The organism is Mariprofundus ferrooxydans PV-1 (assembly GCF_000153765.1).
In the GTDB taxonomy this organism is placed as follows: domain Bacteria; phylum Pseudomonadota; class Zetaproteobacteria; order Mariprofundales; family Mariprofundaceae; genus Mariprofundus; species Mariprofundus ferrooxydans.
In genome coordinates this window covers 150,808-266,150 of record NZ_DS022295.1, presented here as the reverse complement: position 1 = coordinate 266,150, position 115,343 = coordinate 150,808, and the positions used below count along the sequence as shown (strand labels likewise).

Here is a 115,343-nt window from a genome sequence, read left to right as displayed (position 1 = left end):
CATAACCCGGATGCCGCACAAACCGGTACGGGCCACTGTCACACACCACATGCCCCCGCTCCGTCTGAATGCGTACCACGCTGGAGAAAAAGCGGTTCTCCGCCAGTGCCCAAGCAGCGAAAGCGTATCCGAGCGCAATCAACATGAAACCCATCACGATGAGCCATAACGGAAATTCGGGGGACCAATGATAGCGGTGGTCCAGACCTGCCACGATGACCATAGGAAACCCGATACTCACCGCCATCAATGGCGCAAGCACTTTATCCCAGGCTTTTGCGTTTTGGATACTTTGAGTGTTTTGTCTTTCGGCCGTCAATCCGGGGTGTCGCTTCTCCGCCCACATACGCCCGCCAATAGCTGCTATCAGGAACAGCAGGGAATAAATCCACCCCTGCCACCAGCCGAGGTCCCCACTGCATACAAATAAAATCAGCGGAATCAGGAGGTACACCACAACCAGCCTGATCCACTGGCGAGTGGATGTTGTTTGAACTGCCTCTTCACTCACCGCCTTCACTGACATGTCACCCCCAACTTAACGGATTTGAGTGTAATATAACTACCTTACAATTGAGCCTTGGGAGGGGCAATGATTCAATATTCAGGACATGACTCCAGATACACATCCTGCTCAAATCGCCTGCAAAAAAATCGTTGCCGGCATAGCGCCTGGCCCCCCCCCCTTCTTTTGATTCTTCGCGTATTTGCGAAAAGTAAACCCTACTGGCCCCACTGATAAGCGGGCCGGAGTCTGCAGTAAGTAATAGCACGATACGTCTGAAGGGCGACTTTCGGCCATAATCAGACATTCGGAATTAAGCATTATGTCTCCGGAATTACTCTTTAGCTCACTAAATATGACCTTTGTGAAAGCTAAAGAATGTATCTGTTCTTTTGTCGAATAGCCCCAAATCGAGGCCAGAAAAACGCCATTCAAAACTGTACTTGATCGGAACCGTTAAGCCTCCTTCCTCGTACAAGCTATTTACAAACATACGATCATCTAATTTTTGATCAATTTCAGTAATGATCCGTGCATAATGAGAACACATTTCTACTACGTACAATGGATGCCCAGACATCATTATTGGATTGCTAATATAGACTGTGCCTGGCGCCATTCCATGGGTGGTGTGTTTTTCATGGAGCTCCCACATCCTCTCGCGCTCGGCGGTCATGCTTTTGTCGTGGGCAGTATGCTCAAAAACACTGTGATCAAAGATCCCTATTGCATGGAATGTTTCACGCGACACAAAGGCAAAGAGAACATCATCAGTTCTTTCTGATAATCCACTGCTAAGAACATTCATATCCAAATGGAAGTGATAGAACCCCATCGTGTTCAATAATTGGTCTTTGTCTTCCCACGAATCTACCCCGTCATTTTGCGTTCCTTGGATCGGCGTATAACCCTTCCTATGCGCTCTTTTTGAGTGATAAGGGTATATGTCTTCTCCGTTACGAACTTTTTCTAGCAAGCGATTAATGTCTGCCTTCAGACTCGTCCACCGCCTATCTGAAGTTACTTCAGGGGCAATTTCCACCCTTCGCCGACGAGGGGGAACTATTCTAGTCTTCCAATGTAGGTAATGAAGCAACACGCCTTGCAGTCCCTGATTTTTCAGGTCGGCAAGTGTGGTCTTATCATTGGGAAAAAAAGGGAGCTCCTTAATAAGGTCTGCCTTCAGCTTTCTCAGTCGTTTTGATTCAGTCAAGAGCCAGCCCCGTCTTCTGGCAACTGGGGTCAGGTCTTGAATATTGAATCATCATAGCCCTCCCCTCTTTGGTAAGGTTAAATGTAAACCTTCCAATAGGTGAATGTCTATGTTTGGCCGTTTTACGTCAGTCACCAACGGCGAGATTCAGCCAGAAGCTGTAAGGAGAACTTCTGGCCGAAGTCGGGACAGCCGCTCGGTCAACCAATCCTGTACGAACATGTGACGGTGCCATTTGATATTACTCTGGTGACACATCACCGCATTCAAATCCCGGTAAACGTAAAATCCAATGCAGCAATAACCTCATCCCGATAACGTTGCACATTGCCTACCGGCTCAGCCAATATCCCTGCTGAAACAGCCGCTAACTCTGCTGTAGAAAGTACAAGCCTTTCACCATTAATCTCCAGAACCGGGTTTAGATACCGTAACGGTTTCGAGATAGATTCCAGCGTATAAAGCGGGGCTACAACCCGCGTGGCCAGCACATCAAGAAGATCAGCCTGAACATCGAGCAGATATGGGATATAAGTGTTCGTTTCAGGATTCGGGTTTCGATAGAGATCAAACTGCGCCATCAGAACTGACGCAGCCCGTCACTGAACAGCCCCTGTTTTTCAATACGCTGGTTATAGGCATTCACAGCCTCGCTGTTCTCCGCCAACCATACGGCCTTCTGCTTTTCGCGCAGAACTGCTACCAGAGAGGTTTCCAGTGTTTGAGAAAGATTAATATTCATTGCTTTAGCCTGATCAATCAGGCTTTCATCGATACGAAGGTTTACTGCCCGTTTCACCGGTTTACTCATCGTGAGCCCCCATCATTTCCATGCGCATAAACCATACGCACATTACATGAGCCCATCATGAATCGTCAATCAAAACAACTAGCGGGCTGAAGCTGGCGGGTTTAAATGTCGGGCTGGATGTCCGGAGAGCTCCTGGCCCTAGGCGGACACCCCACCCATGGAGCGTCATACTTCCTGAATTTGATATTAGCTGATCAATGTGCCGGAACTGCCTGCCACTCCTTGTAGAGACGCCGCTTCAGTTTGCTGCAGTCACTATAGGATTTGATTGAGTCACAAGTCCTGGGAAGCATGCTAGTAAAAAGCCTGTCGGCCTCATCCATCATCTCTTCGTCAGAGGGTACAGACAGCTGTCCACCAAAAACTATGTCATCGGCCAATTGTTTACCGAACGGATCATTCGGATCATTTTCATAGCTGCTCGTGCGATAAAGGCTGAAGCGACTGGTTGCCGTCCAGGCAACCTTCTTGCGTTGCAGGTCATAAATAATCCCTTCGACCCGCATACCCCGATTCACACGCTGGGTTCGGGAATAATCTATCTCCCCGCCATCGGTATAGTCGGGAGTAGCGGTCGTTCGATCATCTCTATCATTGCTATCGAATATTATGCGTTTGAAGAACACATAACGAATACCGGACAACTGTTTGGAAAGCTGCTCCAGCTCATTACTGTCCAGGGCTCCGTCTTTCACAATCGAATCACCATAGCGCATGAAATTCTCTTCTCCCACGCTCTGCATATAACGCTCAAAGGGAAGTAGACGAATCAGATGCAACTTGCTGCTCAGCTCGCGTGTGGCACGCGTTGCCAGTGCAATCCGTACCTCCTTGCTCCAGGCATTGGCGTATGAACCAACACCACCCACAATCATCTGCCCCTGCCACAGGTTTTCATGGTTAAAATCCGGTGACACCTGTTTGATAACAGCACCATTCGACATCTCTCTGGAAGGTGGTAACAAATTCTCCATCGCACAACCCTCGACCAGAAGCATTAACAGCACATAACCAGTAAACAACCGAATTTTGGACATAATCTCCCTCTCCCTCTTTAACAAGAACTTGTCCATATACCTGCCCGAAGAGCACTCGCAATCATTCTACCTAAATGGGATGTGCAAGCTTATCACCCTGAGTGCTGTACATCCGGAGTTTGGTATCTGCTGATCAGCGGGCTGAAGCGGTCAACCAGTCCTGTACGAATGCCACCTGATCCGTATCCAGCGTACCAACGGCTGCATATAACTGCAGCACGGACAAACCGTGGGTTGCGATGCTGTCGGCCAGACCTGCACGGGCACTGGCCAGCCGGTCCTCGGCATCAAGCACCTCGGTCATCGTGCGCAATCCTGCATCAAAGCCGGCATGCGCTGCCTCACGTTCGCTGCGGGCACTGGTTAGCGCCGCTTTCATAGCCGTCAGCTCGGAGCCTGTAGCCTGCCACTGCAACCATGCCTGACGCGTAGCCAGCTTTGCCTGACGCTGCGCTTCATCCAGATCGGCCTCGGCCCGAATCTTTTCCTTTTCGCTCTTGCGCTGCTGCGCCCATGTAGAGCCGCCCGCATATAGCGGCATACTGATTTCTACCCCGATAGAGGTGGATTCCGTACGTGAGCCGGTACCGAACATACCCGAACTGCTGCGCTGTTTATCCCAGCCGGCAACCAGTTGCAACTTCGGCAACGCACCACCGAGCGCCTTGAGTTCACCTGCATCAGCCAGCGAGATCGAATTTTCAGCCATCTGCACGCGATCGGCGTGGTCTGCCTGCTCCAGCCATGATTGCTCAGAGCTCTTCGCCAATGCCAGTGGCTGCGGCGATGGATTCATGCTCGCGGTAACATCCGCCTCATGCCCCAGCAGTGAGGAGAGCACGGCTCTGGCCTGATTGACCGCCTGCTCAGCCCTGATTCTATTTGCGCGTGCCAGATCGCGGCGGCTGGTTGCCGCCAGAGAGGTATTAACCGGCTCCAGTCCCACCTTGAACGAGGCTTCCGCCTGTTCCGCCAGCCGCTGCATTGCCTCTTCGTCGGCTTTTGCCGCCTTCAACCGCTGTATCGTACGCATCACATCCAGCCAGGCTGAAGCAACAGCCAGTATGGTTTGCCTGCGCACCAACTGCAGCGATGTCTCTCCCATGGCTGCCGATGCCAGCCCCTGCTTGTAAAGCGACCACTTCTCCAGATCAAACAGCGGCTGATAGGCTTTGACGCCATAATCGGTCTCAACCATGTTCAACTCATTGGCCAGCGGAAATGCAATCGGTCTGTCGTAAACAATATCGCGACGCACCTTCTGCCACGAGCCACTGGCCGCAACATAGGGCAGCAACCAGGCTCGTCCGAGTTTTGCATCTTCGCTGGCGCTGTCACGCGCAGCCTCTGCCGATTGCAATGCCGGCGCATGGCCCAGTGCATCGGTCACCGCCTGACTCAGTGATACGGGTTGCGCATGGAGTGTCGGTATCCACAGCATCAGCGCAGGTAGCGCCAGAGATAGTCGTTTCATACATTCATCTCCTTATCCGATTCTGATCGACGCCCGTGCAGGCGTGCAGAGAGCCTCATTAATCCGTTCTCCAGCAACGAGTAGGCTGCCGGAACCACCACCAGCGTCAGCAGCGTGGATGAGATCATACCGCCGATCACAGCTACCGACATCGGGATAGTCATCTCACTGCCCTTGCCCAGCCCCAGAGCCGTCGGCAGCAGTGCAAAGATAATCGTCATCGATGTCATCAGCACCGGTCGCATACGGATCGGACAAGCTTCCCGCAGCGCATCATCAATACCCATCCCCTGCTGCCGATACTGGTTGGTCAGATCCACCAGCAGAATCGAGTTTTTTGCCACCAGCCCCACCAGCAGTACCAGCCCGATCATCGAGAAGATATTCAGCGTGTTGCCGGTCATCCACAAGGCTGCCACGCCGCCGATAATGGCCATCGGCTGGGCCAGCATCAGCACCCACGGTTGCGCCAGCGAATTAAACTGACTGGCCAGCACCATAAACACCAGCAGCATGGCAATACCGAAAGCAAACATCATATTCTTGCCTGTTTTGCGGAACTCGGCCGCCTGACCGGTATATATGATGCCGTAACCGGGCGGTAGCAACTCTGCTCCCACCGCATTGATTTTATCCACCGCAGCACCCAGCGGCATGGTTGGCGCAGAGTAAAACAACCCGGCATAACGCAGATCCATTTTTTGGATGACCGCCGGGCCCAGTTTCTCCTGCCAGCTGACCAGCGAATCCAGTCTCACCTGTGAACCATCTGCGGCACGCAGGTAAATGCGGCTCAGATCCGATGGATGCATCAACTCACCCTGCTCCGCTTTCAGCCGTATATCATAACGATTACCGTCTCCCGGCTGATCGTTATAGCGGGCAATATCCATGCCGCCTGCCAATACACCGATCGTCTGCGCCACATCCACCGCGGCAATACCGAGATCACGTGCCCGCTCCCGATCCACATGGATATCCAGCTGCGGCAAATCCAGCTGCAGATCCAGATCCATATGCCCCATGCCGTCAATCTTGTTCAGCCGCGCCAGCATCTGCTTCGATACATCGGCCACCACATCCAGGTTCGGTCCGTTCACGGCAAACTGCAATGGCTCACCACGCTGACCGCCGCCGACAATCGGCACTTTCACGGCAAATGCATGCAGGCCCGGTATCTGATCCAGCTTTTCCTGAACCATCGGCAACACATCCCATTGACGATGTTCCCTCTCGGATTTGGGCGTCAGCCGCACATATACAATACCCTGATTCACCTGCCCGAGCTGACCGGAGCCGATCAGGCTGAAATAGCTGCTGATATCCGGGTTGGCGGCCAACACCTGCTCTACTGCCTTAAGCCTGCCATCGGTATCCGCAATCGAGGCGCCGAGCGGCGCCTTGAAGATGATCATAAAGCGCCCCTCATCCTCCTTGGGCACAAACCCCTTGCCGATCATGCCGAATAACGAGGTGCTGGCAATAAAGCCGACCAGCGCCAGCAACAACACCGTACCACGGTGGCGCAGGCACCAACCCAGCAAACGCGTATAAAAGCGATCCAGCCACAACAGGGCGCGATTAAACAAACCGTACAACCGGCCATGCTCTGTCTGTACCTTCAGATAGCGCGAGGCCAGCATCGGCACCAGCGTCAGCGATACAAACAGTGATGCGAGCACACCGAAGGTGACAATTACGGCAAAGGCATTAAAGAAACGGCCGATCATTCCGTCCATAAAGATCACCGGTGCGAAAATAGCGACCAGCGTAAGACTGGCAGCAATTACGGCAAAGGTTACCTGCCGGGAACCGGCGATCGCGGCAGTTCGGGCATCCGGCTCCAGCCCCTTCTCCCGGTGCCGATAGATATTTTCCAGCACCACAATGGCATCATCCACCACCACGCCGATCAACAGCAGCAGCGCCAGCAGCGTCATCAGATTAAGGGTAAAACCGAGCAGATAGGCCGTGGCAATCGCCGCCAGCATCGATACCGGAATCGCCGTAGCCACGATCAGAGTAGAGCGCAGGCTTTTCAGAAATACCAGCACCACAATTGCTGCCAGCAATACCGATTCAAAAATATGCTCGATCAGGCCGTCAACGATACCGCGTACGATATCCGCATCATTGGTGGCAATGCCGATCTTCATGCCGACCGGCAAGGCCGGTAAAATCTCGTTGTTCAGCCGCTGTTTCACCTCATCGACAATAGCGACCACATTGGCACCGGTCACCTTGACCACACCGATACCCACCGTCGGCTTGCCGTTGTAGCGGGCCAGTTGCCGATCATCGGCCAGGCCGTCCTCGACACGGCCGATATCACTCAACCGGATCAGGTTACCGTCCCTCGCACGCACAACCAATTTGCCAATGGCATCAAGCGAATGAAACTCCATATCCAGTTTGATCATATATTCGCGTTTGCCGCCGGTCAGGAACCCGCCGGGAAACTGTATATGCTCGCGTCTGAATGCACTGAGCACATCGGCAATGGTAATACCCATGCCCTGCATACGCGGCAGATCCAGCCAGATACGGACAGTACGCTTGCGCTCACCGCCAATCTGCACTTCGCCGACACCGTTGATATTCTCCAGCCGCTTTTTGATAATATTACGGGCATATTGATTAAGCTGTTGCAACGTACGATCACCGGTCAGTGAGAGCCACAGAATGGGCGAAGCACCAATCTCCACCTTGGCCACAACCGGCGGGTCGGTACCATCCGGTAACTGGCGCAGTATCTGATTGACCTTGGCCTGCACTTCATTAAACGCGACATCAATATTCTTGCTCAGCTTAAACTGCACCGTCACAATCGATACGCCGGGTGTGGAATAGGAGATTACATGATCAATACCCGGCACACTGTTGAGTTTTTCTTCGATTATTGAGGTGATTGATGCATCAATCACATCCGGATCCAGGCCGGTCTGCACGGTGGTTACCGATACCATCGGGAAATCCACCGTCGGGAAACGATCCACACCGATACGCTGGTAGCTGATCAAACCGAACAACACCAGCAGTGCCGACATCATCCATGCCAGCACATGTCGATCGATCGAAATCGATGACAGATTCACGGCTTCACTCCATCCGTGTTATGCACTTCAACCTGTGCTCCGTCGCTCAGATAAGCAGCGCCTTCGGCGGCTATCACTTCACCTGCAGCAAGTCCGGAGATCAGTTCGATGCGACCATCTGAATGTACGCCGGTCGTCACCGGCACGGCATGCGCAATATTGCCTGTGATGCGATAGATCACCGAACCGGCAGGCCTGAGTACCACACACTCTTCCGGCACCATCACCGCCCCGTTATGGTGATCGGTAATAATTTCAGCAGTCACCGAGGCACCCGGTCGCCAGTGACCCGGATTATCTATCTCCACCCGCGCCTCAAATGCATTGCTGCGACCTACCATCGGCGTCAGATCAGTAATCGGTGCAGTGATCGGTTTCGTCGCACCGGCCAGATGCAGGCGCACCATCTGCCCCTTCTCAATGTGGGCAGCCCGTGTTTCCGGCAGCGGAATCGATACAATCAGGCGTTTGCCTGCGGCAATACTGAACATCGGCTTGCCAAGGCCGATATAATCACCCGCTGCAATCAACCGCTGCTCAACACGTCCGGCAACCGGCGAGATGATACGCGTACGCTGCAGGTTATTGCGCGCCTGATTCAGGCCTGCTTCAGCCGCCTGCTCGCCCTGCTGTAATACATCCAGCTGCGCCTGCGCCTGTTCCAGCACCGTCTTTGAGATAAAGTTTTTTTCAATCATATCCTGATAACGATTGACCAGACTGCGCTGGGCCTGCTGCTGAGCCTGCAGCCGCTTTAATTCCGCTTCCGCTTTTGCCACAGCCGATTTCGCATCTGCATCATCCAGCACGGCCAGCAACTGCCCTTTTGAAACAGCAACACCCGCATCCACGAGCACGCTTTCAACACGCCCCGGCACCTCCGCACCAATGGTTGCGGCAACCGGATCAATGATCCGGCCCAATGCCGTTTCACTCACCTCGATATCCTGCGCAACACTCACGGCTGTGGTGATTTTCACTGACCGCACCTGTACTTCGGCTGCTTCGTCTTTCTGATCTTTACCGCAGCCGGACAACAGCCATGCAGCAATGAATAGTAACATAAATGATTTCATGCCTGACTCCCGGACACCGAGCCGGATCGGGCCATACCATCCAGCAGCAGCGTGAACATCGATTCGGCGGCATCCTCTATGCGAACAAACGGTGTGTCCGGCAGGTGTTTGAGTACCGGCCAGACAAGAAACAGAAACAGATTGATGCTGACAACGGATACCGCCGCCAGACCGGCATCCACATCTGTTTTCAGCTCACCGGCATGCTGTGCTTTTTCTATCAACCGGCGCAGCCGGACAAAATGCTCACCAAACACCTCTTCGCTCAGTTGGCGGGCCTGATCATCACGGCCCAGTGTCAGCTCCCGCAAAACCAGACGCACGACATCCGCATGCGCAAGCGTCTCCTGCAGATCATGACGACGGTAATCGGCCAGCGATGCCAACGGATTGCCATCTTCACGCGCCGCCATTTGCGCCACAAGTGCAACGATACCTTTACACGAGCGCCTGACCACGGCCTGATACAATGCTTCCTTGCTGTCAAAATGGTGGAACACCGTTGCTTTGGATATACCCGCTGCTTCGGCAATTTCTCGAATGGATACACCATCAACACCATGGCTGGCAAACAGCGATTCCGCAGCATCCAGAATTTTCACACATCCGGGCATCAATCACACCTCCATAAATATCCGCCAACCATACCGACCGATCGGTCAGCTGGCAATTTGCAGAAATCTCAGCCGCACAACAGATCGGCCATGGCAACGATCAGCACAAACAAATACGGCCGGTTACTAATGTAACCGGCCGTATGACAAACATTCAGATCAATGAATCAGTGTACGTACTACTTTTTCGCCTTTTTCAGTTTCTCGACAGCTTCGGCTTTCCGCCCTGCAGAGTACACAGGTCGATCGGTCACCGCAGGCAAAGCGATCACCTTCTCCAGGTATGGAATCGCCTTCTTGTATTTTTTATGCTCCATCCAGTAGTCGCCCATAAAATAATTGGCATCCATGTCATTCGGCGCCATGGCGATCGCCTTGTTCAGATACTCCATCGCCTTGTCATCATCACCAAAGCCGATAAAGCCGCCCGGCACCATATAATAGAAGCTGCCCAGCGTGGTGTAGACCGATCCGTGCAGCGCGTGCGGATCGATTTTTTCCGCCGCCAGTAACAGATCACGCCCCTGCTTCATCTGAGGCATGGCATTGAACATCGACGACACACCGCCCATGGCCCCGGCATAGCCGGCCCGAATGATCGCTTCCCATATCTTCGGCTCGGCCCGGTCGGGATACTTTGCATCCAGCGCCGCCGCCTTATCCACCAACGCCTTGAATACCGCTTCCTTCTTATCGTCAGCCGTCTTGTAATTGGCCTGAGCCCATTCGTGCTGCAACACCAGCACAGCATTATCTACTTCATCTGCACAGGCTGTACTTGCCAGCATTCCGGTTGCCACAAAGGCAGCCGCCATCCATTTCATCATCGTTCTGTCTCCTTATCCAAAATGTTGATCAGTAACACAAATTCATTTTCACCACAGTTTGACTACTGCTTCTTTGCGAACGTGCGTGCGATGCGATTCTGCGCAGCCAGCGCCCTGTCAACAAGGCGCGGAAAGAGCACATTGATGCGCACAAACAGAGACTCCGGGAAGCCGAAGTAGATGTCCTTGTGATCATTATTGATTGCCGCAACAATCTTTTTAACCACATCTTCGGGGGCGTCCATATTCGTCTTGGTCGCTTCATTCATCTTCATCACAGCATCGGAATTAATCGGTGTTTTCACTGCCCTCGGAGCAATATAGGTCACCTTGACCGCGCTATCGGCCAGTTCGCGCCGCAGCGCCTCGGAAAAACCGCGCAGACCAAACTTGCTGGCTGAATAGACACTGAAATAGGCAAAACCGATCGAACCGAAGATGGAACCGACATTGACGATGCGTCCCGAGTTCTGCTCCAACATCGCTGGCAGAAATGCACGCGTCAACCACATCGGAGCCAACAGATTGACCCGCATAATCAACTCGATTTTGCCCGGGTCTTCATCCTCATAGGCTGCAAAGCTGTTAATGCCGGCCAGATTGATCAGCAGATCAACGCCACCAAGCAGCTGCAGACACTCTTCCGCGGCAACCTTGCACCCTTCTGCCGATGAGAGATCACCGGCAACCGTATGCGAACCTTTCAGCCCTGCCGCAACCTTGTGCAGCGCATCGGCGTTGGCATCCACCATAGCCAGTGTCGCACCGCCGGCAACCAGTTCAGCGGCCAGCAGGCTTCCCATACCGCCGGCGGCACCGGTCAGAACAATACGTTTTCCCTTGATCTCCATTTACTGCTCCAATCGGACAACCGGCAGGCTGCGGAAAATATCACCGTAAAGGCGGTACATCATCTTCGCGCAGTGCACGACGGCCTGCTGATCCTCTTCCCTGTCCAGACGATTCATCAGCTTCTCGTAAAAGTCGACATGGCCCACATCGAGAGAGCCGTGCGAACTCAGATAGGAAAATGCCGACTTGGGCAGATTCAGCGCCTGCTGGATATTCTCGGCTGCGTGAGTTGCCAGTGAAACACTGGTTCCCTCCAGCACCAGCACCATGCCGAAAAAACCGACCGGATTATTGCGATATACCGTGTCATAGGCATAGGCCACCATCAGCTCGGTTGCAGGCAACGGCATAGCGTGACGTACGGCTTCTTTATCAGCACCGCATGCCGCAATATCGTTGAGAATCCACTCCTGATGCCCCATCTCCTCTTCGATATACTCACCGATCGCCTCGCGCAACCACTCCAGCCGTTCGGGCAGACGACCGCCGGTCGCCATCAGCAGTGGTATTGTATGCTTCACATGGTGATAAGCCTGGCCGAGAAAGGCCAGATAGCTCTCCAGTGACAGCTGACCGGCAGCTCCCGACTGGATAAATGGAATGGACAATAATGTATTGCGTTCGACCTCGGTCGCCTCAATCAAATCATCGTAAAACGCCATTTATGACTCCTCATATATAGTATCTAACTGTTGCCGATAATGTGTCTCTATATGCTGCCGCCGCGGCCTGCCGGTGCCGGTCCACAGACCGTTAGCCACACTAAATGGCTCCCCGGCCTCAACCCAGCGCGAAATTCTGGCATAATCGGGCAGGCGTGCGTTGGCCGATGCTACAGCGGCATCTACCGCAGCCATGTCGAAATTCTGTCTCGGTACAATGACTGCAACATTAAACGGACGCGCCTCACCGAAAATACAGCTCTGGCCGATCGCCGGCTCTATCGACAACTCGCGCTCCACCCATTCCGGTGACACATTGCGGCCAAATGCGGTAATAAATATATGTTTTTTGCGACCGGAAAGATGCAGGAATCCATCATCGTCCAGATAACCGATATCACCGGTCGGCCATGCTGCTCCGCTTGCCATCTGACTCTCGCCCAGATAGCCGGAAAACAGGCTGCCACGCACCAGAATTTCACCGTCATCGGCAAAGCTCAGCGTTACATGCGGCAAGGGTTTGCCGACGCTGCCCGGCCGGTTAACGCCCGGCGCATTAACCGCTACCACACTGGCTGCCTCGGAAAGGCCATAACCTTCATACACCGGCAGCTCCAGATGGGCGGCCGTTTCCAGCAGCTTCAGCGATACCGGTGCACCGCCCACCGCGATATAACGCAGGCTTTCCGGCTTCGCCATTCCGCCGCCAACAGCCGCAACAAGTGCATGCAGCATCTGCGGAATCATAATACAGGTTGTCGCCCGGGCGGCGTGCAGCGCGCTGACAAACTGCTTCACATCCAGGCCACTGGCCCCGCTCATGCCGATGGCAGCCATACCCGGAGCATGGATCGTCGCACCGGCCAGCAGCGGTGCGTACACACCACCAATATTTTCCAGCAGCGTGGCATACGGCAGCAGTGCCAGATGACGATCCTCTGCGCCTGCCCCGGTTGCGGCTGCAAGTGAGGCTGCAACCGTCTCCATCGCATCAAGGCTCAGACAGACGCCCTTGGGTTCGCCGGTTGAGCCGGAGGTATAGGTGATTTTGGCGCAGTCAGCAGGTAGCCGCACATCCGCAGTAGAAATCCGGATCAGGCTTAATCCGGCAATGGTTGTGACGGTTGCCTCAGACGGAATACCCAGTTGTGCAAGCAGCGCCGAAAACTGATCCGCCCTGTCTGTCAGGATGCCATCGACACCGGCATGATGCAGCAGATGGCCGATCTGGGTCGGTGCAAAGAAATGCGGCACGGGTATCAGTGGAATCGCTGCCTGCATACACGCCAGGTCCGCACACAACCATGCAGGCGAATTATCCGCAGCCAGTGCCAGCGTATGCATGTCTGTATCACGCAGCAGGGAAGCTGCAGAGTCTACAACATCGCGCAGTTCACTGTAGCTGTAGGAGATGGAAGCAGATGTGAGCGCAACATGTTCGGGTCGATCATTAGCCTGGGTATGGAGTGCTGCCAGTACGCGACTCAAATGCCGCTCCCTTCCATACCACCCTGTTCTGTTGCCTCGTCTTCAGCCGCAGCGAATGCAGGCACTCCGTTATCGCCTGCCGCACGTATACCGGCCTCTTCCGCGGCCGCCCAGGTATCGCGCAGGCTGGCCCACAGATCCTGCAGGTTATCATGTCCGTGTTTGATGTCGGCAAAGCAGACCACAGGATTCCCCTGATAGTATGCCCCCCATTTGGCGACCTCTTCAGGCGGCAGCCGGGTTTCATCGGCAACCATCAGCTCACGCGTATCCAGCCCCAGTTTGCGGAACACGTTGCGCATGCGGGTAACACCGGTAAAGGCAACCCAGCGATAACCGCGAGCCCACATATAGGCGGTTGCTGCGATAATCGCCAGACGCGCATCGCCCGCCTTTGCTTCAGCCAGATTACCTACTTCAACGATGCTTGAGCGCTCGATTGTTCTACCCAGATAGCGGGAGATCGAGGCCTCTATCGGCTCATCCAGATAGTTTTCCAGAAACAGCCTTTCCTGACCGGCAGCGCGATAACCCATAACCGCCCGGTATTCACCTGCAGCATTGGTCACCCGCATAATCTGCGGCATAAAGGTGTCGACCTCGGCCCCGTAAGCCCGCTGGTATGTATCGTGAATAAAGCGAGTCACCCTGCTCCATTCGGGGTCGTTCTTGCGAATCACATCAAACACTGGCTATTTCCCCTTATACAGCGGTGGATGAACATGAGCCTATGATAGCTACACAAACTGTTAACGAGAAGTGACAGCGTTCACAATTAACCAATCAATATTCGCGCAGCATTTGCTCGACTTCGGAGAGTGCCCGCTCAAAAGCAGGCCTTTCAAACAGACGATCCATATAGCCTTCCAGATGCGGCCATGCAGCCGTATCGATATCCAGAGACTCCAGACGCCACAGGATGGGAGCCAGTGTAATATCAGCCAGCGTATACTGCTCACCGATAAAATATTCCTGACGAGCCAGATAGCCGTTCAGTGATTCGAGATAGGCTGAAATCTTTTTGACCGCATCTTTTTTCTTGCGTGGATTACTGGTCTCTTCGTAGAGCGGGTACAACTCACGCTCCAGCTGCAGCACAGCCAGACGCATCTGCGCCCGCTCGGCCGGTGAGCCGGGCTTCAGCGGCGGATGCGGATAACGCTCATCCAGATATTCATTGACCACGGAGGATTCGAAAAAAACGATGTCGCGGTCAATCACTGTCGGCAGTTTCCCATAAGGGTTAAGCTTGAGAAAATCGGCAGGGAGGTTATCTGTTTCCACCTCTTGTGTTGTCACCGGCAACTCTTTTTCCGCCAGTACAATACGGGTGCGATGCGAGTTCGGGCAATGGGCATCGGAATACAGTTTAATCATCTAAAAGCCTCCAAAAGAGAGGCAGACTGACGAAGCAGCCTGCCTGAACGGTGGGGCAGTATAGCTGCGGCAGCGAAAAAATAAAGCTTTTTCATATTTGTTTCGAATAATCAAGTAGTTACAAGGCATCTTCGGCGCATACCCTGTTGATTCAGGCAGTGCACTCCTGCAGGAAGGCAATCGCTGCTTCCACAGCCGGAACCAGCGGCATCTGATTCGCCAGTCCGGCGGCCACAGCCGAAGCCAGCCGGCAGCCTGTTCCATGCCCTTCTCCTGCACTCCAGCACTGACGGATATGGGTAAACCGATGAATCCCCTCCTCCTCATCACAGAGCAGGTCCAGCAACATATCCCCGTCGGCATGCCCCCCCTTGAGCAACACGGGACAACCGAGTGCTTCGCGCAACGCCTTGACCGCCTCAACCGGAGAGTCAGCGGCATAGCCACTGGGTTGACCCAGCAAGGCATCGGCCTCATCCAGATTCGGTGTAATCAGAGCAGCCTGCGGCAACAACGCTCCGCGCAAAGCAGCCACGCCGCCCTGATCAAGCAGCACACTACCACTGCTCGAAATCATGACCGGGTCCACAACAAGCGATCCGTGATGCAGCTCTGCCAAAAGCCCTGACACCACCGCCACATGCTCGGCATCGAGCAGCATGCCCGTCTTCACCACCGCCACATCATAATAATCAAACAGCGCGTGCAGCTCGGCATCGAGCTGTGCCAGCGATACAGGCTCAATACGCGCAATATGAAGCGGGTTCTGTGCCGTCAGAGCCGTGATAGCCGAACAACCGTATACACCAAGCCTGTCAAACACGCGCAGATCAGCCTGAATGCCTGCTCCGCCACATGAGTCGGAGCCGCCAATGGTCAGGCAAACAGGCCGCGCCATCATCACATCACTCATGCCGCGTCCCAGAGCGCAACCAGTCTGGCAGCGGTCAACTCAATATCATCGGCCGCAAACAGGCCTGAAATCACCGCAGCACAATCCGCTCCGGCCGCCTTGATCTGTACAATATTACTCAGATTAATGCCGCCAATGGCACAAATATCGGCATCGGGAAATAGTTCCCGTGCCTTGATCAGGCGGGGCAGTCCGATGGCCGGCACCTCGGGCTTTGACTGCGTCGCCCACACCGCGCCAATCGAAATATAATCCGCACCCTCTCTCAACACATGTCTGGCAAGCCCGGCATCACCACGACAGGTCACGCCAACAATCAGATCGTGACCCGCATCGACACGCAGCTGCGTGAGATTCGGCATATCATCACGCCCCAGATGTACGCCATCAGCGCGGGCATCCAGTGCCATCTGAACCGAATCATTGACAATAAAACAGGCATCATAATCAGCCGTCAGTGCGCGCAAGGCCTTCGCCCGTTTCAGAGCCCGGTTATACCCCTGCTTCTTGTCGCGGAATTGCAGGATACGCAGGCCGCCCTTCAGTGCCGCCTCTGCCCTGCCCATCAGGTCATCCGTATCCAGATCAGCCGGCAAAATACCGTAGATGCCGGAGACCCGCCTGTCAGTCATCGAGCAGCTTCAGCAGGTCGGTAAATGCATGCAGCGACACCACGCGTCCGACAAATTCTTCCGGCAGTTCCTGGTAACCATGTTCGGCAAAGCCGACGCTATGGCAGCCTGCATTGAACCCGGCCTCTACATCAAAACGGGTATCCCCCACCATTACCGTCTCGGACGGCTCTACGCCCATCGCCCGGCAGCATTCAAACAGCATGTCCGGCGCAGGCTTCTTGGCAAAGCCGTCTTCCGGCGACAATGCCAGCGTCAGATAAGGGGTAAGCCCCAGCGCATCGAGCACCTTCACACGCGCCTTGGCCGGCTTCGCCGTCACCACACAGCATGGGATTCCGCGTGCTTTCAGTGCATCAAGCGTCTCTATCACACCGGGAAATGGCTTGCCAAAATCGGCCGGGTGCTGCTCATAGATGTCGGCGAAGGCGTGATACAGAGCCATCGTCTCGGCATGCTCCATCGGCAGCCCCAGCACATTGGAGGCAAGCTTGTGCGCTCCGCCGCCGACATGCGGTTGTGTCTCTTCAAGAGTCAGGCGAAAATCATAGCCAAGTGACTCCAGCGCACGATTGGCATTGGCCTGAATATCCGGCAGCGCATCCACCAGTGTACCGTCGAGATCAAATATAAAAGCTTTTGGTTTACTCATCGTTCATCCTTATATGCCGCATAGTTAGTGATATCTCTTCACGTACAGCATCATCTTTTTCAGCCACATTCATCTGCACAAGTACAGCCAGAATATCAGCCCTGTTTTCCTGTCCGACCAACTGCCCGAGCGCCCAGACAGCATGGCCACGAATCAATGGCTCGACATCATCGAGCACCGCAATCAGATCCGGCATAAACCCGGCATGACCGGAATTTCCCATGGCAATGCAGACATTACGTAACAGGCCGCGCCGCTTTGTTCTCCGGATGGGGGATTTCATAAAGCGATGACGAAAAGCATCCTCATCCAGCTGCAGAATACTAACAAGGTCGGGCAAATGATTCTCCCCCCTTGGTGTAAGGAGATCATCCCCCAGCGTCGTCCCCTTACCTGCATGCTCATTCCACGGGCAGATCATCTGACAATCGTCGCATCCGTAGATCCGGTTACCCATCAACGGACGCAACGGGTGCGGTATAAAGCCGTCAAATTCAATCGTCAGATAGGAGATACAGAGACGCGCATCCACTACATATGGCGCCACTATGGCTCCGGTCGGACAGATATCGATACAGGCCGTGCAACTGCCACAGTGATTTGCCGCCTGCGCATCCGGCACGATTTCAGCTGTGGTAAAAATCTCACCAAGCAAAAACCACGAGCCTACTCCTCTGTGAATGGTCAGCGTATGTTTCCCCTGCCAGCCCAGCCCCGCACGCTCCGCCAGTGCATGCTCAAGTACCGGTGCTGTATCGACAAACACCCGCTGATCGTGTCTGCCCAGCAGAGTGTCCAGATCACGCGCCAGTGCCTTCAGGCGCTTTTTCATCACCTCATGGTAATCATCGCCATGCGCATAGGCGGTAATCACGCCCCGCCTTGTTCCGGAGCATGCTTCATTCAGCCCGTACTCCGGCGGCGTATAACGCATCGCCACTGTAACCACCGAGCGTACTCCGGCCAGCATCGATGTCGGGTCGCTACGCCGTTGCAGGCGCACCTCTTCCGCCATCCAGTCCATCTCGCCCTGCATGCCCGCATCGACCCAGCGATGCAGTGCCTCGGCATGCTCACGCGCCACCACCGGCTGCGTGACCCGGCACAGGTCAAACCCATGTTCCAGTGCCTTCGCTTGCACCGTCGATTTGACGCAATCAGAGTTCATCGCTGAATCCTGACACATCAGGCAAGCGCTGACACCGCCACGCCGTCACCCCGTCGCCTCAAACATCAGAAACAGAGCACTGCATTGAACATTGATCGCCGCAGAAAACAGCCCCTACCTCCCGCCGATCAGCAGCGCTCTTGCACAAAGAGGCATATACCGATGACCCGGGTCAGGTGCCCAAATCAGCTGGAAAACTGCCAGTGCAGAGCGAGAGAGAAGGTGAAATCCTGAGTCGTAAGCTGGGTCAGGCCGTTCTCGGTAAAAGCCAGTGTCCAGCCTGTGCCGGAGTCGGTTTCACCCTGAAGGCCGAATGAATAGATAAGCGGAAGCTTATCCAGCTGCCGTATGCCGCTTGAATAGGGCGATGTCCCACCCTGCCCCTGCACAATCAACGCAAGCTGATCGCTGTACTTCCAGCCCAGGGTCGCCGAACCGCGCACATAGGGATGATATTTCACTGCCGGGAAAGCGCCTGCGGCGACATCTTTGGTAAAGGTGTGAATCCCCCACGCCTCCACATGCATGAACCAGTGATCACTGGCTGCACTAACCACCGCGCCCAAACCGACATCAGGCCTGCCATTACCCAGACCGCGAGCGCTTGAGGCTGTCGACAGCTTGATCGAAGTCAGTCCGGCAATAGCCCAGCCATCACCAGCTATCACCTGTTTACGTAACGAGATCGTGGTATTACCCACCTCCCACCGGTTCTTTCCCTGCCAGCCACCGGGGCTACCGGGCCTGAAATAGTAACCGAACGAATTATTGGGCCTGAACTGACGACCTGAACCGGGAACACCCAATATCTTATGTACATCCTTCACCAGCTGATCCATCACCCCATTGAACGGTCGCAGCAGTGAGAGTTGCACAGACAGGTCCATATCCTGCGTGATCGCTTTGCGCACGGTCAGATCCGTCACAGAAAGCTCCATATCAGCGAGCAACTGATTCGCCGGCCACTGATCGCCCTGATAAATACTGGAGAGGTGCTGATGCAGTCCGATATCCCAGTTACTGTAATCACGCAGGGCTGAATCGGGAACAGGATCAAGAAAACGCATCATCGGCGGATACATGTTGCGCAGAGGCAGCGGTGATGTGATAAAGCTTTCTCCAGCCGAAGCCGGGTGGATATTTCCCGGCAACAAGAATCCGACCAGCCCCGCTGCCAGTATGCACTTGCCCTTCATTCCCATCACACATGCCTCCAATGCAACAGGAGGTGTAGCACCTCCCCTCCCTCACGATGGACGTTACATTACGGCAGTACCAAACACCACTATCTGCTGACAGCCTCAGGCAAAAACTCGCGCACCGAATAGCGGTCGCGGGGTGGAATATCGCGCCTGACAAACACTGCAGGCTTTCCATCGTAAACAGTTGCCTGCAGCCACTGCTCTTCCGCCGAAATATCTGCTCCGGCAACGACAGTGCTCCAGACACCTTTTTTTGATTTACCGAACCGATCAGCCACAGAGACATCCGCCAGCCAGCGATAGCCGCGCGCTTTCAAATCATCTTTTTTCTCGAACGGCGCGCCGACCGCAAACAGGCGACAGCGTTGTTCACGGGCATTTTCCAGCAGCAGTGCCATCGCGGCCCTGCCTGATATCGGCATAGCCCGGGTAAGCAGGTGTAATGTAGCCTGCGCATCCACCACGGCCCTGTGCCCGTCAAAGAAGTATCCCAGCCGACAGGCGATATAATCCAGCTTGCGGCTGGCGATGCCTTCCGCATCCCAGTTGATATCACAAAAGGTACATGCCCAGTTTTTTTCTGCCGCCAGCGGCAGGCGCCGCTCCAGCATCGGCCGGTCAAAAGCGGCATTATGGGCGATCAACAGATCTGCTTTTTTGAGCCATGTTTCTATTTCCGCATCATCCAGACGTTGACCTGCAACCATCGCATCGCTAATGCCGGTCAACTGTTTTACCACATCACTCAGCGGCGCACCCGGATCTTCAAAGCCGTCATAGTTATGCAGCACTTCATAGATCCGGCCAGAACCGGCATCATAGCTAAAGGCAACAAAACCCAGTTCGATGATGGTATCGGCAGTCGTATCAAGACCCGTTGTTTCGGTATCAATCACCAGGCCGATGCGCGCGGTGGCCGGCTCTCCATTGAGATAACGCGCCGGCGGATTCAGTCGCTCGAGCACACGGTAGTTGTCGGATTGCTGTAAATGCCGAACGGCATCCTCATCTTTCATACTCCCCCCGTGTTAAAAACATGATGACCTGTTTGTTTACTGCAGAGGACGCAAAGGAAACACAGGTAGATGCGCAGTGCACTCAGTCATCAATGATGGTGCCACGCGCGCTGATTCAGCACCTTTTATAATGAGTGGTTTCCCTCTGCGTTCTCTGCGGTGAACACCTTTATTTTTTGTCTTTCATCTCGGCAGGACGCAGTTGTTTGGCCAGATTGTCCAGCACACCGTTAATAAAACCACGCGGCGGTTCACCTGCATAATCCCGGGTCAGCTCCAGCGCCTCATTGATGATCACGCGGTAAGGAATCTCCAGACGGTTCTGCATCTCCCATACAGCCAGACGAATCACATTGATTTCAATCTGGGCGACCGAACGCAGACTGCGACCGCGCACCGCCGTTTTAATCAGTTCATCCAGAGCATCAGTGTGATCAGTAATACCATATACGGCTTCGCGCAGGTAACTCTCATCCTGATCTGCACGCTCTTCATGCTGCAACCGGGAAGCCAGCAATTCAGGAATCATACCTGAATCCTGCTGAGCTGAACTCCATGCGTACAATGTTTCCAGCACGGATTCCCGCGCCTGATGACGATTCGCCACTATTCCTCCAGTTCCCGATCGATAAACTTCAACTGACAGGCTACTTCAACAGCCGTTAATGCCGCCTCTTCACCCTTATGACCATGTGAGCCGCCAATGCGCTCAATCGCCTGCTCGACGCTGTCCAGCGTCAGCACACCGTTACCCACACCGATATCTCCGCGCCGGGCAATATAACCTATCGCGTCCATCGCGCCCTGACATACATAATCAAAGTGGGCCGTATCGCCACGAATCACGCAGCCCAGGCATACAATCGCATCAAAACGGCCGGAGTTGGCCATTTTGGCGGCAATGGTACCGATTTCAAAAGCACCCGGCACATGAATCACCATCAGGTCCTCATCACGACTGCCATGTTCTTTCAGAGCCGAAACAGCGCCGGTAAGCAGTGCATCGGTGATATCGGCATTGAAACGACTGACAACGATACCGACCTTCAGGCCGCTGGCGTCGACGTTACCCATCAAGTGGGGAGCATCCAGACTCAAGATTGATCTCCTCTGTTCAAATCCAACATATGACCCATTTTTTCACGCTTGGCGGTCAGATAAGCGATATTATCCTCATGCGGTTCGCTCTGCAGCTGTACCCGCTCACAGACCTCCAGCCCGTAGCCGTCGAGTGCAACAATCTTCTTGGGATTATTGGTCAACAGGTTCAGTCGCCGCAATCCCAGGTCACGCAGAATCTGCGCACCGATGCCATAATCGCGCAGATCCGGCTTGAATCCGAGCGCCGTGTTGGCCTCAACCGTGTCATGGCCGGCGTCCTGCAGATTATAGGCCTTCAGCTTGTTGAGCAGGCCGATACCGCGACCTTCCTGACGCAGATAGAGAACCACGCCCTCGCCCGCTTCACTAACCTGGCGCATGGCGGCATGTAACTGGGAACCGCAATCGCAGCGGCGGGAAGCAAACACATCACCGGTCAGACACTCGGAATGCACACGCACCAGACACGGGCGTTCGGCCGATGGCTCACCCATCACCAGTGCCACATGCTCGGCCTGATCCACGGCATTGGTATAGCCGATCAGCCTGAATTCACCAAATTCGGTCGGCATGCGCACTTCCACCTCACGTTTAACCAGTGAATCGTGCTGCAGACGATGACGAATCACATCGGCAATCGTACCTACCTTCAGATTGTGTTTACGCGCGAAGACCTTCAGCTCGGGCATACGCGCCATCGAGCCGTCTTCATTCATGATTTCACAGATCACACCGGATGGCTTCAACCCTGCCATGCGCGCCAGATCGATACTGGCTTCGGTATGGCCTGCACGCACAAGCAGTCCACCTTCGCGTCCCACCAGCGGAAACACATGGCCGGGCGTATGGATGTCGGACGGCAGTACACCATCCCTGATCGCCGTGCGTATGGTATGCGCCCGATCGAAAGCCGAAATACCGGTCGTCACCCCTTCAGCCGCCTCGATCGAGATGGTGAAATTGGTTTTAAACTTGGAATTGGTATTGGCCACCATTAGCGGCAGCTGCAGTTGATCCGTCTGCTCCTGTGTCATGGCCAGACAGATCAGTCCGCGTCCGTGCGTCGCCATAAAATTTACGGCTTCCGGCGTGACCCATTCGGCGGCCATAATCAGGTCGCCTTCATTCTCGCGATCCTCATCATCCGCCAGGATAATCATGCGCCCCGCACGCAGCTCCTCAATCAGCTCTTCACTTGTAGCCAGACTCATTCATGCTCCTGTTGTGCAAACTGTGTCAGACGCTCCACATAGCGGCCGTACATATCTGTTTCGATGTTTACCCGGCCCCCGCTCTTCAGTGTGCCGAGACAGGTATGAGTCAGCGTATGCGGAATCAGATTCACGCTGAAACGGCATCCGTCGACACTGTTCACGGTCAGACTGACGCCGTGCACTGCCACAGAGCCCTTGACCACCACATAACGGGCCAGCGCAACAGGCAGTTCAAATTCGAACACCCGGTGCTCGCCTACCGGCGTAATGGAACAAAGCGTACCGACACCGTCGACATGACCGCTGACCATATGCCCGCCGAGAGCATCGCCCATCCTCAGCGCCGGCTCCAGATTCACCGCATCGCCGACTGCAGCACGCGCGAAACAAGTCAGATCCAGCGTCTCCTGCGATAGTGTGGCCGCAAAATGATGAGCGGAGGGAAACGCCGTAATCGTCAGGCAACAGCCGTTGACCGCCACCGAGTCACCCAAAGCCCAACCCTGCATATCCAGGGTCGATTCGACTTGTATATGCATTTGCTGCGGCTCGGACGCTATCGCTGTGATGCGCCCCACATCCTGTATAATACCTGTAAACATCCGCGCACCCTAGCTTGATCTATCTGCGAAGCCATCCGTTTTATGGTGAAGCGGAAATCCGGTTACGGCTCCGCCTGCCATAACCATTCACCCGTCACGGTGCACCCCAGCGCATCGGGCAACGTGTTGAGCCAGTCGAGCGCCTCCTGCCGCTGATCCGGCGTGGTCCAGAATTGCTGGCGGCCGGATGCATGATCAAAACTGCGTATAACCCCCAGCCCGTCCTCTCCCTGCAGGATCGATTGCACCAGCAACTGATGAGCGGCGGGAATATCCAGCTCGATGATCAGCACCTGATCCGGCCCGATATTCACAGCAGATCTATTTTTCATGACTGCGCTTCTCTTCGAGTTTCACCCACTTGCGCACATTGCGCTCATGCTCAGCCAGCGTGGCGGCAAAGGCGTGACCGCCACTGCCATCAGCCACAAAGTAGAGGTAGTCCACCGCTGCAGGCGCAGCTGCCGCCAGCAACGATGCTTTGCCCGGATTACAGATAGGCGTTGGCGGCAAGCCCTTGCGTGTATAGGTATTCCACGGCGTATCCGTAGTCAGATCTGTCCGGTGGATATTACCGGAAAATGCACCCTTCGTCCGGTATATACCGTATATCACCGTCGGGTCCATCTGCAATGGCATACCTTTTTTCAACCGGTTATGAATCGCCGCCGATACCAGCGGACGCTCCCGATCCAGCGCCGTCTCTTTTTCTATCACCGAGGCAATAATGCGCAGACGCTGCTGCTCAGCAGCATCCGTTGCCAATGTAGCCAGTAATTTCTGTTGAGCCTGCATCATCGTGCGCAAAAAGCGGACCGGGTCGAGCGGCTTGGTGTACTCCCACGTCTCCGGCAGCAAGCGCCCTTCCGCCTCCCCCGGTAGCAGCGATACCAGCGCATTGTGCCACTGCTGCAACGGCACATCGGTTTCGGCAGCGAGCAACTGCAGCACCTCATCGTTACGCAGCCCTTCCGGCACGGTAAGCTCAAAATGCATCACATCGCCCCGTTGCAGACGTTGCATGATACCGTTAATCGAATCCGCCTTGTCAAAACGATATAACCCGCTTTTCAGATTGTGATCGGCTCCCTGCAGACGAAACCACAAGCGCATCGCGAGCGATGAGGTGATCACCCCCTGCTGCTCCAGCTGGCGGGCGATGCGGGCGGAAGCGGCACCGGGAGGTATCATCATCTCCACTGCTGCCAATGGTGCATGCAGACTGGTCACCCGACTATAGAGCCAGCCGGCTGCCGCAAGCGCTGCTATCAGGCACGTCATCATCAAAAACATCCATGTTCTACGCATCAAGCAAATCCTTCGGCACGCCCGGCATGCCGTATAAACTCTGTTTCAGGCCCGCACTTAGGTCAACCAGATCACAACTACGCTGCTCGCGTCTGATCCCGGCTACCGGCCGGACAAAGAAGCTGCTGGCTGTCAATGCCAGTGCATCGCAATCATCCAGCCACCTGGCCGGGCATACCCCCTCCCGCACGACACCCGATGTTATCAGGTGCTGACGGATCACACCGGGCAGCACGCCGGCAGTCAGTGCCGGCGTCCACCACTGGCCGTGGCGAAAAATCATTACATTGGCGGTTGCGGCAGAGACAAGCTGTTGCTGATGCACAAACAAGGCATGCCGCTCACCGCGCAGCACCCGCAATGTGGATGCATAATCAGCGGTAAATTTGGCCATGCGATGAATCGGAGGCGATGACCACTCCATCACCTTCAATACAGGTAAAACGGCATCAGCATGATACGGCATCACCTGAATTCGGGCAGAAATCGCATCTGCAGGCGTAAACAGACCCCACGACGCGTCGCCACCGGAAACGGTCAGACGCACCAGAGCATCCGTCCCTGCAGCCGCCTGCAAACAGGCCGCATGCATCCGCTCTGTTTGCGCATCGCTCACCGTCAGGCCGAATGCATCCAACCCCCGTCTGAGTCTTGCGGCATGGGCAGGCCAGTTAAATATCTCGCCATTGATAACCCGGAAAGTCTCGAAGCAGGCCTCGGCATAAGCCAGACCACGATCCATTTCTGTGATTGTTTCTATCTTCAAACTCGAATCCGCCCTGTTTTCATGGTAGAAGCTGCCCCATGTCCGATTTATACCTTGAAGCCATTGAACAGGCACGCGTCTATGACGTTGCCATTGAAACACCTCTGGAGCTCGCTCCAAAGCTCTCCACACGATTGAACAATGAAGTACTGTTCAAACGCGAGGATATGCAGCAGGTATTCTCCTTCAAATTACGTGGTGCTTACAACAAAATCGCCCACTTGAGTGATAAGGAGCGGGCCTGCGGCGTGGTCTGCGCCTCCGCCGGCAATCATGCCCAGGGCGTGGCACTCGCCAGTCACAAGCTGGGCATTGCCGCAACCATTGTCATGCCCTCCACCACGCCGGAGATCAAAGTCGGTGCGGTGCGGCGCATGGGTGCCAATGTAGTATTGTTCGGCGACAGCTATTCCGATGCCAGTGAAGAAGCCGCCCGCCTTTGCCGAACCGAGGGGCTGACATTCGTTCACCCCTACGACGACCCGCTGGTTATTGCCGGTCAGGGTACGATCGCCGAAGAGATGATGCGTCAGAATCCCGGCGATCTGGATGCGGTATTCGTACCGATCGGCGGTGGCGGCCTGATTGCCGGTATCGCTGTATATTTAAAGAAGCACTCGCCGCGCACGCGTATTATCGGTGTAGAGCCGGTCGATTCTGCGGCCATGCATGATTCGGTTCGGGCCGGACACCGTGTCACGCTGGATCAGGTCGGTATTTTTGCCGATGGCGTCGCCGTTAAAAAAGTCGGCGAGTACACCTTTGATCTGGTACAACGCTATGTGGATGAGATTCTGCTGGTCGATACCGATGAGATCTGCGCTGCGATCAAGGATATCTACGAGGATAACCGCACGATTGTCGAGCCGGCCGGAGCACTGGCTGTCGCCGGATTGAAGAAATATGTGCGCCAGACCGGAGCCCGTGGCCAGATACTGGCAGCCATCAACAGTGGCGCCAATATGAACTTTGATCGCTTGCGTCATGTTGCGGAGCGCACGGAGATGGGCGAAGGACGGGAGGCATTGTTTGCCGTAACCATTCCCGAGAGGCCCGGCTCATTTCTCGATTTCTGCCGCATCATCGGAAATCGCAATATCACCGAATTCAATTATCGGATGTCCAGCCGCTCCGAAGCACATGTATTTGCCGGCATCAGCATCTCCGACAGCGATGAGATCGCGCAACTGCAGCAGTCCATGCTGGATGCCGGGCTGCCGACGCTGAACCTGCATGATAATGAACTGGGCAAACTGCATATTCGCCATATGGTCGGCGGCCACTGCCCGCTGGTGAAAGATGAAATTCTGTATCGTTTCGAGTTTCCCGAGCGCCCGGGTGCACTGCTGGAATTTTTGAGCCGTGCCGGCGGACGCTGGAATATCTCGCTATTTCATTACCGCAATCATGCCGCCGCCTACGGGCGTGTACTGGCCGGTGTTGAGGTACCACCGCACGATCGCGAAGCTTTCGAGCAATACCTTAGTGGACTTGGCTATCCCTTTGTAAATGAAAGTGAAAATGAGGCCTATGGATTGTTTCTAAAATAGAGGCGAAAACTACTCTTCTGCTTTGGCGGAGTCGGTCTCTTCATCAGAACTCACAGCATCGGCGATGGCACCGCCAATCTGGAATGGCGCCTTGACCACTGCCGTAGTGACGTCGACCGCCGCGCCCACGACGGTGCTGATACAGCCACCGAGCATCAGCATCATCAACAATCCCGGCAACAGCAATATGCGCATCATACCCACCTCATAAACCGGCATCCTGACATCGCACCGGAACATGTCCAAGCAGATATGGATGGCTGCTTCCACTCAACAGCAAGGATGCTTAGGCTCGCCCCATGCCCGTTGTATTCAGATGGATCTTTTCCGGCTGCCTGAGCCGCTCACTGGTGACTATGTCAGCGTTGCTGGCTATCTTTGTCATTATCGAGTCGTTTGATAAGGCCCGCTATCTCGGCCACGGGCTCGATGGCCGCCTGATGGTCGAATACATGCTGTTGAAAATCCCGTTTATGCTATCGGAATTCATGCCTGTTATTATGCTGATTGGCGCCAGCCTTTATCTGATCGAGCTCTCACGCAATCAGGAAGTGGTTGCGTTGCGGGCTGCAGGGCTTGGCATCAACAAGGTATTGCTGCCGTTATCATCCGTAGCACTGCTGGCCGCGCTGGCAAGCTTCATCATCGGTGAATGGGTTACCCCCGTCACCAACACGCGTCTTGATCAGATTGAACAGGTTCATATCCAGCACAAGAAGAGCTCGCAGCCGGGTGTGCAGTGGCTTAAGGATGGGCATCGCTTTTTTCGCCTGACGCCGCTGACCAATCATCAGTTCGCCCTGCTGATGTTGAAAACCGCCCCGGACGGGGCATGGCTGCAACGCATCGACAGCCCCCGCGCCCATTACAGCCAGGGCGTCTGGAGCCTGAGCGATGCAAGAGTAAGCACACCATCGAGCGATCAGGTCATGCATGTGGAAAAGCTGAAAAACATGGAGGTCAAATCAGCCATCGGCCCTGAAACGGCCGACCTGCCCAAACCCGGTCATATGGACTTTTCCGAACTCTACCACTACATCAACAACCTGAAACACGCAGGGCTCGGTGCCGGCACCTATGTCTATGCCCTGCACCGGAAATTTTCCGCACCACTGGCCTGCCTGTTAATGGTCATTATGGCTGCCGCCCTCTGCCTGCATACAGGCAACCGTAACAGCCGCGCATCGTGGGGGCTGATGCTCTCCATATCGCTGGGTCTGGTGTTTTATGTTATTGGTAATGCCGGCTACCTGCTGGCAGCGAGCAACCGCATTCCGCCCGCATTCGCTGCCTGGCTACCCAGCCTGGTGTTCGGTGGTACGGCGGTATTCCTGCTACTCAAACGCGAAGGGCACTAGAGCCCGGGGTATATTTACCACACAGGAAGCAGAGAAAGCTCAGGAAGCCATGAGCAAACAACTCCCGAATAAACCGCTACCCTGCCTACTATGAGTGAAACTGTTTTTAAACCTTGAGCAGCGCGGCAACCTTCGGGTGCAGATCAGGGTTAGCGGCAAGAATATCACCCTTATTCAGGTCAATCGTGCCTCCATCAAGTCCTGTAGCCATACCGCCGGCTTCCTGCACCAGCAAATAACCAGCCGCAATATCCCACGATTTCAGGCCAGCTTCCCAGTATGCATCCAGGCGACCAGCAGCCACATAGGCCAGATCGAGCGCAGCAGACCCGCCCCGGCGATAACCATCCATAGAGCGCATACACAGATCCATTCGCTGTTGAAACAGATCCATTGATTCTCGTTGATAGGAGGGCAGTCCGGAAGCAAACAGGGCATGGTCGAGCCGCTTTTCACCACTCACACGCAAACGCCTGCGATTGAGAAAGGCACCACCACCATTGCGGGCCTCAAATGTTTCATCCCTGATCGGGTCATGAATCACCGCCAGCATGGGCTTGCCATGCTTCCAGGCCGCGATGGAAACAGCAAAGTGCGGGTAGCCATGGATAAAATTGGTCGTGCCATCCAGCGGATCAATATACCACTGAATCGTCGCATCCGGATTAACCGGCTTATCCATCTCTTCAGCGATGATGCCGTGATCCGGATAATGTTTGCTGATCTCACGTACGATCAGCGCTTCAGCGCTCTGATCCACATCCGTCACATAATCACGGTCAGACTTCTGTCTTACTTTCAGATCAGCCCGTTCATCATAGGCACGGGCTATCAAATCACCCGCCTTTCTGGCAGCCCTAACGGCAACGTACAACATGGAAACTCCTGAACCGGCTAAAGATAAATACGGCAATCAACGTCACGAACATTATCACATGATGCACGAAAAGGCAGTGTTCGATAGCATCAGAGCATCGGTACTTTCGCATGATGCGTCCTGACGACAATATCAGGTGGCAAGGGAGGTGATAGTGAAACAGCATAGCATCCATGCCTGGCTGCTCAAACACACCAGACTTACAGACAAGTCACTGACCGATATCCAGCTGGGACAGGCGCGGCTCAGACTGGGTTTGGCCCCTGCCGGGCTCTATTATATATGGCTGCATGACAGCAATTTCTCTCAGTACGGTAATGTTTTCCTGGCCGTTTTAGCGGCCTATTTCATCTATACCTGCATCACACTGTACACCATACGTCAGCAGCCGTTATCGGCATTTCGCTCCATAACATCTCCCCTGCTCGATATTGTTATCGTCAGCTTCGGCATGCTGGTGGACGGGGGTCAGGGCAGCGGCATCTATTTTCTTTACCTGATCATTATTTTCGGCCATGGATTCCGTTTCGGCAGTTCCATGATGCTTTATACCCAGTCACTGTCACTGGCCGGCCTGCTTGCCATGACGAGTTTTCTCTGGCTCCAGTCGCCGACCACCATCGATCTGTCTTTGCTATTCTGGCAGTTAACTACGCTGGTGGTATTGCCCGCCTATGTTTACCTGATCGTGCAATCGGCAGAACAAGCCATCAAGGCCAGAACTGAAGCTGAAAATTCATCTTTCAACCTGCTCGACAAAGGGCCAACGCCCGTATTCACTTTTGCACCGGATCTCTCCGGTCGCCCCAGCATTCTGTATACCAACAGAGCCACGGACAATCTGTTCGGCCATGCCCGCACCATGCTGGTCGGAGAGGAGGTCGACAAACTGATACTGCCGGAAGACCGACGTGAAATGAGCCGCTTTTGTCTGGACACCCTGGCCATGGAAACGTCACCGGAGCAACCTGCAACCAATCAAATCTATATCAGAGGTACAGACTCGGGGGGCAATATACTCAAGCTGACCTGCACAGCCATCCGTATGCACTGGCAAAATCGCTGGATCGGTGTCTGTTTTATGCTGGATATTACCCAGCGAGAAACCCTGCATGAACAGCTGGAGTCCATCTCCAAAAAGGCCTACATGTCCACCATGGTAGCCGGCATCGTGCATGATTTCCGCAACGTGTTGAATAATATAATCGGCTATGCCGAACTACTGCATATGAACGCCAGCGATAATGAAAGCCGACAGCAACTTGCTGAGATTATTGCCGCAGGTGATCGCGGCTCAGATCTGATTACGCACCTGCTGAAATTGAGCAACAAACAGCATACGGCAGCAGCGCAGGTCGGAAAAACAGAAGGCTCCATGCTTGCCCAACCGCTGGAAAATATAGTCGGCCTCTCCCGGCTACAGATGCCGCAGCACATCCAGCTGGTTTGCGATATTGAAAAATCGCTGCCTGATGTGGCCATCAGCATCATCGAAATTGAGCAGGTATTGCTGAACCTGATCAATAATGCCATGCAGGCCATAAGATCAGACGGACAGATCAGCATCTGCGTCAGCAGCGATCATCAGCACCGGCTTGCCACTGCAGAACACCCTGCCTTATGCATCCGCGTCAGCGATAACGGCCCCGGCATAGCCGACGAAGACCTGGATCATGTCTTCAAACCATTCTGGACCAGCCGAGGCGACAAGGGCGGATCGGGACTGGGACTGGCCATGGTGCAGCGCATCGTTAAACGCCACCATGGCAGTATCAACATCGACTCGGTTGCCAACCAGCAGACTACGTTCACTGTACATATCCCGCCCTTTTCCGGGCAAGAGATACCGACCAGGGGTACGGAGGAATCACCCGCTCCCTCCTCCACATCACTGCCCGCAACTGCTCCCTGTCATATCCTGCTGGTAGATGATGCACCCGATATACGCAGGGTTCACAAGAGCATGTTATCCCGTCTGGGGCACACTGCCGACACAGCTGAAAACGGCTTGCAGGCTCTGGCACTGTTTAAGAAGCACACTGACAGATATGACCTTGTTATCACTGATTACCGGATGCCCGTGATGGATGGACTGGAGCTGACTGAACAAATTCGCCGGCTTGATGCCGATGTGCCGATTCTGATGATTACCGCTTATGGAGAAGACCGTAGCCTTCAACAGGTCGATCAGTACAATGCAATACTGGTGAGCAAACCGGTGATGCTGGAGAAGCTGTCACAAGGCATTGCCGATGCCATGCGCCCCGGCAGCTAAAATAGTCTTAGCCACTGCTCCCCTGATCATCCGGCAGATCCCCACCGGATACTCTGCTCACCTGCTCCGACTCCGGGGACTCTTCTCTTCCGGACTCTGCCGACACTTCAGCAGCATGCCTTCGTGTTTCCGGCGCACTGCCGTGAGTTTCGTCAATCATCATCGCAAAGGTCGCAGCATCATTTAATTCACCCGCTACCACTGTCGGCTGGCTGTGTGCATCTTTTGCCTGAACTGCACATACCTGTTCGGATTCAATTTGCTTGCAACCACCTTTTTCCAGTCTGGCAAGCGTAAGCGATCCCCCCCACACACAGCCGGTATCAAGCCCCAGCACATGCGGCTGTCCTGCAACCAGGCCATTCGCCGCCCAGTGGCCGTAAACCACATTGCAGTCATCCACCCAGGCCAGACGATTATGTTTGAACCACGCTTTCTCCTTTTTATTACTGCTGCTACCCGTACGTACATTCCAGTTAAAAAAACCATCCTGTGTACAGTAACGTGTACGAGTAAACACCGCTGTGCTGAACAGTGCGCGGGCCGGATCATCCTTGGCCGGTTCGGAAACCGGAAATTTCATATGGTGCAGTTGCTGACAAAATGTTTTCCACTCATCCCCCCGCAGATTCGCTTCAACCGCATGGGCTCTTCTGATCGCTTTGTTCAACGACCAGCGCGGATGCAGACCTGCATGCACCATGCACCAGCCGAGCCCGGCATCATGATGCAGCAGCGGACGAGAACGCAGCCATTCAATCAGCTCATGGCAATCCGGCGCCTCAATCACATCACTCAATGTATCCCGGCGATAGGGCTGACCGCCGGCAACCAGTTCCAGCAGATGCAGGTCATGGTTACCAAGCACGCAGATACATGCATCACCGAGACTCTTCAGATAGCGCAGCGTCTTGAGCGAGTCCGGACCACGGTTGACCAAATCGCCGGTACACCACAAAGTATCCTTGGCCGGGTCAAATGCGATGTTGTCGAGCAGCTGTCTCAGCGGTTCATAACAGCCCTGAATATCTCCAACAACATAAACCGCCATCCACTTACGCTCCGTCCACAGCAGTCAGCAACTGCGGAATGAATTCACTGAACTCAGCCGCCATCATAGCAAAATCTGCATCAAAACGCGCCACTTCATCATCTCCACCCTGATCGCCTGCCTCATCCACGATAGCAGTATCAAATTTCATCCGTTTGACTGATAAATCTTCAGACAACACAAAGGAGATCCGCTCTCTCCAGTTCAGCGCCAGCTTTGTTGCGGTCAGCCCTTCGGTCACGTGCGCCCGCACCTCATCCGACATCACATCAACATTGCGGCAGCGCACCACGGCACTGCTGGCAGCATCGTGCAGCTCACACTCTTCACCGAAAGTAAAATCCTCCGGCAGTGAACCGGCGCGCATCAACCAGCCGGTCATTGCTGCCTCCGGCGACTGCTCGGTCGACGGCATCACCACCGGCAGTGTGGTCAGTGTTTTATTCAATGCTTCAATGACCTCATCGGCCTTGCGGGCGCTGGATGCATTAATAACCAGCCAGCCGGAGGCAGGCAGGATGCAGGCAAAGGTATGGCTGGCGCGGACAAAGGCTCGCGGCAGCAGCTCGGCAAGCACCTGGTCGCGAATCTCACCCTTTTCCTTGCGCCCCGGCGTACGACCGGCCTGTTCAATTTCAAATATTTGAGCATCCACCAGCTCTCGCACCAGTGAGGCCGGCAACACCTTGTCCTCACGGCGCAAACAGAACATCAGATTGCCCGCCGTTTCATGCACAAGCATCGTCCCGTTTTTTCCGAGCGGCGCAGACCAGCCGTTGGAGGCCATTTCCATTTGTCCGCAGGGACGTGACTGACGCTTTGACAGCTGCTCGTGCAACTGCTCACCAGTGAGCTTGAACGGTTCCTCAAAACGGTAAAACTGAATATTCCTAAACCACATGCAGGCATCCTTTGTATTAACATTCAAATCATTAGCCGACCGTGTCGGCAGGGCGCAATGTAGCAAGACCCGAACGCATCACAATGACTTCCATCACAGCATCAGCCATCACAGGGAATCCTGTTCAGTTTCAATTCAGTTTCCGCTGCCATGGTCGGCATCCATCAGCAAATCAAAGGAGTTATCATATATGACTAAAACGTTCAAAATAGCAGCCGCCACATCCCTGCTGCTCGCATGCGCCTGTACCGCACAGGCATCAGAGCCATATGTAGGCCTGGGTGTTGGCGCGTTCAACCTTGGCAGCGGTGTCACCAAAAAAGCTGTAGCCGGTGGTTATCTGCAATTGGGCGATGACTTTTCGGAATATCTGGGTGGTGAGGTGCGTATCGGCACAACAGGCAAAAGCGGCGAGGAGCTGACCCTGCAGCCACGCATGAAGATCGAATATTTCGGTGCGGCATATCTGAAACCGAAATATCAGTTCAATGACCAGTGGATGGGTTACGCGCTACTCGGCATTGCCACTCTGCGCTCGAGCTACAGTGAAACAGGACTGGCCGTACAGAAAAAGACCCGCACCGGTTATGCCTATGGTCTGGGCGTACAGTACCGGCTGGCCGATGAATACAGCATAGGCCTTGAATATTCTCACATGTTGAGCAAGCCAAAAACAAATGCCACAGCCATTAAAACAAACTTCCAGGGGCTGGAAGCAAGCTCACTCTCCCTTAGCGCCAAGTATCATTTCTGATACTCGCAGCATTCAGGAGCGACCTTCTCCAACTCTCCCTCCCCTCTCTGATGGAGAAGGCGCCCTGATCAATGGCGGAAGCTCACGCTTCCGCCATTTTTTATGGATGCGGCAATATAATTTGAACCATCAGGCCACCCAGCTCTGCAGACCGGCCTAATGTGATCTCGCCATCATATGCAGCCACTATTTCATTGACGATCGCCAGGCCCAGCCCGTGACCCGGCCTGGATTCATCCAGCCTTGCTCCGCGCACCAGAAGCGACTTGTATTCACTTTCTGCAATGCCCGGACCATCATCATCCACCTGAATAACATAGTGCTCCTGCTCAGCCCGCACCCGGCAACGAATCTCGCCACTGGCCCATTTACAGCTGTTTTCCAGCAGGTTGCCGAACACTTCGAGCATATCCTCGCGGTCTGCTGCAATTTTCAACTCTGCAGGAATATCCAGACCAATACGGGTATCAGGAAACACCTGCTTTAACATCCGGGTTAAATCTCCGAGGTCCAGAGAGGGATCACTCCAGCTGCCTCCGGGCGCGTGACCGGCCGTCCGGGCGCGCGCCAGCTCACGGTCAATCCGCTGCTCAATACCATGCAGCTGCTCTTTCAGCTGGGCCATATCAGCGCTCTCGGGTTGACGCTGGATAATCTGGCCGACAACAGAAAGAGGCGTTTTCAGCGCATGAGCCAGATCACCGAGTGCGTGACGCGAGCGATCAAGCCGCAAACGGATCAGATCCACCAGTCGGTTGATCTCCTCGACCAGCGGCATGATTTCACTCGCCGTGGCGATACTGACGCGGTCTATCTCGCCCTTCTCCAGTTGACTGAGCTGCTTGCGAATACGCAGTAGCGGCTTTAATCCGCTTTGCACCAGCCAGCCCTGCAACACCAGCAGAGCCAGTACGGCCGCCGCAGCAAAGAGCAACAGATGTCGTTGAAAAGCCGATGTCGTCCGCTCAACATGAGAAACATCTTCGGCAATACGTATCTCTACCGCCTGATCATGCAGTGATACTGTCTGCGCCAGCATCAGCAGGCGCTGACCGACCGGTCCCGGGATATCCCGGGCCACAGGGGTCGATTGCGCGGGCAGCTTCTCATCCCATAGCGAACGCGAATAGACCGTAACACCGGCTATCGTGATCTGATAGTAATGACCTGAAAACGGGCGCTCATAGATTTCAGGGATACGCAGCGGATCAATCTTTATCTGGGCCGGCGGCTGCCAGCTCAACGCCGCCAGCAGTGCTTCCTGATCATGCTTCATACGCGAGATCAGGTTATGTTCACTCAAGACCTCCACTTCCCGGCCGATCATCAATGTCTGGGCCAGAAAGAAGAGCGCCAGACTGGCCGCCAGACTCAGCGTCAGCCGTTTGTTCAGTGAATACATCAGGGTCTCGCTTGCAGCGCATCCGGGTCGAGGTAATAGCCCTGCCCGCGACGGGTGCATATCACCTCTTTAGCCAGTTTCTTTCTTAAGCGACTGACATAGACCTCAATCACATTGCTCTCTTTTTCATCATTAAAATCATAGACATGTTCCACCAGATGCGTGGCTGAAAACACCCGCTTCGGATGCAGCATCATATAACGGAGCAGTCTGAATTCGATGCCGGTCAGTTCAATATGACGCAAGCCGGCCTGTGCATCGTCCCATATTGCCGACTGGCTCTCCTCATCCAGTTGCAGATTGCCAATCACGATATTCGCTCCGGCAACGCCTGAAGCACGGCGGATCAGGGCCTGCAAGCGCACCAGCAACTCTTCAAAATGAAAGGGCTTGGTCAGATAATCATCGGCACCGGCCCGAAACCCCTCCACCTTTTCGTGCCAGGCACCGCGCGCGGTCAGAATCAGCACAGGCGTGGCAATATTTTTTCTGCGCCACTGCGCCAGAATATCCAACCCCGGCACATCCGGCAGGCCGAGATCCAGAATGATAATATCGTGGGGCTCACTCTCCCCCATATAGGCGCCATCCACCCCGGTCTGCGCACTGTCAACTGCAAAGCCCTGCTGAGCCAGCTTGCTTGCCAACTCATGGCACAATTCCGGGTCATCCTCAATCAGCAACAAACGCATCAGTCATCCCCTTTCCTGATCATCTTTCCACTGCGCGCATCAATCTTCAGATGGTGAATTTTTTTATTGCGTCCCAGCAGTTCGATTTCGTAAATAATCTGACCGTGCTCTTCTTCCAGCTCAACATCCAGCACCGTACCCGGATATTTTTTCTCCACACTCGCGAGTATATCAGTGAGGGAGAGAATACTCTGCGTATCGCGCAGATGGCGTATCCGCGACATATCATCATCAGCAACGGCTGCCTCTGCGACAATACACATCACAGATGCAACCGCCGCCGCAAATAACAGTGAACTCTTCACACGCCCGAATATAGCACTATGAATTAATCTTCCCACTGCCTGAAACCGGGAATAGTGACGCTATGCTCATCAAATGATCCATTGTCCGCCCCGCTGTGGCAGGAGAGACAGTTGGAGAATGAGCCTACTTTCGGGTTACCCGTGACCATACGGGCTGGAATTTCCCTGTGTTTATGACGGAAATAAGAGGTTTCGCTGATGCGAAGCGGCGTCGCACCTGCATCGACAGAGCGCAGCATACTGCGACTGAAACGATTGGGTAAACGATCGGCGGCATGGGTGCGCAGATAGTCTGTTATCACCAGGCGTGTCTTATCATTCAGTTCGGCATTTTCACCAAAATGATCATCCAGATTATTCATGATCTTCACCCATGAACGCTCGGGCAGAAAACCGGCCGGATAGGCAAAGTGACAGGCGGAACACTCTGTTTTATAGGCCTTGTTGGTGATCGGCCCGATATCCGCCGCCTGATGCAGGAAGCCACGCTCATGTCGTTCATGTCCCTCACCCTCCCCGTCTTCAGTCCAGGCCAGTGTGGCCATGGAGAGCGTCAGACAGCCGGAAAGCAGTAATATACCCCAATATTTTTTTTGTTTCATCTGTTGTCTCCTTTATTTGGATTGAAGAAAGGTGAGAATATCGCCCTTTTCCTGCGCCGTGCATTCACGTCCCCAGGTCCATTTGCAATTACGGGTAAACCATTTCTCGATTTTTTCCGCATCATTCAAACGATCCGGATTGACACTTGGCGCCATCGGCTCAATACGCTTGCCGGTTCGCATATGCTTTCCTGCCTGCTGCAAATTTGCCGAATGGCAGGATGCACAATTCACCTGCTTACCCAGTTTCACCTGCATATGTTCCTGCTGCCACAGGGTCTGACCGCGAGCAGCATCAAAATCACCCGCGCCTTGCGTGCGATATTGGCCGAGTCGCTCCTGCACAACCGCCTCTGATGCCACAGCGGCAGAACTGATCAGCAGCAGTGTCAGTGCATAAATATATTTCATCGTTTGACCTCCTAGATCGTTTTTTTACCTGTAATCATGGCTGCTACCAGATTGCGCCGTTGCAGCAGGCTCTCTGCGGCCACACCGGCCAGGTGTATGCCAACAAGCATCAGTAACAGATTCAGACACCAGCGATGCAGATCCTGAATCAACAACTCGGTGGCAAAGTCGGCATTCAGAGCGGCAAACAGCCCTGTTCCCATCTGCAAACCCGACAGCGCCATACCGGTGAGGGCTACCAGCAGCAGGCAGCCCAACAGGGCAAAAATCATCAGACTGCCAACCGGGGTATGACCGACATGATCGCCCGGCTGCAACCGCAGCAGGCTGCGCAGGTGCCTCACGACGGATGCGCGTGAGGGCCGAAATACGGAAAAACGTGCGTAGCGATCTCCGCAAAAACCCCAGATAAAACGGTAGAGCAGCAGCCCGGCAATGATGCTTCCTGCAATCATATGCAGACGCAGATCGCGTCCTTCCGACCACCATGCAACAAAAAATGCTGACGCCAGTAGCCAGTGAAACAGCCGCAATGAGAGATCCCATACTTCCAGGGATCGATCACGCCTCTCATCGTTGCCGCCGGTTATCTGCATGGTCCGAACAGTGAATAAGCAAGCTGAAATAAGCCTGAAAGAAATAAGGGTTATAAAAACAGGAGCTGAACAACAGATACCGGCAAGCTATTTTATAGGTTCTATCATCTGTGCTGTGCAGCTATACTCTCACACATGTCCGAATCCATGCGCACCATTGCCTTTCAGGATTCCTCACCCGGCACACTGGGCGTGGAGATGGAGTGGATGACGGTCGATATCAATAGCGGTGAGCAGGTCCCGGCAGCCCCTGCTGTCTTTGCTGCTGTCGGTGAATCAGCTCGCATCAAACCGGAGTTGTTCACCTCCACCGTCGAGATCAATACCGACATCCACAGATCCACCTCCGCAGCAGTCGATGAGCTACAGGCACTCTACGATCAGGTCTCACAGATTCTGGGCGGCCAGCATGCCGCCCTGCTCTCTGCCGGCACGCATCCGACATCCCACTGGCGCGATCAACAGGTTACCGATGATCAGCGCTATGCCCGCCTGCTCGAGCGACTGCAGTGGATGGTGCGCCGATTTAATATCTTCGGCATCCATGTCCATATCGGCATGCCCGATGGCGATACCTGCATCCGCGCGATGAACCATCTACTGCCGATCATGCCGGTATTTCTCGCTATCTCGGCCAACTCCCCCTTCTGGCAGGGAGAGGATACGGGGCTCTCCGCCAGCCGCATCAAGGTATTCGAGGGATTGAGTCAGGGTGGCATGCCCTTCTATTTTGAAAATTGGCGGGATTTCGAACACTGTGCCGGCCGCCTGCAGGCCACAGACAGTATCGATTCGGTGCGCGATATCTGGTGGGAGATGCGCCCGCATCCGGATTTCGGCACGCTGGAAGTGCGTATCGGCGATATGCCCGGTTCACGTGCAGATACGCAAGCCTATATCGCCTATGTGCGCGCCGAAGCGATGGCGGCCATGCATACAGAGGCCGTGCCGCGCGTGCATCCGTCATTGATCCGTGAAAATCGCTGGCGCGCCTGCCGTTACGGCATGCACGGCACGATGATTGATCCGTTCACCGAAAGGCTGATGCCGGTACTCGACTGGCTGGAGATGCGCCTTGGTGCGCTTGCTGCCGGCGGCATTGAACAGAGTGAACTGGAGCTGGTAGCAGGCCGCATCGGGCACTGGCGCAAGCACGCGGGAGGTGCCGCAATGCAGCGGCAACTGCATGCGACACACGCTGCATTTCCTGCCATGATCGCTGCCATGAGAGAACAGGACGGATGGAGCTGATGAAGCAGGATATTGAAACAGCGATCGCGGATCGACTGAACCGGACAATTGATGCGCTGATGCCGGCAATCATCGATATCCGTCGACAACTGCACCGGCATCCCGAGTTATCCGGTCAGGAAAGAGAGACGGCCGCCATGGTTGCAACCCGCTGCCGTGATCTTGGCCTGGAAGTGCGCGAGAGGATCGGCGGCTACGGCGTGCTTGCCACACTTACAGTGGATGACACGTTGCCGTGGCTGGCGTTTCGTGCGGATATGGATGCGCTCCCCATTCATGAGAGTGGCCCTTCCAGCGACTACAGCTCGCAGGTTGACGGCATCTCTCATAGCTGCGGCCATGATGCACATACCGCTATCCTGCTCGGCAGCATACACGCTGTTACTCAGTTAAAGGATCAGCTCAGACATAATATCGCCTTCGTCTTTCAACCGGCCGAAGAGACCTGCGTGGGGGCTGCTGCCATGCTGGGAGAGAAGCTGTTCGGCGATATCAAACCGGAACAGATTTATGCCCTGCATGTCTACCCCTATCTGCCTGCCGGCTCCATCGGCATCAGGGAGGGTGCGATGTGCGCCGCTGCCGATATGTTCGATGTGGAGATCAAAGGGCGCGGCGGCCATGCAGCACGGCCTCATGAGTGTACCGATGTGGTGCTGATCGCCGCCCAGATCATTCAGGCTCTGCACCATATTGTTGGCCGCAAGGTCAACCCGCTGCACCCGGCCGTACTGACCATCGGTCAGATTCACGGCGGTCATGCCGGTAATGTTATTCCTGAATCAGTAAGCTTATCCGGCACCATCCGCAGCCTGCACCCGGAGGTGCATGAAGAGATTCGCACGCGCATGGATCATATCATCCGCCAGACGGCCGAAGCCTGGGGTGCTACCGCTACATTCACGCTGCGTCAGGCCACACCTGTGCTGATTAATGACTCGAATATATTGCACCATGCTACCGGTATATTTGAACAATTCATTCCGGATGTTAACATGATCGAGATTCAGGAGCCGTCGATGGGCGGCGAAGATTTCGCCGAATTCCTGCACGATATTCCCGGCTGCCTGTTTCGCCTAGGCACCGGCGGCGGCCCTGAAACCCGCTACCCGCTGCATCATCCCAACTTCGATATCGAGGAAAGCTCCATGAGGAGCGGCGTCGCCGCCTTCACTGCGCTGGCCTTGCAGTAACCCGCCGCCTGTAACGCTAAGCACGAAAACTTGGCAGCACCCACTCTTGAAAACGGCCAACTTCTGCCATTCGATGGCGTTATATATAACAAGGAATATCAATATACCGGATTATATCTAACGCTACCTAACCACGATATTTACGGGTAAAAGTATAACGCTTCCTTCAATTTGCTACTCGAAGTGCTCTAAGATATGCTCAAGCACAGTTAATCGGAGGGAGGGTATTATGGTCGCCATGCAAAAAGATACTTATACCTATTAATAAGTTATGCCAAACAAAAACAAAGAAACCAAAAGATGACAAGAAAGACAGATGACAAATAAAACTGATTTTGATGCCACAAATCACTTTGGCGATAAACATGCCAGTGTTTACGATGAGAAAATACGAAAGGTCATACGTGGCTACAGTGAAATGCATGATCTGACATACTATCTCCTCAAAGACAACTTAACTGAAAATGCTAAAATTCTTGTTGTCGGTATTGGCACAGGCCATGAAGCTGTAACATATGCTGAAAACCAAGAGGGGTGGCATATTATCGGTGTCGATCCAACACCAGAAATGGTAAAAAGCTCTACAAACAAAATTATCCAACTTGGGTTAGCTGATAAAATTGATGTAGTTGAGGGCAAAGTTGACAAATTAAAGGAAAACAATTTTGATGCCGCCACTTCAATTCTGGTAATGCAATTCCTGAAAGACAATGGAGATAAAGAAGCATACCTTCAGGATATTTCAGCAAAGCTAAAAAAAGGTGCCAAGTTTGTTCTCATTGACCTTGAAGGGGAAAAAGACTCAGAAAAATTCAACTTGTTACTGTCTGCATGGAAAAGCCACCAATACAACACAAGGGATGACAAAGAACAAATAGATAAGGATTTTGAGCATGTAGATGCCGATTTGCAATTTATACCAGGGGAAAGAATTGTTGACTTGTTGCAAATCACAGGTTTTACAAATGTTTGCAAATTTTACCAATCGTACTTGTTTGGCGGCTATATCGCAGAAAAGGCATAACAAAATCATGCACCGGATTGCTATTCCGCTGCCGCTCCATAGCAACCCGTGATGATTGGCGTTAGCCTAAAAAAGGATGTCATGAAGAAATTAACATCAATCTTAATTGCAGCCGTGCTCATGTTGATTGCTGGCTGCTCGTATCAGGATATGGCGGACAATCTGATTCCAAAACAAGAATCAGCGTTTGCGAAAGATTATCTACATCGGCTGCAAACGAGGGATTTCGAATCCATCAAGAAATACATTGATCCGAGTATCGAGGCGCAAGTTACTGATAATAAGCTTTTAGAGGCGGCGAAGTATTTTCCAAGCGGAAATTTACTAAGCACCGAGTTAATCGGATCTCAGGTCAATGTAGTCAACGGAAACTGGCAAGGCAATTTCTCGTTCGAGTACCACTTTTCAGACGGCTGGGCATTGGCAAATGTTGTTCTGAAAAAGTCAGATGACAATCTATCGGTTATTGGATTCAACGTTTATCGTACAAAAGCTTCTCAAAAAGAATTGAACAAATTTACTCTTGGTGGCAAGTCCGCTCTGCACTACTTTGTCCTGGCTTTAGCAGTACTTGCGCCTTTGTTTATTCTGGTTACCACTTATTTTTGCATTCGCACTCCGATTCCGAAAAGAAAATGGCTTTGGGTTGTCTTTGTGCTTGTGGGTATAGGCTCAATAAGTATTAATTGGTCAACTGGCCAATTTGGCATCCAGCCATTAAGCATCAAGTTGTTTTCTGCGTCAGCGTTTGAGGCTGGCCCATTCGCGCCGTGGATAATTTCGGCATCTATTCCCTTGGGTGCAATCATTTTTTGGTTCAAACGAAAGAGGTTTATAGCGACAAACAGGGCTAACATTCAGGTCAACGAGGACGCTTCGCGCTAACGCGCTCGCGCCTGTTACCTGTAGCGTTATATATCAAAGAAAGCATGGTCATAGAAGTAATACTCCTTTGCATTGTCATATTTTCACTAGCTATAGGTCTAATTTCTGTAGCGAGAAAAAACGAACCTATTCCTTCCAAAAAAGAAACATGGAAATGTTTTTTCATTGGGTTGGTTTCAGCAGCGGTGATAACACCGGCATTTTATAACCTGATCATTGTTCCTGCTGCATTATGGCTTCTACTATTTGCTGGTGGTGTTATTCCTTGGTGGTCTAGGTACAAAAAAGCATTTGCCTACCAATGGGGGATTTTCTTTGGGATTACTGTTGGTCTGGCTATCATTTTCAGCGTGGTTAACAATGACATATAACAATCGGCTCAAATGGGACGCTTCGCGCTATCGCGCGAGCGCCCCTTAAGCCCATAGACAGTGAGGTCATTCGGCTCGACACCCTGCCCCACATCACAGCTCATTTCAGCACTTCTATCGCTACAGGCCGGCGCACGGCTGATTGCCGATCCACGGCAAAGAAACAGATCAGGTTCATCAGCGTGCCAACCACCAGGCCATCAATCCCGAACGGAGAAGCGAGCAGATACTTCCATGCCAACACGCCGATCACGCCGCCAGCAGCGCCGGCCAGAAATCGCCGCCGACTTACGCCGAGCCCCAATAGTGCCGCCGCCAACGGAACCAGTACTGTCGGCGCCCAGAAATTGTAGGAGTAGATGAGGATGTCGAGCACGCTGTTGATGGAGAGCGCAAATATCACTGCCAGCACGCCGACAACCAGCGTCGTCCATCGGGCCAGCCGCAATGATGCCCTGGTCGATAGCGGCTGCCTGCGCAACGGGCGTACCAGATCATTACTAAAAGCAATGGCCGCCGCATTGAGGAATGAGTCTGCCGAAGACATGATGATCGAAACTACCGCGGCAATCACAATGCCCTGCATCGCAGGCGATAGCGCCTCCCGGATCACATAAGGCATCGCCAGATTGGCATCCAGCGAGGGGTTCAGCGCCAGCGCCACCAAACCGATAAGGCCGGTGACCGCAAAAAACGGAATAGAGAAGAGTCCGCTCAGCAGGGTACCGCGCCAGACCTCACGGTTGTTTTTACCGATTAACAGACGTTGCACATAGGGTGGCACCAGAGTCTCCCCGAGCAGGAAGGTCAGAAACAGCGAGGCCAGCCCGATCATTGCGAGCGGATCACCCGGAAGCTCCAGATGATTTGCAGGCACCGCATGCCACAGCGCATCAAGGCCACCCACATCCTCAATGCCAAAATACAGCACCAGCGGAATGCCCGTCGCTAGCACGACAAACTGAATGATGTCGGTCCACACCACAGCGCGCATGCCACCCACTGTCGAATAGGCAATCACAATACCGCAACCCAGCAGGATACCCAGCATACGCTCCAGACCGAGATAGAGATTGAAGATGTAACCCATGGCGCTGATCTGGGCTCCGAGAATACCGGCACAGAGGATCACACCGAACAAGCCGCTGAAAATACGCGCTTCGCGACCATAGGCCGGCTCCATGATATCGCCGACCGAAATCGCTTCGGGATAGTGATGCATATTGGGTGCGATAAAACGCGCCACAAGAATCTCTTTCAGGCTGAACCCCCACAGTGCAACGATATTGGTCACACCGACCAGAAAGACCTTCTCCGCATTTCCCATCGAAAAACCGCCACCAATGAAGGAGGCGGACAGGGTCGCGAAAATAGCCAGAAAGCCGAATGATCTGCCTGCAGTCGCGTATTCGTTCATGTTCTTGATATTTCGCCCGGCCCAAAGACCAACCATGAGGATCACGAACAGGTATATAAAAATGATCGTTGCTTGCATAAGGCTCCCGTTCGCCTTTTAAATCACTGGTCGCAACTGATTTACGCTTACCGGCACCAGAAGAGCGGTGAAGCGCCACCACTCTACTCCACACTATTTACCTTCGCCCGGAGCATCAACAAGGAAGAAGCTGAGTGACTGATACCAGCCAAGTTCGCTGCACCGCCCTGCCCCTGCAAATGCAGCCGCACATAACCTTATGATGACGATGATACCAGTTTAAGACCTGCTATTCCCGATACAATCAGCAGCAGGCAGATGATTCTCAGGATATCGCGTGATTCATCGAAGCAAACCATGCCGAACACTGCCACACCAACCGCCCCGATGCCTGTCCACACGGCGTATGCCGTACCGACAGGAATGTCTTTCATGGCAGCAGAGAGTAACCAGAAGCTGATAATCATGGACAAGATGGTGAGCACCGATGGGGTAACTCTGGTGAAACCTTCTGTATATTTAATACCGATTGCCCATCCGCATTCAAACACACCGGCTACCGCCAGATAAATCCACGCCATATATTCACTCCAGAGCCTGATTCTATTGCATAACCATAAAGGGGTAAGAGCCCTTATTTCCTATTCTTCAAATCTAGCATACTGTCACTTTTTCCGGGGGATGATGATACACTGGAACAAGGCGACAGGCGGCGGCACTGCTAACCCGCGGCCTCCGGTCTGCTTCGAAATTTAATCGTTTGACGCTCCTTAAGTTACCCCCTACCTTCTTGTTCATCTGTGTCGGAAAGGTAGAACCAGATAGGTAGCATGGAAAAATATTCATTATAACTCATGAGTAAACTATGTTTAAAAGGGATTAATTTATGCGCTACACATTGCTTTCCATTCTTGCTCTCCTGCTATGTTCTTGCGCCACAGCACCGAGCTTCCAGTTCTCACAGGGCGGTGAAAGAATAAACCAGCCAGGAGTCTCTTTCGTGTTACCTGCAGGATATCAATGGGGTACGATCATGCGATCCACATATCAAAGCGCTTTCGGGGCAATAGGAACGCCAAAGAATGACACAATGATTGTCAGCTCTTCTGTGTACAACATACAACCCCCTGCCTCTAAAGACGCGTTCCTTAAGGCAGTGCATGAAGGGCGAAGCAATGAACCGAAAACCGGTCGATTTGAGGTAATCCGAAACAGTGAACAACTGTATAAGGAACGTGCGGAAACCTGCGTCATTTACAAATCTGCATCGAAAGATTTTGGCGCAGAAGCTAAACGTGGCGGCCAGTACAGCGTACTTGAGGTAATTGGCATGCATTGTATTTCCCCACAGAAACCGAATATCGGAATCCAGGTCGAACTCTCTCGCAAAGCGCCACCGGGAACGACATATCCCGATTTCGAAGCAGATGGCTTGGCTCTTCTTCAGTCAGTAAAATTTGGTGCTTTCTAGATGCAAAATGAGTATAGCAAGGCCTATACTCATAAGGTTTGAAAAAAGTATAAACATGCCCCCAAGAGTTATTACCTAACCATTAAGGCTCAGCCGCGTCACTCTTTGACGTCGGCTGGGGCACCTATGCATAACACTGTGTGGGCTCAAGCGAGTATTCATAGACAGCCTCTTGACCATGCATGCGGTCAAGCTCTGTATATAACTATGTAACAGCATGATTTTAGTTTTCGTCTATTACACTCCTTGATGCGAACTGGACGAACAAGATGCCTCCAACAAGGAACAAGCATCTGGCTAGCTTGCGGATACCGACCCAGACCCAGGTCAATTCCAAATCGAAATTTCACGCCCTGGCTGAGAGTCCGAGGGGTCATATCCGTGAAGTTCGCCTGTTCAAATCAAGGAGCGGATACCGCTCTGGTCTGTTCATTCAGCGGCCAGCGGGGGCGCGCATCCCAATCGGTGGAAGCTTCGCTGCCGGTACGTAAACGGGCAAAGGCGGCATAGGCGATCATTGCGGCATTGTCCGTGCAGTGTTTGGGCTCCGGCAGAAATACGGTAACTTCATCGGCATAGGTTGCCAGCAGCTTGCGCAGGCTGCTGTTGGCAGCCACACCGCCGGCAATCACCAGCCTTGGTGCATTCTGCTGACGACAGGCGCGCACCGCTTTTTTAACCAGCACCTCGCAGATGGAGGCTTCGATGGCAGCCGCCATATCGCAGCGTGCCGTATCATCCAGGGCGTCGCTGCCGCCGGCCTTGCGCACGGCATACATCACCGCCGTTTTCAGGCCGGAAAAACTGAAATCGAGATTATCCTTGTTCAGCATCGGACGCGGTAGTTTGAAGCGTTTGGCATCCCCTTTCAGCGCCAGACGGGCCACTTCCGGTCCGCCCGGATACGGCAGACCCAACAGGCGTGCGGACTTATCAAAACATTCACCGGCAGCATCATCGAGCGTCTGTCCGATCAGGCTGTAGGCGCCAATACCATCTACGCGCACAAGCAACGTATGGCCGCCTGAGACCAGCAGCGTGATAAACGGGAAGGCCGGCAGCTCGCCACTTAAGCCGGGTGCGAGCAGATGCCCTTCCATATGATGCACCGGTATCACCGGTATATTGTGCACAGCTCCTGCAGCACGCGCATAGGAGACACCCACCAGCAGCGCTCCCATCAGGCCGGGGCCGGCTGTCACAGCGATGGCATCGATATCCGCCCAGCCGAGCCCGGCCTCCTGCATGATCTCATCCACCATCGGCGGCAAAGCGGCCAGATGCTCACGCGATGCCACTTCCGGCACCACACCGCCAAAGCGGGCGTGGGTTTCGATCTGCGAGGCAATACATTCGCCCAGGATACGACCGCTGCCGCTCGCCAGATCCCCGTCATACAGGGCCGTTGCCGTTTCATCGCATGAAGATTCAATTGCCAGTATGATCATGATCGCTGTCCTGATGTTCGTTTTCACGGCTTAATCCGTAACCGCCGCCGCCGGGGGTTTCCACACGCAACCGATCACCCGCCATCAAACGGGTCGTGCATTTGCCCGGCAGAGCCGACCACACACCATCGCGGCAGATGCTGTTGATACCACTTCGTCCCGTTTCACCACCTGCCAACCCCCAGGGGGCATTCGTGCGCCGCTCACTGAGCAAGGATAGATGGCAACCCTCCAACACTTCCCACTCACGAATCAGCCCGTCGCCACCATGGTGCAGACCTGCCCCGCCGGAGCCATGGCGCAGCGCATAAGCCCGCAGCCTGAGCGGATAGTGCATTTCCAGCACTTCAATGGAAGAGTTCTTTGTATTGGTCATATGACACTGCACGGCGGAGAGTCCGTTACCCGATGCATGTGCACCCATGCCGCCGGCCAGCGTCTCATAATAAACCCATGTATTATCGGCCTGATCACCACCGCCGAAAATCACATTATTCATCGTGCCCTGCGCGGCTGCCGGTATGCGCTCAGGGATAGCCTGCGCCAGTGCACCGAGCAGCACATCGACAATGCGCTGGCTGGTCTCCACATTGCCGGCAGCCACCGCCGCACCCTCTCCGGCATGCACCAGAGAGCCTGCTTCTGTCGTGATCGTAATCGGTTCAAATACGGCCGCTGTTTGCGGCACATGCTTCGGCATCAGGCAGCGGAAGACATAAAATACGCTGGCCGCCGTCACCGCCAGCGGGCAGTTGACCGGCCCGGTAGTCTGCAAATCTGTGCCGGTAAAATCCACGCAGGCCGTCTCCCCTGCGATAGTCACGCGCACCATAATCCTCAGCGGGCCGTTGCCGCAGCCGTCATCCTCCAGCGTATCGGCAAAGCAGAAAACACCATCGGGAATGGCGGCAATACACTGGCGACCGTAACGCGAGGAGACCGCCATCAACTGCGCAAACATCGATTGCAACTTATCCTGCTCATAGTCCGCCAGCCGCATGACACCCACCGCACAGGCCGCGCGCTGGGCGGAGAGATCGCCCAGTCGCTCATCCGGCGCACGCACACGCTGATAAAAAGACGCAGCCAGCGCCGGCTGCTCCTCTCCCGCAACAAACCAGTAGCGCGGAGAGATCACCATCCCCTCATCGGCAAGCGAAGTTTCCAGCCCCATCGACCCCGGTGATTTGCCGCCGATATCGGCATGGTGGGCACGCGTGGCGGAAAAACCGACCAGCACTGCCTTGATAAATATCGGCATCACAACGGTGATATCGGGCAGGTGGGTGCCGCCGAGAAACGGATCGTTGAACACCACCACATCCCCATCGCACCAGTCGAACCGACCCACCACATCGTGCATGGCAAAAGCCATCGAGCCGAGATGAACCGGAATATGGGCCGCCTGCGCAACCAACTCACCTGTGCGATCGAACAGCGCGCAGGAGAAATCCTCGCGATCACGGATATTGGGTGAAATCGCACTATGTTTGAGTACGGCACCCATCTCTTCGCAGAGCGCCGACAAACGATGCGAGAAGAGGCTTATGGCAACAGCATCGATCGTCATTCCATACGCTCCAGCAGAAGATGCCCGTGCGGCGAGAGTTGCAGACACCACCGCTCGGGCAACCAGAGTGTGGCGATATCCTCAATCACCAGTGCCGGACCATCGATATGACTGCCTGCAACAAGATCCTCACGCCGATAGCAGCACACCTCACCTGCCCCGTGTATATCCACCATGGTACAGGGCGCTTGCGTTCCTGCAGCAGGCAGCGGCGGCCAGATGAGTTCGGGGCCCGCGACAAAAGCCGTTAACCGCACCGTCATGATCTCCACAGCGCGAGCCAGCCTGTGGCCGTAAGCCTTGTCGTGTGCCGCGCAGAACTGCTCCGCCAGTGCAGGGAGGTCAATATCCGGGCCATCAGCCAGCGGAATCATCAGGTGAAAGCCCTGACCTGCATAACGCATATCGACCCGCCGCTCAAACGAGAGTGCCAATCCCGGCATCTGCAGCGCCGCTTCATGCTCAAGCTCCGTAAGCAGTGATTGTAACTGCACGGCGGTTTCCGTATCGTCAACAGCCATGCGGCGGCTGCGCGAAAACTCGCTCTGCTGGCGCCCGGCCAGCATACCCAGCGCCGAGAATGCGCCGCTGGCAACCGGCACAATCACCCGTCGCATGGCCAGCTTCTCGGCCAGCGCACAGGCGTGCAAACCGCCGGCGCCGCCGAAGCAGATCAGTGCAAAATCGGCCGGGTCATGACCACGCTGCACCGACACTACGCGCAGGGCACCGGCCATATGTTCTTCGGCAATAGCAATCACGGCCTCCGCAGCCCGGATTGCGCCAAGACCAAACGATCGCCCGTACTGCTCGAAGGCCCGCTCGGCCGCATCCCTGTCCAGCGGCATGGAGCCTGCCATACGGGCAGCTGCAGGAATGCGACCGAGCAGCAGATTGGCATCGGTTACCGTCACCTGTCTGCCGCCTCGCCCGTAACAGACAGGCCCCGGATCAGCTCCCGCCGAGGCCGGTCCGACCTGCGGCAGCCCCGCCTCATCCAGCCAGGCGAGCGAGCCACCACCGGCACCGATGGTATGGATATCCAGCATCGGCAACGATACCGGCAGCCCCGCCACCTCACCTTCCGTGGTCATAGCCGGTTCACCACAAATCAGCGCCACATCGGTGCTGGTACCACCCATATCAAAGCTCAACAGCTTCGTTTCACCCAGTTGGCGACCGACCGCAGTTGCGGCAACAAGCCCGCCTGCAGGCCCCGAAAGTAGCAGCCTTACCGCCTGCTCCCCCGCTCTTTCGGCCTGCATGACCCCGCCTGCCGAGTGCATGACAAACAGATGACGCGGGATAAGCGTATGCTGCAGCCGTTGCAGGTAACGCTGTACCAGCGGGCCGACATAGGCATTGAGAAAGGTAGTTGTGCCCCGCTCATACTCGCGGTATTCGGCCAGCACCTGATGGGATGACGAGACAAACAGGTTGGCGGGTATGGCCGCGGCCAAAGCCTGCTCATGAGCGGGATTGAGAAAGGAGAAGAGCAGACAGATGGCAACCGACTCGTAATCACCGCTGGCCAGCCGCCGGGTCAGCGCATCAACCGATGCACTATCCAGCGCATGCAACATACCGCCCTGTGCATCAATGCGGCCGTCCACGCCGACAGCATCGCTGCGTTTCAGCCATACCTCCGGCAGCTCGGGACAGAGATCATAAAGCTCACCTCTGGTCTGCCGGCCGATGGTCAGTAAATCCTCGAAACCCTTATTGGTGACAAACAGCGTGCGTGCGCCCTTACGCTCGAGTACGGCATTGGTGGCCACCGTTGAGCCGTGCACCAGGTGCAGGTCAGAGGCTTTCAGTTTCAGTTCAGCAACACCCTGTTCAATGGCCCGCGACGGATCGGCAGGTGTGGAGAGTACCTTGTGAAAACGCAGGCCGTCTGCGCCAAAATGCACAAAGTCGGTAAACGTACCGCCGGTATCCACACCTAAAAACATGCCGGGATTGTATCGTCTTGCGAAAGATTTGCAGCGTCCGACATGATGGTGTGATCCAGCTCGCAGCTATATAGTGCCGACCGCGCAAGATCCGACGGCATCAATCACATAATGGAGAATCAAAATGAAACGTAAATTGCTTGCTCTGGCCACTGTCGCCATCAGTTTTGCCTCGGCCGCCCAGGCCGATGAAACCATCGCAATCAAACCGGGCTTTATGCTGCTCTCGCCCTCAGGCTATTTCGGCTCCACCACGAACAATGTCGGCAGCCGCATTGACATGAATCTGGATCTGAACTTCAAAAACAGCTCTCAGGCAACGGGTGAAATCGACCTCCTGCTCGGAGATTCACAACTCTCATTTGAGTACATCCCGATGAGCTTCAGTGGTTCCGGCACACTTGCGCGCAATATCACGTTTAACGGCCTGACCTTTGGCGCCGGCACTCCCGCCACAAGCACATTCAAGGCAGATGTGTTTGATGTCGGGTACACCTATTATCTGGTCAATATGGATGACCTACCTTCACGCATCCAACTGGGTATTGAGACGTCGGTAAAAACTGTGAGAGCCAAAACATCCATGACCAACCTCGGCACCACAACCAATAAGAATATGACCATTCCGATCCCCACTGTTGGCCTTCGCGGTCGCGTTGCACTGGCTGACTTTATCGGCGTCACCGGTCGTATCGGTTATCTCGGTTACTCCGGCAATACATTCACCGATGCCAGTGCACAGATAGAGTTCTCGCCTCTGCCAACACTCGGTATCTTTGCCGGTTATCGCTATATCAAGCTGAAACTCAACAACACCGGCATGATCGCTGATATGACACTGAAAGGTCCTTTTGTCGGTGGTTTCTTCCGCTTCTGAAACACTGCTTTCAGAAAAGCAGGCACAAAAAAGGCCGGATCTTCTGATCCGGCCTTTTTTATTTCCTACTGCCCTCGCCTTAATAGCTCTTGCGGAACTCGGTAGCGTGACACTTCGGACATGGAGGTACACGCCCTGTCTTCTTGAAGTGCAACTCATGATCGCAGCTGATGCAGGTCAGCGTACCGGCACTGGTAATTTCACCGGAGCGGCAGGAGAGCGCTTTTTGTGTGCGCACAGCCACGGAACTCAGTGCAAGACCGGCAGCATTAAGCAAGGCATACAGTGATGAGAGAGCACCGACACTGACACGCGAAGGATTGAGCTTCTCCTTCGCTCCGTCACGCATCGTCTGCGCCATTTGCGAGAAATCACGCTCGAGAAACACCTTCAGGTTCTTGCCCTGCTCTTCGCTGAATGCACCGGCAGCAGTGAGCTGCTGGCGTGCCTTTTCCATCGCTGTAGCGGCAAATTCGGATGACTTCTCGGCTCCCGACTCGAACAACTCCTTGAATCGTTCAGCCAGTTGATCGTACTGATCAGCCACTTCATCCCCGGTATGCTCTGCATCACCCATATGGGCAATAACCGCATCACCAAATTCCGAGGTGGATAGCTTGGTAGCTCCTTCCATCAGGCGGTGGAAATCATAGGTCACAGTTTTGGCGGCAATGGCCCCATTGATACCCTTGAGTACCAGATCGGCCGCTTCCGTCCAACCCAGATAACGCAGCATCATCTCACCGGAGAGCGTCATTGATGAAGGATTGACCATATCCTTGCCCGCATACTTCGGGGCAGTGCCGTGGGTTGCTTCAAAGATGGCATGGCCGCTGGTGTAATTGATATTCGCACCCGGTGCGATACCAATACCGCCGACCTGTGCAGCCAGCGCATCGGATAGGTAATCGCCATTGAGGTTCAGCGTGGCAATCACGTCAAACTCTGTCGGACGGGTCAGCACCTGTTGCAGCGCGATATCGGCTATCGCATCCTTGATGACGATACCATTAGGCAGTTTGCACCATGGGCCGCCATCGATCTCTACCGCACCGAATTCATTCTTGGCAATCTCATAGCCCCAGTTACGGAACGCACCCTCGGTGTACTTCATGATATTACCCTTATGAACCAGGGTAACGCTCTTGAGCTCATTATCGATGGCATACTGGATGGCTGCGCGCACCAGTCGGGCCGTACCTTCCTGCGACACCGGCTTCACACCAATACCGCTACTCTCAGGAAAACGAATTTTTGATACGCCCATTTCATTTTGCAGGAAATCAATGACTTTTTTAACGTCATCACTACCGGCCGGCCATTCAATACCGGCATAGATATCTTCGGTATTTTCGCGGAATATCACCATATCCACATCTTCAGGACGCTTCACCGGGCTCGGTACACCGGTAAAATGCTTCACCGGACGCAGACATACATACAGATCCATCACTTGGCGGATCGCCACATTCAATGAGCCCATACCGCCACCGATCGGCGTGGTCAGCGGACCTTTCAAACCAACCAGATACTCCGTCATCGCATCCAGCGACTCTTTGGGCAGCCATGCATCATCACTCTGGCCATACAGATTCCACGCCTTTTCACCCGCGTATACTTCCATCCAGGATATCTTGCGACTGCCGGCATAAGCTTTTTCAACCGCAGCATCGAGCATCGCGCGGGTTGCTTTCCAGATATCAGGCCCAATTCCGTCACCTTCAATAAAGGTCACAATTGGCTGATCGGGGACATTCAGTTTTCCATCATCGCCCATGGTGATTTTTTCACCATTTTCCGGCGCACATATGTGTTTTAATACCATCTGTTCAAACCCCTATTCCCCCGACTCCCCCAAAGGAGTCAGTTCTAAGTTATTTATTATTTATTTGATTGCTTGATACGGGCTGCTTCCTGCGCATTGCGCCGCGCTTCCAGCGCCTTGTTACGCGCCCTGTCATATTGCTCTGCACGCATGGCCTCAGCAGCCTGATCCAGAGCCTGCTCTGCGCTCTGCAGATAACGATCTGCCTTTGACGTATTATCCCCGCTCGGTAGCTGCTGCGCTGTTTTGATGGCGGAACGCGCATCAGACATCTCCTGTGCAGGCGGCTTCATCGCACAAGCAGCGCAGAGCAACAGTAGCAAACACAGTGTAAATCTCATGCCTTGCATCATCCTGTCATAAGACTGTGTTGTCAATCCCGGGGAGGCATGCAGCCCGGGCACGCGGACGCTCTCCTCCCCTTTGATAAACAGGACGATCAGCTCTCCTGAATCGTCCGGCGTTTGCGCAGCCCCAGCTCTTTCCACTGTGCATCGGAGACTTCGCTCGGCGCATTGGACATGGGGTCCGCTGCCTTCTGGGTTTTCGGAAAGGCGATGACATCACGGATCGAGTCAACACCGGCCATCAGTGATAGTACACGATCCAGGCCGAATGCCAGACCGCCATGCGGCGGTGCACCATATTTCAGTGCATTAACCAGAAAACCGAATTTGCTATCGGCCTCTTCATCGGAGATGCCGAGCGTCTTGAATACGCGCGCCTGCACCTCAGGATTATGAATACGAATCGAGCCGCCACCGATCTCGGTGCCGTTCCAGACCAGGTCATAGGCCTGTGAGCGCATGTTCAGCGGATCGCTCTCCAGCTTGTCCAGATCCTCCGCATACGGTGCGGTAAACGGATGATGCAGCGCTTCCGGACGCTTCTCATCGGCATTCCACGCAAACATCGGGAAATCCACCACCCAGACAAAACGGTGATCACCTGCCGCGACCAGGCCCATATCATGACCGACCTTCACACGCAGATTACCCAGTGCATCATTGACCACCTTCTCATCGCCGGCACCGAAGAAGAGCAGGTCGCCGTTTTCCGCACCACAAGCTTGTAGCATATCGGCCAGCACATCTTCAGGTAGAAACTTCACAATCGGTGACTGCAGGCCGCCAGGCAGATCCGTCACATCATTGACCTTGATCCAGGCCAGTCCTTTGGCACCGTAAATCGAGACAAACTTCGTGTAATCATCAATCTGTTTGCGGCTGAGCGCGCTGCCACCGGGCACACGCATAATCTTGACCAGACCGCCGTTATCAGCCGGTTCACGGAACACCTTGAACTCAACCCGCTTCATCATTTCGGTAATATTGACATGCTCCAGTCCGAAACGGACATCCGGGCGATCCAGGCCGTATCGATCCATGGCATCGGCATAGGTGATCCTCGGGAATGTTTCCGGCAGATGGATGCCGACACCGGCATCAAACATTGAGCGCAACAGCCCTTCAGCCACGGCCATCACCTCATCCTGCGATACAAACGAGAGTTCAATATCCACCTGCGTGAATTCCGGCTGACGATCTGCACGCAGATCCTCATCACGGAAGCAGCGGGCAATCTGATAATAGCGATCCATACCGGCCACCATCAGCAGCTGCTTGAATATCTGGGGGCTCTGCGGCAGGGCGAAAAACGAGCCGGGATAAACACGCGACGGTACCAGATAATCGCGAGCACCCTCCGGCGTCGACTTATTCAGTATCGGGGTTTCAATTTCCAGAAAACTCTGGCTGTCCAGGTAGTTTCGGGCGGCATGCGTCACACGGTGACGCAGCGCCATAAAGCCCTGCATCTTTGGCCGACGCAGATCCAGATAACGGTATTCCAGGCGATGTTGTTCACCGGTATCGCAGGTATCATCAATCATGAATGGCGGCGTCTCCGAGCGGTTGAGCACGGTAATGGTTGATGCCTTCACTTCAATCGCACCGGTCGGCAGCTTGGCATTAACGGTTTCATCCGAGCGGGCAATCACTTCGCCAACCACCTCGATCACATCCTGCTGACGCAGACTATGGGCCAGCTGGTGTACGGCCGGGTCATCCGGATGCACGACAATCTGCACCAGACCGGAGCGGTCACGCACATCGATAAAGACAACGCCGCCGTGATCGCGATTGGTCTGTGCCCACCCGTTCAGACGCACCGTCTGCCCGATATGATGAACTCTGAAATCGCCGCAATGTGTGCGTGCTAACATAATGCCTGCCTCCGAATCTGCTGATGGGTACAATTGTGCCGGTAAAAAGGTTGCGCAGACTAACGCCGGCAGGCAGATCAGGCAAAGAGATGCATCATCAGTTTTATCCGGTCCCGACCACGAACCTGCCGGTCGTTCATAAATCCTGTACAAAATCGGATCAAACTGTTTGCCCGGCGCGACAAGGATGACGCACTGATCTCCGCATATATTGCAACAGCATCAACATGAATCGTGAGCAAACGATGCAAAGCGGTTTTTTTACTTGTATCCCGCTCCCGCTTCACCTAAAGTGCGCCGCGTTTTCAATGGAGGTTTATCATGGCTAAGCGTTGTGAAGTATGTGGAAAAGGCCCAATGAGCGGCAACAATGTCAGTCACGCACACAATACGACCAAGCGTCGGTTTCTGCCCAACCTGATGCAGGTTCGTGCTATCGTGAATGGTCAGACAAGCAAGATCAAGGTTTGTGCCAGCTGCCTGCGTTCCGATAAAGTTCAGAAAGCCGCCTAATTACAACCAATTTCAAAGGCCTTTGTCCTGTTGGACAGAGGCCTTTTTTATTGCTCATCAACCTTAAGGCTGATGAGAGGCCGGCTTTCAAACGGCTAGCCTGTAACCCGCGCGATCAGATCCATTTCGATACTGGCCCCCAGCGGCAGCGCAGCCACTGCGACAGTTGCCCGTGCCGGACGATGGTTACCAAGCCAGTCGGCGTAAATCTCGTTGACAGCCGGAAAATCACCCATATTGGTCAGGAAGATATTCACCTTGAGAATATCGGATAGCGATGCACCCGCTGCATCCAGCACAGCGCTCAGGTTTCCGGTTACCTGTCTTGCCTGCATGAGCACATCCTCACCCACCAGCTTGCCCGTCATCGGGTCCAGTCCAATTTGACCTGAAGCGTACAGCACCCCGTGGCTGATAACTGCCTGACTGTACGGCCCGACAGCTTTGGGGGCATGCTCTGTATCAACAATATGCATCTTGCTCATTTCGTCTCATCTCCATGTTCCAATAATTTTCTGCTGAACAGATTGCGTAATGTAGCGGCAAATGGTTTGCCGACAGGCTTCCCGCTCAAACCAACCCGATTGCGGCGAGCAACGCTGGTGACACCATCCACCGATTTAATCGCCCGTATCACCTGGGCAAGGTGCTTACGATCTTCAACCTCGACGAGGAAGAGCAGCTCGGTCATTGCCCCGCCCCGCTGGGTCAGTTTCAAGTCTTCAATGCCTGAATTCGCCTCGGCAATATTATGGGTAACATTGGCCAGCATACCGCGCTTGTTCTTTGAATGGACTTCAATCCCCGTGCTGAACAACTCACCGGGCTTGCCTTCCCACTGAACTTCCAGGCTATCCTCAAAATCAGCCTCGGTCAGAGCCTCGCATTTGCGGTGGTGCAGAATCATGCCGTCACCGGCGACAAAACGGCCGAGAACAGGATCTCCGGGAACAGGATGACAGCAGTCCGCCGCCTGCATCATAGAGCGCTTCATGCCTCTGAGTTTCAACGGCATAAAGTGCTTGTTATCCGCCAGCTCCAATAGCCGGTGAATAGCAATATCACCGCGCCCTATACGTGCCTTCAGATCCTGCTGATCGACACAACCGAACTGCTCTATAATTGCCTTGCTCGCATCTTTTTTGCCGATTGCTTCATGCAGTATTTTCTCGCCCATGCGAATGCTGCCGTCACGCTCCTGGCGGCGGAACCAGTGACGGATAGCCTGACGGGCGCGCGGTGTTTTTGCATACTGCAACCACTGCCTGCTCGGCGACTGATCCGGGCTGGTCATAATTTCAATCTGGTCGCCATTATGCAGACGGGTGGAAAAATCAGACACCTCGCCATTAATCCGAACACCGATACAGTGGTGTCCGACATCGGTATGCACCGCATAAGCAAAATCCAGCGGTCGCGCTCCGCGCGGCAGAGCAAAGATATCTCCGTCCCGGCTGAATACATAGACCTCCTGAACAAACAGATCGAGTCTGACGTTCTCCAGGAATTCACCCGGATTATCGGTCTCCTGAATCAGTTCCGTCAGCTGGCGCAGCCACTTGAAACTCTCTTTTTCCGCTGTCTTCCCCTCTTTATAAGCCCAGTGGGAAGCCACACCATCTTCAGCATAACTGTGCATCAGATGGGTGCGAATCTGTATTTCAATACGAAAGTTTTCCGGCCCGATCACCGCCGTATGCAGTGACTGATAACCATTAGGCTTGGGGAGAGCAATATAATCCTTGAAACGCCCGGGCACAGGCCGATACAGGCTATGTACAATACCAAGCGCCTGATAACAGGTCTGGGCATCATCGACAATGACACGGAATGCGATCAGGTCAAAAATATCATCGAAGTTCACATGCTTGCGCTGCATCTTTTCATGAATGCTATACAGGTGCTTCATCCGCCCGTGTACCGTGGCAGCCAACCCCTTGCGCTGCAATGCTTCCTGAATCAACATCTCCAGCCGCTCTCGCGTCTGATTAAGCATCTCCAGGCGCCCCTGCATTTCAACCATCAGCGCCTTATAGGCCTCAGGCTCCAGATGCGAGAATACCAGATCCTCCATCTCCTGCTTGATCCAGTGCATACCCAGCCGGTGCGCCAGAGGTGCGTAAATCTGCAGTGTCTCTTCACCAATGCGGCGGCGTTTATGCTCCGGCACAAAGCCGAGCGTGCGCATATTGTGCAACCGGTCGGCCAGCTTCACGATAAGCACGCGCAAATCCTTGGCTGTCGCCAGAATCATCTTGCGAAAGTTCTCAGCCTGCTTGTGCTCCGAAGAGTTAAAGTGAATTTGTCCGATTTTGGTGACGCCATCAACCAGTCGGGCCACATCTGCGCCGAAATTCTCTTCAATTTCAGACAGTTTTACCCCGGTATCTTCTACCGTATCATGCAGCAGCGCGGTAATCACCGACGCCTCATCCATACCGAGGCTGGCAAGAATGCCCGCCACAGCAAGCGGGTGAGTAATATAAGGATCGCCGGAACTTCTGACCTGCCCGGCATGGGCATGCGCGGCAAACACGTAGGCGCAGTTAATCAGCTCCAGATTGGCTTTGGGAGCATACAGCGCAACGCGCTCTGTGATTTCGAATATACGGCTCACAATCAGCTACAGCGATAAGGTAAGCCGTGAAAAATCAGACTTCCCTGTTTCCCTCTTCATCATTATAGGCCGCCTGCTGTCTGCGACGCAGCTGATCATCCTGTTCAAACAGCACTTCCCATGAAACAAAGCCTTCACCCATCTCACGCAGGGCACTAACGGAGGGCTTGTCGCCTTCGGTTTCCATCATCAGAGGCATGCCGACCTGAATCTGTCGAGCGCGTCTGGCCGCAAGCAGCACCATCTCAAAACGATTTGGATAATAACTGATACAATCTTCAACTGTTACGCGAGCCATACGGCTTACCTCCGGAGGAACTTAAGCTCAAACCTAGGAAAACAAAAACAAAATGCAACCATGATCGCAAAGGGAGGCAGGGCAATCGCATTAAAGATATTGTAGTCACTCAATATGAATACATGGATGACCTGGAACTGGCCCAAAGTATATGAGATATTATATGTCCTTTCTTTGGCGGCAAAGAGAGGACGAAAGAAAGCCGCCTCCGCTATCTCTGCCCTTCGGGTGCCCTCGGCATGCATATTTTAGCGGCCACGGCTCCGCCGCTCTACTCCGCTAAAATATGCATACCGAGGCAGATCTAAAAGGAGGTTTTTTTGAGCAATACCGACAGTCAAAGGCTGATACAAGTTTTTACTTGTGATATTCCAAACAGCCGTGGCACGGCTACGGGTTGAATATATCAGTAAATGAAAAAGGGTCTTTAATGCAATGACCCTACAAAGGCGGGTGCCGGACTACGAAAAAAACTTGCGCAGTTCAGCCAGCGCCTCTTTAAAATCGATATTGACGACCCGGTAGGTCGCTTCATCTGCATGCGACATTTCCATTTCTGCTGCAGCCATACGGCGATTGACAGTTGCCGCATCATCCTGCCCCCTGCCTGCCAGGCGACTGCGCAGCTCATCCAGCGATGGGGGCAGAATGAATATACGGATGGCTCCCGGCATCTTCTCCGCCACTTGCCTGGCCCCCTGCCAGTCGATTTCCAGCAGCACATCATAACCGCCCTGCAATTGCGCCTCGACATCACTCTGGCGGGTACCGTACAAATTACCATGCACATTAGCCCATTCCAGAAAATCGCCACGCTCACGCTGACACTCAAAATCCGACACCGACAGAAAATGATACTCTCGCCCGTCCATCTCACCCGGTCTCGGTTGTCTGGTGGTGCAGGAGATCGACAACTTTAAATCAGGGCATTCCGACAACAATGCGGTACAGAGGCTGGATTTTCCCGCACCGGACGGACCGGAAACAATAAACAAGCGACCACTCATGACGACTTTCCTGTCAGATAATTATATTTTTCCTGCAACTGCTGTGGCGACTCCTGATGCTCAGGATTCACCGGAATACAATCCACCGGGCAGACCATCTGGCACTGAGGCTCATCGAAATGGCCCACACATTCGGTGCACAAGTGCGGGTCGATTTCATAAATATCTACGCCCTCGTATATTGCAAGGTTCGGACATTCCGGCTCACACACCGCACAATTGATACAGTCATCGGTAATCATCAGAGCCATTTGTGCCCCTCCAGCAGCCGAATACTAGACGTCATAACTGATAAATACAGTCGCACATCTGTCGAACCGCTTGCGTGATCTCACCTCTATCACGTGGATCAACATACAATGCTGTACCAGAATGTCGATCTGCAGCAGAATACACCGGCCATGGATAAACCTACTCCGCCTAAGTCATTAAATTCAGCCAATCAGCTCAAGGTCTATACTGATCTGGTTCACCTCTACCCTGACAACGAGGCCTACCTCAGGCAGTACGCAGAGCTGTTAATCCAGCATGGTCAGCTAACGACGGCAACAGAAGCCCTGCGCCACCTGTACCAGATACTGCTGACAAATGGCGAGCCCGGCAAAGCCGATGCCCTGAGTCATCAGTACCCGGAAATTGGTCGCATTCGCACGGATGATGTACAAACGCACGCCTCCATTGAGCGCCTATTACCCTCATCCATGCGCAACAAGCTGTGGCTGCGTCTGCATCAACGGCACATCAAAGAGGGGCAACACCTGATTCGCCGCGGTGAGCAGCCTGATGCACTCTATCTGGTAAGTAGCGGTGAATTAGCCGAATTCACCAATGGCGAGCAAAATCGTCCTGTGCTTCTGGGCCTGATCGGGGCGGGTGAGATTATTGGTGAACATATGATACTGCAGTCGGGCCCCTACCCCGCAGACGTCGTAGCCAATAAAGAATCAGAAGTCATCAAGTTACCCCGCAAAGCAATGGCAGCAGCCCTGATCAGAAAACCGGCGCTGAGAATCGCGCTGCAACACAAGCTCGATGCGCGTAACCTGATGGCAATGATTTCGATTTCCCCGCTACTGCAGGATGTACCGCTGAATATGCGCAAACAACTGGCAGAGGAGTCTCATACTCGTCAATACGAGCCGGGAACGCTGATTCATAAAGCCGGCGAGCACCTGAGTCATGTGGATCTGATCGTACGTGGTGTTGCCAACTATCAGCTGGAAAGTGACGGTCTCATTAAACGACTGGAAGCACTCAAAGCCGGTTCGCTGATCGGGGCAACTTCGGCTATTCATGACAATGGCTGTGCGGCGGATCTGGTCAGTGAGCATAAGGTCGAGATTCTGCATATTCCTTATGCCAGCTTCAGAAACATTACCGAAGCTTACCCACCTCTGCGCAAAGCGCTGCTGAGTTATGCTGAAAAGCAGCAGATGCTGCTTATGCACAGTCTGGACGAACTGCAAACACAACCACTTAACCACGAATCAGGCTGAGACAGCCCTGCTGCCAACCTCCGCACACATCTCTGTTATAGCCGGTCCGCGTCCGAACCGGGGATGGGTTAAATACAAGCCAGCCGAAACAGTGAGCATCACAAAACAAATCCATATCCGAGCAGAAAAATCAGGTATTTAGACCCGTTGCTATTTACTCTACCACTCCTAGAATACCGAAAACGAAAAAAAGAGGTGCATTTTGATGCCCAGGTATAAGCGCTTCGCCGACGCTTCCGTCAGTGAAAAAATTCTCGATTCCATGTTCCTCATCACCATCGGCATCGGCTACCTTTTCGCTCTGCTCAATCTCTATTACACCGATCAGGGCCGCGATGGAGAACCGGGGCTGTCGGTGAAAGATATACAGCTGGCTTACTACGGCAGCCATAATCAGACCCGACTGGGCGCAGCCATCAATGGACCGATGGAGTCAAACCTGCCCAATCCGGCGGCCAAGCAGACCATTCTGGACTGGATCAACAGAGGTGCCAAAGAGGCTGAGTTCCACGAAAAAGTGGAACCGATCATGCAGCAGAACTGCGTCATGTGTCACTCTGCCGAAAGCGGGCTGCCCATCCCCCACTTCACATCCTATGCCAATGTCGTCAAGCTGACCGAGACCGATACGGGCGCCACCATTCCGGCACTGGTACGCGTATCGCATATCCATCTGTTCGGTATCGCCTTTATTCTGTTTTTCGTCGGACGCATTTTCATCCTGTGTGAAATACCGGTCTGGCTGAAACGTATCACCGTAGCTATTCCGTTCCTCTTTCTGATCGGTGACATATTTTCCTGGTATATCGCCAAGCTTATCCCCGGCTTTGCCTACGTCATCATCGCCAATGGCGCACTGATGGGCACAGCTTTCGGTGCACAGCTGTTAACCAGCCTTTACCAGATGTGGTTCTACAAACCCAAAAGCAACCCTGTCGAAATGTAGAGCAACACAACACTTTGCTTCGGTGAGGAATCCTTGCACTTAACACAATTCCGGGTCCGGGGTATTATCGCTCCATAAGGAGCAACAAGGAGAAGTACAATGAAAAAAACATATCTGATCATCGCAGCTGCAGCATGCTTCGGCCTGACCTCTCAGGTGGCTATGGCGGAAGTCAATGTCGAAAAGATCTATAGCAGCAAGTGCAAGATGTGCCATAAGATCGACAAGAAGAAAGTGGGTCCCGGCTTCGCCATGATGAATAGCGATGCATCAGTACTGAAAGAAGCCATTACCAATGGTAGAAAGATGATGCCTAAATTCAGTAGCAAACTGAGTGAGGAAGAGATCGACGCCATGGTCGCATTCATCCAGAGCAAACAGGCTGTCGCCAAGTAATCTTTGCGCTAACAACTGTTCTGGTAAATAGTTAGCCCCTGTTGTCGTAAGGGGATTTGAAAACCTATGCCAACCAAACAGCGGATCGCGGCCATGCCGGCATTCATGCCGATGCACGCGCCAGCAACCGATTCGCTGGATGGAAAGCCACATTACCAAGCCAGTTGTGCCACTCATGGTGCAACTGGCAAAGTAACCTGATTACGGCGCAGAAAGCCTGAAGCCGTTTTCTGTCAGGAACCTCCGGGTTATCCAGCCTTGATTGATCGCGATGAAATGCGCCGCATGCATACCTGCAGCGCAAAGGGCACAGCCATGGAATGATCCATATAACGGCTTACATGAGGAGAGACATACACCAATGACCAGCAGACTCCCCAACCATAGCAATGCCCGACTCGGTGGCGCTGACCTGTTTAACCTGGAAATCATCAAGAAGTATGACAAGGCAGGCCCCCGGTATACCTCCTACCCGACTGCCCCGATGTTTCACACAGGCATTGGCGCCGGAGATTATGCTGCCACTCTCAAGCGCGTTGCGCATGACAACACACCATTGTCGCTCTACATACATATCCCGTTCTGCAACACCGTCTGCTACTACTGCGGCTGCAGCAAAATCGTCACCAAACAATATCACCGTGCCGAGCCCTATCTGGAACTGCTGCTTAAGGAGATCGATCGTGTTGCCGATTGCCTGAAAGAGGCCGACGGCACCGACTGCATGCGCCCTGTCACCCAACTGCATTTCGGTGGTGGTACACCGACCTTCATGAACAACGATCAGATGCGCACCATCATGGCCAAATTGCGTGAGCGCTTCAATTTCGTCGCCAAAGACGAGGGCGAGTTCAGCATTGAGATCGATCCGCGCGAATGCGATGAAGATACCGTTCGCGTACTGCAGGAGATCGGCCTGAATCGCATGAGCATGGGCGTGCAGGATTTTGATCCGATCGTGCAAAAGGCAGTCAATCGTATCCAGAGCAAGGAAGAGACGCTGCGTGTGCTCAACGAAGCACGCGCACACGGTTTCGAGTCGATGAATATCGACCTGATGTACGGTTTGCCGCATCAGACCGTGGATACATTCAACACGACGCTGGATACCATTATCGAATTCAGTCCGGATCGCATCGCCCTGTTCAACTATGCTCACCTGCCGCACATGTTCATGCCGCAGCGCCGCATTGATGAATCCGCCCTGCCCTCCGCACAGGAGAAGCTGAATATTCTCGAGCACAGCATTAACAAGCTGCTCGATGCCGGCTATGTATTCATCGGCATGGATCATTTCGCCAAACCCGATGATGAGCTGACCATTGCCCAGCAGGAAGGCAAGCTCTACCGCAACTTCCAGGGCTACAGCACGCAGGCCGATTGTGACCTGATCGGTCTGGGGGTCACCTCAATCGGCTATGTCGGCGGCGGCTTCTTCCAGAACAGGAAGGAGATGGAGAGTTACAGCGAGGCAGTCGAAGCAGGTGAGTTTCCCGTCTTCCGCGGCTATATCCTGTCGGAAGAGGATCATCTGCGTCGTCAGGTGATCATGCGCCTGATGTGCGACTTTTCTCTGGAATACGCTCAGTTCGAGCGCGAGTTCGGCATCGTCTTCAAAGAGCACTTCGCTGACGGACTGGCTGATCTGCAGGAGATGAGCGACGACCATCTGGTTGAATTGCGCGACGACGGCCTGAGCGTACTGCCGGCCGGCCGACTACTGATCCGCAACGTCGCCATGGTCTTCGATGAATATCTGCGCCAGAAAAAGGAAAGCACCAGCTTTTCCAAGGTCATCTGACTGCCAGGACACAACACGCAACAAAAAACGCCGGGCGGATCTGCCCGGCGTTTTTTGTTGTTGCCGACTCGGAAATACTCTGGCGATGTACACCCCTATCCCCTCGCGATGATAAACACCCGGAAAACCAATGGGTGAAATTTCACAACCGCCCGGCGTACACTGCCGCGCCCGATTGCCGGAAGATGAGAAACGCCGCCCTGCAACATTGCATATTCTGAATAAGGACGACATACAATGATCTCAGCAACAGAAGCTCTGAACAGACTGATAGAAGGAAACCGCCATTTTGTCTCGGAAGCAGAGAGCAGCACGCTCACCGACCAGACACGCCGCACAGCTCTCCTGGCGGGACAGGAACCGTTCGCCATTATTCTCGGCTGCTCCGACTCGCGGGTACCTGCCGAGATCGTCTTCGATCAGGGACTGGGTGATCTGTTTGTGATCCGCGTAGCCGGCAATATGTGCTCCTCCAGTCGCAGCGTGGAGTTTGCTGCTGAACGTTTCGGCACCCCGCTTGTCATTGTACTCGGTCACTCCAAGTGCGGCGCCGTTCAGGCCACAATCGAGGAGTTGGAGCGCCCACAGGAGAGCCGCTCAACCAACCTGTTGTCGATTGTGAATCGCATCCGCCCGTCGGTGGAGCCGCTACTGGAGACGAAAGCTGCCGACAGCCATGACACCCTGATGCATCATGCCGTTCGCGCCAATATCCGCGCCTCGGCCAATCACCTGCGCCACGGATCGCAGATCCTCGAGAATCTGATCCAGCAGGGTAAACTACTCGTCGTCGGTGCCGAATACTCGATTGAGACAGGTGTCGTGGACTTCTTCGACGGCATGCCGTCGTAAGCCAGAGAGGCCTTCATACCATGCAAATACAAAGTGATATCCGCCCGTTTTATGAACGTATCGGCGGTGAAACCAAACTACGCCAGCTGGTGCATCGCTTTTACCAGCATATGGACGAGCTGCCTGAAGCGCAGCCCATTCGCTGGATGCATGCCGACAACCTGCAATCGGCCGAGGATAAGCTGTTCATGTTTCTCTCCGGCTGGATGGGCGGTCCACAGTTATATATTGAGAAATTTGGCCATCCGCGCCTGCGCATGCGTCACCTCTCATTCAAGATCGACGAATCCGCGCGCGATCAGTGGATCCTGTGCATGAAGCATGCGCTCGATGACGTCATCGAGGACGAGAAACTGCGCACAGAGTTGCTGCAATCGCTCTACGGCGTCGCCGATTTCATGCGCAATCAACCAGATACGGAGAAATAGCTTCCACGACGTTTCAGACCAGCATTGCCCCTTTTACCAACCCAACATGGCTATCAGCAGCACTGCTTTTGCAAACGGCAGGAACCGGCCAACTTCGGTCATTCAAAATGTTTTTCTAAAGATTATCATCGTACCAGTGTTGATAAAGCTACTGTCACTAATGCTCCCTCATCCCAAGTCATATATGCAGGTTTGCTGCCTACAGTTCTGGATAAAAATGATAGGATGCTTTCCTCGTCGAACCGGGGCAGGCCCGTTTTTTTATCCCAGCGGTTCTCATCAATAATCTCGGAGGTTTCAAACCCGCCATCACGAGCATAACGATAGGCTTGGCGAATTTGCGTCGAATCACAGTCGACAGAAACGTAAAGTGCTAGATCAATGCTCATATTTGGCTGGTAAACAAAGGCTCCTGTAATAGCACAATGATTAATCTTCGAGAGCAAATTCTCCCCTGAGCTGGCCCCAAACAACTCTTCCTCAAGAGATCTGAGAACAATACGGTGCAAGCTGTTTAGTTTTAATGGATTGTTCGGGTCGATATCATTGGTGTTAATACCTTCATTAACAGACATAAAATAGGCGCCTGCTTCGCCAGCGTTATTTGCAGCATGGGATGACCGGCGAGTAATGATAATTCGGTTGTCTTGTAGTGTGTGTACTATAATTGCCAACCCCAAACTTAAATGGATATAGCGTTGAAAGGCAGTAGCCAAGTATTCATTGAAGTTGCCATTGACCATCGCATCAAGACCATACTGATTTCTGATTTTTGAGGCAGCTTCAGAAATGACGCGGTAAGAATAATAGTCGGTTTCCTGTAGCTCTAGCTTAATCGAAGGCAACTCGTCGAGAGTTCTGCTAATTTGAAAGTTTGCTACAGCGAGCATTTTCCCGTTGAAGTGGAACCCATCTTTGCAGGCCAAAAAATCATCTCTCACCTTGAGGCATGTCGTTGCTAGGAACTCCTCATCAGCAATGAGTTTGTTGAATATCTCCAATGAACTATCGCCATCTGAGCCAAGCTCATATGTATGCGATTCTGCAAACTGACCTGATAAGAGTCTGTCATGCGCTTCAGGAGGAGCATTTGCATCCAATTCTGGTGGTGCTAGCAAAAAGGGCTTGCGAAGAATTTTGCAGGTAAATTGTGGACTGCTATCTGCATCAATGAATATTGGCGGATTAAAGGCGCAATATGGTGCATGGGTCAGTTTCTTATCTACAAACTCGAAGAGGGAAATACGTTTCCGGCTTACAATCAGTTTAATGACCGTAGTTCGAATAGAGCGAATTATTGGTACAATGGCAGCGGCCTTAATCGCATCAAGGGAATAAGGAATCAGTAAACCTGAAATGAAAAATAAGATTTCTTTTCTATTTGCTTCAATGTGTAAGAACCCCATTGTAGCAATTGTCCAATCCAATAAGTGATTAATGATGTCCATTCTGAAGCCCTTATAATTCGCATGTTTTCGTAGTTAATCAATGATCCAATAAATGAAATTATCATCTATCGATAAAGATGCCAACGTTATATGCAGGAATACTCAAGTAACTATTTGCCATTTCGGCCAAGTTGGGTTGTTCAGGATAGTTATCCACGGCCACATTTGCTGATGCTTCAGCACAACTAGCCTGCAACGAAAATCATCACCTTGCCGTCCACATTAAGAAGCTGATTCTTTCCCATTTCTGCGTAGGGAGGGGACCAAGCACAATGACCAAAGATGACAAGGCTTTCCCCATGTCTCTCCAATAACTCCCGCACCATGGGTTCGCCGATTCGACCTGTGGTCGGCTCATCAGGCCCCTGATGAAGCAAGACAAGATCAGAGGACCTCAGTACTTTTTGAAGAGCCTCGGTAAATTCAGTTGCCGGTTTGCGCTGGTTTCGGTCGGCACGGCCAATAATTCCGGAGACCCCGCCTACCATAAGACCGAGCAGGTTGGTTTTGCTACCATCCAGTACGCATGCCAGCTCACTTAGAATTGATTCATCGACGATATCGTGATTGCCATGCACGCCGATGACAGCAGGAAAAGAGGAAACAAAGGCATTCCACACAGATGTGACATCGCCGGAGCAGCCCTTTTTATCGCTCTGAGGATTGTCGTAAAGGTCGCCGGCCAGCATCACCGCTGCCACGGCTGGTATTTCTTCGAGCTCTTGAAGCAATGCAAGCTCTTCGCAAACAACTTCTCCCAGCAATCGGTTGGCACCGTTATGTTCCCTTCCTTGCAGATCGGATACAGCTACGAGACACTCTGCTCCACTGGGAAGCGCATCGACAGTCACCTTGAAAAAAGGAAGCTTAGGGATGCCTGAGGCTCCCGATGATACGTACGCCAGTTCATGAAATGGCTGTGCATCAATACTAATAATTCTCATATGAAACTCTAATTCTCCATTACATAAACCTAGCGGTAATTAGCCACCGGATTACCAAACACTATGGCAACAACATGAATAATCATAACCATGGAGTTTGGTTAGACCATACTGCTGGCGCCTGCGACCCCGCTCGTACGCGCTGACTTTCGAATGTCTTATGTTGGCCGCAATACGACATACGAAAATATTGATGGGCAGGCAAAGCATGCTGATGATATTCGCGAAATCAGGTATGCGAAGCGTTCACATCAGGCGGTGGGAAAACCTACCTTATCGATATTGACCGCAGGTCTGTTGACGCGGAAATCGGAGAGATCCACCTGCGGTGCTTCACCCATGATCCAACGACTCATCAGATCGGCCGTGCCGGGGGCAAGGGCAACGCCGTTGCGGTAGTGGCCGGTAGCCACCCACAGGCCCGGATAGCCATCAACAGGACCGAGATACGGCATACCGTCGGGGCTACCGGGGCGAAAACCCATCCACTGTTGAATAATTTTTGAATCCTTCAGGCCCGGCGTGATGCGGTAAGTCGCCTCAAGCAGGTTGTTTACCACCGCTTCAGTGGTGCCGGGTTCAAAACCGACCCGCTCCATGCTGGCACCAACCAGAATATGACCATCTGCGCGCGGCACCAGATAGACATCGTCATGCTTGATAATGTGTTTCACTTTGCCCGGTTCATCCCTGAGCAGCACAATCTGCCCCTTTACCGGCTCCACAGGCAACTCAAGGCCGATCTGGCGGGCCAGCCCGCCGCTCCAGCTACCGGCAGCCAGCAACACGGCATCGGTATCGATACGCTCACCACCGGCAAGCACTACGCTTGCGACATCACCCTGTCCGTTTTTGCCAACACCGATCACCTCGGCCTGCTCACGGATGGGTACATGACAGATTTCCAGTGCTTTCCTGATCGCTGCCAGCAGACGCGGATTACGCACCTGCCCGACGTTCGGCCACAACAACGAGCCGCCAACATGCCCGCTCATGGTTGCTTCCAGCTCACAGCTCTGTTGTCTGTCCAACTCCTCAACCTGCCAGCCAAAGCGCTTTGACCAGGCCAGCGCATCATCACGATGATGAATACGATCATCGGCAAACAACGGAATCATCATGCCGGATGATTGCCACTCGGTTTTCAGGTCGCTTAACTGCTCAACCATCTCATTCATGGATGGAAACAGCGCGAGACTGGCATCAATCAGGCGGGTAAAACTGTCGGGATAAAGCCATGGATGAATCGGGCAGAGAATGCCTGCGCCCGCCCACGAGGATTCGCGTCCGGCATCGCCCTTTTCCAGTACAATCGGGTTGGCACCGAGCCGATGGAGGTAGAGTGCTGTCAGGCAGCCGATAATACCGCCGCCAACAACTGCTACACGCCTGCCATCACCCTGTTTAAAAGCGTTCACGAAACTCTCCCCCGAATCAATTGATGCAATGCGCTTGCGGAATCTGCCCGGCATTGCCACCATGCCGCCATGCAAGCCTCAACAGGCCAGTCGATGCAACTAGCGCAAGCTTATCAACATTGTCTGGATACCGCACGCAACCACTATGAGAATTTTCCGACGGCATCCAAACTGCTGCGTGCCGATCTGCGCCCGGCTGTTGCCGCCATTTATGCCTTTGCCCGTCATGCCGACGATCTGGCTGACGAGGGCGATGCAACGCCTGCCACACGCCTGAAACAGCTGGATGCATGGGAGATACTGCTGGAGCGCTGCGAGAAGGATAGCAATATCGATCACGCTGTATTCATGGCGCTGGGCGATGCCATCCGCAAACGTCAGCTGCCGGTTGAAGAGTTGTATAACCTGATTATTGCGTTCCGTATGGATGTCACGCTGCATGCCTATGGCAGCATGGATGAACTGCTGTTTTACTGCCGCCATTCCGCCAACCCCGTGGGACGCCTGATGCTGGCTCTGCACGGCATCCATTCGGCTGAGGCAAAACATTATTCGGATCAAATCTGCACGGCACTGCAGCTGATTAATTTCTGGCAGGATCTTAGCATTGACCTGAAAAAAGGCCGTTGTTACATCCCCGGCGAATGGCTTGCTTTACACGACCTGACTACCGAAGCATTGCTTGAGGCTCAGGTGGATGAGCCCCGGTTCCAGCCTGTTTTCCTACATGCGCTTGCCGCAACGCGCGCGATATTGCACCAGGGTATACCGCTATTGCCACTGCTGCCGATGCGCCTGCGCCTGCAGATAGCAGCCACCCTGCATGGCGGCTTCACCATGCTCGACAAGCTACAGGAACTGGAGAGCCCGCTCAGCGTACGTATCACGCTGGGCAGAAACGACTGGAAGAAGATGATTTTTCCCATCCTCAGAGACAGCCTCTTCCCCTCACGCGCTGTAAGCGAGCATACACATGACACCTGAAATCTACTGTCGCGATAAAACACGGGGATCCGGCTCCTCATTTTTTTACGCGTTTATGTTTTTACCTGAAGATCAGCGCCGCGCCATGATGGCGCTGTATGCCTTCTGCCGGGAAGTCGATGATGTGGCAGATGAAGTTAGCGAGCAGCATGTGGCGCTGGCCAAGCTCGGCTTCTGGCGCGAGGAGCTGGGCCGTGCCTTTGCCGGCAAGGCACAGCACCCGGTCGGCCATGAGCTCTACTGGTGCGCCGCCCACTTCCCTATCTCCGAAGAACTGCTGCTGGAAATTCTCGACGGCATGCAGACCGATGTATTGGGCAAGCCATTCGTTAAACAGGCCGATCTCTCCCTCTATATCTATCGTGTAGCCGGCGTGGTCGGACTGCTCTCCATTGAGGTTTTCGGATACACACAACGAAAAAGTCGGGATTTTGCCACCCATCTGGGCGAGGCGCTGCAGCTGACCAATATACTGCGCGATCTGGCTGATGATGCCGCCATCGGCAGGATTTATATCCCGCAGGATGCCCGCAGTCGCTATCAGCTGAGCGATCAGGCATTCAAGAGTGGCCTGATGAGTGAGTCCATGCAGCAACTACTACAGGAGTACGGTGAAAAAGCCGAGCAGGCCTATCGGACAGCCATCGCCACACTGCCGCCCGAGGATCGTGAAAGCCTGCGCCCGTCTATTGTCATGGGCGCAATCTATTACACCTATCTGCGCAGACTCCGCCAGAATGGTTTCGATGTATGGCAACAGCCGGTGCGTATCCTGCCGGCACGCAAAATATGGGTCGCCTGGCGAGCCTGGCGCCATGAACGTCGTGCCTGCAAGCATGGTACTCCGATCCGCCTCGAGTTCTAGGAGTCAGTCGAACTTATGAGAAATCTACTCGGCAAGCTGCTCCTGCGTTGCTCTACCTCCTGCATCCATGCAGTCGTGCGCGGCAGCGAGAGCGGCCCAAATTATCCTGATTTATCATGCAGCCCATCCATGGCCTGCACCCTTTGGGCGCAAGGCGTGCAAATCGGCTCTCCTGCCGATTTGTCGTCACATAGTCACCACTATGTTGCTATCGTACCAGTGAAACCAAAGTATGGTTTCACTGCCTTGCTCCTGCTCGCTACGATCACCCTAAGTCCGACAGGCTCCTAACCCCATGACAACCAGCGTAGCCGTCATCGGCGGCGGCCTGACCGGTCTAACTGCAGCCATTCGTCTGGCCGAACAGGGTATTAGCACAGAGCTGTTTGAAGCAGCTCCCTCGCTTGGCGGACGCACGCGCTCATTTTTTGAACCCACCATGCAACAGCTCTGCGATAATGGCCCGCATCTGCTGATCGGCGCTTATGCCGCAACCCGGCGATTGCTGCGCGATTGCAATGCGAAAACACCTGCACTGGCAACCGTCCCTGTCACTGCCATTATGGGATATCCGGCGCGGCCACTTCGCATTTCAGCCTGCTGCCAAACTCCCCTTTGCTCCGGCCCTACTGCTCGCCGCTGCCTCCATGCCGGGGCACTCGCTTACCTCCTCCCTTGCCATGCTGAGGCTGGCTGCCGCACTGCAACGGAAAAAACCGCCCCGGGAGAAACAGGTAGCCGGCTGGCTGGATGAGCTGCGCATCCCCGATCAGCTTGTACGTGATCTGCTTGAACCCCTGTGCCTGGGCGCAATGAATGAAGCAACAGAGACAGCCAGCACGCTCACCTTCAGGCGCGTACTGAAAGAGAGCTTTGCCGGTCGCGATCAGGCTCGGCTCGGCTGGTTTACAGCACCACTGCAAACCGCACTGATTGAACCGCTTGCACAACAGGCACGTCAACTCGGAGTGCAGATCCATACCGGCCACAGGGTCCGCCAGCTGGTTGGAGGCGATGAAGATGCGCGTGTCGATGGCAAAAACTATGACAAGGTTGTTGTCGCACTGCCCTCCCATGCCGCGGACAAACTGATGCATCGGCAGCTCACTCGTGAAACACGTGCGATCAGCAATATTCATCTGTGGCTGCGCCACGCCGTGCCTATGCCCGCACCGCTGATCGGCTGCATTGACGGTGTCGGGCAATGGTATTTCGATGTGTCGCAGCAGTGGCTTACAACTACGCCCGGCAAACATATCTGCGCTGTCATCAGCGCGGATGAAGGCCACAGATCCGGGCCGGATCTGGTTCGCTGCTGTATCGATGAGTTATCACAGTTATGCGGAATGAGCCAACAACCGGAACTCATCCATAGCCGCATTGTGAGTGAACGACGTGCAACCACACTGGTACGCCCCGATCATTCAGGCGGTGAATGTCTACCGGCATCAATCATCAATGCCTGTGAGACCCCCCTCCCCGGGCAGTTGCCGGCAACCATTGAATCTGCCGTCCGTCGCGGTGAAATCGCTGCGCAATCATGCATTCCGGGTCACACTTATCAGCCTTATCCACTTTAAGCAAGCAAAAAACATAAATAAATATTTATTGTTTTATTTTCCTTCGCCACCTCAATAAAAGCTCATAACATACTAATAAATATGTCTTATTACATGCGCCTAAAATAAAGGCATGCCACACACCTGTCACGCGCCTGCCTTATAGCTAAGGATATAGGCTCATCCATCCACAATGTTATCCACAGCATCTGTGGATACACGATGCAAACCCTTGCAAACAAACCGTTTAGGGTAAAAATAAGCCCTTATGAAGAAAACAGATCAGGATGCCATATCTCCCATGAAGCCATTTCGTACCCCCACACTGCAGGATAAACTGATCGGTGAGCTGGATCGGGCACTGAACAACATCTTCTGCGAGCAGGTCAGTTCACGCCCCTATCCTCCTGCGGATAATCCGGATGCATCAGATACTGCCAACTCGTCTGCGCACGAAATGACAGCCCAACAAAAGCGGCTGGCGGCTGGCCTGATGCGGGTCAACCATGCCGGAGAAATGGCTGCCCAGGCGCTCTATCAGGGGCAAAGCCTGACCGCACGCGACCCGGCTCTGGCAGAACGTCTTAAACACGCCTCGGTTGAGGAGAGCGATCACCTGAACTGGTGCCGACGCAGGCTGACGGAACTGGATGAAAAGCCTTCCCTGCTAGACCCGCTGTGGTATGCCGGCTCCTTCGCTATCGGCATGGCTGCCGGCATTGCAGGAGACCGCTGGAATCTGGGTTTTCTGGCGGAGACGGAGCATCAGGTCGTGCGTCATCTCGATAGCCACCTGGAACACCTGCCGCCTGAAGACAGCCGCAGCCGCGCCATCATTGAGCAGATGAAAATCGATGAACAGGGTCATGCAGAGCTCGCCGAGAACCTGGGTGCTGCTGAACTGCCGCAAGCGATCAAACAGGTCATGAAACTGACCTCGAAGGTGATGACCAGCCTGGCTGCAAAGTTGTAAACCCGGCTTTACCCGCAGCACACAACCCGAGCGACTATGCATGCGCGAGGTTGCCAATATTGTCTGCATCCATCATGGTCCCCGCCCGTTCATCGGGGAGGTGCAATCACGCAATCATCACCCCTGCCTGACGACCCCAACAAGGAGAAACATCATGCGTTATATTATTTCAATGATCCTGTTTTTGTACCCGGCGCTGGCCTGGTCAGAATATAATCCGCAAGCCATCAAGGCAGGCATGAGCGAGCATTCAGAGTCATTTCATATCAAAAACTGGAGAGCTGCGGGCGATGATGTTTCGGTTGCCGAGACAGGGCTGAAGGGTGTTATTATATCAGTAAGCAAAAACAATACGGAAGTCATCGCATCCCTGATGGATGCAGGCCAGATCGCACCGGCCATACTGCGCTGCATGGTTCTGGGCACGATTGGTCTCTCACCAAAGGATGAGGCACAACGCTCCAAAATCGGCGCACTGATTCAGGATGCCGCAACCACCGGAAGCAGCAGGTCGCTGACCATGAACGACGTAAAACTGGACGTCTCCTCAAAACAGGTGGTAGGCGATACATTCCTCTATTGCACGTTATCTCCCCCGGCTCAAAACACGCAATCGAGCGCAGGCCACGCCGGTAAGTAATAGCGTCCATGACGCATCTCACCGGCACTGCTATGCTTCAGATTGATTTCTATTGGAGGAGCACGTTCCATGTCCGGTCATAATAAATGGTCCAGCATCAAACACAAAAAAGCGGCAGTCGACGCCAAGCGCGGCAAGATTTTTACCCGCTACATCCGTGAAATCACTATCGCAGCCCGCCTGGGTGGCGATGATCCTGATGCCAATCCGCGCCTGCGAGCCGCTATCACCGCAGCCAAGGGCGTCAACATGCCCAGGGACAATATCGAGCGTGCCATCTCCCGCGGAGCCGGCGGCGATGACGGGGAGAATATTGAAGAGGTGCGTTACGAGGGTTACGGACAGGGCGGTGTTGCCATCTTGGTGGACTGCATGACCGACAATCGCAACCGCACCGTGGCCGACGTTCGTTCCGCCTTCAACAAGGGTGGCGGCAACATGGGTGAAGCCGGCTGCGTCAGCTGGATGTTTCATCAAAAAGGACAATTCGTCTTCGCAAGCGGCACGGTAGATGAAGAGCAGCTGATGGAGGTTGCTCTGGGCGCCGGCGCTGACGATATCGAAGAGGATAGCGATGCCGGCTGCATGATTGTCAGTTGTGAACCAACCGCCTTCGGCACGCTGCATCAGGCGCTCGATGATGTCGGGCTGGAGGCACAGGTTTCCGAAATATCATGGGTGCCGGAGAACAGCATCAGCGTCGAGGGAGAGGCGGCCGAAAAAGTGCTGGCCCTGATCGAGCGACTGGAAGATCTGGATGACGTACAGAATGTCTATGCCAACTACGATATATCCGATGCAGAAATCGAACGGATCTCTGCCTGAGCGTGCGCATACTCGGCGTTGATCCCGGATCACTGAAAACCGGCGTTGGTATTATTGATGTACAGGGCAACCGCATCCGCCATGTACATCACAGCGTCATTCGCTGTGGTGCGGGCGACTTTGATGATCGCCTGCACATACTCTTTAGCGGGCTGAAACTGGTGATTGCGGAATTCCACCCCACCCTTGCTGCCATTGAAGATGTGTTTGTATCGAAAAATGTCAATTCGGCGCTGAAACTGGGACAGGCGCGCGGCGCACTGATCGCTGCATGTACGGATTCCGGCCTGCGTGTCTCACCCTATTCCCCCACCAAAGTGAAGCAGGCTGTGGTCGGATTCGGCCGGGCAGACAAGGAGCAGGTACAACATATGATACGCATACTGCTGCATCCCCCCGAGCCACTGGCGGAAGATGCTGCAGATGCGCTTGCCGTGGCCATCTGTCATGCGCATCATGCCCCCATGCAAACACTTACAGGTACTTTACGATGATCGGCTGGCTCTCCGGCACAGTCAGAGCGCTGGACCCGGCAGGCAGCGTACTGCTGGTCACCGGCGGCATAGGCTATGATGTGAGCGTCAGCGTGCAGACGCTATGTAAACTGCGGCTGGGCGAGGCTGCCGAACTGTCGATTCATACCTATGTACGGGAGGATCAGATCACGCTGTTCGGATTCGCCAACAGCAATGAACGCGAGATCTTTCGCAAACTGACCAGCGTCTCCGGCATCGGTGCCCGTATGGCTCTGAACCTGATGGGCGGCATGAGCATTGAAGAGCTGATTGGCGCAATTGAGCACGCCGATGATCTGGCTATTGCCCGCACGCCCGGCATCGGCAAAAAAACGGCCCAGCGTCTGATTCTGGAGCTCCAGGGCAAATTGGGCAGTGTGGCTGCCGAGGGAGGCGCCGCGATCAGCAACAAGGCCGATGAAGTACGCTCCGCCCTGACCAATCTCGGTTACAAACCGGCACAGATCGATTTGGCACTCAAACATGTAGAACCGGCTGATTTTGAAAGCATGTTCCGCGCCGCCTTAAAGGCCATGAGTTAAACATGTCGGATGAGCAGGAGAGGCTGTTGGGCGGCGAAATAAACGCCAGCGACAACTGGGATGCAGCGCTGCGCCCGAAAAAGCTGGATGAGTATGTCGGTCAGGAAAAAATACGCGCTAATCTGGGCGTCTATATCAAGGCCGCCAGGGCACGCAATGAATCACTCGACCATGTCCTGCTCTACGGCCCTCCGGGACTCGGCAAAACCACGCTGGCCAATATCATCGCCATGGAGATGGGCGTACATATCCGCGCCACATCAGGCCCCGTTATTGAAAAACCGGGCGATCTGGCTGCCATGCTCACCAATATCGAAGAGGGCGACGTGCTGTTTATCGATGAGATTCACCGGCTCAGCCCGCAGGTTGAAGAGATTCTCTACCCTGCCATGGAGGATTTCCAGCTGGATCTGATCATCGGCCAGGGGCCGGCCGCTCGCTCGATCAAGATGGATATCCCGCGCTTCACGCTGGTTGGTGCAACCACACGGGCGGGACTGTTGACCAACCCGTTGCGCGACCGCTTCGGCGTGATTGAGCGACTGGAGTTCTACTCGCACCCGGAATTGACTCTGATTGCCGAGCGCTCGGCCAGACTGCTGAATATTCAGACCGATCACGGTGGCGCCCTGGAGATCGCCAGACGCTCACGCGGCACACCTCGCATTGCCAATCGATTGCTGCGACGGGTACGAGACTTTGCCGAAGTTGAACACAGCGGCGTGATTACCGGCAAAGTGGCCGACAGCTCACTGGAGAGACTGGAAGTCGATCATCTGGGACTCGATCATCAGGATCGACGGCTGCTGGCCGTGATGATCGACAAATACGGTGGCGGCCCGGTCGGACTCGACACACTGGCGGCATCGATTTCCGAGGAGCGCGATACCATTGAGGATGTGCTGGAGCCCTATCTGTTGCAGGAAGGGCTGATTGCCCGCACCCCGCGCGGGCGCACAGCCACCCCGCTCGCCTATGCCCATATGAATCGGGAGCTGCCCGACTCACTGCTACCGGATTCAAAACAGGAGTCGCTGCTGTGAGCCGTTTTTCGGAAAGTATCCCCGTGCGCGTCTATTATGAGGATACCGACCATGGCGGCGTAGTCTATTATGCCAATTACCTGAAATTCATGGAGCGCGGACGTACCGAATTCCTGCGCGCTATCGGTCTGGAGCTTGATGCGATTGAAACGGAATTCGGCATCCTGTTCGCCGTTACCGAGGCTCATGTCCGCTATCAGACACCGGCCCGATTTAATGACCTGCTCGAGGTGGATACGAGTCTGATCGAGATGCGCGGCGCCCGCCTTGCCTTCACCCAGACCATTTACCATCAGGCAACACGCAGACAACTCTGCACCGCCACCATCCGCCTTGCCTGCATCAACAGAGAGAGTGCTGCCTGCCGTATTCCGGCCCCGCTCATCAAGATATTACAGAATCACCTTAACAAGGAGCATATATGAATCAGGATCTCTCCATCCTCCATCTGATCCTCAATGCCGGAGTCATCGTGCAGGGCGTGCTGATCATGCTGATCATGCTATCGCTGATGTCATGGGCGATTATCTTTAACAAATGGCGTCTGTATCGAAAAACCCGCCGCGAAGCAGAGTTGTTCTCGCAGTCTTTCTGGGGCGGTACGGATATGGATACCGTACTGGCAGGTATTCCCCAGCAGTACCCGGACAGCTCTCTGCCCAATATTTTTCAGGCCGGTTACCGTGAATTCCTGCGCCTCAGACGCGATGCAAGCCAGAGCCACACGGCCAAGATCACGGCCGGCGGCGGCATCGACGGTGTGCGCAGGTCACTGGATGCCGCTTTCTCCCGCGAAATCGAGAAGCTCTCCCGCCATCTGGCCTTTCTGGCTACCGTCGGCTCCACATCGCCGTTCATCGGGCTGTTCGGCACGGTATGGGGCATCGTTAATGCCTTCCAGAGTATTGCGATGACCAAAAACACCGCCCTGACATCCGTTGCCCCCGGTATCGCGGAAGCGCTGGTAGCCACTGCATTCGGCCTGGTGGCGGCTATTCCGGCCGTGGTCGCCTACAACAAGTTCACTGCCGACCTCAAACGCATGGGCGCAAATATGGAGCAGTTCTCCTCAGAGTTCCTCAATATTATCGCCCGTCACGTCAAGGATTAATCATGTGGGCCGGTCAAAGCAAATGGGATAAGGGCACAGAACCGATGGGTGAGATAAATGTCACCCCGCTGGTCGATGTCATGCTGGTGTTGTTGATCATCTTCATGGTGACAGCGCCGCTACTCAGCCAGGGCGTCAATGTCGACCTGCCCGACGCCGAATCACCTGCCATGCAGCAGAATGTCGAGCCTCTGGTTGTCAGCATCCAGGCCGATGGCAAGCTGTTCATACAAAAACAGGCTATTGAGCTCAAGCAGTTGGCCCCGCGCATCGAAGCGATACGCAAGCAGAAGCCCGGCCTGCCCGTCTTTATTCGCGGCGACAGTAAAACCCCTTACGGGCGCGTTGCCGAAGTGATGAGCCTGCTGGAAACAGCCGGTATCCGGAAGGTCGGCCTTGTCACTGAGCCGCACCGCTAAACAAGGCGAAGGCGCCGCCGATCTCAAAAGTGCAGACCTGCTACTGGCAGTGCTGCTGCATCTGCTGGTGCTCATCATCATCCTGGTTCTCGCCTACTGGCAACAGGCACATAAAATCGAGCCGCTCAAACGCATTGAGGTAATGATGATCTCGGCCAAAGAGCTGGCCAAACTGGAGCAGCAGGCACACAACAGGCCTAAACATACCAAGGCTGCCGAGGTAAAACCAAAGCCAGTCATCAAAAAGCCGAAACCAAAGCCGGTAAAAAAAGCGAAGCCGGTTGTAAAACCAAAACCCGTGGTGAAGCCGAAACCGGTTGCTAAGCCAAAGGCCGTGGTAAAACCGGCCGCAAAACCGCACACAAAAACCATCCCCAAAGCGGATAAAAACTTCGACCCGTTCGCACCGGTTTCATCTTCAACTGATCGTTCCGCCACACATGCGCAGACCACACGTCCGGAGCTGGCTGATCTGGCCGGCAAACAGTTATCGACCAGTGAGAAGGAGCGTTATATCGCATTGATGCAGGCGGCCGTACAGGAGCACTGGAAAGTACCGGCAAGCAGCGGCACATTTACCGACCCGCTGGTGGAGATGAAACTGCTACCTAACGGCGATATCGCCTCAGTAAAAATTCTGGAAAGCTCCGGCAGTGCGTTGCTGGATGCATCTCTGGTTCGCGCTATTCAGGCCGCTGCACCGTTCCAAGTGCCTGCGCAGCAATTCGAATTTTTCCGGGTAAACAATCTGCGCTTTCACCCGCTAAAATAGAAGAAATTCGGTCTGGAAGGTGCTGATTTATTGGCCCTGCCAATAATCAACGCTTCCTTAGAAAGGATGAGACCTCGTCAGAAAACGAGGCTGCATCAATCGGTTTCTGTAAAAATCCGTTGAAGCCCATATCAAGCAAGCGCTCCTTTTCCCCCTTCATCACCGATGCCGTCAGCACAACCACGGGCAGGTCATCGAAACCATCCTTGCGCAGAATCGCCAGTGCTTCCAGGCCACTGATTCCGGGCATGCGCAAATCCATCAATACCAGGTCCGGCGGGTTTCTGCGAACCATCGCCACCCCCTCATCGCCGGCAGAGGCAGTTTCCACCTCGAAACCATCGAGCTCCAGTATATCCCGGGCCAACTCCAGATTCAGCGCATTATCATCAACAATCAATATGCGACTCATATCGAATCTCCCAATATACAGTGGTTACCGCCACTCTGACAGGCTTCATCAATGCGGGACTGCAACAGTTTCATTAACCGCTCCGAATCCTCACCGTCCAGCGGAAAGTGCACTACCCCGAATGAGGCGGTAAAGCCGGCCACCGCCCCCTGCGGTAGCGGAAAACGCTGATGCTGTATGCGCAGCCGCAACTTCTCAGCCACACGCGCAGCCCCGCTTGGCATGACAGCAGGCAAAAATATCTCAAACCGGTTTTCAGATATGCGGGCAAACACATCGCCATGCCGGATCAGGGCTTTCACCGTCTCGGCCATCTCCTTCAACGCTGCTACAGCCCACCGTTCCCCATGTTCTTTGGCATAGGCTTCATAACCATCCATCTCCCAGCCCAGCAGTGAGAATACACGCTGATGACGCAAGCCGTTGGCAACTTCCTGAGCCAGTCTGCGGCGCATATAACGCTGATTAAAGCAGCCCAGTGTCGTATCAATCAGATGCGCCTGCACCGGATAGAGCAACTCCAGCCGCTGCAAGTGGCGCATGATCTCCTTCTGATTGGAGTCGCCCTTGAGCAGCACGCGATCTGCCTGGTGACCCAGTTGCAGGATCTCCTCGCGACTCAGGTCCTTGGCCGTGAATATCAATACAGGGATATCCGCGACAGCCGGATTTTTGCGCAGGCTGGTCATAACATCAAAACCGCTCATCCCCGGCATCATCAAATCCAGAATAATCAGGTCCGGCTCCCGTTCAATCGCCTTGTGGATGCCCTCCTCACCATTTGCCGCGAGCAGGGTACGGTAGCCACCCTGTACCAGCATCTCCTTTAGCAGCTCACGCACAGAAGCATCATCGTCAATAACCAACACAGTCGGCAAAGCCTGACGAACCGGCACCATGCGACCATAACGGCTAATGACATCGACCATTTGATGCTGCGACATCCCCTTGGCGATCACGCCTACCTCTCCCATCGAGTATTCAGGAGTATCGTCCGTACCGCCGACCAGAATTACCGGCGTATCATGAATCGGCCGGCAGCTTTTAATGTCCTGCAGATTACGATGAGTCAGCTCTCCATCTGCAGACAGACCCAACATAATCAGAAACGGAAATGCGCTGGCAGCAGCCTGAATGCCATCCGCCACGTTGCTACAGACAACTGTTTCATACCAGCCTTCAGCTTCCAGCGAGCGAGCCACAGTAACGCCACGGGCATCCTGCTCATCAATAATAATAATGCGCGGACGCGGGCCGTGACTCGGGATAACTTCATCCACTTCATCTACTTCGTCCGAAATTGTATGATACGAAGCATCCACCCCGGCTTGCACATCATCATCAACTGCAGCCCTTCCATCCGAGTCAACAACGACGGTATCAAACGGCAACCTGATGATGAATGTACTACCATCACCCTCGCGGCTTTCGCCGCTTACATCGCCACCAAGCATCCGAACCTGCCTGCGCGTCAGTGCAAGGCCCAGACCTGTCCCTTCATAAGCACGGGCAAGGCCGCCATGCACCTGCACAAACGGCTCGAATATCTTTTCCAAATCCGCCGCTGGAATGCCAATACCGTTATCCTTCACATGCACGACCAGCTCTCTTTGACGCGCACTGACCACATTGATCTCCATCGACAGGGTGACACTCCCTCCCTCCGGCGTAAATTTGATCGCATTACCAACCAGATTCACCATCATCTGGTGCAGTTTGCCGCGATCGGTACGAATTAACTGGCCCTCGTCGGGACAGGCGTCCATTGTCAGTTTCAGTCCCTTCAGGCTGGCCAGCGATGTCATTTCCGCCATCACCTGATTTGCCACTTCACGGGGCGGAAACACCTGCTCCTCCACTACCATCATGCCTGCTTCAATACGGCTGATATCCAGCAGGTCGTTGATGATTTTCAGCAACCGCTTGCCGCTGGAATGAATATTTTCGACATATCGATGCTGTTTGCTATTGAGAGGCCCCATGCGTGGATTACCCATCAACTCCGAAAACCCGATAATCGCATTGAGCGGCGTACGCAACTCGTGGCTGGTATTGGCCAGAAACTGGTTTTTCGCCTCGCTGGCCTGAACCAGCTCCTCATTGATAATCTCCAGTTCCACCTCGCGGGCTCGCAACCGGGCATTGGAGGATTGCAGTTCACTGGTTCTCTCACTCACCTGTGATTCCAGCTCATCATTGAACCGCCTGAGCTGCTCCATGGCCTGCGCATTAGCCAGCGCAACGGCGCAGGCCGCCGAGAGCGCCTGCACAATAGTCTGATCCGCTTCGCTGAACGGTTGTCCATCGCCCCGATCCGTGAGATAAAGCGCCCCGATCACCCGATCACCAAACCTGATCGGAGTACCCAGGAAATGCTTCATTGGCGGATGTCCGGCCGGAAAACCGGAACTGGCAGGATGACCGTTGATATCATCGGTACGCACCGCTTCACCTTCATCCCAGAGCAGACCGAGCAAGCCCTTACCCTCAGGTGCATGATTGATTTTCGCCTCATCTTCAGCATCCATCCCCAAGGCGATGAACTGCTTGTTCCCCTCTTCATCCAGGTGGCCGAGCATGGCGTATTTCGCACCCGTCATCTGCATGGCCAATTCGCCAACCCGTCTCAGTACATCGTTTGATATGTTCTCGGACGAGAGGCTGATTGTCGCATCCACCAGCCCCTGCTGACGCACCAATAACTGCTGTTCAGCCTTGATCTCCTCTTCCAGCTGTTCAAGCAAAGAGTTCGAACATGCTGCCAACTCTCCCAGTTCATCATTGCGGGAGCGGTCAAAACGCTGCAAACGATCCCCTGCGCCGATACGGCGAGCTGTTTCAGCAAAACGGGTAATGGGAGAGAGAATGGTGCGCTGTGAATAGAGCCATACAGCCACGATCAACAACAGGGTCATGGCAAAAAAGATCATCAGCGCCTGCTCTTTCAGCGATGTAAGCATTGAGGCAGCCTGATCTGTGGAGATCGATAGCGACAGCACGCCACGATTAATATGTTTATCGTAGCCATGGCAGTGCAGACAGGCACTCTCTACCCGGATCGGGTAAAACAGCATCATGTGCCCACTCTCATCCTTGCGCAACCAGGGCGTCTCCGAATCGGCGACGGATTTAAACACTTTCGCCAGCTTATCCGGCACCTGTGCCGGAGCCCGCTCTACCGGACGCATGGCAAAATGCGCCTCCCCCAGCCAGCCGTTCACTGCCGAGAGTGTTTTCTGGTCGACAAAGGCTTCTACGCCGTCAGTTCTGTAGATGCGTACGCTGGAGACATCGGGCAATTTTGATACCCGCTTAATCCAGTCATGCGCTATAGGTGCATTGCCGGTGAGCATGATGCTTCTGAGACTGGCTTCCAGCGACTTGGCCGTCGTCAGTGCGCGCTCCCGTTCGCCCTGATCGGTCAGCGAAACACTGACCTTATCCAGCCAGAGCCAGCAGAAGAACAGCATCGATGCTGCCAGCCCCCCCACAACCAGTGATGTCCTTACGCTAATACTACTGAATCCCATATTGCTCATCCCGCTGTAATCGTTTGTTCGGGGCCCTGTTCCAACAACATGCTCACAGACTGTAGCAATTCACCCGGGTCTACCGGTTTCATGATTACTCTCACCGAATATGCGCCTGTATCGACAACGGGATTGCCACTGATAATGACGAAGCGGGTTATCAAATCGGGCTGGTGCTCTCCTACCCACGCCAGCAAATCGATGCCACTTCTCCCCCGCCCCAGATACATATCGCTGGCAAGTGCATCCACCGGAGTACCACGACGCAGCATCTCGATGGCATCGTTGATACTGTGCGCCGTCATGACATCATAATCGGATTCGAGTACCGCCATATAATATTCCAACTGCACCGGGTCGTCATCAACCACGAGAACACGTTGCCGTCTGGTTTCATCCGGCATGTGCAGCCCCTTTGCTGCCGCACTGCTCAAGCAGGCTGCGCATCGTTTCAATCAGCACAGGGGCTGCCACCGGCTTGTGCAGAATAGCATCCGGCCCTGCCTGCTCCAGCCTGTGCATGACCAGCCTGCGATTCTGAGCCCCTGTGATCACCAGAACGGGCATGGATCGGGCCAGTTCCACATCTTTTTTAATTCGCTGAATCAGCTCCAATCCGTTGATTTCCGGCATCATGATATCCAGCACCAACAGGTGAGGTTTGAAGCGCCCGATCTCGATCAAACCGGCATAACCATCGGAGGAGAAGACAAATTCGGCATCCATGCCACCAACCCCGCATGCATCTTCGATAAACACATGCATCTGAGGGTCATCATCAACCACCAGCACACGCGGGCGTTCTCCATTGCTATCAACCGATTGCAGTGGCTTCCTGTTCTTTGCACCTGAATTAAATTCTGCTGTGGCAAGAAAGCGGTCCAGCTCCACAGCCGGTATGCGCCAATGGCCACTGGGCAACTGAATTCCCCGAATATGGCCGCTCCTGATCCAGCTCTTGATCGTATTAAGACCGACGCCGCAGATGCGTGCCGCTTTGCCTGTGGTAATGAGATTCAACGCACCCTCCGTGCCAATCACGGATTATGATAGTTATGACAGTTTCGTCAATTATTATGGATTTGACAGGAGTACACACTGCCTGAACCTGCAGGCACACCTTTCCCGTGAAGGTTCATTGCACCTGAGCGGTTTTCCACCACGTTCAAAAGGTGTACAATCACCCGATAAGGGGAGATCTGCCATAACCCAGGCCATGTATCCCTCTTCCTGTTTATACGATATAAACACGACTATTCTGGAGAATGACAATGACAGACCCAGTAAAGCAATATGTGTACTCCTTTGCCAAAGGAGACGGTCATAACAAAATGCTGCTTGGCGGCAAGGGGGCCAACCTGTGTGAGATGACCCAGATCGGCCTGAATGTGCCGCCGGGGTTCACTATTACAACTGAGGCATGTCTGGCTTATCTGGAGAGCGGTAACACCCTGCCGGACGGCGTTATGAAGGAAGTCCGGGAGCAGATGACAACGCTGGAAAAACTGACAGGCAAGGGCTTCGGCGACGCCCATAACCCGCTACTCGTATCGGTCCGTTCAGGCTCAGCCATATCAATGCCCGGCATGATGGACACCATTCTCAATCTCGGTATGAACAGCGATACATTGCAGGGCGAAATTGAACAAACCGGCGATGAGCGCTTTGCCTATGATGCATACCGCCGCTTTATCCAGCTCTTCGGCAAAGTGGCCCTCGGTATAGCCGATGAACATTTTGATGAGCCGTTTGAATCCATCAAAAAACGTGAAGGCGTGAAAGAAGATGTAGGGCTATCGGCAGACAATCTGAAAGAGATCTCCGAAGTATTCCTTGAAGTCGTGCACGGCCAGACCGGCCGCCCTTTTCCTGAGAATCCATACGAACAGCTGGATCTGGCGATCAAGGCAGTACTCGGCTCCTGGTCGGGCAAGCGCGCGGTCGACTACCGTCGCGAATTTGGCATCACGCCGGATATGGCCAACGGCACGGCGGTCAATATCTGCACCATGGTATTCGGCAATCGCGGTAACGACTGTGCAACGGGCGTAGCCTTCACACGCAACCCCGGCACCGGTGAAAATATTTTTTACGGCGAGTATCTGGTCAATGCACAGGGCGAAGATGTGGTTGCAGGCATCCGCACGCCAAAACCAATCGCACAAATGCGTGAAGAGATGCCGGATATTTACCGTCAGCTTGAAGAGTTGCGCAGCAAGCTCGAAACGCATTACACCGAAATTCAGGATTTTGAGTTCACCATTGAGAAGGGAATCCTCTACTGCCTGCAGACTCGCAACGGCAAAATGAACACCCAGGCCATGGTTCGCACCTCGGTGGAGCTGGTAGCAGAAGGACTGATCAACAAGGAGCAGGCACTGCTGCGTATCGCACCGGAATCACTGGAGCAGATGCTCTTTCCGCGCCTGGATCCCAGAGCGGATGTTACACCGCTGGCCACCGGCCTGCCGGCCAGCCCCGGTGCTGCATGCGGCCACGTGGTATTTGATGCCGATCGTGCTGTGGCGCAGAAGAGCGTCAATAGCAGACCGCTTATTCTGCTGCGCGAGGAGACAAAGCCGGAAGATATCCACGGCTTTTTTGTCTCCGAAGCCATCCTCACATCACGTGGCGGCAAAACCAGTCACGCAGCCGTGGTTGCACGCGGCATGGGCAAGCCATGCGTGGCCGGTGCCGATGGTATTGAGGTAGATGTGGCGGCAAGGCGCGCACATATCGGTGACGTGGTTATTAAGGAGGGAGATATCATCACCATCGATGGCACCTCCGGTAACGTCTATCTCGGTGCCGTTCCAACCGTTGAGGCGGAGTTCTCTGAAGAGCTCAAGACGCTGCTTGGATGGGCTGATGAGCGGGCTGGCTTAAAGGTCATGGCCAATGCCGATATTCCGGAAGATGCTGAACGTGCGCTACGCTATGGCGCCATGGGTATCGGTCTGTGCCGCACAGAGCGAATGTTCAATGCCGCAGAGCGCCTGCCTATTGTACTTGAAATGATCGTCTCCGATACACTGGAGCAGCGTCAGGCCGCGCTGGACAAACTGCTACCCATTCAGCGACAGGATTTTATTGAACTGTTCACCACCATGGCACCGAATCCTGTGACCGTGCGTCTGCTTGATCCGCCTATTCACGAGTTTCTGCCTTCGGAAAATCAGCTGCTTGATGATCTGATTCAGCTAAAACACCTGAAGGATACGATGCGCGGATCGGAGGTGCTTTCGGCGACACTGAGCCTGCTCTCCAATATAAACGGTAAAATTGCACCCATTCAACAGCTGGCTGACTCCTCTCTTGTGGATGAAGCAATCGAGAAAAAGGAAGCTATCCTGAAGAAAGTACGCTCCCTGTTCGAAGTCAATCCGATGCTCGGCCATCGTGGCGTGCGGCTCGGCATCACCTTTCCGGAGATCTACGCCATGCAGATTCGTGCAGTGCTGGAAGCGGCCTGTGCATGTCAGAAAGCGGGCGTCGAAGTACATCCGGAGATCATGATTCCTCAGGTCTGCACATCCGAAGAGCTCAAGAGTATCAAGGTGCATGTTGAAGCCATCAGGAAAGAGGTGGAGCTCTCAGAGGGTGTTGCACCGATATTCAGGTTCGGCACCATGATGGAGGTTGTGCGCGCCTGTATGCGTGCCGACGAACTGGCTCAGGAAGCAGACTTCTTCAGCTTCGGTACCAATGACCTGACCCAGGCAACCTTCTCCTTCTCGCGTGAAGATGCTGAAAACAAGTTTCTGCCAATGTACAACGAAGCAGGTATCCTTCAGGACAATCCGTTTGAGGTACTCGATGCCAACGGCGTCGGCAAACTGATGAAACTGGCTGTCGGCTGGGGACGCGGCGTCAAACCGGATATGAAGATCGGCATCTGCGGCGAACACGGCGGCCATCCGGCTTCTATCCGCTTCTGCCACAAAATAGGACTGAGCTATGTATCCTGCTCAGGTCCGCGCGTACCGATTGCACGTCTTGCCGCCGCCCACGCAGCGCTGCTGGAATCCACTCAATAATTTGCCCGAATAAAAAAAGGTGGGCGAATGCCCACCTGATTAACGGATATGCTGATGCATGGCATAACCATGCATCAGCGCCTTATCTTATACGCCCGAATACTGGGCGTGGACCGAGCGCGCATGCATATCCGGCAGCTTGTTCAGTGCAGCAATCAGCGCTCTGGCGGAAGCCACAATGATATCGGTATCCGAGCCCTGCCCGTTGACGATACGATCGCCATTCTGCAAACGCACCGTCACTTCACCCTGGGCATCGGTACCGGCCGTGATCGCATTGACTGCATAGAGCAACAGCTTGCCATTGGGTTCAACCAGTGACTGGATAGCCTTGAATGCGGCATCCACCGGACCATCACCCTCGGCTGTCGCCTTATGCTCCACACCTTCAATATCGAGTACCACTGCCGCAACCGGCGCATCGCTTGTGCCCGATGCCGTATGCAGGGAAACCAGTTTAACACGCTCGGATTCCACACCGCCGTCACCGGAAAGCAGCGCCATCAGATCTTCATCAAAGATATCCTTTTTCTTGTCTGCCAACAGCTTGAAGCGGTTAAACACCTCAATCAGCCGCTCACCATCAAGCTCAACACCCAACTGCCCGTAACGCGACTTCAGCGCAGCCCTGCCCGAATGCTTGCCCAGTACCATCCGGTTGGTATTCAAGCCGACCGATTCCGGCGTCATGATCTCATAGGTCTTCTGGTGTTTAAGTACGCCGTCCTGATGAATGCCCGACTCATGTGCGAAGGCATTGGCGCCGACAATGGCCTTGTTTGCCTGAATCGGCATACCGGTAATCTGCGATACCAGTTTCGACGTCGGTACGATTTTCGTCGTGTCGATATCGGTATGCAGTGCATAACGATCAGCGCGGGTACGCAGAATCATGACGATCTCTTCGAGTGCCGCATTACCGGCACGCTCGCCCAACCCGTTAATGGTGCACTCCACCTGACGGGCACCGTTTTCAACGGCAGCCAGTGAATTGGCTACGGCCAAACCCAGATCATTATGACAATGCACGGAAATAATTGCCTGATCGGAGTTAGGTACGCGTTCAATCAACTCACGGATACGACCGCCGAATTCCGCCGGCGTCATATAACCCACCGTATCCGGAATATTGATCACCCGGGCACCGGCGGCAATCGTCGCCTCAACCACACGGCAGAGAAAATCCATATCGGTGCGACCCGCATCTTCTGCCGAGAATTCCACCTCCGGCACCAGCGAACGCGCCAGCTTCACCGATGCGACCGCACGTTCAAGCACCTGATCCGGCGTCATGCGCAATTTCGCTTCCATATGAATAGGACTGGTGGCAATAAAGGTGTGAATACGACCGTGATCGCCGGCAGGCTTGATCGCCTCTGCCGCACGCCGGATATCGCCCTCTGCCGCGCGCGCCAGACCGGCAATACACGGCCCGTGCACCTCCGAGGCAATGCGGTGTACCGCCTCAAAATCACCCGGTGAAGCGATGGGAAAACCTGCTTCAATGATATCCACACCGAGTGCTGCCAGAGCATGTGCCACACGAATTTTTTCGTCGATATTCATCGAGCAGCCCGGCGACTGCTCACCGTCGCGCAAGGTGGTATCAAAGATATATATACGGTCGCTCATTTCACTCTCCTCAGATTAGCAACTCAAACAGGGCATAAAAAAAGGCCGCGGGGTAAGCGCGGCCTGTATATCTGTTACTGAAACGCGTTCAGCAGACACACAGCCGTAGTCGCAGTAGCAGGTACTGACGCGTAAAAACGGATGTGTGCGTATAAAAGTTCATGTGACGTATTCAAGCAGTTTATTTCAACTCGGTCAAACCTGATCGCCGGGCTCATCATTTTTCACTGCCTCATTGGCCCGCGCAGCCTTTTCCGCCTTCTTCATTTTCCGCATACGCCGATAGCGGGCCAACCGCCAGTTCTGCCACAAACTGAGCATCGGTCCATGCAGGCAGTAGGCCAGCATAACCGTAAACGGGACACGGTAAGGATCGACCATCACCAGCCCGACGGTTAGGACCATCAACACCAGCACGCCGGTAGAACGGCGCTTGTTTAAATCGATATCCTTGCCGGAGATAAAACGCACATTACTGACCATTAACCACGCCAGAAACACCGAAGAAGCCAGCCACAACCACGGCTGCGGATCAAAACCGGATTTTTCGTGGTAGAGGACGGCCGTTGCAATAAGCAGTGCTGCTCCCGGTGTCGGCAGGCCCTGAAAATAGCGTTTATCCTGACACTCCAGCTGCACATTAAATCTGGCCAGTCGCAGCGCAGCGCCAGCCACCAGAAAAAAAGCGCCCAGCCATGCCAGCTTGTGAAGATCCGCCGGCAGGTGAATCAGTGCCCACAGATACACCAGTACCGCCGGCGCAATACCGAATGAGAGCATATCGCAGAGTGAATCATATTCAGCGCCAAATGCAGTCTCGGCATGCAGCATGCGTGCTACACGGCCATCAAGCATATCAAACACGGCAGCGGCCAGAATCGCCCAGGCCGCCAGTTCATAACGTCCCTGAACGGCTGCAATCAGGGCATAAAAACCGGAAAAAAGGCCCATTGTGGTAAACAGGCTGGGCAGCACATAAACGCCCCGACGCCCCATACGCTCTTTAAGTTTAGTCATCTGCAGGACTCACTTGATTCGGCACCGTGCCCCGTACATACAGGCAATGCTGCAATGGAAATCATAAATGGCCATCCCTCTGGAGCAAAAGACAGTGAGCCTCCGGATGACCGGGAGTAGGTAGTTTTTTGAACATGCCCTAATGCTACAGTCTGGCCAGCCGATACCCAAGCACCTGCTGTTACATCAACCTGAAACAAACGATTTGCCACAACTAAAACGCAGAGTTACACAATTTAGAGGCATACAGGAGGAGCGAAAATCCCCACCCTGTTGGATAAACCCGTCATCACACAAGTTTGCAGTGGGATTTAATTCGGGGTAATGCGCTGCATGCCACCCATATAGGGTTGCAGCACTTGCGGAATCAGCACGGAGCCATCGCTCTGCCAGCCGTTTTCCAGCACCGCCACCAGACAGCGTCCGATCGCCAGACCCGAACCGTTCAGCGTTGCCGCCGGTTGCGGTTTGCCGCTCTCGTCGCGATAACGGATACCTGCACGGCGGCCCTGAAACTGGCCGAAGGATGAACAGGATGAGATTTCACGATAGCAGTTCTGGCTCGGCAGCCATACTTCCAGATCATAGGTTTTCTGTGACGAGAAACCGATATCGGCGCTGCACAGCTCAACCTTGCGGTACGGCAACTCCAGCGCCTGCAGCACCGCTTCTGCATGAGCGGTCAGCTCTTCCAGGTCAGAGAGCGCCCGCTCCGGCGTGGTGATATGAACCAGCTCCACCTTGTCGAACTGATGCTGGCGGATAATACCGCGCTCATCGCGACCGGCGCTTCCCGCCTCACGTCGGAAACAGGGCGTATAGGCACAATGGCGTTTCGGCAGCTCTGAGGCATCGAGAATCTTGTCCTGATAGAGATTAGTGACCGGCACTTCGGCCGTCGGGATCAGAAAGGCATCCTCCCCCTCCAGCTTGTACAGATCATCGGCAAACTTCGGCAGCTGCCCGGTTCCTGTCATCGTCTTGCTGTTGGCAATAGCAGGGACCCACACCTCTTGATAACCGTGTGCATCGGCATGCAGATCAAGCATGAACTGCATCAGTGCACGCTCCATGCGGGCAGCAGCTCCCTTCATAACCGTAAAACGGCTGCCTGCAAGCGTTGCTCCCGCCTCAAAATCGAGGATGCCGAGATCCACGCCGATATCCCAGTGGGGTGGCACCTCATCCATGCGCGGGTTGCCCCAGCGACTGACTTCGACATTGTCGTCTTCGCTTGCGCCATTCGGTACAGAGTCATGCAGCGGATTGGGAATCTCCAGCAGCGCAGCTGCAAATTCAGCTTCCGCATCCTTTGCCTGAGCATCCAGTGCCTTGGCCTGGCGAGCCACCTCACCCATCGCCGCCATCTCGGCAGATGCATCTTCGCCGGCACCCTTCTTCTGCCCGATCAGCTTCGATACGCGATTGCGATCAGCCTGAAGTGCTTCGGATTCCGTCTTCAGCTCACGCTGGCGTATATCAAGCAGCGCCACCTTCGCCCAGGCACTGCCTGCACCCACCACATCCTCTCCACGGCGGGCAAGCGCTGCCTGCATGGAGTCGAAATCACGCCGTAATGCCTGCCGATCTATCATGCATCATCACCTTCATCGTTACTGACATCACTCTCGCCTGCTGCCTCTTGCTGCTCCCCGGCAGCCGCGTCATTCGCAGTCGCTTCGTCAGCAGTGCCTTCGATCAGTTCGTCCGTAGCAAGCTCATCGTCCGCCTGTTCAGCCACGCGTACCGCACCGATCACGCGCTCGCCTTCCTTGCAGGCGATCAGCTTCACGCCCTGGGTATTGCGACCGATCACCGATACACCGTTGAGACGAATCCGCACCAGTCGACCACTATCGGTCATCATCATCACCTGATCATCATCGTGCACCAGTAGTGCCGCAACCATGTCGCCATTGCGTCCGCCGGTCTTCAGCGTAAATACGCCCTGTCCGCCGCGCTTCTGCACATTGTATTCGGAGACTGAAGTTCGCTTGCCGAAACCATTCTCGGACACCGCCAGCAATGTGGCCTCATCCGACACCAGCGTCATCGAAATCACATTGCAATCACCTGGCAGGCGCATGCCGGTAACACCACGGGTCGAGCGACCCATCGGACGCACATCGGATTCAGCAAAACGAATCGCCTTGCCTCCGCTGGTTGCCAGCATGACATCTTCATCCCCGTTGGAAACGAGCACACTGATCAGACCGTCATCATCATCGAGCTTGATGGCAATAATACCATTGGCCCGGATATTCTGATATTCGGAGAGCCGCGTCTTTTTCACAACACCGTTTTTCGTGGCCATGATAATAAACCGGTTCTCGTCAAACTCACGAATCGCCAATGTCGCAGAGATGCGCTCATCTTTCTCTACCGGCAGCAGATTCACCAGCGCCTTACCGCGCGCCGTACTGCCTGCCTGCGGCACTTCATAAACCTTCTTGCGGAACACACGCCCCTGATCAGAGAAGAACAGCAGGTAGTCATGCGTGGAAGCGACCATCAGCTGTGCGACAAAATCCTCATCTTTGGTGGTCATCGCTGTCTTGCCCTGTCCTCCTCGCCGCTGGGCGCGGTAGAGGGATGTCGCATTGCGTTTGATATAACCTTCATTGGAGATGGTCACGACCATGTCCTCTTCGGTAATCAGATCTTCCACGGAGAGTTCCGCCGTTTCATCCATGATCTCACTGCGACGCGGATCCGCATAACGATCCCGAACCGCCTCCATCTCCTCGACAATCACATTCATCAGCAACTTCTCATCAGCCAGAATGGCTTTGAGATGGGTAATCAGACGCTGGATCTCTTCGTATTCCGCTTTAATCTTGTCCCGCTCAAGCCCGGTCAGGCGTTGCAGACGCATATCAAGAATCGCCTGAGCCTGCAGGTCGGAGAGACCGAAATGCTCCATCAGCCCTGCTTTGGCTTCCGCTCCGGTCTGGCTGGCACGAATCAGTTTGATCACTTCATCAATACGATCCAGGGCAATCAGCAAACCTTCCAGAATATGGGCACGTGCTTCAGCTTTGGCCAGATCAAACAGGCAGCGACGCGTCACCACCTGACGACGGTGATCCAAAAAGTGCAGCAACAGCTCTCTTACACCGCACAACTTCGGCTGGCCATCCAGCAGCGCCAGCAGGTTGCAGCCGAAGTTGCATTGCAACTGCGTATGCTTGTAAAGGTTATTCAGCACCACTTCAGGAATTTCATTCTTTTTCAGCTCAATGGCGATACGCATGCCGTCACGATCCGACTCATCACGCAGATCGGTAATACCTTCGAGCTTCTTGTCGCGAACCTGATGGGCAATATTCTCAATCAGATTGGCCTTGTTCACCTGATATGGCAGCTCGGTAATAATCAGAGACTGGCGATGCGTACGCGGATTTACCTCAACAATCGCGCGCGCGCGCATCGTCACCGAACCGCGGCCGGTCATGAAGGCACTGCGTATACCGCTGCGGCCGTAAATAAATCCGCCGGTCGGAAAATCCGGGCCGGGCATAATCTGCATCAGCTCATCATCATCAATCTCGGGGTTGTTCACCAGAGCAATGGTGGCATTGATGGTTTCAGCCAGATTATGCGGCGGAATATTGGTGGCCATACCCACAGCAATGCCCTGAGAACCATTGATCAGCAAATTGGGATAGCGAGCCGGCAACACCTTTGGCTCACGCATCGATTCATCGTAGTTAGGGCCGAAATCAACGGTGTCCTTGTCGATATCCGCCAGCAGCTCACCGGCCAGGCGACTCATGCGGGCTTCGGTATAACGCATGGCCGCCGGCGAATCGCCATCAACCGAACCGAAGTTTCCCTGCCCGTCCACCAGCACATGACGCATGCTCCATGGCTGGGCCATACGCACCAGCGCATCATAGACCGCTGAATCGCCGTGCGGATGATATTTACCGATTACATCACCGACCACACGCGCCGACTTCTTGAATGGCTTATCAAAGGTCGAACCCAGATCCTGCATGGCAAAGAGAATACGTCTGTGTACCGGCTTCAAACCGTCGCGGGCATCCGGCAAGGCTCGCCCGACAATCACGCTCATGGCGTAATCCAGATAGGAGCGTTTCATCTCATCTTCGATGAGTACCGATACTGACGAGTTCAGGGTTTCATCCATAATCAACCTCTTTATCACGGAACATCTAAAAACCGCATACATGCAGCTCTTTCATAACGGAAAAGAAAATATTCTGCTTCGCCTTTCCCTACATCTACTCAACGTCAGCGATACTCCTGCCGCTGTCGTTATTAAACATTAACTGGTGCCCTCGGCGCGATTCGAACGCACGGCCTGTCGCTTAGGAGGCGACCGCTCTATCCAGCTGAGCTACGAGGGCGGAGGAAACAGATAACTGCTCCCAAAGGAAGCGCTGATTCATACATTGCTTCCATCATCTTAAAACACGCGCAAAACTGCGCTTTTTCGCCTGCCTGACGGGGGCTGACAACTTCTCGGCATTAAACACCCGGCGACGGCCTCGAAGCATAGCGTCATCAGCCATCGTGTGCACGGTGAAATAGCCATAATTCATGCATGATCAATAATGCAACAGACTCTCCACCCGGGTTCCGGACAAGGCTTTGTGCCCCTCAAGAAAATCCAGCTCAATAAGAAACAGACAGGCATCGACTGTTGCGCCCAGTTGCCCGACCAGTTTAACGGTCGCCGCAGCCGTACCTCCGGTTGCCAGCAGGTCATCAACGATGACTACACGATGACCTGCACTCAAGGCGTCGCGATGGATTTCCAGACGGTCAAAACCATATTCCAGCTCATATTCAATACTGTGCACATCCGCAGGCAGCTTGCCGGGTTTGCGCACCGTGATTAGCCCCAGCCCCAGCTTCTGAGCCAGTGCCGCACCAAAAATAAATCCGCGCGACTCTATGCCCACAATCGCATCGACATCCGAACCCACCAGCGCGGCCATCTCTGCAATGGTGGCGGCAAAAGCCTCCCCGTTTGCCAGCAGCGGCGTGATATCCTTGAACACAATGCCCGGCTTGGGAAAATCCGGCACATCACGAATATATTCCTGCCATTGGCCTGCGGAATCCGCCATCAGAGTATCTCCTCAAAATCTATATTTTCCTGGCTGACAATCCGACGCAACTTTTGCAGCGCCTGCACCTGAATCTGGCGAATGCGCTCGCGTGTCACCCCAAGCTGTTCCCCGATCATTTCCAGCGTCCACGGATCACCGGCATCGTCCAGGCCATAACGCAGACGCACCACCTCCCGCTCCTTCTTCTCCAGTTTACTCATCCAGACCTGCAGTATCTCATTGCGCAGCACGGTCTGCATCTGATCTCCAGGGGATTCCGCCGCCTCATCCGCAGTCACATCATAAAGCGTGAAGTCGCTGTCATCATGCAGCATATCATCGGCACTATCCGTTCGCACCGCCGCACCCATCAACTCCTGAATGCGTTGCACTGAAACACCCATCGCTTCAGCGATCTCAACATCCGTCGGGTCACGCTCCAGCTCTGAGCGCAAACGATTGGTGTGTTTGGTCAGGGCATAAAGCTCTTTGCCCACATGCACCGGCACTCGAATCGTGCGAGACTGATTCATGATCGCGCGCTCAACCGCCTGACGAATCCACCATGTTGCATATGTCGAAAACCGGCAGCCGTGCGTCACATCAAATTTTTCCACAGCCCTTATCAAGCCCAGGTTTCCCTCTTCAATCAGATCCGCCAAAGCCACACCGCGGTTCATATACCGGCGGGAGATCTTGACCACCAGACGCAAATTGGCCTGCACCATATAGTGATGAGCCTCTTTATCGCCTGCGCCAATACGCTTGGCCAATGCGATTTCCTCTGCAGCCGTCAGCAATTCATAGCGTGATATCTCGCGCATATAAATAGCCATCGGCTCCAAACCGCCGCTGTTGCTGCTCACGGTTTACACCATAGCCACAATGGGCGCGGGAAATAAGAAGATGTCATCATCAGGCCCATATTGTTCAACAACTGATCACCGCGGTAAATAGGCAAGCGGGTCTACCGGCGTGCTACCCTGCCTTACCTCAAAATGTAAATGCGGACCGGTTGCCCTGCCGGTCTGCCCAACCCGGGCGATAACATCACCGGCACGCACCTTATCCCCCTTACGCACGAGGTTGCGCTGATTGTGGGCATAAGCCGTAAACAGGTTATTGCCGTGGCGGATAATCACCAGTTTACCATAACCGGAGAGCCGGGAGTCCGAATAGACCACCTCACCGCTGGCTGCAGCGTGTACTGCCGTCCCCTGCTTTGCGCCAATATCAATGCCGTCATGCATACGACTACCACGACGACCAAAGCGACTGGTCACCGTTCCTCTGACCGGCCATAGTAACTTTCCTTTTATACTTGCTGAGGCCTTGCGGTGCTGGGAGCGGCTTTGTGTTTTTTTAGCAACAGGCTTGGCATGCCTGACTTTCACCCTGCTACTGCGGGCAGACGAGTGCCGACGTTTTGTACTCGACACATGCCTGATCGTTCTGGCTACCGGACGATTGGACGCAACAGGTGCAACACGGTTGATATACAACTGCTGGCCGACATAAATTCGATAAGGGGCACGCAGGTGATTACGTGCGGCAATGCGGCGGTAACTCACACCAAATCGCTTGCCTATGCTGTAGAGCGTATCATTGGCACGCACGTGATATATCTGAGTCCTGCTGTTCGATACCGACCGGTCATGCAAAGCGGCCTTCTCAACACTGGTGCTGAAGCAACCGGACAGTGAAAACACCGCTACCAGCAGGTAGATAACGCGGCGAGCTACAACCACAACAGTGCAAACCCTCCGATCACGACCACAACTACAGCGACGGTCAACCATTCGAAATGGCGCTCCACCAGCGCCCGCAATGCATCACCACCCCAACGCAGAAGTGCTCCTTCCAGATAAAAGCGCGCACCTCTGGAGAGTAACGCTGCCACAATAAATGCCGGGAATGACAACCCGAATGCTCCGGCAGCAATCGTAATCACCTTGAACGGGATCGGCGAGAAACCGGCAATCAGGACAATGACAACACCATATTCTGCAAACAATTGCTGCACTTCGGCAAAGCGCTCCATAGCATGGTAAAACTCCAGCAGCGGCTGCGCGACAGCGACAAACAGAAACATACCGATGCCATAACCGATCACGGCCCCGACAACCGAGCCTGCAGTGGCAATGGATGCAAAACGCAATGCTTTTTGTGGCTTACCGAGCGCCAGCGCCAGCAACAGGATATCAGGTGGAATAGGGAAAACACTGGCTTCAATCATGGCAATCACAAACAACGCCCACGATGCCTGTGGATGCGTAGCCCAGGCCAGCGTCCAGTTATAACTGCGCCGCAGCCAGGAGGGTTTCATGATCACAGTCTGCTCAGAGATGATTCACTCCTTCCAACAATGGAACAAACGTACATGCATCAAAATACTCCTCCGACCAGCCGCGACCCAACTTCCGACGCCTGACCAGGCAGTGGTTGCCTCCCTCGCCTTCCGGCAACAGCAACAGTCCGCCCGGCTTTAACTGCTGCAACCATGCATCAGAGGCAAAGCCGCCTGCAGTGACAATGATCGCATCATAGGGGGCATATTCTTCCCAACCCAACAGACCATCGCCACATTTAAGCATTACATTAGCATGACGGGCTGCGCGCAGATTCTGCCTCGCCCTGTTGTGCAGCGCCTCAATGCGTTCGATACTGTACACACGGCGGCAGATGCGGGAGAGCACCGCCGTCTGATAGCCGCAACCCGTGCCGATTTCCAGCACCCGATCCGTCTCTTTCAATTCGAGCAGTTCCGTCATCCGGGCAACCATATAAGGCTGGGATATCGTCTGTCCGCAGCCGATAGGCAGGGCGCAGTCATGGTAGGCACGCGAAGCCAGCGCAGAATCGACAAACAGATGACGCGGCACCGAGGCCATAGCTGCCAGCACTTTCCCGTCATGAATACCACGTGCGACCAACTGATCATTTACCATGCGCTGGCGCGGCCGATCCATCGCCGACGATAATGGGGCTTGCCCGATCGCAGTGTTCACAGCGAGTAAACCTTGAAAAACAGTGATGAATGGTCGGAAACACTCGCGCCTGAAGGCAGCGGAGGCGTCAGGCAAGTGCGGCGGCGGTCCGCCGCCACGCAGTCGTGCCGGGCATAAACAAAGCAGCGCAATGCCGCTTTGAGAAAATGGTCGGGACGAGAGGATTCGAACCTCCGACCACACGGCCCCCAGCCGTGTGCGCTACCAGACTGCGCTACGTCCCGATTTATTGAGGCCGGAAGCATACGCAAAACAGTCGCGAATGTAAGTCCGGAAAGATGCACAAACAGTCGTGCAAAAAAGATCATGGCTACCATCGCGCCAGTCATGCCGTAGCCACGCACATCAAAACAGATTATCGCTGGGTCAGTCGAGTAGACTGAGGATGTCGTTCAATTCCTGCCTGATCTGAGTCAGTGTCGTGCGGGAATCCTTTTGTTCGACGATATCTTCCAGATCACCGTTTAACATACGCTTCTTGGCGCCGCGAATGGTGAAATTAAGATCATAAAGCAGATGTTTGATTTGCAGTACCGCATAAACATCCCTGTGGCGGTAAAAGCGTCGGTTACCCGTTCGTTTGACCGGTTTAATATGTTTAAACTCGGTCTCCCAATAGCGAAGCACGTGCGGTTCTATGCCACATACATCGCTGACTTCCCGAATCGAAAAAAAGAGTTTGTCCGGCAGTACAGGTACGGCCAGTCCGGCTTTTGCCAATGCCTGTTCTGTGCTCATTCTGTCGCCTCTGCCAGTTTATCTTTCAGCAAAGGGCTTGCACGGAATGTTACGACCGAACGCGGTTCAATAGTAATGTCGGTACCGGTCTTGGGATTACGCCCCCGACGGGCATGCTTCTCGCGCACCATAAAATGGCCAAAGCCCGAGACCTTGACATTCTCGCCGCGCTCAAGCGAATCGCGAATTACATCCAATACGGATTCAACAATCTCGGCAGATTCTTTTTTTGTCAGCCCGACACGTTCATGCACGATTCTGGCAATTTCAGCTTTCGTCACATCCCCTCACCTGTTGCCTGTCGATCCGGACTAAAACAAGTCACTTTCGACACTCGCTAGAAACAACGTATGAAGAGTAATAGAACCTGTTAATCTGTCAAAGGTTATTTGAAACATGATGCATCAGCCATACAAATGGCGTGAATTGATTCTTATTTCAGCGCTGAATCAGGCGTCCGTCATGCAGATACAATATTCTATCGCAACTACGGGCAAGCGCCATGCTGTGTGTGACCATAACAACCGCAGCATTCTCTTCCCTGCACAGAGCCTGCAGCAGCACAAACACCTCCTGCGCCGTATGCTCATCGAGGTTTCCCGTCGGCTCATCAGCCAGCAGCAGACGCGGACTGGTAACCAAAGCCCTGGCTACTGCTACCCGCTGCGCCTCTCCACCCGACAGGCGGGCGGGCACATGACTCTCTCGTGCGGCCAACCCCAAACGCGCGAGCAATGCGCTGGCACGCAGCTGTGCATCCTTCTCCGGCAAGCCCTGCACCAGCAGCGGCAGCGCAACATTTTCCAGTGCCGTTAACTCGGGAATCAGGTGGTGAGCCTGATAGACAAAGCCTATTTTCTCATTACGCAAGTGGGCCTGGCGGGTACTGCTCAATGATTCAATGGCTTCCCCGTCCAGCAGCATCTCGCCCCGATCCGGTCTCTCAAGCGTTCCCAGTATCTGCAACATCGTCGATTTACCGGAGCCCGATTCACCCACCACGGCAAGAAATTCACCTTCCGCCAGCTCAAATGCCAGCCCCTGCAGGATATGCAGCTCACCGGCCGGAGCAGAAAAACTCTTATGCAGATTGGTGACCTCTAACAGACAATCACTCCCGCCTGCAACTGGCGCACCCGCTGTAATCTCACTCATAACGCAAAGCCTCGGCCGGCGGCACGCTGGCCGCACGCCAGGCCGGATAGAAAGTTGCCAGGAAACCCATGACCAGACTGGCTATGATAATCGTGCTGACGGCAACCGGATCGATAACCGATGGCACGTGATCAATAAAGTAGACATCGGAAGACATAAACGTAACACCGGTCACGCTCTCCACCCACTCCAGCAGATCACTCAGCTTCCAGGCCAGTAGCAGTCCCAGACTCGCCCCCAGCAATGTACCGATACCACTGAGCAGACATCCCATCAGCAGGAACACCCGCATCACCGACGCATGCGTAGCCCCCACGGTTTTCAGGATTGCAATCTCCTTACGTCGCTCCATCACCACCATGACCAATGACGCCACCATATTGAAGACGGCCACCATGACAATCAGTGACAGAATAACACCCATGGCCACGCGCTCGGTTTTCAACGCCTTGAAGAACGAGCGATGACGATGTTGCCAATCGGTGACCCAGGCTCCGGCCGGCAACTGCTCGCGTGCCATCGCAGCCACGGCCGAAGCCTGATCCCTGTCCTTGAGGAACACTTCGATACCGGTGATGCCGTTACCCATCCGGTTGAGACGCTGCACGGCAGAGAGCGGCGTGATGATCATGCCGACGTCATATTCATAAAAACCCGAATCAAAGATACCGACCACATCAAACGCCCGCATCCGTGGCGTAGCCCCCGACGGGCTAATCCCGCCTGACGGCGACATCAGGCGCACCTTGTCACCAACCGTCAACCCCAGCTTATGAGCCAGATCCTTACCAATCACCACCTGGAACGGCGATTTGTCCGTCTTGATAAAGCGTCCCTGCACAACATGGTCGGCGATTTCACTACTGTTGGCGGGGTCCACACCTTTAAGAATCGCACCAACCGCACGTGTCCCGGCCGATGCCAGCACCTGTGTCGAGATGTAGGGAGCAACGCGGACCACCCCGTCCAGCCTGGACGCTGTATCCAGCCAGGCATGCCAACCGTGCAAAGACTCATCCGGCCCCTGAATATCCACATGCGAGGAGAAACCGAGTATTTTGTCTCTGATCTCAACAGCCGCACCATTCATCACCGAGAGCACCACAATCAGAGTCATCACGCCGATTGCAATACCGATACCGGAACTCCAGCTGATCAGTGAAACAAAGCGCTCGCTGCGCCTGGAGCGCAGGTAACGTCTGGCCAGCATCCATTCGTACGGTTTAAAAAGAGAACTTCTCAACGCTTCACCTCCGACGTATTGATCACAGATATGTGCATCAGGAGAGATAACGCAGGTAGAGATAGATATGAGCCATGCCGACTGTAACAAGCATCAGCCAGAAAGCGTGTTTCATAAACACCAAAAAGGAGATCGGATGTCCTGCCCGCTGGGCAAATCCGGCCACAATCAGGTTGGCCGAAGCACCAATCAGGGTTCCGTTACCGCCAAGACAGGCTCCAAGCGCCAGTGCCCACCATAATGGACGCAGGGCATCCGCTCCACCGAAACTGGGTCCCATGTCGTGAATCATCGGAATCATTGTTGCCACAAAAGGAATATTATCGATCAGGGCTGACGCCAATGCAGAGATCCATAAAACAGCGGCCACCGTGGCCGTGAAATCGCCACCTGTCATCGCCAGCGTCCGGTTTGCCAACCATGTAATCGCACCGGTATGTTCCACACCGGTCACCACAATAAACAGGCCGACAAAAAAGAATATGGTCGTCCACTCCACCTCTGCCATGATTCCTTCAAAGGCATGATCCTTATCCTTCAGCGGCGCCCCCCATGTCTGCATCAACAGCAGCACTGCGGCACCGGCCATGGCAATAGATGCCGGCTCCAGGTGAAAGTAATGCGCGAAGGTAAAACCGCCTATCACCAGCCCCAGCACCGAAAGGCATTTTTTGAGCAAAACCACATCCTTGATCGCTTCGTTCTCATTGAACGCCATAATCAGCTGGCGATGCTCTTCACTGGCCTTCAAGTCCCGTCCGAACATCAGCCAGATCATCAAAATAGTAACCAGAAATACCACCGGAATAACCGGCGTCAGATTGATCAGAAAATCATAGAAACTCAGATGCGCCGCAGAACCGATCATGATATTCGGCGGATCACCAATCAGTGTCGCTGTACCCCCGATGTTGGAGGCCAGTATCTGACTAAACAGATAGGGATAGGGACGCACGCCCAGCGCATCGGTAATCAGCAGTGTCACCGGCGCGATCAGCAGTACCGTCGTCACATTATCCAGAAAGGCTGAAAACACGGCTGTGACCGTAGCCAGCATTACCAATACTCCCCACGGCTTGCCCTTGACGGACTTGGCGGCGCGGATAGCAACATATTGGAACATGCCGGTCTTTTGACTAATGGCTACAATCACCATCATACCGGTTAGCAGGCCGATGGTATTAAAGTCCACCCCGGCAACAGCCTGCTCCTGAGTCAAGACGCCACCGAGAATCATCATGCCGGCTCCCAGCAGGGATAATACGGCACGGTTAAACTTTTCAAGCATGACCACAGCATAAACCAGCAGCAGAACGGAAACAGCCAGCCACAAGGGATCCATACCAAAGATTACGCTGTGATGCACAGCAGCCTCAGGCATCACTCTGCCGCCATTGATCACCCATATTCGACAATTCATCGAGAATATCGCCGGCAGAAATAATTCCGAGCAGGCGACCACCCTTCTCGACAACCAGCGCATATTCATGTTTACCGAATGCGATGAGCGCCGCGGCCACACTGAGCAATGACTCCTGTGGCCCGACAGTCAGACACTCTGTTTCCATGATCTCTGCAACTGTTTGAGCGGAGACCGTAATATGGTGCTTGTGCAGCAAACCGATATCCGGTGCGTACGGTATCGCGTTCAGATCACCGCTGACGATATAATCCGGAACAATATGCCCGAGCACTGAAAAGGTAGAGAGCACGCCTTGTACAACGCCGTCTGCATCGACAACCGGCAGCATACGCAGACTCAGGCTTCGCATGCGCCTGAACACGACGCCGACAGGCTCATCAATCGTACAGGTTTGCGGCTGCTCAAACATAATCTTCGATGCAATCATGCCACCCTCTCCCACTTCGGCATAGCTGCCGCTTTACTGCTCAGGACGCATATGCGGAAACAACAACACATCGCGAATCGAGTGCTGCCCGGTCAACATCATAACCAACCGGTCCACACCAATACCCACCCCTGCTGCCGGCGGCATACCGAACTCCAGCGCACGCAAAAAATCCTCATCCACGCCCGAGGCTTCAGCGTCACCGGCGGCCTTGGCCTGCGCCTGCGCCACCAGACGACCACGCTGATCATCCGGATCATTCAATTCGGAAAAACCGTTTGCCATTTCTCTTCCTGCCACAAACAGCTCAAAGCGATCGGTCACTGTTGCATCATCATTACTGCGCCGGGCCAATGGCGAAACATCAACCGGATAATGGGTAATAAATGTCGGCTGCAACAATTCCGGCTCAACCAACTCCTCGAACAACGCCAGCAGGTAGTGCCCCGCCTTCCAGGTAATCAACGGTTTAAAATCCGGAATCACCTGCATACAGACCGTAGCCAGCAGAGCCTTGTCGTTGGCATGACCGCGCAGATCCGGACGCCTGTCAAACACGGACTCATCCAGCCTTACGCGTTTAAATGGCTGAGTCAGATTGATATCCACGCCTTCCCACTCAACCTGTTCACAGCCAAGCGTGGTAGCAATAGAGCGCATCAACCCTTCGGTCGTATCCATCGCATCATTGAAATCAGCATAGGCCTGATAAAACTCGACCATGGTAAATTCCGGGTTATGCGTGGCATCCGACCCCTCATTACGGAAGTTGCGATTCATCTCAAACACGCGCTCAAAGCCGCCGACCAGCAGCCGCTTCAGATACAACTCCGGTGCAATGCGCAGGAACAGTTCCATATTCAATGCATTGTGGTGAGTGGAAAACGGCCTGGCCGCAGCCCCGCCCGCCTCCGGCTGCAGCATCGGTGTTTCCACCTCAATAAAGCCCCGCTCTTCGAGCCCCTGACGCAATAGTGACACGATACGCGAGCGCTGGCGGAATGTATCCCGGGATTCAGGCGTCACCATCAGATCAACATAGCGCTGACGATAACGGGTTTCGACATCGCTGAGTCCGTGCCACTTCTCAGGCAACGGCCGTAAACACTTGCTGACCGTTTCGATATGAGTCACACGAATAGAGAGCTCGCCCGCACGCGTGCGGAAAAGCGTGCCTTCGGCACCAATGATATCACCCAGATCCCACTTGCGGGTCGGATTATAGACATCTGCACCCAGCACATCCCTGTTCAGAAACAACTGGATCTGGCCGCTGCCATCCTGTAATTTGACAAAACTGGACTTGCCCATGACCCGGTGCGCCATCATACGCCCGGCCACACGCATCGGGTCGGTATACTGCTCAAGCGTTTGATCATCCATGTCGTCAAAACGCGCATGGATGTCAACGCACTGATGATCGCTACGCCATGTATTCGGATAGGCTGAGCCTGCCTCCCGCATGGCGGCAAGTTTGCCACGCCGGACAACGATCTGCTCGCTGACAACCGGCTCGCTTGCGCCGGCCACAGGGCCGGCTTGCTCTACAACAGTTTTACTCATACTTGAACTTACCCGCGGCTTTGCAGGTCGAGATCGGAAAAGAAGAAGGCGATTTCAATGGCAGCATTCTCTTCGGAGTCGGAACCGTGGACGGCATTGGCATCAATCGAGTCAGCATGATCGGCGCGGATCGTGCCTGGCTCAGCTTCCTTCGGATTGGTCGCACCCATCAGCTGGCGATTGAGAACAACAGCATTCTGTCCTTCCAGCACCATGGCCAGAATCGGACCTGAGCTCATAAAGGCGCACAGATCATTATAAAACGGACGACCTTCATGCACGGCATAAAAGCGACCTGCTTCAGCTGCACTCAGATGGGTCATTCTGGTTCCGATAACGGAGAGACCATTCTCTTCAAAGCGGCGAATAATATCACCGATAACATTTTTACCGACTGCGTCGGGCTTGATAATAGAAAGTGTACGTTGAACTGGCATTTAATGAATCCCCCTTTTCACACAGCTTCCCGCTGCGGGAGCGGCACTCTACAGATGGGCATGATAACTTCCAAGCTACAGAATCCGGCTTGTATAAGAATACGCATGCGAACCAATTAATATCGGCAACTCATTGAGAAAGTTTAACCCTGTTAGCGGCAAGGAATGATTGTCACCGGCGTAGTGGAAATAGCGTCCCCGGGAAGCGGTTTGATATATTTCTCTATCTTCCACAAACTAAATCGCTATTATGCGCGACACTTTTAAACTCTGAGGTTCACCTTATGTCACGCAATTTGCGCAATATCGCCATCATCGCCCACGTTGATCACGGCAAAACCACACTGGTCGACGAGCTACTCAAGCAGTCCGGCACACTCGATGCACGAGAAGATGCTGTCACCTGCATGATGGACTCCAATGTGCTCGAAAAAGAGCGCGGCATTACCATTACGGCAAAAAACACCGCTATCCGCTACGGCGATAATACACTGATCAACATCATCGACACCCCTGGCCATGCCGACTTCGGCGGCGAGGTAGAACGTGTACTGAACATGGTTGACGGCGTGGTGTTGCTGGTGGATGCCCGTGAAGGCCCGATGCCGCAGACCAAATTTGTCACCTCCAAGGCACTGGCGCTGGGCCTGAAGCCGATTGTTGTAATCAACAAAATTGACCGTGAAGGTTCTGATCCTGATTCTGTAGTCGATCTCACCTTCGATCTGTTCGCATCTCTTGGTGCGACCGATGAACAGCTGGAGTTCCCTGTTGTTTATGCTTCCGCCAAAAACGGTTATGCCATGATGAACCTCGGCGAAGAGTCCGACAACATGACCTGCCTGTTTGACACCATCATCAACCATGTTGATGCACCACACGGTGACCCGGAGCACCCGCTGCAGATGCTGGCCACCACGCTCGACTGGGACGAATACATCGGCCGTATCGTGATCGGTCGTGTTGCCAACGGTCGTATCAAAACCGGCCAGGATATCACCGTTGTCCACGCCGACTCCTCACAGGAGAACTTCAAGATCACCAAGCTGCTCGGCTTTCTTGGCATGCACCGCACGGAGATCACCGAAGCCGAAGCCGGCGATATTATCGCTGTTGCCGGTATCGAACATATCAATATCGGTGAAACCATTGCCTCCAAAGAGGATCCGATTGCCCTGCCGGTTATCCATGTGGATGAACCGACATTGTCGATGGAGTTGCATGTTAACAACTCCCCTCTGGCCGGCACCGAAGGCAAGCTGATCACAACCCGTCAGATTCGTGACCGCCTGATGCGTGAGATCCGCACCAATGTGGCCATGCGTGTTGAAGAGACCGACTCCGCCGATATCTACAAGGTATCCGGTCGCGGCGAGCTGCATATCGGCATCCTGCTGGAAACCATGCGTCGCGAAGGCTTTGAAATGGCGGTATCTCGTCCGACCGTTATTGTTCGTACCATTGATGGCGTCAAACAGGAACCATATGAGCACGTCACCGTGGATGTGGAATCTGAATATCAGGGTTCTGTCATTGAAAAGCTGGGCAAACGCGGCGCAGAGATGACCTCAATGGAAACCGATGCAGACGGCTCCACCCGCATTGAGTTCATGTCCCCTACCCGCAGTCTGATCGGTTACACCTCTGAATTCCTCACCGACACGCGCGGCACCGGTATTATGCATCATGTATTCCACTCTTATGGTCCGTATGTCGGCGCCCTGCCGGGTCGCACCAATGGCGTGCTGATCTCCATGGAAAATGGTGAATCTGTTGCCTTCGCTTTGTGGAAACTGCAGGAGCGCGGCAAGATGTTCATCGGTTCCGGTGAGAAGCTGTATGAAGGCATGATCATCGGCATCAACAGCCGTGATACCGACATGACCGTCAACCCGATCAAGGAGAAGAAACTCTCCAACGTACGCGCATCGGGCAAGGATGAAGCCATTGATCTGGTTCCACCTCTGAAATTGACGCTAGAGCGCGCTATCGAGTTCATCGCAGACGATGAGCTGGTGGAGATCACGCCGAAATCGATCCGCCTGCGCAAACGGCACCTGAAAGAGAACGAGCGTAAACGCAGCACCCCACGCGCGTCATAAATCAAAAAGGCAGGCCATGATGGCCTGCCTTTTTTCTTTCCCGCTCCGTATAATAATATCCAGAACAGTACGCTCTTCACCTGAGACTATTACTACTTCGTTACAGGCGTTATAGCTTCAGCCCGCTTATTCACTGCCATCGCCACGGCGAATTCCCATCAATTCGGCCTGGATAAATGCATCGATATCACCGTCCAGAAAGGCCTGCGTATTGCCTGTTTCCATACCTGTTCTGAGATCCTTGATGCGCGACTGATCCAGCACATAGGAGCGAATCTGATGGCCCCAGCCGATATCGGTCTTGCCATCTTCTATTTCCTGTTTCTCGGCATTGCGCAGGTTCAGTTCATGCTCATACAGACGCGCCTTGAGCATGCTCCAGGCCGCAGCCCTGTTTTTATGCTGTGAGCGGTCATTCTGACACTGCACGACAATATTGGTCGGAACATGCGTCAAACGAACGGCCGAATCGGTTTTATTGATGTGCTGACCACCAGCGCCGGAGGCGCGATAGGTATCGGTACGTACGTCACTCGGATCGATATCGATTTCAATATCTTTCTCAATATCCGGATAAGCAAATACCGAAGCAAATGAGGTGTGACGGCGATTACCTGAATCATAGGGCGACTTGCGCACCAGCCTGTGAACCCCGACTTCGGCTTTCAGGAAGCCATAGGCATACTCACCCTTGATCGATACGGTGGCGGACTTGATGCCGGCCTCTTCGCCAGCCGTACACTCCATCAACTCGGTTTTGAAGCCTTTACGCTCAGCCCAGCGTAGATACATGCGCAGCAGCATCTCAGCCCAGTCCTGCGCTTCGGTACCGCCGGAACCGGCATTAATATCAAGAAATGCCGACTCGGCATCTGTTTCTCCACCCAGCATACGGGCCAGCTCCAGCGCCTCGAGTTCAGCCTGCACACTATCGAGCGTCTCTACCGCTTCCATCTGGGTATCGGGATCGCTCTCTTCCGCACCCATCTCAAACAGTGTCAGCGCATCATCCAGCGCCTCAGTCGAATTATGAAAGGTTTGCAAGGTCCGCTCTATGCGGGTTTTTTCCTGCATCAGTTTCTGGGCCTCTTCCGGCCTGTCCCACAATGTGGGATCTTCAATACGGGCGTTTAACTCGCGCAGCTCTTCTTCTCTGGCATCAACGTCAAAGTGACCTCCGCATCGAGTCCAGTCGGCTGTTATAATCTTCCAGCCGTGTTCTGAATCCTGCAATCCGGTCTTCAATGCTCATCACTATACTCCATCACCTGTTTCGAAAGAAGCTGGAAGGTACATATTCAACGTTCCAAATCAACCCGCAGGGTTTAAAAAAACAAAAAAAGAGCTGCCTTCTGGCAGCTCTTTTGGTTTGCAGGTAGAACCTTAAGCTTTAGAAGAGGCGACCAATCTTCGGCAGATCGCCAACCAGAGGCCTGACGTAATCAAGCCATGCCTCGGTCACATCATTACTCTCGGCATTGATGTACTCATCCTTCAAAGAAGTCGCTTCACGGGCCACCGTTGAGAGCGGCGTCATAAAACATTCACTCTTATACGGAACACTGGAGAGGCGGCGAATAGCCACGGAGCCCGGTTCACCAGTAGCCACAGCCTGACTGACGCCGAATGCGCCGACCATGCGTGCCTCGCTGGCATCCACTTCGGATACGACAGTCGGAAAACTGCGCTGCAGATAACCGAAGGTATCGGCACGTACGCGCACGCTTTCACCGGCATAAGCCTCCTTAACCTTGGTAGAGAGGAAGTCACCCAGCGCGCCGGTTCCGGAAAGCTGCAGATTACCGTGGCTGTCACGCTCACCACTGGTCATCACCGGGTGCCCGTCTGCATCGGTAATACCTTCAGATACCGCCACCACACAACGGCCGTATTTAGCCACGACCGCCTTCACATCAGACTGGAATCGGGCCACATCAAATGCCCGCTCCGGCACATAAATCAGATGCGGACCATCGCCTTCTGCCTGCCTGGCCAGTGCGGAAGCCGCTGTCAGAAAACCGGCATCGCGGCCCATGACAACATTGATCTTGATGCCCGACAATGCGGCGTTATCACGATCGTCACCTATAAAGGCCAGCGCCACAAAACGGGCTGCCGAAGCAAAGCCGGGGCAGTGGTCGGTTACTCTCAGGTCATTATCGATGGTCTTGGGAATATGCACGGTACAGAAGTCGTAGTTCGCTTCTCTGGCCATTTCAGCAATGATATGAGCCGTTTCAGCCGAATCATTGCCGCCGATATAAAAGAAGAATCGCACATCGTGTTTTTTGAACACTTCAAATACGCGCTCGCACTCTGCCTTGCCCGGCTTCAGGCGTACCGACCCAAGTCCTGCTGCCGGCGTATTGGCCACACGCTCCAGCTCTTCATCACTCTGGGTCGTCAGATCAATGAAGTCCTCGTTCATAATACCGGCGATACCGTGATGTGCGCCGAGGATACCGGTAATTTCACCGTGCTGACGCGCTTCAATAATTGCGCCTACCAGCGACTGATTGATAACAGAAGTAGGACCACCGGATTGGCCGATCACCATTTTACCTTTCAATACCATTTCAATCTCCCGTGAATAGTTTTCGACATGATAGCGGAAGCGGCAAGCAACTGCACAGGGGAAAGCTGCGCCCTGTGGCAAAACATGAGGTATTCAGGATTCGCTTATAACAGTGTCACTGATCAGGTATTCTCTTACCACGTCACCGCCAATCAGATGCTGCTGGATAATGCGCTCCAGCACCTCAGGCGAACAGGAGTGGTACCACACGCCTTGTGGATACACGACCGCAATCGGCCCCTTATAACAGATACGCAGACAGTTCACCTTGCTACGATAAACCCCCTGCTTCGTCAGCCCCAGATCATCCAGACGGAACTTGAGGAACTCCCATGCCTCCGTGCCGGCCTCATGGCTGCAGCACTTTGGCTTGCTCTGGTCGCAGCAAAGAAAGATATGATGTTTGATCTGTCCGATGCCCAGATTCTCGATTTGAGCGCGCAAGATATCATCCATGGAGAAACCTGATGTAGAGGTACACTAGTTGTCGGGGTAAGCAAGCGGGTCTTGCCTGCCCAGTTGTTCAAAGCCCTGACGTCGGTAATAGCAGGAGTCACAGTGGCCACACGGGGAGCCGCCCGGCAAGGGGTCATAGCAGGAGCGGGTCAATCCATAATCCAGCCCCAGATCCAGCCCCAGCTCGATAATTTCCGCTTTGCCCAGTTGAATCAACGGCGCAGCGATCTGCAGATCCCCCCCTTCACTACCCGCTTTCGTACCCAGCAGCGCTGTACGTACGAAAGCATCAAGGAACTCCTGCCGGCAATCCGGATAACCGGAATAATCGACAACATTGGCACCAATAACCAGTCGCGTAGCACAAACCGCTTCGGCAAGACCGGCTGCCAGAGAGAGGAAGATCAGATTACGGGCCGGCACATAGGTCGATGGAATGCCTGCATGACCAGCTTCATCCTTGGGTACCGGCGTGGCGGAGGTGAGTGCGGAGTGACCTATCGCACGCAGATCCACACTGATAACACGGTGATCCGTCACACCGAACGAATGCGCTATGGCAGCCGATGCATCCAGTTCAATCCGGTGACGCTGGCCATAATCAAAAGCGACCGTATGACATTGCCAACCCATCTTCCTGACCGCCCATGCCAGCGCCGTGCTTGAGTCCAGACCGCCGGAGAGCAGTACAACAGCATGCGTAACACCTGTACTCATACGCCTGTCGCCTCCGCACCCCAAATCACTTTATGCAACTGCAATTGTAAACGAGCAGGCAACCGGTCATCAAGCATCCACTGACACAACTCTTCAGCCTTCAGAGACCCCCAGGCGGCGGAAAGCAGGACAGGCACATCGCCCTGCCCCAATCGGTGCTGCTCAATCATTGCAGCGGCCCATTGGTAGTCGGCACGGCTGGTCAGCACCATTTTTATCTCATCACCGGCACACAAGCAGGAGAGGTTATCCAGTCGATTTCGCTCGGCCTCACCGCTACCGGGTGTTTTCAGATCAACAATCCTGCGCACCCCGACCGGCAGACTTGCCAGCGGGTAAGCACCTGATGTTTCCAACTGCACCTCGCATCCCAGCGCTAACAACTCACTCAGCAGCTCGGAGCAATGTCGCTGAGCCAGTGGCTCACCGCCGGTTACAAGCACCAGCGGGCGATTACGTTTTTGTACATCCGTTACGATATCGTCAATCTGCATCCACTCACCGCTGTCGAACGGAATCGCCTGCGGCGTATCGCAGTAGGTACAACGCAACGGACAGCCGGCCAAACGAATAAATGTACAGGCCATGCCGGCCAATGTACTTTCACCCTGGATGCTGTCATAAATCTCGTGAATGCGAAGGCGATGCCCCGACTTGTTGATGGTTATTGTCCGCTCTCCGTAGCCGGATGTTCCAGAGCATTAAGGGCGGCCCGTGCCTGCTCAGCCATATCTGAATCAGCATGTTCCTGGATCAGTCGCTTGTAATATTCAATTGCTCGCGCCGGTTGCTTGTTATCTACGGATATCTGCGCCATTTTAAACAGCGCCGCCGCATGCTTGACGCTGCTCGGATAGTGATCAACCACATATTTAAATGCATTAAGGGCCTTGGCGCCATCATTTTGAGCCAGGCGGGTTTCACCGAGCCAGTACCATGCCTGATCAGAGTATTCACCCTTCGGATACAAATCCAACTGCTTATTGAAGCCGTTCGCCGCTTCATCGTAACGCCCGCTCTTCAGGGCCAGATAGGCTGCGGTATAAGCATTCTTTTCGGCATCAGCCTGAGCAGCCGTATCTACTACCGGCTGGGGGGGAGGGGCGACATCCACGGGTGCTGCTGCTACCGGTTGGGCAGGATGTTTTTTTACTGTAGTGACACGTGTGTGTGCAGGTGATGGTGTATGTGCAGATGATGACCGGGGTTTCCTCGCTTGCTTGCGCTGAAGACCCTCAATCTGGGCAGAAAGAGCCTGAATCTGCGCCTGCTGTAACTGATACTCCTGATTCAATGCTTCAAGTGCATCCATTCTGGTTGTCAGTGAGGCAACCTCTGCAGCCTGTAAGCGGTTAAAATCAGCCAAACGCTGCTGTTCTGACTGTATATCGTGAATGGATTGGGTGAACGTCGGTTTATCCTGATCCCAACTTGCCTTTTTGTTATCAGTGGCACAGGCAGTCAGAAAAAACAGGCACAATAGAAAGACGGCCGCAGGCAATGCCTGCAGCCGTCTGATCATCTGTACTGCTGAAAAATCAGCGGCTAACAATGTCGCCGCGACGATTCTGGGCCCAGCAAGCTTCGCCGGTACCCTTGCATACAGGGCGCTCTTCACCGAATGAAACGGTATCGATACGACCGGCAGCAATGCCGTTGGCAGTCAGGTAATCACGCACGCTATCGGCACGACGCTGACCCAGCGCCAGATTATATTCGCGGCTGCCACGCTCATCACAGTTGCCTTCAATAGTGATGTTCTCGCTATTGTTGGCATTAAGCCATGCTGCATAGCCATCCAGTGTTGCCCGGGCTGAAGCATCCAGTGCTGAGCTGTCAAACGCAAAATAAACAGCATTGGTAGAAGGCTTGGTCACACTGGTAGTAGTAGTCACCACCGGCTGCACAACCTGTGCCTGCGGAGCAGGCTTGGCTTCAGGTGCCACTTCCATTTTTTTGGAGCAACCAGCAAACAGCAGAGCTGCCGCTGCCAGGGCCACCATAAAAATCTGTTTCGTCGAACGCGTTGAGTCCATATTCATATTCTCCCTCTAAGTGAGTCTGGTAAGCGTATAGTGACAGAACCGCATAACCAGTCAACTGTTTCGCTCTATCCTGCAACTGTCATACTGACCAACCCCGATGACGGCACCCTCTGTATTTTTAGTGACGTGACCAGGCCGGGTCAGATGCATCAATGGCTGGCGACGTCACAGCCTCGGGAGTACCACCCCAGGATGGCACCCGATACAGGCGCCGGATACCATGCTCCTCTGCTGAATAGAGCAGCATCTGCCCATTACTTGACCAGCTGGGAGACTCAACCCGTTTCCCCGTCGCAAGGTAACGGATATCCGTACCGTCCGGCTTCACTGTTGCCACGGCAAACGACCAGTTTTTCAGTGAAATCATGGCAATTCTGTCACCTGTCGGAGACCATGCCGGTGACGTATTATATGTTCCGCTCGTACTGACAAGCTGGGCGCGGCCTCCACTTAATGGCTTACGATAGATCTGCGGCTTTCCGGACCGGTTACTGACAAACGCAATCCATTTGCCATCCGGCGACCAGGTCGGCGTGGTATCAATCGCATGGCCGTGGGTAAACGCACGCCATGTGCCTTTTTTTACATCATATATATGGATATTGATATCATTCTTGTCGGACAGTGTCGCCGCAACATATCGACCGTCAGGAGAGAATTCCGGCGTGCTGTTCAGACCTTTAAATTCACCAAAAGCCTTGCGACTACCCGTGCGTAAATTAAAAAACTCCAGCCGGGGGTGATTACCGACATAGGTATTGAGTGCAACCTCATTGCCATCGGGTGACCAGTCAGGCGAAAGCAACAGGGTAAAGTTTTTTCCCACCACCTGCCTGTTCGCTCCATCCTGATCCATATAGACCAGATCGGAGAGATCCCCATGCTTGGTCACATAGAGCACATGTGAGGTGAAGTAACCCGGAATCCCCAAAGCCGCCTGGTAAATCTGGTCCGCCACCCGGTGCGCCAATACGCGCAAGCCAGGCTTGCTCCCCTCCAGCACCAGAGAAAGCAATTGTTTGCCGCGGAATGGATCATATACATGTACATCCGCCTGCAACACACCATTTACCGTACGAAGCTTGCAGATAGCCAGAATATCCGCGCCTATAAGCCGCCAGTCACCGTAATCCACACTGGCTGGAGCGCTATCCGGACTGACCAGAAAGGCCATCGGGTCAATCGGCTTGAAAGACTGGCTGGACGCCAGATCATGACTGACGACCTGACGCACCATCGTTCTGTCACCGGGAGCATCTGCTTCACCTTCAACCAGCAACGCCACCTGAAGCGGTCGGTAATCAGATTGGTAGATATCAAAATCGGCAGCCGAAACATGGCTGGCAGTAGCCAGAAACAGTAGGAGAAAAGCAAAAACACGCATGGCAGCTTTCTACCGCCCCCTGAAGAGCAAAACAAGCCCAG

The 115,343-nt window shown here is 54.1% G+C and carries 116 protein-coding genes, 2 tRNA genes and 1 pseudogene (1 of these 119 running past the window's edge); 34 read left to right on the top strand and 85 right to left on the bottom strand.

Annotation, left to right across the window (positions count from 1 at the left end):
* From SPV1_RS08090 to SPV1_RS07950, 28 genes are all read right to left on the bottom strand, one after another.
* On the bottom strand, positions 1 to 526 hold the 5' portion of the coding sequence (locus SPV1_RS08090) for a methyltransferase family protein (RefSeq protein WP_009850665.1). 194 nt of this gene lie to the left of the window's left edge; only the first 526 of its 720 coding nucleotides appear in the window; it begins with the start codon at positions 524 to 526; its stop codon lies off the left edge, out of view.
* Positions 527 to 854: 328 nt separating this feature from the next.
* Entirely contained in the window at positions 855 to 1,718 is an 864-nt protein-coding gene (locus tag SPV1_RS08080) for a hypothetical protein (protein WP_009850664.1), read from the bottom strand.
* Positions 1,719 to 1,984: 266 nt separating this feature from the next.
* Positions 1,985 to 2,299, bottom strand: coding sequence for a CcdB family protein (locus tag SPV1_RS08075; protein ID WP_009850663.1), 315 nt, complete (start codon positions 2,297 to 2,299; stop codon positions 1,985 to 1,987).
* Positions 2,299 to 2,529 carry a type II toxin-antitoxin system CcdA family antitoxin gene (locus tag SPV1_RS08070; protein WP_009850662.1) on the bottom strand — a complete coding sequence of 77 codons (231 nt, stop codon included), beginning with the start codon at positions 2,527 to 2,529 and terminating at the stop codon, positions 2,299 to 2,301. Before SPV1_RS08070 ends, SPV1_RS08075 begins: the two co-directional genes overlap by 1 nt.
* 194 nt (positions 2,530 to 2,723) lie before the next feature.
* Entirely contained in the window at positions 2,724 to 3,566 is an 843-nt protein-coding gene (locus SPV1_RS08065) for a hypothetical protein (protein WP_009850661.1), read from the bottom strand.
* Between the two features lie 133 nt (positions 3,567 to 3,699).
* A complete protein-coding gene (locus SPV1_RS08060; protein ID WP_009850660.1) occupies positions 3,700 to 5,040 on the bottom strand; it encodes a TolC family protein in 1,341 nt (446 codons plus the stop codon).
* The gene (locus tag SPV1_RS08055) at positions 5,037 to 8,135 is read right to left on the bottom strand and encodes an efflux RND transporter permease subunit (RefSeq protein WP_009850659.1); all 3,099 of its coding nucleotides are present in this window, start codon (positions 8,133 to 8,135) and stop codon (positions 5,037 to 5,039) included. The genes SPV1_RS08060 and SPV1_RS08055 overlap by 4 nt, the downstream gene beginning before the upstream one ends.
* Complete coding sequence (locus SPV1_RS08050) at positions 8,132 to 9,211, bottom strand: efflux RND transporter periplasmic adaptor subunit (RefSeq protein ID WP_009850658.1); 1,080 nt, start codon at positions 9,209 to 9,211, stop codon at positions 8,132 to 8,134. The genes SPV1_RS08055 and SPV1_RS08050 overlap by 4 nt, the downstream gene beginning before the upstream one ends.
* On the bottom strand, positions 9,208 to 9,825 hold the full coding sequence (locus SPV1_RS08045; protein WP_009850657.1) for a TetR/AcrR family transcriptional regulator: 618 nt from the start codon (positions 9,823 to 9,825) through the stop codon (positions 9,208 to 9,210). The genes SPV1_RS08050 and SPV1_RS08045 overlap by 4 nt, the downstream gene beginning before the upstream one ends.
* Before the next feature lie 179 nt (positions 9,826 to 10,004).
* Positions 10,005 to 10,652, bottom strand: coding sequence for a tetratricopeptide repeat protein (locus tag SPV1_RS08040; RefSeq protein ID WP_009850656.1), 648 nt, complete (start codon positions 10,650 to 10,652; stop codon positions 10,005 to 10,007).
* Positions 10,653 to 10,714: 62 nt separating this feature from the next.
* Positions 10,715 to 11,503 (bottom strand): SDR family oxidoreductase, encoded by a 789-nt coding sequence (locus SPV1_RS08035; RefSeq protein WP_009850655.1) that lies wholly within the window; start codon positions 11,501 to 11,503, stop codon positions 10,715 to 10,717.
* A complete protein-coding gene (locus tag SPV1_RS08030; protein WP_009850654.1) occupies positions 11,504 to 12,166 on the bottom strand; it encodes a TenA family transcriptional regulator in 663 nt (220 codons plus the stop codon). It abuts the gene before it with no gap.
* Entirely contained in the window at positions 12,167 to 13,654 is a 1,488-nt protein-coding gene (locus SPV1_RS08025) for an AMP-binding protein (RefSeq protein ID WP_009850653.1), read from the bottom strand.
* Positions 13,651 to 14,343, bottom strand: coding sequence for a thermostable hemolysin (locus tag SPV1_RS08020; protein ID WP_009850652.1), 693 nt, complete (start codon positions 14,341 to 14,343; stop codon positions 13,651 to 13,653). The genes SPV1_RS08025 and SPV1_RS08020 overlap by 4 nt, the downstream gene beginning before the upstream one ends.
* A gap of 94 nt (positions 14,344 to 14,437) precedes the next feature.
* A complete protein-coding gene (locus tag SPV1_RS08015; RefSeq protein ID WP_009850651.1) occupies positions 14,438 to 15,031 on the bottom strand; it encodes a glutathione S-transferase family protein in 594 nt (197 codons plus the stop codon).
* A gap of 151 nt (positions 15,032 to 15,182) precedes the next feature.
* Entirely contained in the window at positions 15,183 to 15,944 is a 762-nt protein-coding gene (gene thiD / locus SPV1_RS08010; protein ID WP_009850650.1) for a bifunctional hydroxymethylpyrimidine kinase/phosphomethylpyrimidine kinase, read from the bottom strand.
* The gene (gene thiE / locus SPV1_RS08005; RefSeq protein ID WP_009850649.1) at positions 15,941 to 16,576 is read right to left on the bottom strand and encodes a thiamine phosphate synthase; all 636 of its coding nucleotides are present in this window, start codon (positions 16,574 to 16,576) and stop codon (positions 15,941 to 15,943) included. Before thiE ends, thiD begins: the two co-directional genes overlap by 4 nt.
* Positions 16,569 to 17,228 carry an HAD family hydrolase gene (locus SPV1_RS08000; RefSeq protein WP_009850648.1) on the bottom strand — a complete coding sequence of 220 codons (660 nt, stop codon included), beginning with the start codon at positions 17,226 to 17,228 and terminating at the stop codon, positions 16,569 to 16,571. The genes thiE and SPV1_RS08000 overlap by 8 nt, the downstream gene beginning before the upstream one ends.
* The gene (gene queG, locus SPV1_RS07995; protein WP_040881750.1) at positions 17,221 to 18,396 is read right to left on the bottom strand and encodes a tRNA epoxyqueuosine(34) reductase QueG; all 1,176 of its coding nucleotides are present in this window, start codon (positions 18,394 to 18,396) and stop codon (positions 17,221 to 17,223) included. Before queG ends, SPV1_RS08000 begins: the two co-directional genes overlap by 8 nt.
* A gap of 185 nt (positions 18,397 to 18,581) precedes the next feature.
* Positions 18,582 to 19,598: a DUF3187 family protein gene (locus SPV1_RS07990; protein ID WP_231288417.1), complete on the bottom strand. Its 1,017-nt coding sequence runs from the start codon at positions 19,596 to 19,598 to the stop codon at positions 18,582 to 18,584.
* An 83-nt stretch (positions 19,599 to 19,681) separates the two neighbouring features.
* A complete protein-coding gene (locus SPV1_RS07985) occupies positions 19,682 to 20,614 on the bottom strand; it encodes a 3'-5' exonuclease (protein WP_009850645.1) in 933 nt (310 codons plus the stop codon).
* Positions 20,615 to 20,783: 169 nt separating this feature from the next.
* Complete coding sequence (gene nusB / locus SPV1_RS07980; protein ID WP_009850644.1) at positions 20,784 to 21,221, bottom strand: transcription antitermination factor NusB; 438 nt, start codon at positions 21,219 to 21,221, stop codon at positions 20,784 to 20,786.
* Entirely contained in the window at positions 21,221 to 21,712 is a 492-nt protein-coding gene (ribH, locus tag SPV1_RS07975; RefSeq protein WP_018293434.1) for a 6,7-dimethyl-8-ribityllumazine synthase, read from the bottom strand. Before ribH ends, nusB begins: the two co-directional genes overlap by 1 nt.
* Positions 21,709 to 22,926 carry a bifunctional 3,4-dihydroxy-2-butanone-4-phosphate synthase/GTP cyclohydrolase II gene (locus tag SPV1_RS07970; protein WP_009850642.1) on the bottom strand — a complete coding sequence of 406 codons (1,218 nt, stop codon included), beginning with the start codon at positions 22,924 to 22,926 and terminating at the stop codon, positions 21,709 to 21,711. Before SPV1_RS07970 ends, ribH begins: the two co-directional genes overlap by 4 nt.
* Positions 22,923 to 23,531: a riboflavin synthase gene (locus SPV1_RS07965; protein WP_009850641.1), complete on the bottom strand. Its 609-nt coding sequence runs from the start codon at positions 23,529 to 23,531 to the stop codon at positions 22,923 to 22,925. Before SPV1_RS07965 ends, SPV1_RS07970 begins: the two co-directional genes overlap by 4 nt.
* Before the next feature lie 62 nt (positions 23,532 to 23,593).
* Positions 23,594 to 23,863, bottom strand: a complete 270-nt coding sequence (locus SPV1_RS07960) for a DUF4911 domain-containing protein (protein WP_009850640.1) — start codon at positions 23,861 to 23,863, stop codon at positions 23,594 to 23,596.
* Complete coding sequence (gene mltG, locus SPV1_RS07955) at positions 23,853 to 24,815, bottom strand: endolytic transglycosylase MltG (protein ID WP_231288347.1); 963 nt, start codon at positions 24,813 to 24,815, stop codon at positions 23,853 to 23,855. Before mltG ends, SPV1_RS07960 begins: the two co-directional genes overlap by 11 nt.
* A 16-nt stretch (positions 24,816 to 24,831) precedes the next feature.
* Positions 24,832 to 25,605: an aminotransferase class IV gene (locus SPV1_RS07950; RefSeq protein WP_231288346.1), complete on the bottom strand. Its 774-nt coding sequence runs from the start codon at positions 25,603 to 25,605 to the stop codon at positions 24,832 to 24,834.
* Positions 25,606 to 25,643: 38 nt separating this feature from the next.
* Here SPV1_RS07950 and ilvA point away from each other — a divergent pair, with 38 nt between their 5' ends.
* Positions 25,644 to 27,155 (top strand): threonine ammonia-lyase, biosynthetic, encoded by a 1,512-nt coding sequence (gene ilvA / locus SPV1_RS07945; protein WP_009850637.1) that lies wholly within the window; start codon positions 25,644 to 25,646, stop codon positions 27,153 to 27,155.
* Between the two features lie 9 nt (positions 27,156 to 27,164).
* Here the strand turns inward: ilvA and SPV1_RS07940 are convergent, their stop codons facing one another.
* Entirely contained in the window at positions 27,165 to 27,353 is a 189-nt protein-coding gene (locus SPV1_RS07940) for an NF038104 family lipoprotein (RefSeq protein WP_196795117.1), read from the bottom strand.
* 101 nt (positions 27,354 to 27,454) lie between these two features.
* Between SPV1_RS07940 and SPV1_RS07935 the strand changes: the two genes are divergently transcribed.
* Positions 27,455 to 28,513: an LptF/LptG family permease gene (locus SPV1_RS07935; protein ID WP_009850635.1), complete on the top strand. Its 1,059-nt coding sequence runs from the start codon at positions 27,455 to 27,457 to the stop codon at positions 28,511 to 28,513.
* 106 nt (positions 28,514 to 28,619) lie between these two features.
* Here the strand turns inward: SPV1_RS07935 and SPV1_RS07930 are convergent, their stop codons facing one another.
* Positions 28,620 to 29,390, bottom strand: coding sequence for an inositol monophosphatase family protein (locus tag SPV1_RS07930; RefSeq protein WP_009850634.1), 771 nt, complete (start codon positions 29,388 to 29,390; stop codon positions 28,620 to 28,622).
* Positions 29,391 to 29,544: 154 nt separating this feature from the next.
* Between SPV1_RS07930 and SPV1_RS07925 the strand changes: the two genes are divergently transcribed.
* Positions 29,545 to 31,665 (top strand): hybrid sensor histidine kinase/response regulator, encoded by a 2,121-nt coding sequence (locus SPV1_RS07925; protein ID WP_009850632.1) that lies wholly within the window; start codon positions 29,545 to 29,547, stop codon positions 31,663 to 31,665.
* 7 nt (positions 31,666 to 31,672) lie between these two features.
* Here SPV1_RS07925 and SPV1_RS07920 read toward each other — a convergent pair whose 3' ends face one another.
* Both SPV1_RS07920 and SPV1_RS07915 read right to left on the bottom strand, forming a co-directional pair.
* Positions 31,673 to 32,716, bottom strand: a complete 1,044-nt coding sequence (locus SPV1_RS07920; protein WP_009850631.1) for a symmetrical bis(5'-nucleosyl)-tetraphosphatase — start codon at positions 32,714 to 32,716, stop codon at positions 31,673 to 31,675.
* 4 nt (positions 32,717 to 32,720) lie between these two features.
* On the bottom strand, positions 32,721 to 33,617 hold the full coding sequence (locus SPV1_RS07915; protein WP_009850630.1) for a recombination-associated protein RdgC: 897 nt from the start codon (positions 33,615 to 33,617) through the stop codon (positions 32,721 to 32,723).
* Positions 33,618 to 33,807: 190 nt separating this feature from the next.
* On the opposite strand from SPV1_RS07915, the gene SPV1_RS13945 reads away from it, so the two are divergent.
* Positions 33,808 to 34,371 (top strand): porin family protein, encoded by a 564-nt coding sequence (locus SPV1_RS13945; RefSeq protein ID WP_018293423.1) that lies wholly within the window; start codon positions 33,808 to 33,810, stop codon positions 34,369 to 34,371.
* Between the two features lie 100 nt (positions 34,372 to 34,471).
* On the opposite strand, the gene SPV1_RS07905 is transcribed toward SPV1_RS13945, so the two are convergent.
* From SPV1_RS07905 to SPV1_RS07880, 6 genes are read right to left on the bottom strand one after another with little or no spacing between them, the layout of a single operon-like run.
* Positions 34,472 to 35,773, bottom strand: a complete 1,302-nt coding sequence (locus SPV1_RS07905) for a sensor histidine kinase (protein ID WP_009850628.1) — start codon at positions 35,771 to 35,773, stop codon at positions 34,472 to 34,474.
* Complete coding sequence (locus tag SPV1_RS07900; RefSeq protein ID WP_009850627.1) at positions 35,773 to 36,465, bottom strand: response regulator transcription factor; 693 nt, start codon at positions 36,463 to 36,465, stop codon at positions 35,773 to 35,775. The genes SPV1_RS07905 and SPV1_RS07900 overlap by 1 nt, the downstream gene beginning before the upstream one ends.
* Positions 36,465 to 36,770: a PepSY domain-containing protein gene (locus SPV1_RS07895; protein WP_009850626.1), complete on the bottom strand. Its 306-nt coding sequence runs from the start codon at positions 36,768 to 36,770 to the stop codon at positions 36,465 to 36,467. The genes SPV1_RS07900 and SPV1_RS07895 overlap by 1 nt, the downstream gene beginning before the upstream one ends.
* A gap of 23 nt (positions 36,771 to 36,793) precedes the next feature.
* Positions 36,794 to 37,372 carry a diheme cytochrome c gene (locus SPV1_RS07890; protein ID WP_009850625.1) on the bottom strand — a complete coding sequence of 193 codons (579 nt, stop codon included), beginning with the start codon at positions 37,370 to 37,372 and terminating at the stop codon, positions 36,794 to 36,796.
* Between the two features lie 12 nt (positions 37,373 to 37,384).
* Positions 37,385 to 37,783, bottom strand: a complete 399-nt coding sequence (locus SPV1_RS07885) for a DUF1924 domain-containing protein (protein WP_009850624.1) — start codon at positions 37,781 to 37,783, stop codon at positions 37,385 to 37,387.
* Positions 37,784 to 37,794: 11 nt separating this feature from the next.
* Positions 37,795 to 38,379, bottom strand: a complete 585-nt coding sequence (locus SPV1_RS07880; RefSeq protein ID WP_009850623.1) for a cytochrome b/b6 domain-containing protein — start codon at positions 38,377 to 38,379, stop codon at positions 37,795 to 37,797.
* Between the two features lie 135 nt (positions 38,380 to 38,514).
* Here SPV1_RS07880 and SPV1_RS07875 point away from each other — a divergent pair, with 135 nt between their 5' ends.
* From SPV1_RS07875 to SPV1_RS14325, 5 genes are all read left to right on the top strand, one after another.
* Complete coding sequence (locus SPV1_RS07875; protein WP_009850622.1) at positions 38,515 to 39,630, top strand: carboxylate-amine ligase; 1,116 nt, start codon at positions 38,515 to 38,517, stop codon at positions 39,628 to 39,630.
* Positions 39,630 to 40,823, top strand: coding sequence for a M20 metallopeptidase family protein (locus SPV1_RS07870; protein WP_231288345.1), 1,194 nt, complete (start codon positions 39,630 to 39,632; stop codon positions 40,821 to 40,823). The genes SPV1_RS07875 and SPV1_RS07870 overlap by 1 nt, the downstream gene beginning before the upstream one ends.
* Before the next feature lie 316 nt (positions 40,824 to 41,139).
* Positions 41,140 to 41,847, top strand: a complete 708-nt coding sequence (locus SPV1_RS07865; RefSeq protein WP_009850620.1) for a class I SAM-dependent methyltransferase — start codon at positions 41,140 to 41,142, stop codon at positions 41,845 to 41,847.
* Positions 41,848 to 41,928: 81 nt separating this feature from the next.
* Entirely contained in the window at positions 41,929 to 42,732 is an 804-nt protein-coding gene (locus SPV1_RS13940) for a hypothetical protein (protein ID WP_152909245.1), read from the top strand.
* Between the two features lie 44 nt (positions 42,733 to 42,776).
* Positions 42,777 to 43,103 (top strand): hypothetical protein, encoded by a 327-nt coding sequence (locus SPV1_RS14325; RefSeq protein WP_009850618.1) that lies wholly within the window; start codon positions 42,777 to 42,779, stop codon positions 43,101 to 43,103.
* 100 nt (positions 43,104 to 43,203) lie between these two features.
* Here SPV1_RS14325 and SPV1_RS07855 read toward each other — a convergent pair whose 3' ends face one another.
* Together SPV1_RS07855 and sugE are read right to left on the bottom strand one after the other, a co-directional pair.
* On the bottom strand, positions 43,204 to 44,598 hold the full coding sequence (locus SPV1_RS07855) for a sodium:solute symporter family protein (RefSeq protein ID WP_009850616.1): 1,395 nt from the start codon (positions 44,596 to 44,598) through the stop codon (positions 43,204 to 43,206).
* Positions 44,599 to 44,795: 197 nt separating this feature from the next.
* Positions 44,796 to 45,119: a quaternary ammonium compound efflux SMR transporter SugE gene (sugE, locus tag SPV1_RS07850; RefSeq protein ID WP_009850615.1), complete on the bottom strand. Its 324-nt coding sequence runs from the start codon at positions 45,117 to 45,119 to the stop codon at positions 44,796 to 44,798.
* 305 nt (positions 45,120 to 45,424) lie between these two features.
* Here sugE and SPV1_RS07845 point away from each other — a divergent pair, with 305 nt between their 5' ends.
* Positions 45,425 to 46,009: a hypothetical protein gene (locus SPV1_RS07845; protein WP_053322503.1), complete on the top strand. Its 585-nt coding sequence runs from the start codon at positions 45,425 to 45,427 to the stop codon at positions 46,007 to 46,009.
* A gap of 401 nt (positions 46,010 to 46,410) precedes the next feature.
* Here the strand turns inward: SPV1_RS07845 and tsaD are convergent, their stop codons facing one another.
* From tsaD to SPV1_RS07830, 3 genes are read right to left on the bottom strand one after another with little or no spacing between them, the layout of a single operon-like run.
* Positions 46,411 to 47,457: a tRNA (adenosine(37)-N6)-threonylcarbamoyltransferase complex transferase subunit TsaD gene (gene tsaD / locus SPV1_RS07840; RefSeq protein ID WP_009850613.1), complete on the bottom strand. Its 1,047-nt coding sequence runs from the start codon at positions 47,455 to 47,457 to the stop codon at positions 46,411 to 46,413.
* Entirely contained in the window at positions 47,438 to 49,027 is a 1,590-nt protein-coding gene (locus SPV1_RS07835) for a hydantoinase B/oxoprolinase family protein (protein WP_009850612.1), read from the bottom strand. The genes tsaD and SPV1_RS07835 overlap by 20 nt, the downstream gene beginning before the upstream one ends.
* Entirely contained in the window at positions 49,024 to 50,982 is a 1,959-nt protein-coding gene (locus SPV1_RS07830) for a hydantoinase/oxoprolinase family protein (RefSeq protein WP_009850611.1), read from the bottom strand. Before SPV1_RS07830 ends, SPV1_RS07835 begins: the two co-directional genes overlap by 4 nt.
* Before the next feature lie 124 nt (positions 50,983 to 51,106).
* On the opposite strand from SPV1_RS07830, the gene SPV1_RS07825 reads away from it, so the two are divergent.
* Entirely contained in the window at positions 51,107 to 51,859 is a 753-nt protein-coding gene (locus tag SPV1_RS07825; protein ID WP_009850610.1) for a porin family protein, read from the top strand.
* Between the two features lie 79 nt (positions 51,860 to 51,938).
* Here SPV1_RS07825 and icd read toward each other — a convergent pair whose 3' ends face one another.
* The 3 genes from icd to aspS all read right to left on the bottom strand — a co-directional run bounded on the left by icd (position 51,939) and on the right by aspS (position 55,908).
* Complete coding sequence (icd, locus tag SPV1_RS07820; protein WP_009850609.1) at positions 51,939 to 53,684, bottom strand: NADP-dependent isocitrate dehydrogenase; 1,746 nt, start codon at positions 53,682 to 53,684, stop codon at positions 51,939 to 51,941.
* A 56-nt stretch (positions 53,685 to 53,740) separates the two neighbouring features.
* Positions 53,741 to 54,025, bottom strand: a complete 285-nt coding sequence (locus tag SPV1_RS07815; protein ID WP_196795116.1) for a DUF4398 domain-containing protein — start codon at positions 54,023 to 54,025, stop codon at positions 53,741 to 53,743.
* A 98-nt stretch (positions 54,026 to 54,123) separates the two neighbouring features.
* Positions 54,124 to 55,908, bottom strand: a complete 1,785-nt coding sequence (gene aspS, locus SPV1_RS07810; protein ID WP_009850607.1) for an aspartate--tRNA ligase — start codon at positions 55,906 to 55,908, stop codon at positions 54,124 to 54,126.
* 321 nt (positions 55,909 to 56,229) lie between these two features.
* On the opposite strand from aspS, the gene rpmB reads away from it, so the two are divergent.
* On the top strand, positions 56,230 to 56,421 hold the full coding sequence (gene rpmB, locus SPV1_RS07805; protein ID WP_026195299.1) for a 50S ribosomal protein L28: 192 nt from the start codon (positions 56,230 to 56,232) through the stop codon (positions 56,419 to 56,421).
* Positions 56,422 to 56,516: 95 nt separating this feature from the next.
* Here the strand turns inward: rpmB and SPV1_RS07800 are convergent, their stop codons facing one another.
* From SPV1_RS07800 to SPV1_RS07775, 5 genes are all read right to left on the bottom strand, one after another.
* Positions 56,517 to 56,906 (bottom strand): RidA family protein, encoded by a 390-nt coding sequence (locus SPV1_RS07800; RefSeq protein WP_009850605.1) that lies wholly within the window; start codon positions 56,904 to 56,906, stop codon positions 56,517 to 56,519.
* Positions 56,903 to 59,038 carry a RelA/SpoT family protein gene (locus tag SPV1_RS07795; RefSeq protein WP_009850604.1) on the bottom strand — a complete coding sequence of 712 codons (2,136 nt, stop codon included), beginning with the start codon at positions 59,036 to 59,038 and terminating at the stop codon, positions 56,903 to 56,905. The genes SPV1_RS07800 and SPV1_RS07795 overlap by 4 nt, the downstream gene beginning before the upstream one ends.
* Before the next feature lie 34 nt (positions 59,039 to 59,072).
* Complete coding sequence (gene rpoZ / locus SPV1_RS07790; protein ID WP_009850603.1) at positions 59,073 to 59,336, bottom strand: DNA-directed RNA polymerase subunit omega; 264 nt, start codon at positions 59,334 to 59,336, stop codon at positions 59,073 to 59,075.
* 461 nt (positions 59,337 to 59,797) lie between these two features.
* Positions 59,798 to 60,343, bottom strand: a complete 546-nt coding sequence (gene gmk / locus SPV1_RS07780) for a guanylate kinase (protein ID WP_009850601.1) — start codon at positions 60,341 to 60,343, stop codon at positions 59,798 to 59,800.
* Positions 60,340 to 60,594: a YfhL family 4Fe-4S dicluster ferredoxin gene (locus SPV1_RS07775; RefSeq protein ID WP_009850600.1), complete on the bottom strand. Its 255-nt coding sequence runs from the start codon at positions 60,592 to 60,594 to the stop codon at positions 60,340 to 60,342. Before SPV1_RS07775 ends, gmk begins: the two co-directional genes overlap by 4 nt.
* 93 nt (positions 60,595 to 60,687) lie before the next feature.
* Here SPV1_RS07775 and SPV1_RS07770 point away from each other — a divergent pair, with 93 nt between their 5' ends.
* The 6 genes from SPV1_RS07770 to SPV1_RS07745 all read left to right on the top strand — a co-directional run bounded on the left by SPV1_RS07770 (position 60,688) and on the right by SPV1_RS07745 (position 66,262).
* A complete protein-coding gene (locus SPV1_RS07770) occupies positions 60,688 to 61,839 on the top strand; it encodes a cyclic nucleotide-binding domain-containing protein (RefSeq protein ID WP_231288343.1) in 1,152 nt (383 codons plus the stop codon).
* Positions 61,840 to 62,044: 205 nt separating this feature from the next.
* A complete protein-coding gene (locus SPV1_RS07765) occupies positions 62,045 to 62,785 on the top strand; it encodes a hypothetical protein (RefSeq protein WP_009850598.1) in 741 nt (246 codons plus the stop codon).
* Positions 62,786 to 62,884: 99 nt separating this feature from the next.
* Entirely contained in the window at positions 62,885 to 63,181 is a 297-nt protein-coding gene (locus tag SPV1_RS07760; RefSeq protein WP_009850597.1) for a c-type cytochrome, read from the top strand.
* 361 nt (positions 63,182 to 63,542) lie between these two features.
* A complete protein-coding gene (gene hemN, locus SPV1_RS07755; RefSeq protein ID WP_009850595.1) occupies positions 63,543 to 64,982 on the top strand; it encodes an oxygen-independent coproporphyrinogen III oxidase in 1,440 nt (479 codons plus the stop codon).
* 237 nt (positions 64,983 to 65,219) lie between these two features.
* Complete coding sequence (locus SPV1_RS07750; RefSeq protein ID WP_009850594.1) at positions 65,220 to 65,834, top strand: carbonic anhydrase; 615 nt, start codon at positions 65,220 to 65,222, stop codon at positions 65,832 to 65,834.
* A 20-nt stretch (positions 65,835 to 65,854) separates the two neighbouring features.
* A complete protein-coding gene (locus tag SPV1_RS07745; protein WP_009850593.1) occupies positions 65,855 to 66,262 on the top strand; it encodes a group II truncated hemoglobin in 408 nt (135 codons plus the stop codon).
* Positions 66,263 to 66,387: 125 nt separating this feature from the next.
* Here the strand turns inward: SPV1_RS07745 and SPV1_RS07740 are convergent, their stop codons facing one another.
* The 3 genes from SPV1_RS07740 to thiO form a co-directional block, all read right to left on the bottom strand.
* Positions 66,388 to 67,710 (bottom strand): hypothetical protein, encoded by a 1,323-nt coding sequence (locus tag SPV1_RS07740; protein WP_009850591.1) that lies wholly within the window; start codon positions 67,708 to 67,710, stop codon positions 66,388 to 66,390.
* A 185-nt stretch (positions 67,711 to 67,895) separates the two neighbouring features.
* A complete protein-coding gene (locus SPV1_RS07735) occupies positions 67,896 to 68,654 on the bottom strand; it encodes a metallophosphoesterase family protein (RefSeq protein ID WP_009850590.1) in 759 nt (252 codons plus the stop codon).
* A 251-nt stretch (positions 68,655 to 68,905) separates the two neighbouring features.
* The gene (gene thiO, locus SPV1_RS07730) at positions 68,906 to 70,072 is read right to left on the bottom strand and encodes a glycine oxidase ThiO (RefSeq protein WP_196795115.1); all 1,167 of its coding nucleotides are present in this window, start codon (positions 70,070 to 70,072) and stop codon (positions 68,906 to 68,908) included.
* A gap of 69 nt (positions 70,073 to 70,141) precedes the next feature.
* Here thiO and hpnC point away from each other — a divergent pair, with 69 nt between their 5' ends.
* The 14 genes and pseudogenes from hpnC to SPV1_RS07665 all read left to right on the top strand — a co-directional run bounded on the left by hpnC (position 70,142) and on the right by SPV1_RS07665 (position 80,320).
* Entirely contained in the window at positions 70,142 to 71,056 is a 915-nt protein-coding gene (gene hpnC / locus SPV1_RS07725; protein WP_009850588.1) for a squalene synthase HpnC, read from the top strand.
* Positions 71,046 to 71,921 (top strand): presqualene diphosphate synthase HpnD, encoded by an 876-nt coding sequence (hpnD, locus tag SPV1_RS07720; RefSeq protein WP_009850587.1) that lies wholly within the window; start codon positions 71,046 to 71,048, stop codon positions 71,919 to 71,921. Before hpnC ends, hpnD begins: the two co-directional genes overlap by 11 nt.
* A 295-nt stretch (positions 71,922 to 72,216) precedes the next feature.
* Positions 72,217 to 72,390, top strand: a pseudogene (locus SPV1_RS14640) (FAD-dependent oxidoreductase); the annotation flags it as partial.
* Between the two features lie 49 nt (positions 72,391 to 72,439).
* Complete coding sequence (locus tag SPV1_RS07715) at positions 72,440 to 73,501, top strand: FAD-dependent oxidoreductase (protein ID WP_231288428.1); 1,062 nt, start codon at positions 72,440 to 72,442, stop codon at positions 73,499 to 73,501.
* Between the two features lie 247 nt (positions 73,502 to 73,748).
* Entirely contained in the window at positions 73,749 to 74,453 is a 705-nt protein-coding gene (gene coq7 / locus SPV1_RS07710) for a 2-polyprenyl-3-methyl-6-methoxy-1,4-benzoquinone monooxygenase (protein WP_009850585.1), read from the top strand.
* Between the two features lie 154 nt (positions 74,454 to 74,607).
* Complete coding sequence (locus tag SPV1_RS07705) at positions 74,608 to 75,093, top strand: hypothetical protein (RefSeq protein WP_040881743.1); 486 nt, start codon at positions 74,608 to 74,610, stop codon at positions 75,091 to 75,093.
* A gap of 69 nt (positions 75,094 to 75,162) precedes the next feature.
* Positions 75,163 to 75,918: a YebC/PmpR family DNA-binding transcriptional regulator gene (locus SPV1_RS07700; RefSeq protein WP_009850583.1), complete on the top strand. Its 756-nt coding sequence runs from the start codon at positions 75,163 to 75,165 to the stop codon at positions 75,916 to 75,918.
* Between the two features lie 2 nt (positions 75,919 to 75,920).
* Positions 75,921 to 76,412, top strand: coding sequence for a crossover junction endodeoxyribonuclease RuvC (ruvC, locus tag SPV1_RS07695; protein WP_009850582.1), 492 nt, complete (start codon positions 75,921 to 75,923; stop codon positions 76,410 to 76,412).
* Complete coding sequence (ruvA, locus tag SPV1_RS07690; RefSeq protein WP_009850581.1) at positions 76,409 to 76,975, top strand: Holliday junction branch migration protein RuvA; 567 nt, start codon at positions 76,409 to 76,411, stop codon at positions 76,973 to 76,975. Before ruvC ends, ruvA begins: the two co-directional genes overlap by 4 nt.
* Before the next feature lie 2 nt (positions 76,976 to 76,977).
* The gene (gene ruvB / locus SPV1_RS07685) at positions 76,978 to 78,018 is read left to right on the top strand and encodes a Holliday junction branch migration DNA helicase RuvB (protein WP_009850580.1); all 1,041 of its coding nucleotides are present in this window, start codon (positions 76,978 to 76,980) and stop codon (positions 78,016 to 78,018) included.
* Entirely contained in the window at positions 78,015 to 78,443 is a 429-nt protein-coding gene (gene ybgC / locus SPV1_RS07680; RefSeq protein ID WP_009850579.1) for a tol-pal system-associated acyl-CoA thioesterase, read from the top strand. Before ruvB ends, ybgC begins: the two co-directional genes overlap by 4 nt.
* Entirely contained in the window at positions 78,440 to 79,129 is a 690-nt protein-coding gene (tolQ, locus tag SPV1_RS07675) for a protein TolQ (RefSeq protein WP_009850578.1), read from the top strand. Before ybgC ends, tolQ begins: the two co-directional genes overlap by 4 nt.
* Before the next feature lie 2 nt (positions 79,130 to 79,131).
* The gene (tolR, locus tag SPV1_RS07670; RefSeq protein WP_009850577.1) at positions 79,132 to 79,548 is read left to right on the top strand and encodes a protein TolR; all 417 of its coding nucleotides are present in this window, start codon (positions 79,132 to 79,134) and stop codon (positions 79,546 to 79,548) included.
* Positions 79,526 to 80,320 carry an energy transducer TonB gene (locus SPV1_RS07665; protein WP_009850576.1) on the top strand — a complete coding sequence of 265 codons (795 nt, stop codon included), beginning with the start codon at positions 79,526 to 79,528 and terminating at the stop codon, positions 80,318 to 80,320. The genes tolR and SPV1_RS07665 overlap by 23 nt, the downstream gene beginning before the upstream one ends.
* A 46-nt stretch (positions 80,321 to 80,366) precedes the next feature.
* Here the strand turns inward: SPV1_RS07665 and SPV1_RS07660 are convergent, their stop codons facing one another.
* From SPV1_RS07660 to SPV1_RS07645, 4 genes are read right to left on the bottom strand one after another with little or no spacing between them, the layout of a single operon-like run.
* Positions 80,367 to 80,732: a response regulator gene (locus tag SPV1_RS07660; protein WP_009850575.1), complete on the bottom strand. Its 366-nt coding sequence runs from the start codon at positions 80,730 to 80,732 to the stop codon at positions 80,367 to 80,369.
* Positions 80,729 to 84,262 carry an ATP-binding protein gene (locus SPV1_RS07655; RefSeq protein ID WP_152909246.1) on the bottom strand — a complete coding sequence of 1,178 codons (3,534 nt, stop codon included), beginning with the start codon at positions 84,260 to 84,262 and terminating at the stop codon, positions 80,729 to 80,731. Before SPV1_RS07655 ends, SPV1_RS07660 begins: the two co-directional genes overlap by 4 nt.
* Positions 84,263 to 84,267: 5 nt before the next feature.
* A complete protein-coding gene (locus SPV1_RS07650; protein ID WP_009850573.1) occupies positions 84,268 to 84,666 on the bottom strand; it encodes a response regulator in 399 nt (132 codons plus the stop codon).
* Complete coding sequence (locus SPV1_RS07645) at positions 84,656 to 85,282, bottom strand: response regulator (RefSeq protein ID WP_018295341.1); 627 nt, start codon at positions 85,280 to 85,282, stop codon at positions 84,656 to 84,658. Before SPV1_RS07645 ends, SPV1_RS07650 begins: the two co-directional genes overlap by 11 nt.
* 251 nt (positions 85,283 to 85,533) lie before the next feature.
* Here SPV1_RS07645 and ppdK point away from each other — a divergent pair, with 251 nt between their 5' ends.
* Positions 85,534 to 88,299 carry a pyruvate, phosphate dikinase gene (gene ppdK / locus SPV1_RS07640; protein WP_009850571.1) on the top strand — a complete coding sequence of 922 codons (2,766 nt, stop codon included), beginning with the start codon at positions 85,534 to 85,536 and terminating at the stop codon, positions 88,297 to 88,299.
* An 87-nt stretch (positions 88,300 to 88,386) separates the two neighbouring features.
* Here the strand turns inward: ppdK and SPV1_RS07635 are convergent, their stop codons facing one another.
* From SPV1_RS07635 to ndk, 19 genes are all read right to left on the bottom strand, one after another.
* The gene (locus tag SPV1_RS07635; protein ID WP_009850570.1) at positions 88,387 to 89,931 is read right to left on the bottom strand and encodes a 2-isopropylmalate synthase; all 1,545 of its coding nucleotides are present in this window, start codon (positions 89,929 to 89,931) and stop codon (positions 88,387 to 88,389) included.
* Between the two features lie 195 nt (positions 89,932 to 90,126).
* Positions 90,127 to 90,948, bottom strand: a complete 822-nt coding sequence (gene pssA / locus SPV1_RS07630; RefSeq protein ID WP_018295338.1) for a CDP-diacylglycerol--serine O-phosphatidyltransferase — start codon at positions 90,946 to 90,948, stop codon at positions 90,127 to 90,129.
* Between the two features lie 311 nt (positions 90,949 to 91,259).
* A complete protein-coding gene (gene serS / locus SPV1_RS07625) occupies positions 91,260 to 92,543 on the bottom strand; it encodes a serine--tRNA ligase (RefSeq protein WP_009850568.1) in 1,284 nt (427 codons plus the stop codon).
* Entirely contained in the window at positions 92,540 to 95,101 is a 2,562-nt protein-coding gene (gene gyrA, locus SPV1_RS07620; RefSeq protein WP_009850567.1) for a DNA gyrase subunit A, read from the bottom strand. Before gyrA ends, serS begins: the two co-directional genes overlap by 4 nt.
* Positions 95,102 to 95,244: 143 nt before the next feature.
* A tRNA-Arg gene (locus tag SPV1_RS07615) sits at positions 95,245 to 95,321 on the bottom strand.
* A 201-nt stretch (positions 95,322 to 95,522) separates the two neighbouring features.
* Entirely contained in the window at positions 95,523 to 96,047 is a 525-nt protein-coding gene (locus tag SPV1_RS07610) for an adenine phosphoribosyltransferase (protein WP_009850566.1), read from the bottom strand.
* A complete protein-coding gene (locus SPV1_RS07605) occupies positions 96,047 to 96,895 on the bottom strand; it encodes a sigma-70 family RNA polymerase sigma factor (protein WP_009850565.1) in 849 nt (282 codons plus the stop codon). Before SPV1_RS07605 ends, SPV1_RS07610 begins: the two co-directional genes overlap by 1 nt.
* 75 nt (positions 96,896 to 96,970) lie before the next feature.
* Positions 96,971 to 97,777: a LysM peptidoglycan-binding domain-containing M23 family metallopeptidase gene (locus SPV1_RS07600; protein WP_009850564.1), complete on the bottom strand. Its 807-nt coding sequence runs from the start codon at positions 97,775 to 97,777 to the stop codon at positions 96,971 to 96,973.
* Positions 97,768 to 98,355, bottom strand: coding sequence for a YqaA family protein (locus SPV1_RS07595; protein WP_009850563.1), 588 nt, complete (start codon positions 98,353 to 98,355; stop codon positions 97,768 to 97,770). Before SPV1_RS07595 ends, SPV1_RS07600 begins: the two co-directional genes overlap by 10 nt.
* Before the next feature lie 13 nt (positions 98,356 to 98,368).
* Positions 98,369 to 98,998, bottom strand: coding sequence for a protein-L-isoaspartate(D-aspartate) O-methyltransferase (locus SPV1_RS07590; RefSeq protein ID WP_009850562.1), 630 nt, complete (start codon positions 98,996 to 98,998; stop codon positions 98,369 to 98,371).
* Between the two features lie 186 nt (positions 98,999 to 99,184).
* Positions 99,185 to 99,261 (bottom strand) — tRNA-Pro (locus SPV1_RS07585).
* Between the two features lie 142 nt (positions 99,262 to 99,403).
* Positions 99,404 to 99,775: a MerR family transcriptional regulator gene (locus tag SPV1_RS07580; protein ID WP_009850561.1), complete on the bottom strand. Its 372-nt coding sequence runs from the start codon at positions 99,773 to 99,775 to the stop codon at positions 99,404 to 99,406.
* Positions 99,772 to 100,056, bottom strand: a complete 285-nt coding sequence (locus SPV1_RS07575; protein WP_009850560.1) for an integration host factor subunit alpha — start codon at positions 100,054 to 100,056, stop codon at positions 99,772 to 99,774. Before SPV1_RS07575 ends, SPV1_RS07580 begins: the two co-directional genes overlap by 4 nt.
* 157 nt (positions 100,057 to 100,213) lie before the next feature.
* Positions 100,214 to 100,930, bottom strand: coding sequence for an ABC transporter ATP-binding protein (locus SPV1_RS07570; protein WP_009850559.1), 717 nt, complete (start codon positions 100,928 to 100,930; stop codon positions 100,214 to 100,216).
* Positions 100,923 to 102,173 (bottom strand): lipoprotein-releasing ABC transporter permease subunit, encoded by a 1,251-nt coding sequence (locus SPV1_RS07565; RefSeq protein ID WP_231288341.1) that lies wholly within the window; start codon positions 102,171 to 102,173, stop codon positions 100,923 to 100,925. Before SPV1_RS07565 ends, SPV1_RS07570 begins: the two co-directional genes overlap by 8 nt.
* A gap of 37 nt (positions 102,174 to 102,210) precedes the next feature.
* Entirely contained in the window at positions 102,211 to 103,554 is a 1,344-nt protein-coding gene (locus tag SPV1_RS07560) for an ArsB/NhaD family transporter (RefSeq protein WP_009850557.1), read from the bottom strand.
* Positions 103,547 to 104,023 carry a CBS domain-containing protein gene (locus SPV1_RS07555; protein WP_009850556.1) on the bottom strand — a complete coding sequence of 159 codons (477 nt, stop codon included), beginning with the start codon at positions 104,021 to 104,023 and terminating at the stop codon, positions 103,547 to 103,549. Before SPV1_RS07555 ends, SPV1_RS07560 begins: the two co-directional genes overlap by 8 nt.
* Positions 104,024 to 104,056: 33 nt before the next feature.
* On the bottom strand, positions 104,057 to 105,586 hold the full coding sequence (lysS, locus tag SPV1_RS07550) for a lysine--tRNA ligase (RefSeq protein ID WP_009850555.1): 1,530 nt from the start codon (positions 105,584 to 105,586) through the stop codon (positions 104,057 to 104,059).
* Between the two features lie 8 nt (positions 105,587 to 105,594).
* Positions 105,595 to 106,023 (bottom strand): nucleoside-diphosphate kinase, encoded by a 429-nt coding sequence (gene ndk / locus SPV1_RS07545; RefSeq protein WP_009850554.1) that lies wholly within the window; start codon positions 106,021 to 106,023, stop codon positions 105,595 to 105,597.
* Positions 106,024 to 106,307: 284 nt separating this feature from the next.
* Here ndk and typA point away from each other — a divergent pair, with 284 nt between their 5' ends.
* The gene (gene typA / locus SPV1_RS07540) at positions 106,308 to 108,125 is read left to right on the top strand and encodes a translational GTPase TypA (protein ID WP_009850553.1); all 1,818 of its coding nucleotides are present in this window, start codon (positions 106,308 to 106,310) and stop codon (positions 108,123 to 108,125) included.
* A 126-nt stretch (positions 108,126 to 108,251) separates the two neighbouring features.
* Here the strand turns inward: typA and prfB are convergent.
* The 8 genes from prfB to tolB form a co-directional block, all read right to left on the bottom strand.
* Positions 108,252 to 109,377 (bottom strand): peptide chain release factor 2 gene (gene prfB / locus SPV1_RS07535; protein ID WP_196795113.1). Its coding sequence is split into 2 segments (ribosomal slippage): positions 108,252 to 109,301 and positions 109,303 to 109,377, totalling 1,125 coding nucleotides; the frame shifts between segments, so codons are not numbered across the junction.
* Positions 109,378 to 109,515: 138 nt separating this feature from the next.
* The gene (locus SPV1_RS07530) at positions 109,516 to 110,700 is read right to left on the bottom strand and encodes a 6-phosphofructokinase (RefSeq protein ID WP_009850551.1); all 1,185 of its coding nucleotides are present in this window, start codon (positions 110,698 to 110,700) and stop codon (positions 109,516 to 109,518) included.
* A 93-nt stretch (positions 110,701 to 110,793) separates the two neighbouring features.
* Complete coding sequence (locus SPV1_RS07525) at positions 110,794 to 111,156, bottom strand: (2Fe-2S) ferredoxin domain-containing protein (RefSeq protein ID WP_009850550.1); 363 nt, start codon at positions 111,154 to 111,156, stop codon at positions 110,794 to 110,796.
* 24 nt (positions 111,157 to 111,180) lie between these two features.
* Complete coding sequence (gene queC, locus SPV1_RS07520; RefSeq protein ID WP_009850549.1) at positions 111,181 to 111,873, bottom strand: 7-cyano-7-deazaguanine synthase QueC; 693 nt, start codon at positions 111,871 to 111,873, stop codon at positions 111,181 to 111,183.
* Complete coding sequence (locus tag SPV1_RS07515; RefSeq protein ID WP_009850548.1) at positions 111,870 to 112,460, bottom strand: radical SAM protein; 591 nt, start codon at positions 112,458 to 112,460, stop codon at positions 111,870 to 111,872. The genes queC and SPV1_RS07515 overlap by 4 nt, the downstream gene beginning before the upstream one ends.
* A gap of 77 nt (positions 112,461 to 112,537) precedes the next feature.
* Complete coding sequence (locus tag SPV1_RS07510; RefSeq protein ID WP_009850547.1) at positions 112,538 to 113,395, bottom strand: tetratricopeptide repeat protein; 858 nt, start codon at positions 113,393 to 113,395, stop codon at positions 112,538 to 112,540.
* A gap of 16 nt (positions 113,396 to 113,411) precedes the next feature.
* Positions 113,412 to 113,915, bottom strand: coding sequence for a peptidoglycan-associated lipoprotein Pal (pal, locus tag SPV1_RS07505; protein WP_009850546.1), 504 nt, complete (start codon positions 113,913 to 113,915; stop codon positions 113,412 to 113,414).
* A gap of 121 nt (positions 113,916 to 114,036) precedes the next feature.
* The gene (gene tolB, locus SPV1_RS07500; RefSeq protein WP_009850545.1) at positions 114,037 to 115,302 is read right to left on the bottom strand and encodes a Tol-Pal system beta propeller repeat protein TolB; all 1,266 of its coding nucleotides are present in this window, start codon (positions 115,300 to 115,302) and stop codon (positions 114,037 to 114,039) included.
* Between the last annotated feature and the right edge of the window lie 41 nt (positions 115,303 to 115,343).

Bases quoted from the DNA above. Each gene is read 5' to 3' on its own strand.
- SPV1_RS07940 (WP_196795117.1), bottom strand. From the start codon at position 27,353: ATGATGCGCATATTGCTGTTGCCGGGATTGTTGATGATGCTGATGCTC.
- SPV1_RS08035 (WP_009850655.1), bottom strand. From the start codon at position 11,503: ATGGAGATCAAGGGAAAACGTATTGTTCTGACCGGTGCCGCCGGCGGT.
- SPV1_RS07985 (WP_009850645.1), bottom strand. From the start codon at position 20,614: ATGAAAGATGAGGATGCCGTTCGGCATTTACAGCAATCCGACAACTAC.
- SPV1_RS07900 (WP_009850627.1), bottom strand. From the start codon at position 36,465: ATGCGTTTGTTGCTGATTGAGGATGACCCGGAATTGTGCCATGAGTTG.
- thiD (WP_009850650.1), bottom strand. From the start codon at position 15,944: ATGAGTGATGTGATGATGGCGCGGCCTGTTTGCCTGACCATTGGCGGC.
- SPV1_RS07595 (WP_009850563.1), bottom strand. From the start codon at position 98,355: ATGAAACCCTCCTGGCTGCGGCGCAGTTATAACTGGACGCTGGCCTGG.
- hpnC (WP_009850588.1), top strand. From the start codon at position 70,142: ATGCAAGCCTCAACAGGCCAGTCGATGCAACTAGCGCAAGCTTATCAA.
- SPV1_RS07655 (WP_152909246.1), bottom strand. From the start codon at position 84,262: ATGGGATTCAGTAGTATTAGCGTAAGGACATCACTGGTTGTGGGGGGG.
- gyrA (WP_009850567.1), bottom strand. From the start codon at position 95,101: ATGGATGAAACCCTGAACTCGTCAGTATCGGTACTCATCGAAGATGAG.
- pssA (WP_018295338.1), bottom strand. From the start codon at position 90,948: ATGACTAAACTTAAAGAGCGTATGGGGCGTCGGGGCGTTTATGTGCTG.
- SPV1_RS08070 (WP_009850662.1), bottom strand. From the start codon at position 2,529: ATGAGTAAACCGGTGAAACGGGCAGTAAACCTTCGTATCGATGAAAGC.
- hemN (WP_009850595.1), top strand. From the start codon at position 63,543: ATGACCAGCAGACTCCCCAACCATAGCAATGCCCGACTCGGTGGCGCT.
- SPV1_RS07510 (WP_009850547.1), bottom strand. From the start codon at position 113,395: ATGATCAGACGGCTGCAGGCATTGCCTGCGGCCGTCTTTCTATTGTGC.
- SPV1_RS07560 (WP_009850557.1), bottom strand. From the start codon at position 103,554: ATGCCTGAGGCTGCTGTGCATCACAGCGTAATCTTTGGTATGGATCCC.
- SPV1_RS07740 (WP_009850591.1), bottom strand. From the start codon at position 67,710: ATGGACATCATTAATCACTTATTGGATTGGACAATTGCTACAATGGGG.
- tolQ (WP_009850578.1), top strand. From the start codon at position 78,440: ATGAATCAGGATCTCTCCATCCTCCATCTGATCCTCAATGCCGGAGTC.
- SPV1_RS08045 (WP_009850657.1), bottom strand. From the start codon at position 9,825: ATGCCCGGATGTGTGAAAATTCTGGATGCTGCGGAATCGCTGTTTGCC.
- coq7 (WP_009850585.1), top strand. From the start codon at position 73,749: ATGAAGAAAACAGATCAGGATGCCATATCTCCCATGAAGCCATTTCGT.
- gmk (WP_009850601.1), bottom strand. From the start codon at position 60,343: ATGAGTGGTCGCTTGTTTATTGTTTCCGGTCCGTCCGGTGCGGGAAAA.
- SPV1_RS13940 (WP_152909245.1), top strand. From the start codon at position 41,929: ATGAAGAAATTAACATCAATCTTAATTGCAGCCGTGCTCATGTTGATT.
- SPV1_RS08060 (WP_009850660.1), bottom strand. From the start codon at position 5,040: ATGAAACGACTATCTCTGGCGCTACCTGCGCTGATGCTGTGGATACCG.
- SPV1_RS07930 (WP_009850634.1), bottom strand. From the start codon at position 29,390: ATGTTGTACGTTGCCGTTAGGGCTGCCAGAAAGGCGGGTGATTTGATA.
- pal (WP_009850546.1), bottom strand. From the start codon at position 113,915: ATGAATATGGACTCAACGCGTTCGACGAAACAGATTTTTATGGTGGCC.
- SPV1_RS07870 (WP_231288345.1), top strand. From the start codon at position 39,630: ATGAAGCAGGATATTGAAACAGCGATCGCGGATCGACTGAACCGGACA.
- lysS (WP_009850555.1), bottom strand. From the start codon at position 105,586: ATGAGTAAAACTGTTGTAGAGCAAGCCGGCCCTGTGGCCGGCGCAAGC.
- SPV1_RS07750 (WP_009850594.1), top strand. From the start codon at position 65,220: ATGATCTCAGCAACAGAAGCTCTGAACAGACTGATAGAAGGAAACCGC.
- SPV1_RS07525 (WP_009850550.1), bottom strand. From the start codon at position 111,156: ATGGATGATATCTTGCGCGCTCAAATCGAGAATCTGGGCATCGGACAG.
- SPV1_RS07990 (WP_231288417.1), bottom strand. From the start codon at position 19,598: ATGGGAATGAAGGGCAAGTGCATACTGGCAGCGGGGCTGGTCGGATTC.
- SPV1_RS07610 (WP_009850566.1), bottom strand. From the start codon at position 96,047: ATGGCGGATTCCGCAGGCCAATGGCAGGAATATATTCGTGATGTGCCG.
- SPV1_RS07650 (WP_009850573.1), bottom strand. From the start codon at position 84,666: ATGCCGGATGAAACCAGACGGCAACGTGTTCTCGTGGTTGATGACGAC.
- tsaD (WP_009850613.1), bottom strand. From the start codon at position 47,457: ATGATCATACTGGCAATTGAATCTTCATGCGATGAAACGGCAACGGCC.
- ndk (WP_009850554.1), bottom strand. From the start codon at position 106,023: ATGCCAGTTCAACGTACACTTTCTATTATCAAGCCCGACGCAGTCGGT.
- SPV1_RS07715 (WP_231288428.1), top strand. From the start codon at position 72,440: ATGCGAAAACACCTGCACTGGCAACCGTCCCTGTCACTGCCATTATGG.
- SPV1_RS08030 (WP_009850654.1), bottom strand. From the start codon at position 12,166: ATGGCGTTTTACGATGATTTGATTGAGGCGACCGAGGTCGAACGCAAT.
- tolR (WP_009850577.1), top strand. From the start codon at position 79,132: ATGTGGGCCGGTCAAAGCAAATGGGATAAGGGCACAGAACCGATGGGT.
- aspS (WP_009850607.1), bottom strand. From the start codon at position 55,908: ATGTTAGCACGCACACATTGCGGCGATTTCAGAGTTCATCATATCGGG.
- SPV1_RS07635 (WP_009850570.1), bottom strand. From the start codon at position 89,931: ATGAGCGACCGTATATATATCTTTGATACCACCTTGCGCGACGGTGAG.
- SPV1_RS07855 (WP_009850616.1), bottom strand. From the start codon at position 44,598: ATGCAAGCAACGATCATTTTTATATACCTGTTCGTGATCCTCATGGTT.
- SPV1_RS08050 (WP_009850658.1), bottom strand. From the start codon at position 9,211: ATGAAATCATTTATGTTACTATTCATTGCTGCATGGCTGTTGTCCGGC.
- ruvB (WP_009850580.1), top strand. From the start codon at position 76,978: ATGTCGGATGAGCAGGAGAGGCTGTTGGGCGGCGAAATAAACGCCAGC.
- SPV1_RS07885 (WP_009850624.1), bottom strand. From the start codon at position 37,783: ATGAAATATATTTATGCACTGACACTGCTGCTGATCAGTTCTGCCGCT.
- SPV1_RS07960 (WP_009850640.1), bottom strand. From the start codon at position 23,863: ATGAAAAATAGATCTGCTGTGAATATCGGGCCGGATCAGGTGCTGATC.
- SPV1_RS08040 (WP_009850656.1), bottom strand. From the start codon at position 10,652: ATGATGAAATGGATGGCGGCTGCCTTTGTGGCAACCGGAATGCTGGCA.
- SPV1_RS07515 (WP_009850548.1), bottom strand. From the start codon at position 112,460: ATGGCCTGTACATTTATTCGTTTGGCCGGCTGTCCGTTGCGTTGTACC.
- tolB (WP_009850545.1), bottom strand. From the start codon at position 115,302: ATGCGTGTTTTTGCTTTTCTCCTACTGTTTCTGGCTACTGCCAGCCAT.
- SPV1_RS08065 (WP_009850661.1), bottom strand. From the start codon at position 3,566: ATGTCCAAAATTCGGTTGTTTACTGGTTATGTGCTGTTAATGCTTCTG.
- typA (WP_009850553.1), top strand. From the start codon at position 106,308: ATGTCACGCAATTTGCGCAATATCGCCATCATCGCCCACGTTGATCAC.
- SPV1_RS07700 (WP_009850583.1), top strand. From the start codon at position 75,163: ATGTCCGGTCATAATAAATGGTCCAGCATCAAACACAAAAAAGCGGCA.
- serS (WP_009850568.1), bottom strand. From the start codon at position 92,543: ATGATAGATCGGCAGGCATTACGGCGTGATTTCGACTCCATGCAGGCA.
- icd (WP_009850609.1), bottom strand. From the start codon at position 53,684: ATGGTATTAAAACACATATGTGCGCCGGAAAATGGTGAAAAAATCACC.
- queC (WP_009850549.1), bottom strand. From the start codon at position 111,873: ATGAGTACAGGTGTTACGCATGCTGTTGTACTGCTCTCCGGCGGTCTG.
- SPV1_RS07915 (WP_009850630.1), bottom strand. From the start codon at position 33,617: ATGTGGTTTAGGAATATTCAGTTTTACCGTTTTGAGGAACCGTTCAAG.
- SPV1_RS07745 (WP_009850593.1), top strand. From the start codon at position 65,855: ATGCAAATACAAAGTGATATCCGCCCGTTTTATGAACGTATCGGCGGT.
- SPV1_RS07970 (WP_009850642.1), bottom strand. From the start codon at position 22,926: ATGAGTCTGGCTACAAGTGAAGAGCTGATTGAGGAGCTGCGTGCGGGG.
- ilvA (WP_009850637.1), top strand. From the start codon at position 25,644: ATGTCCGATTTATACCTTGAAGCCATTGAACAGGCACGCGTCTATGAC.
- SPV1_RS08075 (WP_009850663.1), bottom strand. From the start codon at position 2,299: ATGGCGCAGTTTGATCTCTATCGAAACCCGAATCCTGAAACGAACACT.
- SPV1_RS07890 (WP_009850625.1), bottom strand. From the start codon at position 37,372: ATGAAACAAAAAAAATATTGGGGTATATTACTGCTTTCCGGCTGTCTG.
- SPV1_RS07530 (WP_009850551.1), bottom strand. From the start codon at position 110,700: ATGGTATTGAAAGGTAAAATGGTGATCGGCCAATCCGGTGGTCCTACT.
- SPV1_RS07800 (WP_009850605.1), bottom strand. From the start codon at position 56,906: ATGAGCAAGATGCATATTGTTGATACAGAGCATGCCCCCAAAGCTGTC.
- ruvA (WP_009850581.1), top strand. From the start codon at position 76,409: ATGATCGGCTGGCTCTCCGGCACAGTCAGAGCGCTGGACCCGGCAGGC.
- SPV1_RS07865 (WP_009850620.1), top strand. From the start codon at position 41,140: ATGACAAATAAAACTGATTTTGATGCCACAAATCACTTTGGCGATAAA.
- SPV1_RS07835 (WP_009850612.1), bottom strand. From the start codon at position 49,027: ATGACGATCGATGCTGTTGCCATAAGCCTCTTCTCGCATCGTTTGTCG.
- ppdK (WP_009850571.1), top strand. From the start codon at position 85,534: ATGACAGACCCAGTAAAGCAATATGTGTACTCCTTTGCCAAAGGAGAC.
- SPV1_RS07570 (WP_009850559.1), bottom strand. From the start codon at position 100,930: ATGAGTGAGATTACAGCGGGTGCGCCAGTTGCAGGCGGGAGTGATTGT.
- SPV1_RS07760 (WP_009850597.1), top strand. From the start codon at position 62,885: ATGAAAAAAACATATCTGATCATCGCAGCTGCAGCATGCTTCGGCCTG.
- SPV1_RS07875 (WP_009850622.1), top strand. From the start codon at position 38,515: ATGTCCGAATCCATGCGCACCATTGCCTTTCAGGATTCCTCACCCGGC.
- SPV1_RS07735 (WP_009850590.1), bottom strand. From the start codon at position 68,654: ATGAGAATTATTAGTATTGATGCACAGCCATTTCATGAACTGGCGTAC.
- thiE (WP_009850649.1), bottom strand. From the start codon at position 16,576: ATGACTGACAGGCGGGTCTCCGGCATCTACGGTATTTTGCCGGCTGAT.
- SPV1_RS07845 (WP_053322503.1), top strand. From the start codon at position 45,425: ATGCGCTACACATTGCTTTCCATTCTTGCTCTCCTGCTATGTTCTTGC.
- hpnD (WP_009850587.1), top strand. From the start codon at position 71,046: ATGACACCTGAAATCTACTGTCGCGATAAAACACGGGGATCCGGCTCC.
- SPV1_RS07920 (WP_009850631.1), bottom strand. From the start codon at position 32,716: ATGGCGGTTTATGTTGTTGGAGATATTCAGGGCTGTTATGAACCGCTG.
- SPV1_RS07660 (WP_009850575.1), bottom strand. From the start codon at position 80,732: ATGAGTCGCATATTGATTGTTGATGATAATGCGCTGAATCTGGAGTTG.
- queG (WP_040881750.1), bottom strand. From the start codon at position 18,396: ATGAACTCTGATTGCGTCAAATCGACGGTGCAAGCGAAGGCACTGGAA.
- SPV1_RS07775 (WP_009850600.1), bottom strand. From the start codon at position 60,594: ATGGCTCTGATGATTACCGATGACTGTATCAATTGTGCGGTGTGTGAG.
- SPV1_RS08000 (WP_009850648.1), bottom strand. From the start codon at position 17,228: ATGAGTAAACCAAAAGCTTTTATATTTGATCTCGACGGTACACTGGTG.
- SPV1_RS07825 (WP_009850610.1), top strand. From the start codon at position 51,107: ATGAAACGTAAATTGCTTGCTCTGGCCACTGTCGCCATCAGTTTTGCC.
- SPV1_RS13945 (WP_018293423.1), top strand. From the start codon at position 33,808: ATGACTAAAACGTTCAAAATAGCAGCCGCCACATCCCTGCTGCTCGCA.
- SPV1_RS07905 (WP_009850628.1), bottom strand. From the start codon at position 35,773: ATGTATTCACTGAACAAACGGCTGACGCTGAGTCTGGCGGCCAGTCTG.
- SPV1_RS08015 (WP_009850651.1), bottom strand. From the start codon at position 15,031: ATGATTAAACTGTATTCCGATGCCCATTGCCCGAACTCGCATCGCACC.
- SPV1_RS07880 (WP_009850623.1), bottom strand. From the start codon at position 38,379: ATGCAGATAACCGGCGGCAACGATGAGAGGCGTGATCGATCCCTGGAA.
- SPV1_RS07830 (WP_009850611.1), bottom strand. From the start codon at position 50,982: ATGTTTTTAGGTGTGGATACCGGCGGTACGTTTACCGACTTTGTGCAT.
- SPV1_RS07765 (WP_009850598.1), top strand. From the start codon at position 62,045: ATGCCCAGGTATAAGCGCTTCGCCGACGCTTCCGTCAGTGAAAAAATT.
- mltG (WP_231288347.1), bottom strand. From the start codon at position 24,815: ATGATGACGTGCCTGATAGCAGCGCTTGCGGCAGCCGGCTGGCTCTAT.
- SPV1_RS07965 (WP_009850641.1), bottom strand. From the start codon at position 23,531: ATGTTTACAGGTATTATACAGGATGTGGGGCGCATCACAGCGATAGCG.
- SPV1_RS07935 (WP_009850635.1), top strand. From the start codon at position 27,455: ATGCCCGTTGTATTCAGATGGATCTTTTCCGGCTGCCTGAGCCGCTCA.
- rpoZ (WP_009850603.1), bottom strand. From the start codon at position 59,336: ATGGCTCGCGTAACAGTTGAAGATTGTATCAGTTATTATCCAAATCGT.
- SPV1_RS07555 (WP_009850556.1), bottom strand. From the start codon at position 104,023: ATGATTGCATCGAAGATTATGTTTGAGCAGCCGCAAACCTGTACGATT.
- SPV1_RS07590 (WP_009850562.1), bottom strand. From the start codon at position 98,998: ATGGATCGGCCGCGCCAGCGCATGGTAAATGATCAGTTGGTCGCACGT.
- sugE (WP_009850615.1), bottom strand. From the start codon at position 45,119: ATGGCGTGGATTTATCTGGCGGTAGCCGGTGTGTTTGAATGCGGATGG.
- SPV1_RS07815 (WP_196795116.1), bottom strand. From the start codon at position 54,025: ATGAGATTTACACTGTGTTTGCTACTGTTGCTCTGCGCTGCTTGTGCG.
- SPV1_RS07580 (WP_009850561.1), bottom strand. From the start codon at position 99,775: ATGAGCACAGAACAGGCATTGGCAAAAGCCGGACTGGCCGTACCTGTA.
- SPV1_RS14325 (WP_009850618.1), top strand. From the start codon at position 42,777: ATGGTCATAGAAGTAATACTCCTTTGCATTGTCATATTTTCACTAGCT.
- SPV1_RS07705 (WP_040881743.1), top strand. From the start codon at position 74,608: ATGCGTTATATTATTTCAATGATCCTGTTTTTGTACCCGGCGCTGGCC.
- rpmB (WP_026195299.1), top strand. From the start codon at position 56,230: ATGGCTAAGCGTTGTGAAGTATGTGGAAAAGGCCCAATGAGCGGCAAC.